The 115,343-nt window shown below is 39.1% G+C and carries 107 protein-coding genes and 3 pseudogenes (2 of these 110 cut by a window edge); 55 read left to right on the top strand and 55 right to left on the bottom strand.

Annotated features, from left to right (window positions below):
* On the top strand, positions 1–442 hold the final stretch of the coding sequence (gene dnaJ, locus F936_RS02275) for a molecular chaperone DnaJ (protein ID WP_005044438.1). The gene continues 671 nt to the left of window position 1, outside the view; the window shows 442 of its 1,113 coding nt (coding positions 672–1,113); its start codon lies off the left edge, out of view; its stop codon occupies positions 440–442.
* 114 nt (positions 443–556) lie between these two features.
* Here the strand turns inward: dnaJ and F936_RS02270 are convergent, their stop codons facing one another.
* Positions 557–919 (bottom strand): hypothetical protein, encoded by a 363-nt coding sequence (locus F936_RS02270; protein ID WP_005044436.1) that lies wholly within the window; start codon positions 917–919, stop codon positions 557–559.
* A gap of 183 nt (positions 920–1,102) precedes the next feature.
* On the opposite strand from F936_RS02270, the gene dapB reads away from it, so the two are divergent.
* Both dapB and F936_RS02260 read left to right on the top strand, forming a co-directional pair.
* Positions 1,103–1,924, top strand: a complete 822-nt coding sequence (gene dapB / locus F936_RS02265; protein WP_003654295.1) for a 4-hydroxy-tetrahydrodipicolinate reductase — start codon at positions 1,103–1,105, stop codon at positions 1,922–1,924.
* A 50-nt stretch (positions 1,925–1,974) separates the two neighbouring features.
* Complete coding sequence (locus tag F936_RS02260; RefSeq protein ID WP_003654293.1) at positions 1,975–2,628, top strand: START domain-containing protein; 654 nt, start codon at positions 1,975–1,977, stop codon at positions 2,626–2,628.
* Between the two features lie 41 nt (positions 2,629–2,669).
* Here the strand turns inward: F936_RS02260 and F936_RS02255 are convergent, their stop codons facing one another.
* Complete coding sequence (locus F936_RS02255; protein ID WP_005044434.1) at positions 2,670–3,860, bottom strand: MFS transporter; 1,191 nt, start codon at positions 3,858–3,860, stop codon at positions 2,670–2,672.
* 4 nt (positions 3,861–3,864) lie between these two features.
* Complete coding sequence (dkgB, locus tag F936_RS02250; RefSeq protein WP_005044432.1) at positions 3,865–4,668, bottom strand: 2,5-didehydrogluconate reductase DkgB; 804 nt, start codon at positions 4,666–4,668, stop codon at positions 3,865–3,867.
* A 120-nt stretch (positions 4,669–4,788) separates the two neighbouring features.
* Between dkgB and F936_RS02245 the strand changes: the two genes are divergently transcribed.
* Entirely contained in the window at positions 4,789–5,691 is a 903-nt protein-coding gene (locus F936_RS02245; protein WP_005044429.1) for a LysR family transcriptional regulator, read from the top strand.
* On the opposite strand, the gene F936_RS02240 is transcribed toward F936_RS02245, so the two are convergent.
* Entirely contained in the window at positions 5,675–6,049 is a 375-nt protein-coding gene (locus F936_RS02240; RefSeq protein ID WP_005044427.1) for a hypothetical protein, read from the bottom strand. The genes F936_RS02245 and F936_RS02240 overlap by 17 nt on opposite strands.
* A gap of 90 nt (positions 6,050–6,139) precedes the next feature.
* On the opposite strand from F936_RS02240, the gene F936_RS02235 reads away from it, so the two are divergent.
* On the top strand, positions 6,140–7,564 hold the full coding sequence (locus F936_RS02235) for an aminotransferase-like domain-containing protein (RefSeq protein ID WP_005044426.1): 1,425 nt from the start codon (positions 6,140–6,142) through the stop codon (positions 7,562–7,564).
* 2 nt (positions 7,565–7,566) lie between these two features.
* Here the strand turns inward: F936_RS02235 and ahr are convergent, their stop codons facing one another.
* From ahr to F936_RS18550, 8 genes are all read right to left on the bottom strand, one after another.
* The gene (ahr, locus tag F936_RS02230; RefSeq protein WP_005044425.1) at positions 7,567–8,595 is read right to left on the bottom strand and encodes an NADPH-dependent aldehyde reductase Ahr; all 1,029 of its coding nucleotides are present in this window, start codon (positions 8,593–8,595) and stop codon (positions 7,567–7,569) included.
* Positions 8,596–8,633: 38 nt separating this feature from the next.
* Positions 8,634–9,194, bottom strand: coding sequence for a DNA-3-methyladenine glycosylase I (locus F936_RS02225; RefSeq protein WP_005044424.1), 561 nt, complete (start codon positions 9,192–9,194; stop codon positions 8,634–8,636).
* Positions 9,195–9,224: 30 nt separating this feature from the next.
* Complete coding sequence (locus F936_RS02220) at positions 9,225–9,470, bottom strand: hypothetical protein (protein ID WP_001287364.1); 246 nt, start codon at positions 9,468–9,470, stop codon at positions 9,225–9,227.
* A 9-nt stretch (positions 9,471–9,479) separates the two neighbouring features.
* Complete coding sequence (locus tag F936_RS02215; protein WP_005044420.1) at positions 9,480–10,016, bottom strand: M23 family metallopeptidase; 537 nt, start codon at positions 10,014–10,016, stop codon at positions 9,480–9,482.
* A 47-nt stretch (positions 10,017–10,063) separates the two neighbouring features.
* Positions 10,064–11,098: an A/G-specific adenine glycosylase gene (gene mutY / locus F936_RS02210; RefSeq protein WP_005044417.1), complete on the bottom strand. Its 1,035-nt coding sequence runs from the start codon at positions 11,096–11,098 to the stop codon at positions 10,064–10,066.
* A 143-nt stretch (positions 11,099–11,241) separates the two neighbouring features.
* Entirely contained in the window at positions 11,242–11,604 is a 363-nt protein-coding gene (locus F936_RS02205; RefSeq protein WP_005037836.1) for an HIT family protein, read from the bottom strand.
* A gap of 184 nt (positions 11,605–11,788) precedes the next feature.
* Positions 11,789–12,526: a dienelactone hydrolase family protein gene (locus F936_RS02200; protein WP_005044414.1), complete on the bottom strand. Its 738-nt coding sequence runs from the start codon at positions 12,524–12,526 to the stop codon at positions 11,789–11,791.
* A 174-nt stretch (positions 12,527–12,700) separates the two neighbouring features.
* Entirely contained in the window at positions 12,701–12,859 is a 159-nt protein-coding gene (locus F936_RS18550) for a DUF1328 domain-containing protein (protein WP_000490267.1), read from the bottom strand.
* Between the two features lie 198 nt (positions 12,860–13,057).
* Between F936_RS18550 and F936_RS02190 the strand changes: the two genes are divergently transcribed.
* From F936_RS02190 to F936_RS02180, 3 genes are all read left to right on the top strand, one after another.
* Positions 13,058–13,516 (top strand): YcgN family cysteine cluster protein, encoded by a 459-nt coding sequence (locus F936_RS02190; protein WP_005044412.1) that lies wholly within the window; start codon positions 13,058–13,060, stop codon positions 13,514–13,516.
* 109 nt (positions 13,517–13,625) lie between these two features.
* On the top strand, positions 13,626–14,798 hold the full coding sequence (locus F936_RS02185) for a PQQ-dependent sugar dehydrogenase (RefSeq protein WP_005044410.1): 1,173 nt from the start codon (positions 13,626–13,628) through the stop codon (positions 14,796–14,798).
* A 105-nt stretch (positions 14,799–14,903) separates the two neighbouring features.
* Positions 14,904–16,169, top strand: coding sequence for a replication-associated recombination protein A (locus tag F936_RS02180; RefSeq protein WP_003654262.1), 1,266 nt, complete (start codon positions 14,904–14,906; stop codon positions 16,167–16,169).
* A gap of 27 nt (positions 16,170–16,196) precedes the next feature.
* Here F936_RS02180 and F936_RS02175 read toward each other — a convergent pair whose 3' ends face one another.
* Positions 16,197–17,048: a formate/nitrite transporter family protein gene (locus tag F936_RS02175; RefSeq protein WP_003654260.1), complete on the bottom strand. Its 852-nt coding sequence runs from the start codon at positions 17,046–17,048 to the stop codon at positions 16,197–16,199.
* A gap of 193 nt (positions 17,049–17,241) precedes the next feature.
* On the opposite strand from F936_RS02175, the pseudogene F936_RS19645 reads away from it, so the two are divergent.
* Positions 17,242–17,352 (top strand): annotated as a pseudogene (locus F936_RS19645) (hypothetical protein); the annotation flags it as partial.
* 5 nt (positions 17,353–17,357) lie between these two features.
* Here the strand turns inward: F936_RS19645 and F936_RS02170 are convergent.
* The 4 genes from F936_RS02170 to dapA all read right to left on the bottom strand — a co-directional run bounded on the left by F936_RS02170 (position 17,358) and on the right by dapA (position 20,022).
* A complete protein-coding gene (locus F936_RS02170) occupies positions 17,358–17,561 on the bottom strand; it encodes a hypothetical protein (RefSeq protein WP_003654257.1) in 204 nt (67 codons plus the stop codon).
* A 190-nt stretch (positions 17,562–17,751) separates the two neighbouring features.
* Positions 17,752–18,471 carry a phosphoribosylaminoimidazolesuccinocarboxamide synthase gene (gene purC, locus F936_RS02165; protein WP_003654255.1) on the bottom strand — a complete coding sequence of 240 codons (720 nt, stop codon included), beginning with the start codon at positions 18,469–18,471 and terminating at the stop codon, positions 17,752–17,754.
* 36 nt (positions 18,472–18,507) lie between these two features.
* Positions 18,508–19,113: a hypothetical protein gene (locus tag F936_RS02160; RefSeq protein WP_003654252.1), complete on the bottom strand. Its 606-nt coding sequence runs from the start codon at positions 19,111–19,113 to the stop codon at positions 18,508–18,510.
* Positions 19,114–19,128: 15 nt separating this feature from the next.
* Positions 19,129–20,022 (bottom strand): 4-hydroxy-tetrahydrodipicolinate synthase, encoded by an 894-nt coding sequence (dapA, locus tag F936_RS02155; protein WP_003654250.1) that lies wholly within the window; start codon positions 20,020–20,022, stop codon positions 19,129–19,131.
* Between the two features lie 329 nt (positions 20,023–20,351).
* Here dapA and pncA point away from each other — a divergent pair, with 329 nt between their 5' ends.
* From pncA to F936_RS02140, 3 genes are all read left to right on the top strand, one after another.
* Complete coding sequence (gene pncA / locus F936_RS02150; RefSeq protein WP_005044407.1) at positions 20,352–20,996, top strand: bifunctional nicotinamidase/pyrazinamidase; 645 nt, start codon at positions 20,352–20,354, stop codon at positions 20,994–20,996.
* A 40-nt stretch (positions 20,997–21,036) separates the two neighbouring features.
* Positions 21,037–21,975, top strand: a complete 939-nt coding sequence (locus F936_RS02145; protein WP_005044404.1) for a bile acid:sodium symporter family protein — start codon at positions 21,037–21,039, stop codon at positions 21,973–21,975.
* 176 nt (positions 21,976–22,151) lie between these two features.
* Positions 22,152–23,495 carry an MATE family efflux transporter gene (locus F936_RS02140; RefSeq protein ID WP_005044402.1) on the top strand — a complete coding sequence of 448 codons (1,344 nt, stop codon included), beginning with the start codon at positions 22,152–22,154 and terminating at the stop codon, positions 23,493–23,495.
* Between the two features lie 15 nt (positions 23,496–23,510).
* Here F936_RS02140 and F936_RS02135 read toward each other — a convergent pair whose 3' ends face one another.
* Complete coding sequence (locus F936_RS02135; protein ID WP_005044400.1) at positions 23,511–23,981, bottom strand: 2-thiouracil desulfurase family protein; 471 nt, start codon at positions 23,979–23,981, stop codon at positions 23,511–23,513.
* A gap of 528 nt (positions 23,982–24,509) precedes the next feature.
* Between F936_RS02135 and hppD the strand changes: the two genes are divergently transcribed.
* Positions 24,510–25,565 (top strand): 4-hydroxyphenylpyruvate dioxygenase, encoded by a 1,056-nt coding sequence (gene hppD / locus F936_RS02130; RefSeq protein ID WP_005044396.1) that lies wholly within the window; start codon positions 24,510–24,512, stop codon positions 25,563–25,565.
* 66 nt (positions 25,566–25,631) lie between these two features.
* Here hppD and F936_RS02125 read toward each other — a convergent pair whose 3' ends face one another.
* The 4 genes from F936_RS02125 to fahA all read right to left on the bottom strand — a co-directional run bounded on the left by F936_RS02125 (position 25,632) and on the right by fahA (position 29,196).
* A complete protein-coding gene (locus tag F936_RS02125; protein ID WP_005044395.1) occupies positions 25,632–26,411 on the bottom strand; it encodes an IclR family transcriptional regulator in 780 nt (259 codons plus the stop codon).
* A gap of 292 nt (positions 26,412–26,703) precedes the next feature.
* The gene (locus F936_RS02120; RefSeq protein WP_005044392.1) at positions 26,704–27,252 is read right to left on the bottom strand and encodes a VOC family protein; all 549 of its coding nucleotides are present in this window, start codon (positions 27,250–27,252) and stop codon (positions 26,704–26,706) included.
* A gap of 17 nt (positions 27,253–27,269) precedes the next feature.
* Positions 27,270–27,902 (bottom strand): maleylacetoacetate isomerase, encoded by a 633-nt coding sequence (gene maiA, locus F936_RS02115; protein WP_005044391.1) that lies wholly within the window; start codon positions 27,900–27,902, stop codon positions 27,270–27,272.
* On the bottom strand, positions 27,889–29,196 hold the full coding sequence (fahA, locus tag F936_RS02110; protein ID WP_005044388.1) for a fumarylacetoacetase: 1,308 nt from the start codon (positions 29,194–29,196) through the stop codon (positions 27,889–27,891). The genes maiA and fahA overlap by 14 nt, the downstream gene beginning before the upstream one ends.
* Before the next feature lie 357 nt (positions 29,197–29,553).
* Here fahA and F936_RS02105 point away from each other — a divergent pair, with 357 nt between their 5' ends.
* From F936_RS02105 to zigA, 3 genes and pseudogenes are all read left to right on the top strand, one after another.
* Entirely contained in the window at positions 29,554–30,942 is a 1,389-nt protein-coding gene (locus F936_RS02105) for an amino acid permease (RefSeq protein WP_003654228.1), read from the top strand.
* A 157-nt stretch (positions 30,943–31,099) separates the two neighbouring features.
* A pseudogene (gene zrlA / locus F936_RS02100) lies at positions 31,100–31,786 on the top strand (D-Ala-D-Ala carboxypeptidase ZrlA).
* A 176-nt stretch (positions 31,787–31,962) separates the two neighbouring features.
* Positions 31,963–33,192, top strand: coding sequence for a zinc metallochaperone GTPase ZigA (gene zigA, locus F936_RS02095; protein ID WP_005044382.1), 1,230 nt, complete (start codon positions 31,963–31,965; stop codon positions 33,190–33,192).
* Positions 33,193–33,225: 33 nt separating this feature from the next.
* Here zigA and F936_RS02090 read toward each other — a convergent pair whose 3' ends face one another.
* Positions 33,226–34,338 carry an acyltransferase family protein gene (locus tag F936_RS02090; RefSeq protein WP_005044379.1) on the bottom strand — a complete coding sequence of 371 codons (1,113 nt, stop codon included), beginning with the start codon at positions 34,336–34,338 and terminating at the stop codon, positions 33,226–33,228.
* A 353-nt stretch (positions 34,339–34,691) separates the two neighbouring features.
* Here F936_RS02090 and hutC point away from each other — a divergent pair, with 353 nt between their 5' ends.
* The 9 genes from hutC to murI all read left to right on the top strand — a co-directional run bounded on the left by hutC (position 34,692) and on the right by murI (position 46,231).
* The gene (hutC, locus tag F936_RS02085) at positions 34,692–35,444 is read left to right on the top strand and encodes a histidine utilization repressor (protein ID WP_005044377.1); all 753 of its coding nucleotides are present in this window, start codon (positions 34,692–34,694) and stop codon (positions 35,442–35,444) included.
* Positions 35,441–36,016, top strand: coding sequence for a HutD/Ves family protein (locus F936_RS02080; protein WP_005044375.1), 576 nt, complete (start codon positions 35,441–35,443; stop codon positions 36,014–36,016). Before hutC ends, F936_RS02080 begins: the two co-directional genes overlap by 4 nt.
* 249 nt (positions 36,017–36,265) lie before the next feature.
* Positions 36,266–37,945, top strand: coding sequence for a urocanate hydratase (hutU, locus tag F936_RS02075; RefSeq protein WP_005044372.1), 1,680 nt, complete (start codon positions 36,266–36,268; stop codon positions 37,943–37,945).
* Between the two features lie 87 nt (positions 37,946–38,032).
* Positions 38,033–39,571: a histidine ammonia-lyase gene (gene hutH, locus F936_RS02070; protein WP_003654215.1), complete on the top strand. Its 1,539-nt coding sequence runs from the start codon at positions 38,033–38,035 to the stop codon at positions 39,569–39,571.
* Positions 39,572–39,635: 64 nt separating this feature from the next.
* Positions 39,636–41,048 carry an amino acid permease gene (locus tag F936_RS02065; RefSeq protein ID WP_005044370.1) on the top strand — a complete coding sequence of 471 codons (1,413 nt, stop codon included), beginning with the start codon at positions 39,636–39,638 and terminating at the stop codon, positions 41,046–41,048.
* Between the two features lie 51 nt (positions 41,049–41,099).
* On the top strand, positions 41,100–42,305 hold the full coding sequence (hutI, locus tag F936_RS02060) for an imidazolonepropionase (RefSeq protein ID WP_005044368.1): 1,206 nt from the start codon (positions 41,100–41,102) through the stop codon (positions 42,303–42,305).
* An 11-nt stretch (positions 42,306–42,316) separates the two neighbouring features.
* The gene (gene hutG, locus F936_RS02055) at positions 42,317–43,237 is read left to right on the top strand and encodes a formimidoylglutamase (RefSeq protein ID WP_005044366.1); all 921 of its coding nucleotides are present in this window, start codon (positions 42,317–42,319) and stop codon (positions 43,235–43,237) included.
* Positions 43,238–43,488: 251 nt separating this feature from the next.
* The gene (locus F936_RS02050; protein ID WP_005044364.1) at positions 43,489–45,315 is read left to right on the top strand and encodes a DUF885 domain-containing protein; all 1,827 of its coding nucleotides are present in this window, start codon (positions 43,489–43,491) and stop codon (positions 45,313–45,315) included.
* 115 nt (positions 45,316–45,430) lie between these two features.
* Positions 45,431–46,231: a glutamate racemase gene (gene murI, locus F936_RS02045; protein ID WP_005044363.1), complete on the top strand. Its 801-nt coding sequence runs from the start codon at positions 45,431–45,433 to the stop codon at positions 46,229–46,231.
* A 62-nt stretch (positions 46,232–46,293) separates the two neighbouring features.
* Here murI and F936_RS02040 read toward each other — a convergent pair whose 3' ends face one another.
* Positions 46,294–47,508: a hypothetical protein gene (locus F936_RS02040; protein ID WP_005037899.1), complete on the bottom strand. Its 1,215-nt coding sequence runs from the start codon at positions 47,506–47,508 to the stop codon at positions 46,294–46,296.
* Positions 47,509–48,583: 1,075 nt separating this feature from the next.
* On the opposite strand from F936_RS02040, the pseudogene F936_RS02035 reads away from it, so the two are divergent.
* Positions 48,584–48,878, top strand: a pseudogene (locus F936_RS02035) (hypothetical protein).
* Positions 48,879–49,106: 228 nt separating this feature from the next.
* On the opposite strand, the gene glmS reads toward F936_RS02035, so the two are convergent.
* From glmS to F936_RS01995, 8 genes are all read right to left on the bottom strand, one after another.
* The gene (gene glmS, locus F936_RS02030) at positions 49,107–50,945 is read right to left on the bottom strand and encodes a glutamine--fructose-6-phosphate transaminase (isomerizing) (RefSeq protein ID WP_005044361.1); all 1,839 of its coding nucleotides are present in this window, start codon (positions 50,943–50,945) and stop codon (positions 49,107–49,109) included.
* A gap of 12 nt (positions 50,946–50,957) precedes the next feature.
* Entirely contained in the window at positions 50,958–52,322 is a 1,365-nt protein-coding gene (gene glmU / locus F936_RS02025) for a bifunctional UDP-N-acetylglucosamine diphosphorylase/glucosamine-1-phosphate N-acetyltransferase GlmU (protein ID WP_005044359.1), read from the bottom strand.
* Positions 52,323–52,337: 15 nt separating this feature from the next.
* Positions 52,338–52,853, bottom strand: coding sequence for a phosphatidylglycerophosphatase A family protein (locus F936_RS02020; protein WP_005044357.1), 516 nt, complete (start codon positions 52,851–52,853; stop codon positions 52,338–52,340).
* Entirely contained in the window at positions 52,831–53,748 is a 918-nt protein-coding gene (gene thiL / locus F936_RS02015) for a thiamine-phosphate kinase (RefSeq protein WP_005044355.1), read from the bottom strand. Before thiL ends, F936_RS02020 begins: the two co-directional genes overlap by 23 nt.
* A gap of 16 nt (positions 53,749–53,764) precedes the next feature.
* On the bottom strand, positions 53,765–54,214 hold the full coding sequence (gene nusB / locus F936_RS02010) for a transcription antitermination factor NusB (RefSeq protein ID WP_003654196.1): 450 nt from the start codon (positions 54,212–54,214) through the stop codon (positions 53,765–53,767).
* A 3-nt stretch (positions 54,215–54,217) separates the two neighbouring features.
* Positions 54,218–54,688 (bottom strand): 6,7-dimethyl-8-ribityllumazine synthase, encoded by a 471-nt coding sequence (gene ribH / locus F936_RS02005; RefSeq protein WP_002119264.1) that lies wholly within the window; start codon positions 54,686–54,688, stop codon positions 54,218–54,220.
* Positions 54,689–54,699: 11 nt separating this feature from the next.
* Positions 54,700–55,821: a bifunctional 3,4-dihydroxy-2-butanone-4-phosphate synthase/GTP cyclohydrolase II gene (ribBA, locus tag F936_RS02000; RefSeq protein ID WP_003654193.1), complete on the bottom strand. Its 1,122-nt coding sequence runs from the start codon at positions 55,819–55,821 to the stop codon at positions 54,700–54,702.
* A 239-nt stretch (positions 55,822–56,060) separates the two neighbouring features.
* Positions 56,061–57,368, bottom strand: a complete 1,308-nt coding sequence (locus F936_RS01995; protein ID WP_080595475.1) for a hypothetical protein — start codon at positions 57,366–57,368, stop codon at positions 56,061–56,063.
* 59 nt (positions 57,369–57,427) lie between these two features.
* Here F936_RS01995 and serB point away from each other — a divergent pair, with 59 nt between their 5' ends.
* The 3 genes from serB (at position 57,428) to F936_RS01975 (ending at position 60,127) form a co-directional block, all read left to right on the top strand.
* A complete protein-coding gene (gene serB, locus F936_RS01990) occupies positions 57,428–58,651 on the top strand; it encodes a phosphoserine phosphatase SerB (protein ID WP_005044352.1) in 1,224 nt (407 codons plus the stop codon).
* Positions 58,652–59,060: 409 nt separating this feature from the next.
* Positions 59,061–59,396 carry a ciprofloxacin tolerance protein AciT gene (gene aciT / locus F936_RS01980; protein ID WP_002119105.1) on the top strand — a complete coding sequence of 112 codons (336 nt, stop codon included), beginning with the start codon at positions 59,061–59,063 and terminating at the stop codon, positions 59,394–59,396.
* A gap of 251 nt (positions 59,397–59,647) precedes the next feature.
* Positions 59,648–60,127 carry a hypothetical protein gene (locus F936_RS01975; protein ID WP_003654185.1) on the top strand — a complete coding sequence of 160 codons (480 nt, stop codon included), beginning with the start codon at positions 59,648–59,650 and terminating at the stop codon, positions 60,125–60,127.
* 43 nt (positions 60,128–60,170) lie between these two features.
* On the opposite strand, the gene dtd is transcribed toward F936_RS01975, so the two are convergent.
* Positions 60,171–60,614, bottom strand: a complete 444-nt coding sequence (gene dtd / locus F936_RS01970; RefSeq protein WP_003654183.1) for a D-aminoacyl-tRNA deacylase — start codon at positions 60,612–60,614, stop codon at positions 60,171–60,173.
* Between the two features lie 168 nt (positions 60,615–60,782).
* Between dtd and pncB the strand changes: the two genes are divergently transcribed.
* The 5 genes from pncB to F936_RS01945 all read left to right on the top strand — a co-directional run bounded on the left by pncB (position 60,783) and on the right by F936_RS01945 (position 66,038).
* The gene (pncB, locus tag F936_RS01965; RefSeq protein WP_004640085.1) at positions 60,783–61,997 is read left to right on the top strand and encodes a nicotinate phosphoribosyltransferase; all 1,215 of its coding nucleotides are present in this window, start codon (positions 60,783–60,785) and stop codon (positions 61,995–61,997) included.
* Between the two features lie 147 nt (positions 61,998–62,144).
* Positions 62,145–62,993 (top strand): sulfurtransferase, encoded by an 849-nt coding sequence (locus F936_RS01960; RefSeq protein ID WP_016801778.1) that lies wholly within the window; start codon positions 62,145–62,147, stop codon positions 62,991–62,993.
* Complete coding sequence (gene asd, locus F936_RS01955; protein ID WP_004790127.1) at positions 62,990–63,841, top strand: archaetidylserine decarboxylase; 852 nt, start codon at positions 62,990–62,992, stop codon at positions 63,839–63,841. Before F936_RS01960 ends, asd begins: the two co-directional genes overlap by 4 nt.
* Positions 63,842–64,268: 427 nt before the next feature.
* Complete coding sequence (locus F936_RS01950; protein WP_026055562.1) at positions 64,269–65,489, top strand: acetamidase/formamidase family protein; 1,221 nt, start codon at positions 64,269–64,271, stop codon at positions 65,487–65,489.
* Between the two features lie 129 nt (positions 65,490–65,618).
* Entirely contained in the window at positions 65,619–66,038 is a 420-nt protein-coding gene (locus tag F936_RS01945; RefSeq protein WP_005044344.1) for a hypothetical protein, read from the top strand.
* 72 nt (positions 66,039–66,110) lie between these two features.
* On the opposite strand, the gene F936_RS01940 is transcribed toward F936_RS01945, so the two are convergent.
* Positions 66,111–66,872: an AcfC family putative adhesin gene (locus F936_RS01940; RefSeq protein ID WP_016801777.1), complete on the bottom strand. Its 762-nt coding sequence runs from the start codon at positions 66,870–66,872 to the stop codon at positions 66,111–66,113.
* 242 nt (positions 66,873–67,114) lie between these two features.
* Between F936_RS01940 and F936_RS01935 the strand changes: the two genes are divergently transcribed.
* Complete coding sequence (locus F936_RS01935; RefSeq protein ID WP_005044341.1) at positions 67,115–68,311, top strand: alpha/beta fold hydrolase; 1,197 nt, start codon at positions 67,115–67,117, stop codon at positions 68,309–68,311.
* 110 nt (positions 68,312–68,421) lie between these two features.
* Here F936_RS01935 and F936_RS01930 read toward each other — a convergent pair whose 3' ends face one another.
* The 4 genes from F936_RS01930 to F936_RS01915 form a co-directional block, all read right to left on the bottom strand.
* A complete protein-coding gene (locus tag F936_RS01930; RefSeq protein ID WP_005044339.1) occupies positions 68,422–68,946 on the bottom strand; it encodes a hypothetical protein in 525 nt (174 codons plus the stop codon).
* 433 nt (positions 68,947–69,379) lie between these two features.
* Entirely contained in the window at positions 69,380–70,738 is a 1,359-nt protein-coding gene (gene phoR / locus F936_RS01925; protein WP_003654168.1) for a phosphate regulon sensor histidine kinase PhoR, read from the bottom strand.
* 9 nt (positions 70,739–70,747) lie between these two features.
* Entirely contained in the window at positions 70,748–71,458 is a 711-nt protein-coding gene (gene phoB, locus F936_RS01920) for a phosphate regulon transcriptional regulator PhoB (RefSeq protein ID WP_003654166.1), read from the bottom strand.
* Positions 71,459–71,712: 254 nt separating this feature from the next.
* Complete coding sequence (locus F936_RS01915) at positions 71,713–72,384, bottom strand: TetR/AcrR family transcriptional regulator (RefSeq protein ID WP_003654165.1); 672 nt, start codon at positions 72,382–72,384, stop codon at positions 71,713–71,715.
* Positions 72,385–72,596: 212 nt separating this feature from the next.
* Here F936_RS01915 and F936_RS01910 point away from each other — a divergent pair, with 212 nt between their 5' ends.
* The gene (locus tag F936_RS01910; RefSeq protein ID WP_005044336.1) at positions 72,597–73,430 is read left to right on the top strand and encodes an SDR family NAD(P)-dependent oxidoreductase; all 834 of its coding nucleotides are present in this window, start codon (positions 72,597–72,599) and stop codon (positions 73,428–73,430) included.
* 57 nt (positions 73,431–73,487) lie between these two features.
* On the opposite strand, the gene F936_RS01905 is transcribed toward F936_RS01910, so the two are convergent.
* From F936_RS01905 to F936_RS01885, 5 genes are all read right to left on the bottom strand, one after another.
* Entirely contained in the window at positions 73,488–74,855 is a 1,368-nt protein-coding gene (locus tag F936_RS01905; RefSeq protein WP_005044333.1) for an MATE family efflux transporter, read from the bottom strand.
* Between the two features lie 106 nt (positions 74,856–74,961).
* The gene (locus F936_RS01900; RefSeq protein WP_005044332.1) at positions 74,962–76,116 is read right to left on the bottom strand and encodes a pyridoxal phosphate-dependent aminotransferase; all 1,155 of its coding nucleotides are present in this window, start codon (positions 76,114–76,116) and stop codon (positions 74,962–74,964) included.
* 27 nt (positions 76,117–76,143) lie between these two features.
* A complete protein-coding gene (locus F936_RS01895; protein WP_005044331.1) occupies positions 76,144–77,454 on the bottom strand; it encodes a DUF445 domain-containing protein in 1,311 nt (436 codons plus the stop codon).
* Positions 77,455–77,467: 13 nt separating this feature from the next.
* The gene (locus tag F936_RS01890) at positions 77,468–78,031 is read right to left on the bottom strand and encodes a CC0125/CC1285 family lipoprotein (RefSeq protein ID WP_004640061.1); all 564 of its coding nucleotides are present in this window, start codon (positions 78,029–78,031) and stop codon (positions 77,468–77,470) included.
* A gap of 59 nt (positions 78,032–78,090) precedes the next feature.
* Entirely contained in the window at positions 78,091–78,630 is a 540-nt protein-coding gene (locus tag F936_RS01885; RefSeq protein WP_005044329.1) for a DUF924 family protein, read from the bottom strand.
* A 168-nt stretch (positions 78,631–78,798) separates the two neighbouring features.
* Here F936_RS01885 and gshA point away from each other — a divergent pair, with 168 nt between their 5' ends.
* The 9 genes from gshA to F936_RS01840 all read left to right on the top strand — a co-directional run bounded on the left by gshA (position 78,799) and on the right by F936_RS01840 (position 90,585).
* Positions 78,799–80,376 (top strand): glutamate--cysteine ligase, encoded by a 1,578-nt coding sequence (gshA, locus tag F936_RS01880; protein WP_005044326.1) that lies wholly within the window; start codon positions 78,799–78,801, stop codon positions 80,374–80,376.
* 16 nt (positions 80,377–80,392) lie between these two features.
* On the top strand, positions 80,393–80,914 hold the full coding sequence (locus F936_RS01875) for a disulfide bond formation protein B (RefSeq protein WP_003654151.1): 522 nt from the start codon (positions 80,393–80,395) through the stop codon (positions 80,912–80,914).
* A gap of 157 nt (positions 80,915–81,071) precedes the next feature.
* Positions 81,072–84,473 carry a type VI secretion system Vgr family protein gene (locus tag F936_RS01870; RefSeq protein ID WP_005044324.1) on the top strand — a complete coding sequence of 1,134 codons (3,402 nt, stop codon included), beginning with the start codon at positions 81,072–81,074 and terminating at the stop codon, positions 84,471–84,473.
* Positions 84,474–84,480: 7 nt separating this feature from the next.
* Positions 84,481–85,014 (top strand): hypothetical protein, encoded by a 534-nt coding sequence (locus F936_RS01865; protein WP_005044322.1) that lies wholly within the window; start codon positions 84,481–84,483, stop codon positions 85,012–85,014.
* Positions 85,014–87,494 (top strand): hypothetical protein, encoded by a 2,481-nt coding sequence (locus F936_RS01860; protein WP_005044319.1) that lies wholly within the window; start codon positions 85,014–85,016, stop codon positions 87,492–87,494. The genes F936_RS01865 and F936_RS01860 overlap by 1 nt, the downstream gene beginning before the upstream one ends.
* A gap of 1 nt (position 87,495) precedes the next feature.
* On the top strand, positions 87,496–88,017 hold the full coding sequence (locus tag F936_RS01855; protein ID WP_005044316.1) for a hypothetical protein: 522 nt from the start codon (positions 87,496–87,498) through the stop codon (positions 88,015–88,017).
* A gap of 202 nt (positions 88,018–88,219) precedes the next feature.
* On the top strand, positions 88,220–88,837 hold the full coding sequence (locus tag F936_RS01850) for a hypothetical protein (RefSeq protein ID WP_005044315.1): 618 nt from the start codon (positions 88,220–88,222) through the stop codon (positions 88,835–88,837).
* 172 nt (positions 88,838–89,009) lie between these two features.
* On the top strand, positions 89,010–89,747 hold the full coding sequence (locus F936_RS01845) for a lysozyme inhibitor LprI family protein (protein ID WP_035362019.1): 738 nt from the start codon (positions 89,010–89,012) through the stop codon (positions 89,745–89,747).
* A gap of 112 nt (positions 89,748–89,859) precedes the next feature.
* Entirely contained in the window at positions 89,860–90,585 is a 726-nt protein-coding gene (locus F936_RS01840; RefSeq protein ID WP_005044311.1) for an SH3 domain-containing protein, read from the top strand.
* A 64-nt stretch (positions 90,586–90,649) separates the two neighbouring features.
* Here the strand turns inward: F936_RS01840 and F936_RS01835 are convergent, their stop codons facing one another.
* Positions 90,650–91,993 carry a PGAP1-like alpha/beta domain-containing protein gene (locus tag F936_RS01835; RefSeq protein ID WP_005044309.1) on the bottom strand — a complete coding sequence of 448 codons (1,344 nt, stop codon included), beginning with the start codon at positions 91,991–91,993 and terminating at the stop codon, positions 90,650–90,652.
* Between the two features lie 210 nt (positions 91,994–92,203).
* On the opposite strand from F936_RS01835, the gene F936_RS01830 reads away from it, so the two are divergent.
* Entirely contained in the window at positions 92,204–92,785 is a 582-nt protein-coding gene (locus tag F936_RS01830; protein ID WP_003654140.1) for a YqiA/YcfP family alpha/beta fold hydrolase, read from the top strand.
* 14 nt (positions 92,786–92,799) lie between these two features.
* Complete coding sequence (parE, locus tag F936_RS01825; protein ID WP_005037976.1) at positions 92,800–94,683, top strand: DNA topoisomerase IV subunit B; 1,884 nt, start codon at positions 92,800–92,802, stop codon at positions 94,681–94,683.
* Positions 94,684–94,802: 119 nt separating this feature from the next.
* Here the strand turns inward: parE and F936_RS01820 are convergent, their stop codons facing one another.
* Together F936_RS01820 and alc are read right to left on the bottom strand one after the other, a co-directional pair.
* Complete coding sequence (locus tag F936_RS01820; protein ID WP_005044307.1) at positions 94,803–95,306, bottom strand: ureidoglycolate lyase; 504 nt, start codon at positions 95,304–95,306, stop codon at positions 94,803–94,805.
* Positions 95,303–96,313: an allantoicase gene (gene alc, locus F936_RS01815; protein ID WP_005044306.1), complete on the bottom strand. Its 1,011-nt coding sequence runs from the start codon at positions 96,311–96,313 to the stop codon at positions 95,303–95,305. The genes F936_RS01820 and alc overlap by 4 nt, the downstream gene beginning before the upstream one ends.
* 199 nt (positions 96,314–96,512) lie before the next feature.
* Here alc and hpxO point away from each other — a divergent pair, with 199 nt between their 5' ends.
* Positions 96,513–97,670: an FAD-dependent urate hydroxylase HpxO gene (hpxO, locus tag F936_RS01810; RefSeq protein WP_005044303.1), complete on the top strand. Its 1,158-nt coding sequence runs from the start codon at positions 96,513–96,515 to the stop codon at positions 97,668–97,670.
* A gap of 53 nt (positions 97,671–97,723) precedes the next feature.
* Here hpxO and F936_RS01805 read toward each other — a convergent pair whose 3' ends face one another.
* The 5 genes from F936_RS01805 to puuE form a co-directional block, all read right to left on the bottom strand.
* Complete coding sequence (locus F936_RS01805) at positions 97,724–98,449, bottom strand: outer membrane protein OmpK (RefSeq protein WP_005044301.1); 726 nt, start codon at positions 98,447–98,449, stop codon at positions 97,724–97,726.
* Between the two features lie 121 nt (positions 98,450–98,570).
* Positions 98,571–99,938 carry a nucleobase:cation symporter-2 family protein gene (locus tag F936_RS01800; protein ID WP_005044299.1) on the bottom strand — a complete coding sequence of 456 codons (1,368 nt, stop codon included), beginning with the start codon at positions 99,936–99,938 and terminating at the stop codon, positions 98,571–98,573.
* 24 nt (positions 99,939–99,962) lie between these two features.
* Complete coding sequence (gene uraH, locus F936_RS01795; protein ID WP_004640020.1) at positions 99,963–100,286, bottom strand: hydroxyisourate hydrolase; 324 nt, start codon at positions 100,284–100,286, stop codon at positions 99,963–99,965.
* Positions 100,283–100,786 (bottom strand): 2-oxo-4-hydroxy-4-carboxy-5-ureidoimidazoline decarboxylase, encoded by a 504-nt coding sequence (gene uraD / locus F936_RS01790; RefSeq protein WP_004640018.1) that lies wholly within the window; start codon positions 100,784–100,786, stop codon positions 100,283–100,285. Before uraD ends, uraH begins: the two co-directional genes overlap by 4 nt.
* A gap of 99 nt (positions 100,787–100,885) precedes the next feature.
* Positions 100,886–101,851: an allantoinase PuuE gene (gene puuE, locus F936_RS01785; protein ID WP_005044297.1), complete on the bottom strand. Its 966-nt coding sequence runs from the start codon at positions 101,849–101,851 to the stop codon at positions 100,886–100,888.
* A 252-nt stretch (positions 101,852–102,103) separates the two neighbouring features.
* Between puuE and F936_RS01780 the strand changes: the two genes are divergently transcribed.
* From F936_RS01780 to dsbD, 4 genes are all read left to right on the top strand, one after another.
* Positions 102,104–102,454, top strand: a complete 351-nt coding sequence (locus F936_RS01780; protein ID WP_004640014.1) for an HPF/RaiA family ribosome-associated protein — start codon at positions 102,104–102,106, stop codon at positions 102,452–102,454.
* A gap of 153 nt (positions 102,455–102,607) precedes the next feature.
* On the top strand, positions 102,608–103,153 hold the full coding sequence (locus tag F936_RS01775) for an ankyrin repeat domain-containing protein (RefSeq protein WP_005044295.1): 546 nt from the start codon (positions 102,608–102,610) through the stop codon (positions 103,151–103,153).
* Between the two features lie 12 nt (positions 103,154–103,165).
* Positions 103,166–103,933 carry a transporter gene (locus tag F936_RS01770; RefSeq protein ID WP_005044293.1) on the top strand — a complete coding sequence of 256 codons (768 nt, stop codon included), beginning with the start codon at positions 103,166–103,168 and terminating at the stop codon, positions 103,931–103,933.
* Positions 103,934–103,951: 18 nt separating this feature from the next.
* On the top strand, positions 103,952–105,778 hold the full coding sequence (dsbD, locus tag F936_RS01765; protein WP_005044291.1) for a protein-disulfide reductase DsbD: 1,827 nt from the start codon (positions 103,952–103,954) through the stop codon (positions 105,776–105,778).
* Here the strand turns inward: dsbD and F936_RS01760 are convergent.
* Both F936_RS01760 and F936_RS01755 read right to left on the bottom strand, forming a co-directional pair.
* The gene (locus F936_RS01760) at positions 105,773–106,966 is read right to left on the bottom strand and encodes a GGDEF domain-containing protein (protein ID WP_005044290.1); all 1,194 of its coding nucleotides are present in this window, start codon (positions 106,964–106,966) and stop codon (positions 105,773–105,775) included. The two genes, dsbD and F936_RS01760, sit on opposite strands and share 6 nt — an antisense overlap.
* A gap of 174 nt (positions 106,967–107,140) precedes the next feature.
* Positions 107,141–108,052 carry an alpha/beta hydrolase gene (locus F936_RS01755; RefSeq protein ID WP_003654113.1) on the bottom strand — a complete coding sequence of 304 codons (912 nt, stop codon included), beginning with the start codon at positions 108,050–108,052 and terminating at the stop codon, positions 107,141–107,143.
* A gap of 151 nt (positions 108,053–108,203) precedes the next feature.
* Between F936_RS01755 and F936_RS01750 the strand changes: the two genes are divergently transcribed.
* Complete coding sequence (locus tag F936_RS01750) at positions 108,204–108,641, top strand: DUF2147 domain-containing protein (RefSeq protein ID WP_003654111.1); 438 nt, start codon at positions 108,204–108,206, stop codon at positions 108,639–108,641.
* 38 nt (positions 108,642–108,679) lie between these two features.
* Here the strand turns inward: F936_RS01750 and F936_RS01745 are convergent, their stop codons facing one another.
* Complete coding sequence (locus F936_RS01745) at positions 108,680–109,030, bottom strand: arsenate reductase (protein ID WP_017390131.1); 351 nt, start codon at positions 109,028–109,030, stop codon at positions 108,680–108,682.
* 454 nt (positions 109,031–109,484) lie between these two features.
* The gene (locus F936_RS01740; RefSeq protein ID WP_005044284.1) at positions 109,485–110,309 is read right to left on the bottom strand and encodes an exodeoxyribonuclease III; all 825 of its coding nucleotides are present in this window, start codon (positions 110,307–110,309) and stop codon (positions 109,485–109,487) included.
* A 38-nt stretch (positions 110,310–110,347) separates the two neighbouring features.
* Between F936_RS01740 and pyrE the strand changes: the two genes are divergently transcribed.
* Both pyrE and F936_RS01730 read left to right on the top strand, forming a co-directional pair.
* A complete protein-coding gene (gene pyrE, locus F936_RS01735) occupies positions 110,348–110,998 on the top strand; it encodes an orotate phosphoribosyltransferase (protein WP_004639998.1) in 651 nt (216 codons plus the stop codon).
* Between the two features lie 287 nt (positions 110,999–111,285).
* Positions 111,286–115,343 carry the 5' portion of an RHS repeat-associated core domain-containing protein gene (locus F936_RS01730; RefSeq protein ID WP_005044281.1) on the top strand. The gene runs 355 nt beyond the window's last position, so the window shows 4,058 of its 4,413 coding nt (coding positions 1–4,058); the start codon lies at positions 111,286–111,288; its stop codon lies off the right edge, out of view.

The raw sequence follows: 115,343 nt of genomic DNA, 5'->3' as shown, positions 1-115,343 counted from the left end.
TAATGGTGACCGCGTACGTTTGAGTGGCAAAGGCGAAGCAATTCGTGATGGTCAATCAGGTGACTTGTACGTTGAAGTGGTTGTTCGCGAACACGAAATTTTCCAACGTGATGGTGCCGACCTTTATATGGATGTACCAGTTAGCATTGCTGATGCTGCACTTGGTAAAGAAATTGAAATTCCAACATTGGAAGGTCGTGTTAGCTTGAAGATTCCTGAGGGAACTCAAACAGGTAAATTATTCCGTTTACGTGGTAAAGGCGTTCGTCCAGTACGTAGCAGCATGGTGGGTGATTTACTCTGCCGTATTGTGATAGAAACACCGGTGAACTTGAATGCTCGCCAACGTGAATTACTTAAAGAGTTGCAAGCTTCTTTTGATGGCGAAGACAGTGCTTCTTCACCAAAGAAAAAATCATTCTTTGATCGTTTGTTTGATTAATGCTTGATTAGATAAGAAATTAAAAAGAAGGCGGATATTGATAAAATATCCGCCTTTTTATTGCGCTGATTCATCTTATTATTTTTATTCTGCTTAAAAGAAAATTACTTCTGCTTATTCTGTAGGGTGAGCAACATCAATGTCGTCAACACTTACAGTAGGTTCACTAGCAGCAAGAGTAGGCGCATTTTCGATAACTGGTGCGGCTACTGCTTCTGCCTGTACAGCTACTTTTGGTATTTCTGCCGTTGTTTCGCCAATAATCGGGTCAATATCTTCAACTTTAACGTTGGTATTAGCCTCGCTTGCTATGCTAATTTGAGCTGTAGGCGTTGCTGTTTGAGTATTTACGTTAGTTGTAATGCGTGCTTTAGATAAGCTTTCTAATGTGTCTCCTGGCTGGATTGCAGGCTCTGCAAATGCCACTGAACTCATAATCCCCATCATCGCTGTTAAGCCAATAATTCTCGAATGCATGCTGAACTCCTTATAGTCATCTTTTTTCATTCGTGGCTGAGTAGTGTGCAGATCAATTCTTTAACTTTTGTGAAAACAGATTAAATTTCAGCTGATCTTAAAAAATAATTTTTACTTTTTATCGTGAGCAAAGAGTTTTGATATAGTAGACAAATTACGTAAAACAGAAGATTGAGAAGGATTATGTCAGCAGCTCCACGCATTGGTGTTTTAGGTGCAGGCGGTCGTATGGGCCGTACGCTTATTCAAGCAGTTCAACAGGCAGGCTATCAATTGGCTGCTGCGGTAGAGCGTCCAGAAAGTAGTTTGGTCGGCACTGACGCAGGTGAGCTTGCTGGTATTGGTTCAGTGGGTGTGAAGGTTTCAGGAAGTTTGGCAGAGATTCTGAAAGACTGCGACGTAATTATTGATTTTACCGCACCAGTTGCGACTGCTCAGCATTTGAAGCTTTGCCGTGAAGCTGGGGTTGCTATGGTCATTGGCACAACAGGTATGTCAGATGAGCAAAAAGCTGAGTTAGACGAAGTTGCCACTCATACACCTGTGGTTTACGCTGCGAACTATTCAGTAGGTGTAAATGTATCAATCAAGTTACTTGAGCTTGCAGCAAAAGTATTTGGCGATACAGTAGATATTGAAGTGATTGAAGCTCATCACCGCCATAAAGTAGATGCGCCATCAGGTACAGCGTTAATGATGGGTGAAGCGATTGCAGATACTTTAGGCCGTAACTTAAAAGAAGTTGCTGTTTATGGACGTGAAGGGCATACAGGCCCACGTGATCGTCAAACGATTGGTTTTGAAACCATTCGTGGTGGTGATATTGTTGGCGAACACACTGTTATGTTCATTGGTGAAGGTGAGCGTGTTGAAGTGACGCATAAAGCAACTAACCGTATGAACTTTGCTGCTGGTGCAGTGCGAGCTGCGGCATGGGTTGTGGGCCGTGAAGCGCGTAAATATGACATGAAAGATGTTTTAGGATTGAACGACGTACAGGTTTAAAACCCTGTACGTATTCCATGTGTAGCGAGAAAAAAAAGATAGAGCAGAACATGAATAAAAAACAAATTGCCCTGACCACTCTTCTTTGTTTAAGTAGCCTCTGGACGGGGGCTGCTTCTACAGAAAAAGCTAAATTAAGCTTAGACCGCAATAATATTAAAGTCTGGACCTATCAGAAGACTGATAATCCAGTCTTTCAATATAAAGCAGAAACGACATTTGATGTGCCACTTGAACGCGCTGTCGCCGTGATTTTAGATGTAAATCGTGCCGATCAGTGGGTGCCTTATATGGGCAAGGTTCAGATGCTGTCTCAGGATGAGAAAAAAGGTGAATTCACACTCTACATGGTGTTGGATTTTCCGTTTCCTTTGAAAGATCGTGATGTCGTTGTAAAAGGTAAAATGAGTAAGGCCGCAAATGGCCTTGTGACAATTAAAAATACTGCAATTAGCGGAAATTATCCGATACAACCCGATGTGGTGCGCTTAACACGCTATGAAGGTGATTGGACATTCCAGAAACTTGCAAATAATAAGGTGAAAGTAACCACCAGTGGCTATGCTGATCCTGCTGGTGCAATTCCATTAAGTTTTGTGAATATGTTTGTTCAACAGCAACCTTACCAGATGTTGCTTAAAATGAAGCGTGAAGTGACCAGTCCGATTTATGAACAACCGAAATTACCAGAAATTTTAAAATAAATAACTTTAAAAAAAGCGCCTGAGATCAGGCGCTTTTTTTATTAATCTGAACATTGTTGTAAAGCTGGGGCAGGGCTGCTCTCGCGTTTGATTTGGAATAAAACCAATAACAAAGCTAACCCAGCCAGTAATGCACCAGCAAATGATACTGCGCTATAACCCCAACCTAAATCGAGTACTAACGCGCCTGCTGCTGCTCCTACTGCGTTACCTAGGTTAAATGCACCGATATTTACTGAAGAGGCAAGCCCTGGTGCTTCGTGAGCGACGGACATTACACGCATTTGTAATGGAGGCACTAAAGCAAAGGTTGCTGCACCCCAGATCACTAAAGCAATGGCTGCACCAATCTGACTTTGTGCAAGAATCGGGAAAGTCACCATCATTACAATCAACAGAACCAAGAAACCAATCAGGGTTTTGTTGATGGACAAATCTGCAAAACGTCCACCTAAATGGTTACCAATCGAGAAACCGACACCAATTAACATCAGCATAAAAGTAATGAAGGTAGGTGAAGCATGGGTAAACTCAGCCAAACTTGGCGCAATATAGGTATAGAGCGTAAACATTGCACCCGCACCGAGTACGGTGGTGAGCAACGCAAGTATTACAGGAGTGCGCGTTAACACTTTCAACTCAGCTTTCACGTTTGGTTTTTGGGCAACCATACCTTGTGGGAGGGCTTTCCATAAAGCGAGCATGGTAATGACACCGAGCAACGAAATCGCAAGGAAAGACATACGCCAGCCAATGTTTTGCCCAACCCATGTTGCCAAAGGCACGCCACCGATATTGGCAATAGTTAGGCCCATAAACATGGTTGCTACAGCACTGGCCTGTTTATGTGCGGGCACAATACTCGCTGCTACAACTGAACCTATCCCGAAGAACGCACCGTGATTCAAGCTTGTGATGAGACGAGCACCTAATAAGCTCATGTAGCTTGGTGAAAATGCTGCAAGCAGGTTACCTACTGTAAAGATCGCCATGAGAAAAATAAGTGCATTACGTCGTGCAAAACCACCAAACCAGAGGGTCATAAATGGCGCACCTAGCATTACGCCAAGTGCATAACCCGTAATTAACATTCCAGCCGTTGGAATTGAAATTCCTAAATCATTAGCGATATTCGGCAACAATCCCATTGGTGAGAATTCAGTGGTGCCAATGGCAAAGGCACCAATAGCCAATGCCAATAACGAGAACGCCATATTTGATTGAGTGTTCATGAGTTTAGTCCCAAACTGGTGCCCATGGCTCTGGGCTAACTTCACGACTGTTACGATCAAGTTCGGCAATCATTTGCATTTCAGCTGAAGTTAACTCGATATCCTGTGCTTTTAAATTGCTCATCAGGTTTTCACGTTTAGTCGAAGATGGAATGACTGCAAAACCACGTTGCAATGCCCATGCCAGTGTAATTTGTGCTGTTGTTGCTTGATGAGCTGCTGCAATTTTAGCTAGAACTGGGTCTTGAAGCACTTTGCCGTACGCAAGCGTCATATATGAAGTGACATCAATATTCTTCTCTTGTAAGAAGTTCACAAGTTTGTGGTTTTGAAGATAAGGGCTTAGCTCAATCTGATTAATTGCAATATGTTCTGCACGAATTGTGTCAATTGCTTGTTGGGTAAGCTCAATATTGAAGTTTGAGATACCAATTTGTTTAGTAAGGCCTTGTTGCTTTGCCTCAAGTAAAAGCTGCATGATTTCAGGAATCGAAACGCCTAAGTCTGGTGCTGGCCAGTGAATCAACGTTAAATCGACATGGTCAGTACGAAGCTTTTGTAAGCTCTCTTTTAAGCTTGGAATAAATTTATCTTGAGCAAAATTATCTACCCAGATTTTTGTGGTTAAAAATAAGTCCTGACGTGATACACCGCTTTCAGCGATCGCTTGACCAATCGCTGCTTCATTGTCATAAATTTGAGCAGTATCAATTGCACGGTAACCTACATCTAAAGCATTTTTAACCGAATCAATCACCACTTGTTCTTTTAGGCGGAAAGTTCCTAGGCCAAAACGTGGGATATTCATGTGTTCACCTGAATTTAAATAATTGTTTAACTTGAGGTGCATTTTGCTCGGATTATTGTTGCGAAAAAATAGATGAATAAGCAAAATATCTTTGATGATTAGTCAATAATAGAATAAGCCATGAAATCAACAATTGAAGAACTTGTTGCCTTTATCACAATTATTGATACAGGTTCATTTGTAGCTGCCGCAGAACATTTAAAACAAACGCCTTCAGGGGTAAGCCGTTCTTTAACACGCTTAGAGACTAAGTTAGATGTAACCTTGTTAGAGCGAACGACACGTAAGTTGAAATTGACTCAAGAAGGGCAACAGTTTCTGGTAAAGGCCCGTAAAATCTTAAATGAGCTTAATGCAGCTGAAGAAGAACTACAAAAATCTGATCAGGGTACGGCAGGACTCATTCGTATTGATTCGGCTACTCCGTTTGTTTTACACGTGATTGCACCATTAATGCATAAGTTTCGTGAGTGCTATCCAGATATTGAAATTGAATTAAATAGCAATGATCAGGTGATTGACTTGCTGCAACATAAAACGGATGTGGCATTTCGATTTGGGGAGCTTAATGATTCGAGTCTTCATGCCAAACTAGTTTGTAAAAGTCGCTTATTTATTGTTGCGAGTCCAGAATATTTAGCGATTAAGGGCACTCCAACACAACCAGAAGAACTCGAACAACATGATCTGATTGGTTTTACCAGACCTGCCTATATTAATAGCTGGCCGATTAAAGTCGGCGATGAATATTTTTTCGCACAAGCAAAAATTAAAGCTTCCAGTGGAGAGACGGTACGTCAACTCGCCATTAGAGGTCATGGCATTGCACGGCTATCTGAATTTGAAGTTTGGAAAGATATTGAAGAAGGGCGATTGATTGCATTATTTGAAGATCAAATTGAACATCAATATCAAAGCATCCATGCTGTGTATTATCAACAAGAGCATCTACCAAAACGAATCCGTTTATTCATTGAGTTTTTGGCAGAACAGTTAAAAGATGGTTTTAAAAACGCTCTCTAAAAGTAGCATAGCCATCAGTTGGAAAATGAACTTCTAGAAGTGGAGTGGTTTGTCCTTCTGATGAATGCTGGGCCAGAAAATAGCTTTTTTGCTGTTGGCGGCAACTAAAATATAATTTGGAATAGGTCGAGTTCACCATCACAACTTCATTTGAGCTATTACGTTTATATTGATAATGAGAAATCGTACTGGCCTCATCATCAGTGCGCTGCTCCAATTTGTAGTCTTGTTGATTGGTCATTTTTAAATAACCCTCAATCAGACTTTGGCAAACTGTATGTCTGTACTGTTCGTTTTTTGGTTGAGGTTGGCAACCTGCTAAAACAATAGTAAATAACAATATAGCTTTTAATTTCATGATCTTGCTACTCTTTGAGTTGATTTATATAGCGTAAAGGTGTTCTATAAACCAGTACAGATACAGAAATTTTTAAAAAAGCAGCACAGAATGACTTTCCAATATCAGGTTCTCGCCAATCAATTAGCACATCGTATTTATCAAGATGAGCTCAAGCCCCATCAGAAGCTGATTTCGTTACGAGATTTTGCTCGTCAGCACACTATTAGCTTAAGCACGGCAAAAAGTTGTTATGAATTGCTCGAGGCGAGGGGACTCATTTATGTAAAGCCGAAATCGGGTTACTTTGTGGTTGCCAGAACCCAATCTAGTCCTATTCCTGATAGCCCCGATTTTTTGTCTTTACCTCGGCAAGTCTCAAATCTGGAGTTGCATAACCAAATTCAAGAAGCCGCCTTACAAAGCCATCTGGTACCATTAGGCTCGATTCAGTTAACGCCTCATTTTATTCCGGTGGAAGGCTTACGCCGTTCTATTCAACGTGCTTTAAAAAATTGTCAGCCACAAGACTTTCTCTACTGTAATAAACAAGGACATGAGCAATTAAGAAAAGCGCTTTCTGATCATTGGCGTGAAGACGGCATCTTCATCGCAGCAGAAGATATTTTCATTACCAATGGTTGTATACCTGCTTTGTCGTTAGTCATTCAGCATCTAACAGAAGTAGGCGATAGTATTTTGATCCCGACGCCTACTTTTAATGGGCAGCTACAGCTTTTAGCAAGTTTAAAACGGCAGATTATTGAAATTCCTGCGCATCATCGTGGCATTGATCTTGAGCGCTTAGAATCATTAATGCAGCAGGGTTTGGCTAAGGTTTGCCTGATGACAGCCAACTATCAAAACCCTTTAGGTTATTGTTTAAGTAATGCAGAAAAACAAAAGATTGCTGAATTAGCTGCAAAATATCAGTGCTTTATTATTGAAGACGATATTTTTGGTGAATGTGGTTACAGTAATGAACGCCCGCTACCGATTCGCTATTGGGACCGAGAAGGTTATGTCATTTGGTGTGGGTCGGTTTCTAAGTCGCTATCGAGCGCGTATAGGGTAGGGTGGTTTTGTCTAAGTGCAAAGCTACAGCATTTAAGACTTGAGCTACTGGCAAGTAATATTGGCGTAAATACACCGCTACAATTAGGTCTGGCAGATTTTATTTATAGCCGTGGTTATCGAGAACATTTAGAGCAGCTACGGCCAAATCTGATGCGACAGGTCGAACAATATCGCAGTTGTATTTTAAGAGCCTTTGACGGCCTTCCAATTGCATTGAGTCAGCCAGAAGGGGGCTATGCACTTTGGATACAATTACCAAAGGAGGTAGATACCTTAGCGCTTTATTACACTGCGAAAGCCGAAGGAATTACTGTGGTTCCCGGTCATGTTTTTGGTGAGGATGAACGATATCGACATTTCATTCGGTTAAACGCGGGTCATGAATTAACAGCAGATGTCCGCCAAGCAATTAGTGACTTGGCGGAATGGTCGCGACAACAGATGAAAACAGTAAATTAGTTTTATTCTGCAAAGTCTGCTTTAAGCACAATACGGTAACGGGCCTGACCTGAGTGTAAACGTTCAATTGCTTCATTAAGCTCTGACATTGGAAACAGCTCAATTTGAGGGGCAATTTTTTTGCGTGCAGCAAACTTTAACAGTTGTCGCAGTGCAGCAGGTGAACCTGTAGGGGAGCCTGTTACTGACTTAGCACCACCAATAAGTGAACCTACAGAAACAGGAACGGGTTCAAGCGTAAGACCTAAGAAATGTAAGGTTCCGTTTGGTGCCAGTGTTGCAATAAAAGCAGGCCAATTTAGAGTCACATTTACGGTACTCAGCAATAAATCGAATTTACCTTTTTGAGCTTTTACAGCCTCTGTATCGCGGCTATTCACCACATGATCGGCGCCCATTGCTTTGAGCTCTTCCGTTTTGTCAGGATTAGAACTAAATGCTGTGATTTCACAGCCCCAAGCTTTAAGTAGCTTAATGGCCATATGACCTAAACCGCCAATCCCAATCACACCTACATGGTGTGTTGCCTGAATTTTGTGTTTGAGTAGCGGATCAAAAACAGTAATTCCGCCACAAAGTAAAGGACCTGCGCTTTCTGGGTCTAAATCATCGGGGAGGGGAATAATCCACTGCCAGCCTGCACGTACTTTATCGGCAAAACCACCAGCATGCCCGACGATGGTTGCAACATTTTCACCCGTACAAAGGACTTGCTGACCACCAATACATTCATCACATGCTTGGCAGCTCTCCGCTGTCCAGCCAATGCCCACACGTTGCCCGATTTGTAAACCTTTGGCTTCTGAGCCTAAAGCAACAATTCGTCCAATAATTTCATGGCCTGCAACAACAGGGTACACAGTTGAACGCCATTCATTGTTTAGAACAGAAATATCAGAATGGCATAAACCACAGTATTCAACTTTTACTTCAACCTGATGCGGTTGTAATTCATCTGCATCAAATTGGTAAGGAACCAGTTTTTCACCTGCCTGCATAGCGGCATAAGCTTGAATTGTATTATTGCTCATCGGAAACTCCTTAAGCGGATTTGAACCGTTATGGTGGGTTATGAAGCTTTAAACTGACAATTGTTTTCATGATCATTGACCATGCCCACTGCCTGCATAAAAGCATAACAGGTGGTTGGGCCAACGAATTTGAAGCCATTCTTTTTGAGTGTTTTGGAAAGTTTTACACTGAGTTCGGTTTGTGCTGGTGCCTGACGATAATCTACAACATCGTTTTGTTGAGGGCCCGCATCTACAAATTGCCAAAGCCATGTAGTGACATCACCGACTTGTGCTTTGAGTGCTTGCCAAGCAATTGCATTATCACGAATTGCTTTAAGTTTGCCTAAGTGGCGAATTAAACCCGCATCTGATAATTTTAGTTCTAAAAAGTCATCTGTGAATGAAGCGATATCTGCAATTGGGTGATTAAAGAAGTGCTCTCGGTAACTTTCTCTTTTTTTGAGTACGGTTATCCAAGATAAGCCAGCTTGTTGACCTTCCAGACAAAGCATCTCAAATAATCGTGCTTCATCATGTTCTGGTTTGCCCCATTCTTCATCATGATAGGCAATGTAGAGGGGATCAGTGGAACACCATCCGCAGCGTTGAGTTTTCATGATGATGCTCCTTATATTTATCTTAGAATTTTAAAGTTTAAATAACACCCATTCATTTGGGCGCGTATCCCAATAATACAGTTCAGCTTGAGTTAAGTCTTCAAACTTTAGCCAAAAGTCTTTCCCTACTTTATCTGAAAAACCAGTACTGATTAGCAGGGCATCGTCGCTGATTTCCATGATCCAGCCTTGATAGCTATTGCCATTTAAAATGATCTTTTGCTGATTGCCTGACTCGGCAAACTCTACTAAGCGATTGATCAGCGCTTCCGACATACAATGTTCCTAGCGTAAATAAGAATAAGGGTTAACAGCACCACGTCCTTTACCATCTAGATAAAGACCATAATGCAAATGAGGTGAAGTATAACGTGCATTGCCCGTGTTGCCGACATAGCCGATCAGGTCACCTTTTTTGACATAGTCACCGACATTTAGTCCACGTTTGTGACCATCAAGGTGAGCATAATAATGCCATGTTCCTGCTGGACCTAAAATCCAGATGACTTTACCACCGAGATTGTTATTGCGAAGATCTGCAACAAGTCCTTCCGTTGCACTGTAAACTTTGGTTCCACGTGGAGCCAAAATATCAATTCCTTCATGACTACGGCCCTGACTGCGTGCAGCTCCCCACGTATCTTTTAACTCATCTCGGTTGACACCTTTCACAGGTACAGGAAGTCGATTTGCGAGTTGCATACTTTTAAGCTTGCTGACTTGAGCTGGTGGGAGTGGGGCTGGTTTTTTAGGTGCACTGGCACAGGCAGCCAATAGAAGAATTAAAAAACCAAGTGAGAAATGAGAAACAAAACGTCGCACAAAATACTCCCTGTCACTGCCATATCAAAATTATTTTACTCAATATGTCATGAACGGCTTGTCGAGATCAATTTTTTCATTGCTGTTGGAACGCCCTTGGCAACAGCTTGTTCTGGACTAAGCCATTGTCCTTCGAGTTCAATTGCCAGATGTTCTTTTTGATCAGGTTCCACGTGGAACGTGTGAGCGTTAAGTAACCATGTAAAATGAGTAAAACTATGACTGATCTGAAAGGTTTGCGTCTGAGGTTGCAATTTAAATTGCTGACTTAAGCTAAGACGTTCGTGTTCAATTTCTAAAATGGGTAAACAGAATAAACCACCCCATAAACCATGAGATTGTCGTTGTTGCCAGAACCATTCATCTTCACACTGAATGATAAGAACATCTGCTGTTCTAACGGGTGGTGTTTTTTTAGGTTTTTTAAATGGGAGTTCTTGTTCTAGGCCTTGTTGGTAAGCTTGGCAATGTGCTTGCATTGGACAATATAAACAGAGTGGTTTTTTAGGCGTACAAATGGTCGCACCTAGGTCCATAATTGCTTGAGTGTAGTCATGGTTACGCTGGGTTGGGCAAAGCGCTTCAGCTAGTTTCCACATTTCACGTTCATGTTGGGGTTTACTTAAATCATCCTCAATAGCAAAGAAACGGGCTAAGACACGTTTCACGTTGCCATCCATAATCACGCCATACTGACGTAAACCCAAAGACATGAGCGCACCTGCGGTAGAGCGGCCAATGCCGGGTAATGCAATCCATTCTTCTAGCGTTTCAGGAAATTTTCCCTGCTGAGTTACAAGACCTGCGGCCTTGTGCAAATTACGAGCACGAGCGTAATAACCCAGACCTGCCCAATAAGGTGCTACTTCATCCCAAGTTGCATGACCTAAAGCTTCTACAGTCGGGAAGCGCTCCATAAAGCGGTCGAAATATTGCAGAACTGTTTTAACTTGAGTCTGCTGCAACATAATTTCAGAAACCCAAACTTTGTATGGATCATCTGCGACTTGCCACGGCAAATCATGACGACCATGTTGATCGAACCAGTTTAAGAGGGCATCAGAAAAAGAAAAGTCGGGCATGAACAGCTAAAGAAGAAAAGTAAGAGTTAAATTATAGCTGAAATTTGTGGGGAGATTTTGTTTAAAGCAGGTGAAGTACAAGTACCAGTTAAAACAGAGATGACCTTAAAAAGCGTGATCTCTGTTTCAATAATAAAAAAGGATTAATCCTTTTGTACACCCCAACGCTGATCAAGTTTCAACGGCTGGTTTTTGTAGTACGGAATGACATGAATGTGGAAATGATCTGAATTTTGTCCGAACACTTCACCATCATTGAAGCTAATATGGAAACCGTCTGGTTGATGGCGAAGCTGCGTTTCGTGGCGTGCAATTTCAAGAAGTGTAAGCAGGCCTTGATGCTCTTTAGACGTAATGTCAAAAAAAGAACGAACATGGCGTAGTGGTGTTACCACACAGTGGCCTTTAGATAGCGGATTAGAATCAGGTAAAATTACAGCAAATTCATTCTTATCAATGATGTCATATTCATCAAATTCGCAATACGGACATTTCTTGTCAGTCATTGTTGTATCCTCTCATGTTATTCCATTAAACCCCGAGTGCGGGAAATAAGACTAGGCTTTGCTCTAGCTCAACGGGAGTATAGTTATTGAAGTATGGTTTAAAAAATACAGTAAAAATATTGCAAAGTCATAAACATTTAAGGGAGCAAATGCAAATAAACAATTTGCTCCAAATTCGCTTCTTTTATTTTAAAGTACGTTCTAATAAAGCGTACATTTTAGCAAGGCCTTGTTTTTCCGCTTCGCTATTGTAGCCAAGGTCTACACCGTTCGCTTTAGCTCTTTCATCTGCAAGCGGGTTACTAAAGCCATGTTTAGCACCTTCTAAAACCACTACCTCGTGTTTCACCTCAGCAGCTTGCATCTCTTTTTCAAAATTAGCAACATCTTCTAAGGTGACCATACTGTCTAATTCACCATGAAGAACTAAAATTTCACCTTGAATGTTGCCTTTTTGAGCAGGTGCCTTAGGTGTTAGCGTGCCATGGAATGTTGCAACTGCTTTCAGTGGAGCACCTGAGCGAGCAAGGTCTAACACGACTTTACCACCATAACAAAAGCCAATTGCAGCCAGTTTTTCACCGTTTACTTCTGGTTGGGCCGCAAGAGTTTGAAGTCCAGCATTTGCGCGAGTGGTGACAGTGTCTAATTCTTCAAATGTCTGCATCATCCATTCATAGGCTTGAGCTGCAGTAGTTGTGACTTTTTTATCACCATACATGTCAATTGCAAGCGCAGCATAACCATGTTCAGCAAGCTCACGTGCACGTTGTTCGGTATATTCGTTACGGCCCCACCATTCAGGAGCAACAATCACACCCGCAACAGGTGTTTCACTATCTGGAGCAGCAAAGTAACCAATTAAATGGCTGCCATCTGGTGCAGTATATTGAATTTCACGGGTTTTAATTGCTGTACTCATAACCTTAATCCTGAAATTTAAAGAGATTTAAACACGCTTGATTAAAGCATAAAAAAATAAAGTAATATAAATAACTATGTAAGAATCTACATCAAAAGAAAAAGTTAGAAAGTTTTTTGCAATAAAAAAAGAAGGAAACTGGTTCCTTCTTTTTTATATATGGTCATGATTAAATTAAGTCCTGCCTCGCGAAATGAACCCAATTACAGCAAGAATTACAGCTATAACTAATAAAATCACGGCAAAGTCTTTAGATAACCCTGCAACACCACCAAACCCTAATAGACTGGCAATGAGTGCAATCACTGCAAAAATTATTGCCCAACGGAACATATGCTGTCCTCCTACTTATTTTTCATTGTCCTTTAACTATATAGGGTGTTTTTTGCACTGAATGTGTCGTTTATGTGGTTGAAATGTATATTAAACAATCATTTTGTGATGCTAAAAATAAAGCTTCTTTTCTTAAGATAGGGCACTTCAATGTTATACTGATGCATTACTTTATCTGTTCAGCCGTTAAAAAAACTTATGTCTACCGAGACCTCACTTCGTCCATTGTTTTGGAAAAACTATCCGCTAGAGCAACTGACTCAAATTGAGTGGGAGGCTTTATGTGACGGGTGTGGTTTATGCTGTCTGGTAAAGCTAGAAGATGAAGATACCCATGAGGTGGCTTATACTAAAGTGGCTTGTAAGTTACTTGATTGCAGTACGAGTCGTTGCTCGGACTATTCCAATCGTCAACAACAAGTGCCTGATTGCTTACAATTAACGGTAGAGTCTTTAAAAACAATTCACTGGTTGCCATCAAGCTGTGCCTATAAACGTTTGAATGAAGGCAAAAATTTACCTTCTTGGCACTATTTAAATACAGGTTCTCGACAAAGCGTTATGAATGCGAAAAAGTCGGTTGCAGGACGTTGTATTTCTGAAGTTGATGTCCATGAAGATGATCTTGAAGATTATGTTGTACGTTGGGTACGTTAAACAGATCTGCATGGTATTTCTAATTACAGCGTATAATAAAGTAACACTTTTATCGTAAATTTTTTGCTCATCTCCGTTATATAACAATAAAAACAAAAGGAGATAAAAAATGATGAGACGACTAGCAGCCCCGTTATTATGTAGTAGCTTTTTTTTGTTAATGGCTTGTGGTTCTAATAATACCAATTCAAAAAATCTTGAACAAAAAACCTCTGCTAAAACAGAACAATCTAATTCAGTCAAACAATCTTATCAGGTTGAAACTGTTTCACATTTTGATGAGCCTTGGGCAATAACAAGTTTGCCAGATCAGCGTTTATTAGTGACGGAGCGCCAAGGTAAATTAAAAATTTTTAATCCTAAAAATAAGCAAATGCTGGATGTTTCAGGAATACCTCCAGTGAGTTATGGCGGGCAAGGTGGTTTGGGTGATGTAGCTTTACATCCTAACTTTGCGAAGAACCACTGGATTTATCTGAGCTATGCAACCAAAGGACAAGGTGGGTATGGTGCAGCCATCTCACGTGCAAAATTAGATTTATCCAACCCTAATCAGCCAAAACTTACAGATGTGAAGCAGATCTGGCAGCAAGTACCCAAAGTTTCAGGACAAGGCCATTACGGACATCGCATGGTTTTTGGGGCAGATGGAAAACTTTGGGTGAGTTCAGGCGAACGACAAAAGTTTGACCCTGCCCAAAACATGAAAAGTAACTTGGGTAAAATCTTGCGTTTAAGTGATGACGGCTCAGCGGTCACAGGTAACCCTTTTTATCAGCAAGGCGAGGTAACTGCTGAAATATGGTCACTTGGACATCGTAATCCGTTAGGAATGGCGTTTGACCGCCAAGGACAGCTATGGGTCGTTGAAATGGGCCCGAAAGGCGGTGATGAGCTCAATATTATTACCAAAGGCGAAAATTATGGTTATCCAATCGTTTCAAATGGAGATCATTATTCGGGCCAACCTATTCCAGATCATCACACTCATCCAGAGTTTAAAGCGCCTGAAATTGACTGGACTCCTGTAATCTCTCCGTCGAGTTTGATCATTTATCGCGGTCAGCAATTTCCGGCATGGCAAAATAAGGCTTTAATTGGAGGCTTATCTTCCGAAGCGATTATTGTTGTGGATTTACAGCATAAGCCTGTGAAAGAAGTGCAAAGACTAGATATGAAGCAACGTATTCGTGGTTTACATGAAGCACAAGACGGTTCGATTTGGGTCATTGAAGATGGTTCAAAGGCACGCTTACTTAAGCTGAGTAAGAAAGCATCTTAAGGCGATAAAACCGCCTGTAAATAAAGGCCGTGTCTCATAGATTCAAATTGTAGATTTCTGTGAGACACAATAGACTATAGATAAAAGACGATAAAGCTATTTGAAATGTCAGACACCCATATTCCACTTCCCGAACGCCTACGCCCGAGAGACTTGTCTGAAATTATTGGGCAAGATCATTTATTAGGTGAGAATGCACCACTGCGTCAAATGATTGATCAGGGTCATTTACCTTCTATTATTTTTTGGGGACCGCCGGGAGTTGGTAAAACCACGATTGCTTTGCTGTTGGCTCAGGCGATAGACCGACCGTTTGTGAGCTTATCTGCGCTGAATACTGGTGTAAAAGAATTACGTGAAGTCATTGCAGAAAGTGGTGATTTACTAACACCTGTGGTTTTTATTGATGAAATTCATCGTTTTAATAAATCGCAGCAAGATGCTTTATTGGGTGCAGTTGAAAAAGGTAAAATTACCTTAGTTGGAGCGACCACCGAGAACCCGTCTTTTGAGGTGAATAGTGCGCTTTTATCACGCTGTCAGGTTTATACCTTAAACAGCCTAGACAGTGAAGCGATCCAGACTCTCATTAATAATGCACTTCAAGCCGATAAATTTTTAAAAGAACGCTATATTCATATTGAAGAATACGATGCTCTCATTCAATTCGCTGCAGGAGATGCCCGTAAAGCGCTTAATTTACTTGATCTGATTGCCAGTACATTTGAACCAGAGATTGAAAATACCATTACTAATGCGGTTGTGGTGAAAGTAGCACAGCAAAATATTGCACGTTATGACAAATCTGGGGAACAGCATTACGATTTAGTTTCTGCCTTCATTAAATCGATTCGGGGCAGTGATCCAGATGCAACCCTGTATTGGATGGCACGTATGCTCAAAGGCGGCGAAGATCCGGTTTTTATTGCTAGACGTATGTTGATTGCAGCCTCGGAAGACATTGGAAATTCTAACCCAAATGCATTATTACTTGCAGGTGAGTGCTTCCGTTCTGTACAAGCAGTAGGTATGCCTGAAGCTCGAATTATTCTGGGCCAAACAGCGGTTTATTTAGCGACAAGTGCAAAAAGTAATAGTACCTATTTAGCGATTAATAAGGCCTTGGAACTTGCTGATAAGACTGCAAATTTACCTGTGCCTTTACACTTAAGAAATGCACCAACCAAGCTCATGAAACAACAGGGTTATGGAATTAATTATCTCTATCCTCATGATTACCCAGAGCACTTTGTGCTGCAAGACTATTTGCCGCCTGAGTTAAAGGGGACCAAACTCTATGAGTCTGCGAGAAACAAGCGTGAAGTTGAAGGTGAGCGCCTGCAACAACGTAGATGGCAGCAAGAACAGTAATAACCTATTCGTTGTATCAAGCTACACCTAACGATGATCCTGCTGTTCCAGCTCTTCAGTCACCTGACCATAAATCAGTAGCGTGAACACGCCTGTACCACCAATAATATTGCCAATGGTGGTTGGGATCAGGAAAGTAAACAGATATTTATTAATGGAAGCCTCTCCTTGCCAGACGAGATAGGACATTTCGGTAGAGCCGACTACTACATGGGTAAAGTCACCTAGTCCAATCAGGTAAGTCATGAAAAAGATTAACAAGAATTTATTACTGACTGAGGGCAACATCCAGACCAATGCTGCAATTAATAGCCCTGACATAATACCTTTGAGCATATTCTGGGTTGCAGAAAAGGAACCTACATGATGGGCTAGCTCATCGAGTGCTTGGTCAATACCGGGAGTAAACAGGTGAGTAGTTAGGAAAAATAAACTCGCTAAACCTGTTCCAATCACATTGCATAGAATCACAATCCCCCATAAGCGGCCTACTGCTCGTAATTTATCGAAGGTAAAGGGCTTGAATAAAGGTACAACTGTAGTGATGGTATTCTCGGTAAAGAGTTGCATGTGACCCAAAATAGCGATCAGGAACCCAATGGTATAACCGATATTAGTAATTAAATCGGTCCAGATCGCATCAGTCGGGAGATAAGAAGCAATAATCGCTTTAAATACAAATGAAAAACTGATGACCAAACCTGCGGCAATCCCTGAAAAGATCAGCGCAGCCGTCGGGCGATCCAGTTCCTCGGCACCATCGCGGCGGATAATTTCATAGACCAAACGGGGTGACAGCTTCTCATGTTCTTCAACCGCTATTTTTTCACGCCAACTTAAGGTTTGATCGACTTTTTCTTCCTCTACTTTATGATCCATCAGGTTTACTCCTCACTGAATAAATATTTTATATTTCTAATTTTTATTTATTGTTAAGGCAGTGTTCAGGATAAATCCAGTCTATTCCTAACAGCTTTGTGTGTTTTTTTATAAATCGAATGATGCGGCGTAGCAAAGAAGCAAAAATAATGCATGAACAAGAGCAATTAACCCAGATGCAAAGGAGGATTGAGAGCACTTTGTGCTACAAGACGATTTTCTGCCTGAATTAAAGGGAAGCTATGGGTCTGCAAGAAATAAGCATGAAGTGGAAGGTGGGCGCTTGCAAAAAAATAGATGGTAGCCATACTAGCTAAAGGCGTAGGCTCTCAAGGTGCGAATAAGCGCCATATAATCACCTTGAGAAGCCTTGGAAATTACTGATTCAACTTCTGCCTGAGTCCAGCCTTGTTTTAAGGCCGAGCTGCTAAAGTTAGTTAATAACACCAACGGATTTTCACCAAAATGGATTGGATGATTCATTAATCTCTTTTCAAGCTTAGATATTTCCATAGGTCTACCCTGGTTTTAAATTTAATTATTGTGAAGTGCTTAATGTTTTTTTAGATTTTAGTGTTTAAATTTAGGTTTGTGCAAGTGCTAATTTATTTTAATAGACGAATCTGTCTATATTATTTATTTTCTAAAGTACCTAATGTAAAAAAACCGGGCTAAGACCCGGTTTTTCATGAAGTTTGACTGATTAGATGTCAGATAAATCTACGCCTAAACGAGCAGCAACTTCTTCATAAGCTTCAACAACACCGCCTAAACCTTGACGGAAACGGTCTTTGTCGAGTTTCTTCTTAGAGTCTTTATCCCATAGACGGCAGCCGTCTGGAGAGAACTCATCACCAAGCACGATACGGTCATGGAAAACACCGAATTCAAGCTTGAAGTCCACCAAAATCATGTTGCCTTCAGCAAATAATGCTTTTAATACATCGTTTACTTGGTAAGTTAACACTTTCATTTGCTCTAATTGTTCAGCAGTCGCCCAACCTAAAGCAATCGCTTGAGATTCGTTAACCATTGGGTCGCCTAGACCGTCATCTTTATAGAACAATTCAAATGTAGGAGGAGTTAACTCTTTACCTTCTTCTACACCTAAACGACGGCATAGAGAACCAGCTGCGTAGTTACGAATTACACATTCAACAGGAATCATTTGAAGTTTTTTAACAAGCACTTCAGTTGGAGAAAGCAATTTTTCAAAATGCGTTTCAATACCCGCAGCAGCAAGTTTTTCCATGATGAAGGCGTTAAAAAGGTTGTTCACCTTGCCTTTACGATCTAGCTGTTCGATTTTTTCGCCGTTGAACGCAGAGGCATCATCACGAAAGACTAAAATCAGATGGTCGGCATTGTCTGTTTCATATACAGATTTTGCTTTACCAGTATAGAGCAAGGTTTGTTTTAACATGAGGGAACCTTTTTAAAAAAAATGCCTAGTAAACGACTAGGCTGGCCAATTTTGGTAAATCTGGTTTAACACTTCAGCAGCCACATCTGGACTTGCAAAAGTGTTGTCTACATTAAATAGAGCAAGAGTATGACTTGAGCCAACACCAGTCAGCTTAAGCACATAAGTATTGTCATTTACTTTAATCGTCGCCTGATTGCTGTCTTGAGCGATGATGTTGTAATTTAAAGTACTTAATGTCGCTTTGGCGTATTGCCAGATCTCGGTTGTATTCCCATCAATTTTTAACAATGGGTTTTTATTACCGTCGGTCACAAGCTGAGGGCGTCCAAGCGCAGTCGTCGTTTGAGCAGATGCATCTGCTGTTGCGTTGCCGCCCTGTGTTTGTTCAGGGCGTGGCAATGCAAAACGGTTACCACGCTCGTTTTCAAACTTCGGCGCGTGCTCGATAGCGAGCTGGTCTACAGTTGGGGCAGGATACAAAGGTGTCGCTGGTCGTACAGTTGCATCGGCAGGATACTCAAGCGGGGCAAGTTGCTTGGCATTTTTATAATCTAAAGAGTGATTATTAATTGCGAAGCGACCACAACCAGCTAAACTCAAGGCTGAAACTGCAAGGACTAAACCAAGACGTAATTGCATCATAAATTGCTCTTATTAAATAATTCCCGCATCTTTTAGGGCATTGCGGAGAGGTTCGCGATATTGCTCAGCGAGAGGAGTGAGTGGTAAACGAATACCAGTATCAATCAGTCCCATCTCATGTAGTGCCCATTTCACAGGAATTGGGTTTGATTCGCAAAATAGAATATTGTGTAAATTTGCAATCTTATTGTTAATCGTCTTCGCTTGTTGTTCATCTTTGGCAATCGCAACAGCACATACTTCGCTCATGGCTTTAGGTGCAACATTTGCTGTAACAGAGATATTACCATCTGCACCAAGAAGCATAAGTTCCCATGCAGTTTCATCATCACCTGAGTACACAGCCATCTTGCCGTCTAAAGCATCAATTAAAGCTTTACCACGAGGTACATCACCTGTTGCGTCTTTAATACCGACAATATTAGGGATCTCTGCTAAACGTACAGCTGTATCATTTGCAAGATCTACACCCGTACGGCCAGGTACGTTATAAAGAATAAGTGGTAATTCTACGGCTTCAGCAATCGCTTTATAGTGTTGGTAGAGGCCTTCTTGAGTTGGCTTATTATAATATGGTGTAACAAGTAAGGCTGCATCTGCGCCGAGGTCTTTAGCAGCTTTAGTTAATTCGATTGCTTCACGGGTTGAGTTTGCACCAGTACCGGCAATAATTGGAATACGTTTATTGGCTACACGAATAATTTCTTTAATAACCTGTGTGTGCTCTTCCATGCTCAATGTTGAGGCTTCGCCGGTAGTACCGACGGCTACAATACTGTTTGTACCTTGTTCTATGTGCCACTCAACCAGCTTCTCAAGACCCTTCCAATCTACACCACCATCTTTCAACATTGGTGTGACGATTGCGACGATTGAGCCTTGAATGGTCTGTGCTTGCTGAGTCATTTTTAAAAATATCCTATTTATCCATCCGAATCTGAGGTAAGAAAAACAAAATGTGGGATGGTTGCAGTATTTTGATTGTCCAGTTCTAACAATAACAGATTGTTGAATGACAATTATGCAAATTATGACTGATCAGACGCATAAGAACAATACGCCTAACGGATAATCGCTATGTAAACTTGAGGAAAAGATAGGATGTATTCGTATTGCAGGGGTGAGAAGGGTTCGTAAATATAACAATACAGCTTGATTCAACTGAGCCTTACTTAATATTGGCTTTTTTTATGGCAAGATAGAATGCAATTTTCCCTGTTGGGATTGAAGATGACATGAAAATGAATAAACAACCACAAAATGCGGCTTTAATCGTAGTTGATGTACAAAATGGTTTTACACCGGGTGGAAATTTAGCAGTTGCTGACGCCGACACAATTATTCCAACGATTAACCAACTGGCTGATTGTTTTGAAAATGTTGTTCTAACGCAAGACTGGCACCCAGATAATCATATATCTTTTGCACAAAATCATTCGGGCAAGCAGCCATTTGAAACCATTGAACTTGCCTATGGACCGCAGGTGCTTTGGCCTAAGCATTGCGTACAAGGCACCAAAGATGCCGATTTTCATCCTGATTTAAATATTCCGAAAGCTCAACTCATTATTCGAAAAGGCTTTCATGCCGATATTGATAGTTATTCGGCTTTTATGGAAGCAGATCAGTCCACAATGACTGGTTTAACGGGTTACTTAAAAGAGCGTGGCATTGATACGGTGTATGTGGTTGGAATTGCGACCGACTTTTGTGTGGCATGGACTGCTTTGGATGCAATCAAACAAGGTTTTAAAACTTTAGTGGTTGAAGATGCTTGTAAAGGTATTGATTTAAATGGTTCGTTAGAACAGGCATGGCAAACCATGCAGCAACAAGGTGTTGTCCGTATTCAGTCTACGGATCTGTTGAGTGAGCGCTAAGTCTATTGCTCTAGTATTTTAATTTTTAGGGAACGAAAGTATGTCAGCATTACTGCGCTTTACCCAATTTATTCAAAAAACTTTTGCCTTATGGGTGATTGTTTTTGCAGCATTGGCGCTATGGCAGCCTGAATTTTTTGTCTGGCTGAAAGCTTATATTCCCTGGATTCTGGGCATTATTATGCTTGGTATGGGAATGACCATGACCGTAGACGACTTTAAAGGTGTACTACAAAGTCCTAAAGCGGTGTTGATTGGGGTAGTGGCACAGTTTGTGGTCATGCCGGGTTTAGCATTTGTCTTATGTAAATTATTTCAGTTACCTCCTGAAATCGCGGTTGGTATAATTTTGGTGGGGTGTTGCCCTGGTGGAACGGCTTCGAATGTCATTACCTATATGGCTAAAGGCAATGTGGCTTTATCGGTGGCCTGTACTTCAGTTTCAACACTTTTAGCGCCTATTTTAACTCCAGCAATTTTCTATCTGCTTGCTAGTCAGTGGCTAAAAATTGATGCAGCTTCTATGTTCGTTTCAATTTTACAAGTAGTACTGCTTCCTATTGTAGTTGGTCTGATTTTAAGAACATGGCTCAAGCGTCAGGTCGAGTCCTATATTCAAGTCATGCCTTTAGTTTCAGTGATTGCAATTGTGGCCATTGTGGCAGCCATTATCGGTGGGAGCAAAGCGGCTATTCTACAGTCGGGTTTACTCATTTTAGCCGTAGTGATCTTACATAATGGGCTTGGATATTTATTAGGATTTACAGCAGCACGGTTCTTTAAATTACCTTATGCAGACAGTAAGGCAATTGCGGTTGAGGTGGGCATGCAGAACTCGGGCTTAGGTGTTGCTCTCGCAGCAGTACATTTTGCGGCTTCCCCGATTACGGCAGTGCCAAGTGCTATTTTTAGTCTTTGGCATAATATTTCTGGCCCAGCACTTGCGACTTATTGGGCGAGTAAACACAAACAAGAATAACTGTATAAACAGCATACATTACAAAAGAAGGCCAAACGAATAGTTTGGCCTTTTCATTTAAAGCATATTTTACGGGAGCTAAAGGTAGAACTGGTATGTCTTTTGCTTTGGATTGATGCACTAAAAATAACGTGAATATGAGTATAAATCGCAAAGAAAAATAAGGTATTTCCTAGATGAATCAGATTTTTAAATTATTTATTCCCATGCTCTCAAGCAATTTAATTCTAGTTTTAAGTGGATTGATTGATATTGCTTATGTAGGGCATTTTAGCAATGACCATGTCGCCGCATTATCGGTGACCTTATCTCTATATACAGTGATTTATGTCATTGGTATGGGGATTCTGCAAGGTGTGATCCTCAAGCTCTCGGAAGCTTATGGTTGCCATGACATACCACGTATCCGTCAGATTTTTATTCAAGGCATCTGGCTGATGTTATGTTCGGCATTGATTAGTATTGGCTTGCTTTACTTGTTCCGTGATTTACCAAAATTGTTTGGTGCATCTGAACATGTCATTTCAATTACTAAAAACTGTATTTGGGCTTTGGTATTTATTTTACCTGCGCATTTACTCATGCGTTTATTTACAGCTTTATCTCAGGTCACTGAAAATGCGCATAAGGTTTTACTATCAGATAGCATTTTCTTCATTCTTAAAATTATTTTGTCCTATCTTTTAATTTATGGTGTCGCTTTATTTTCAATTCCGCCACTCGGTGCGATAGGGGCTTTGTTAGCCACTCTCATTGTAAGGTGGTTTATGCTGGCTGTTTATTACCTGTTTTTCTTGGAAAAAGGATACATCTTTATTGAGCATTCCGAACAGTCGGCTGAAGATAGCCGACAAAGTCTGCGGATGATTTTAAAAATAGGGATACCGACCGCGATCTTAGCGTTGATGGATGTCGTTGCATTTTGTTCGGTTGCTATTCTGATTTTGCCTTTTGGAAGCGTGGTGTCAGCAGCCCATCAAATTGTCGCAAGCACCAGCGGATTCATGTTTATTATCCCTTCATCAATTGCCTCGGCTTATAGCATTTTGGTATCGCGATCTATGGGCAGCGGGAACATGGAAGAAGCAAATAAAATTGCCCGACAAAGTATATGGGTGATTATGGCGGTGAGTGGCAGTCTGTCTCTGTGTTTATGGTTGGAGCGGGACTTAATTGTTACGTTCTATTCAGATGATTTGGCCGTACAGATTTTGGCTGCATCCTTGTTGTTGATTGTCTGTATGTTTCATTTTCTAGATGGCTTAATGGCGTTACTGGCCTCTTTATTACGCTGTTGGGATGTGTCGATTTTACCGATGCTAATTTTCTTGGTCGTGGTGTTATTTTTCGGATTAGGCGGTGGTTGGTGGATGGCCTATAAGGGACTGCATTGGCAGAATATCTCGATTTCTGCGATGGGAATTTATGGTTTCTGGTGGATGGCCGCCCTGAGTTATTTAATAGCTTGTGTATTGAGTGCCCTCTGTTTTCATTTTAGAAAGCAATTAAGAGGGTTTTGAGTAAGCAGACAACCATTAAAGCGGATGTTCTGCTAACCAATCTTCAATCTCGTTTTCAGAAATAACCTCAAAACCATGGCGCTGTAAAAGTGCTGTGGTAATCCCAACTCCCGTAATTTTCTCTCCTTGAAAAGTACCGTTATAAATTTTTTGACTACCACAAGAAGGGCTATTTTCTTTTAGGACCACACAGCTTGCTTTTATGTGCTGTGCAATTTCTAAAGTGTGGTGTGCACCTTTTAAATATAAATCTGTTACATCTAAACCAGATGAATCTGTAATCTTTGCTTTGCCATCAAGAACATCTTGTCCTGTACCTCCCACAATTTCTGCGGGTAAGCGCGGAGTGGTAAAACCACCTAATAACTCTGGACAAAGTGCATGAGCTTTTTTATTGAGTAACAGCTGCTTAAGTAAAATATTTAGGCAAGATTTACCGTCATAACGAACAGGTTCGCCAATTAAACATGCACTGACTAGAAGCATAGTTTTCCAAACTCAAAGCAGGTGAGATTTTTGAAGATTAAGAATCATAAACAGAATATGGAATATGACAATTCATTTTAAAAACAGACAAATTAAAAGATTACTAAAATTATGCAATTCATAATTAAGTTATGTATTGCATAATTTAATTGTTTTTAGTAGCATCTGTTTTAAGGTAAATGGCCATTGGAGATCCAACAAGGATGTTGGTCTCCATAAATCTATAAATGATTTTTAGGAAAAGACGATTTTTAAGGGTTTAGTGAAAAATCTCAATCGTACTTTTAGATAAGAAAGGACAGTGTGTATGGAAAACAAACACCAAATGGAACGGGAATTAATCATCAAAAGCTTCACGCTCATCATATCTTCGTTTTAGTGATTCGTTTTTTTCTCATAGGATGCGTTGGGTTAAGGCATTTTGACGGTTCAAAGACCTACCCAATAAATACGTATTCTATAGAGAAAGGAGCTGAATTGATCAGCAATAGAGATAAACGGAACAGGTAATCACCAGAGGGAAACTAGATGGATATTTTAGAGAACCCATTAGAATTATGCGGTTTTGCATTTATTGAGTTTGTTTCAAAAGAAAATGAATTAGATCCAGTTTTTGAAACAATCGGCTTTTCAAAAGTAGCCAAGCATAAATCGAAAGAAGCGTACTTATGGCGTCAAGGAAATATCAATATTATCCTGAATTATCAGCCAGAATCTTATGCTTCATTCTTCTTTAATGAACATGGTCCATCGGCTTGTGCGATGGGCTTTAAAACACGTGATGCAGCAAAAGCTTTCCAGAAAGCAGTAGAGCTTGGTGCTGAACCGATGTATTCAAAAGTTGGGCCAATGGAGCTCAACATTCCGGCAATTAAAGGTATTGGTGGCATGCCAATCTTTTTAGTTGACCGCGATATTTATGAAAACGATTTTGTTTTCTTTGATGATGCCCAAAGACATCCAGTGGGTGCAGGCTTAAACGAAATTGACCATTTAACTCATAATGTCTACAAAGGCCGTATGGAGTATTGGGCAAACTTCTATGAAAAAATCTTTAACTTCCAAGAAATTCGCTACTTTGATATTAAAGGCGAATATACAGGCTTAACGTCTAAAGCATTAACAGCGCCAGACGGCATGATCCGTATTCCATTAAACGAAGATTCGGACAAAGGAAACGGCCAAATTGTAGAGTTCCTGTCTGATTTTAATGGCGAAGGGATTCAGCATATCGCGTTTATTTGTGATGACTTAATTTCGACTTGGGATAAGTTAAAAGGCCTTGGTCTGAAATTTATGACACCACCGCCAAATACTTATTATGAAATGCTACCAGAGCGTTTACCTGAGCATGGTGAGCCGACTGAAGAGTTAAAACAGCGTGGTATTTTGCTAGACGGCAATACTAAAGATGGTCAGAAGAAACTGTTATTGCAAATTTTCTCTGAAAACATGATTGGTCCAGTCTTCTTCGAATTTATTCAACGTAAAGATGATGATGGCTTTGGTGAAGGTAACTTCAAGGCATTATTTGAGTCAATTGAACGTGATCAGATTCGCCGTGGTGTTTTAGAAACTAAATAAGCTAAGCTTTATTCCTGATCTAAAAAAACCAAGAGTTTGATCTCTTGGTTTTTTTATGGCTGTTGATTAGCGACTTTTAATATATTGATTGATGAGTTTCACTTCATTTTTTAAGATTTCAATCGTTTTACTGTGAGGGTCGACTGGCAAAAACATTTCGCTATCTAGGGCGACAATACAAAATTCAATGCTCTGGTTTGAGTTAAACACAGGTAAACCCACCGCATTAATTCCTGTCAGTAAGTCACCTTTCGCTGCCGACATTTCTTGCTGGCGAATCGTTTCTTTAAGCTCTGTAAACGCTTGCCAGTTTTGTGGTGCGATGTGCAGACCAAGCTCTTGATGTTTTTGCCATTCTGTTTCCATTAATGGACGAAAAAAATGCTCAGGAAGGTAAGAAGCAAATAAACGTCCCGCAGCAGAATTAACTAAAGGCATGATCGAGCCGACTTTGGTGACAATCGAAATAGGGTGGTTAGATTCAATAGATTGAACAACTACAGGGCCTTTAGGCGACCATTTACTGATTTGTATGCCGCAACCAATTTTGTTTTGTAGGTCGTAAATTAAATGCTGTACCAGTTGTAGGGTGTCGCTATGCTGAACACAGTTTAGACCTAAGCGCCATGCTTGATCGCCCAAAGCGTATTGGCCATCATCAAGTTGTTTTGCATATTCCATGCGAATAAGACTAACGAGATAGCGGTGTACCTTCGCAGGATGCATTTCTAGCTTACTGGACAGATCTTTGAGAATAATAGGTTGATTGTGCTCTAAAAGGGCATTTAGTACAGATAAACCGACTTCAAGTGATTGAACCCCCCCAGATACTTTTTCTTCAATCATTTAAATACCCTTAATAAAGTTACTTCAGTTGTTAAACAGTGATGTTCAAAACATAAATTGAAATTGCTGCGTTTTACATCATGCCTGAGCCTAGTGAGAAATAGAAATCACCTTTTTCTATTAGCGAAATTGGCATGTTTAATAATCAACAATTTTCTAAAATCACCATGCTCTCATTTATAGCGCGATTTTCTAGAAATTTAGTAGTTTTAAATAATATAAATCGGCATTGATATAGAGCTGTTTTTAACAATTCTAATCAATGCCGACTTTTTAGATCGATCTTTTAAAATTAGGTTCCTAACTCTTCTTCATGCAAGAAATGTGTGTGGTGAGGAGCGCGTTTAGTTTTGCTCCATTGCTCAAGCATTTCTGCTTTCATTTCTTCAGTAATTTTTGCAATTTTTTCTTCAGCACGCACATCGTTATAGGTAAGTTCTAAACGGTGGCCATTTGGGTCAAAGAAATAAATTGAGTGGAAAATACCATGATTGGTTACACCCAAAACTTTCACACCATTTTCTTCTAAATGTTGCTTCGCAGCCATCAGTGCATTTACATCTTCGACTTCAAAAGCAATATGCTGTACCCATTGAGGCGTATTTTCGTCTCGGCCCATTTCTGGTTGAGTTGGCAATTCAAAAAATGCCAAAACGTTGCCTTGACCTGCATCTAAGAATAAATGCATATATGGGTCAAAAGCTTTAGTGGAAGGCACATGGTCTTCAGCAAAAGCTAAAATGAAGTCCATGTTGAGCATTTTTTTATACCACTCAACAGTCTCTTTCGCATCCTTACAACGATATGCAACGTGATGTATTTTTTTAATGGCAAATGTCATATTAAAACTCCTTTTTACTATTCCCAATCTGGTTGTTGTTCTGGCGCCGCGTTATAAAAGGCTGGGATAGACAAACAATGGTGATAAATCGATTCAATTTTTGGAAACGCAGATAAATCAATCTTGAAGCGTTTCGCGTTGTAAACCTGTGGAATCAGACAGCAATCGGCAATTGTTGCTTCGTGTCCAAAGCAAAATTGGCCATTCGAATTTTGTAGTTGCTGTTCCAGATTTTGAAAACCTTCAAGAATCCAGTGCTGATACCAATAATTTTTTTGCTCATCTGAAACATTTAACTCATTTTTTAAATATTTCAGAATGCGCAGGTTATTTAATGGGTGCATATCACAGGCAATAGCTTGTGCAAAAGCACGGACTTTGGCACGTTCTTGCACATCTCTTGGGAGTAATTTGGTTTCTGGATATTGTTCATCCAGATATTCCAAAATACTTAACGATTGAGACAAGGTTAAATCGCCATCAATTAAAGTCGGGACCAGAGCACTAGGGTTTAACTTTAAATAGTCTTCGCTTTGCTGTTCGTTTTTTACTAGATGTACCGGAACAGTTTCATAAGCTAAACCTTTAATGTTTAGACCAATCCGTACTCTGTAGGCTGCAGAGCTACGAAAGTAACTATACAGCTTCATAGTCAGGCTCCGAAGTTTCTGCAAAATTGAACGTTAATGCAGGAAGAACTGTATTTTTCACCTCACCAAAGCCGACACGGATTCCATTTTTTTCACAGTGACCTTTCATAATGAGCGTATCGCCGTCTTGTAAGAAACCACGAGTTTCACCGTTGGCAAGTGTCAGAGGTTTGGTTGTATTCCATGTAAGCTCAAGCAAACTGCCATACGAATCTGGTGTAGAACCTGAAATCGTTCCTGAACCCATTAAGTCACCAACCTGAACATTACAACCAGCAATGGTATGGTGGGTGAGTTGTTGAGACATAGACCAATACATATATTTAAAATTGGTTTTACAGATCACGTCAGTTTGTGTCGATTTCGGGCTTTGAATTTCAACACTCAAATTAATGTCGTAACTATTAGCGACATTTTCTTGTAAATAGCCGATTGGCTTCGGGTCTTGTTTCGGGCCTTCAACTTTAAATGGTTCAAGTGCTTCAAGCGTCACCACCCAAGGTGAAATCGAACTGGCAAAAGTTTTAGCGTTAAAAGGACCGAGTGGAACATATTCCCATTGCTGGATATCGCGTGCTGACCAGTCATTGAGCAATACCATTCCAAAAATATGATCCCAAGCATTTTCAATCGCGATAGGCTGACCGAGCTGCGTTGGTTTACCCACAATAAATGCCGTTTCAAGTTCAAAATCGAGTTTACGTGTTGCTGAGAAAACTGGACGTTCTTCATTTGGAAGTTTAATTTGTCCAGATGGACGCACGACTTGAGTGCCACTGACTACAACAGAGCTAGCACGACCGTTATAACCGACAGGTAATTCGGTCCAGTTTGGAAGCAAGGCATTTTTTGGGTCGCGGAACATACAACCCACATTAGTCGCATGTTCTTTAGAAGAATAGAAATCGGTGTAACCAGGTACTTGAACAGGTAAATGCAAAGTAACGCTGTCTTGTTTAACCAATACTTCCTGACGTAACGCTTCATTTTGTTGAAGCGTTAAATTATCAGCCGAGAGAAGAGACTGTAGTGTCTTACGCACTTTTGACCAGTTTGCTTTGCCAGACTCAATAAATTTATTCAGGGTCGGTTGATTAAAGTAGGTGTCTTGTTCTGAAAGTTTTAAAAGGCCATGCTTTTCAAGAGCAGCGAGATCAATGACCCAATCACCAATAGCTACACCGACTTGGCGTTCGCTTTCGGTAGTTCTGCTAAAAATACCATACGGTAAATTATGAATAGTGAAATCTGATTGAGGTGAAACTTCAATAAAAGAATTTAGGTTTTGTTCCATTTTCGCGTCCTTGTCTTTATCTCGGGTCATATACAAATAAAAATTCGGTCTAGGACTGAGCTACTCGATAAGTTTTTAACCTTTGCTGAGAGCATCTTTTGTCTTATGAGTTTGATATAGACCGAGCACAACCAATTGCTTCATGTCTCTATAATACTGAATTCATCAAATTACGCAATACATAATTTAATTACACATTTCATAATAATTGTCATTTCTTGTATTTTCTGTTTTCATTCGCGGTCATGAGAAAAGTCACGCAATTATTTTTTCATGAATCTCTATGAAAGTTTGATTAATTTATGATATACGTAATTTATTGGAAAAAAATTACGTGACAAGGATGAGAATAATCATATGTCAGCACAAGAGCAAGGAAACCTGAAACACGGTTTGAGTAATCGGCACATCCAACTTATTGCATTGGGTGGGGCGATTGGCACAGGGCTTTTTCTTGGTATATCACAATCGATTAAATTAGCAGGTCCATCGGTCATCCTTGGCTATGCAATTGCAGGATTTATTGCTTTTTTAATGATGCGTCAGCTTGGTGAGATGGTGGTTGAAGAGCCAGTAAGTGGGTCTTTTAGTCATTTTGCCTACAAATACTGGGGGCCATTTGCTGGGTTCATGTCTGGATGGAATTACTGGGTACTGAATGTCCTCGTCTGTATGGCAGAATTGAGTGCGATTGGTCTTTATATTCAATATTGGTGGCCGCAAATTCCAACGTGGGCATCTGCTTTAACCTTCTTTGTCTTAATCAACGGCATTAATTTGCTGCATGTTAAGTTTTTTGGCGAAATGGAATTCTGGTTTTCTATTGTCAAAATCTTGGCAATTCTGGCAATGATTGGTTTTGGTTCATATTTACTAGCAACTGGTACAGCCGGTCCGCAAGCCAGCATCAGCAACCTTTGGGCACTCGGTGGCTTTTTCCCATTTGGCGTTGAAGGCTTAGTGATGGCAATGGCGGTCATTATTTTTGCTTTTGGTGGTATCGAACTTTTTGGTATTACTGCGGCGGAAGCACGTGATCCGGATAAAACCTTACCTAAAGCCGTGAATCAAATTATCTACCGTATTTTGATTTTCTATATTGCGACACTTTTTATTTTATTCTCGCTATTCCCGTGGAACCAGATGGCTGAAGGCGGTAGTCCATTTGTGATGGTCTTTGCTTCTTTAGATAGCCAAGGCATTGCAACGTTGCTGAACTTTGTGATTTTGACTGCTGCGGTTTCAGTTTATAACGGGACGAGTTATTGCAGTAGCCGTATGCTATTGGGCCTTGCACAACAAGGTAATGCACCAAAAGCATTTGCACATATTAATAAACGCGGTATTCCAACCAATGCAGTGATTCTTTCTGCTGCGGTGACTATTTTATGTGTGCTGTTAAATTACATTTTCCCTGAAAAAGCATTTGGTTTGCTCATGATGTTGGTTGTAGCAGCCATTGTGATTAACTGGGTTGTGATTTCATGGACACATTTAAAATTCCGTAAATACACGCAAAGCCAAGGTCAAACTACAAAGTTCCCAAGCTTTATGTATCCATTTAGCAACTATCTTTGCATCGTGTTTATGTTGGGCATTTTAGTTGTAATGTCTTTAACACCAGACATGCGTATTGCAGTCATGATGATTCCTGGATGGATTCTATGTTTAATGGTGGCTTATCAATTTAAACGTCGTAAGCTGAAAGCAGAGCAACCTGTGCCCGCACTTGAAGCTGATTTGTAAGATTGATTCAACCATAAAAGGACGTATCTCATACGTCCTTTTTTATTTTTAAAATTTAGCAACAGAAAGTAAAAGATTTTATTATTGTTATAATATAACATTTCTTGAATTTAATGATGAGCATCTTTCCTATTATTGGTGAAGATAGAGCATATTTATGAAGCGTTATTTAGGTTTACTTTTATTATCTCTCACAGCGTGTAGTACCCAGACACCCAAGCCAACGATTCCTTTGCAACCGCAGTCCAAGTTGCCTCAACCTTCAAAGATAGTCAGCAAAATAAAGCCACAACCTCAGGATTATATTGCATGGTTAGCATCCGCTGATCACGGACAGTCTGTACAGGCTTACAAGCAATTCCTGCAAAAAAATGGCCTTGCTACTTTAATTCCAGACCATGAATTATTACGTTCAGCCCGAGATTGGCAAAAATGTGGAGTAGAACCCTATGCAGTGCCTCCACGCGAGATTTGGCCCAATATCGTTCCGACACTCAGCATCTTAAAAGCATTGGTTGACGATGGGGTAATAAACGATTTTGAAGTGACATCGGTTTATCGAGCTTTATCTCTAAACCGCTGTGCTGGTGGTGCGGATGCTTCTCGACATGTCTTTAATGCAGCGCTGGATTTTCGAATTGGGCCAGAACAGCCGAGTGACTTAGACCAGTTCAATATTCAACAAAGCAAAACCAAAATTTGTCAGTTCTGGGCAACCAAAGGGTAAGCACTCAAGATGGGATTGGGGGTGTATGCCTCGGGACAAATTCATATTGATAGCCAAGGTTTTAGAGCTTGGGGGCCTGATCACCACTATAAAACGTCAATGTGTCAGGGTTTTTAAAAGCAAATTTTTCAAAGACTAAGTGAATTGGCTTAAATAAAACTGGAATAAAAACTTGATCAATAGTTATGTTATAACATAACATTAATGTGGTTTAGAGTAGAAACACCTGCCATCTGATCATATTTAATGGTTAGTCATGATTAGTTTTAAATATTATTCAAAGAGAACAAGCCATGCGAACTGCAATCGCCAACTCATTTGCCAAACTTCCTGTCACTGTTTTATCTGGCTTTTTGGGTGCAGGAAAGACCACGTTACTTAACCATATTTTAAATAATCGCGAAGGTCGCCGTATTGCCGTGATTGTGAATGATATGTCTGAAGTCAATATTGATGCGGCATTAGTACGCGAAGGTGGGGCGGAGCTTTCAAGAACAGATGAAAAGCTGGTTGAAATGAGTAATGGCTGTATCTGCTGTACGCTACGAGAAGATTTATTGGTTGAGGTGAGACGTTTAGCCGACGAAGGCCGTTTTGACCAATTGGTGATTGAGTCAACAGGCATTTCAGAACCATTGCCTGTTGCAGAAACCTTTACTTTTGAAGACGAAAATGGAAATTCTTTAAATGAGTTTGCTCGACTCGATACTATGGTCACGGTGGTCGATGCTTTTAACTTTCTTAAAGATTACGGTTCAGTCGATTCACTGCAGCAACGTGGAGAGTCGCTAGGCGAACAAGATGAACGAACTGTGGTTGATCTTCTTATCGATCAGATTGAGTTTTGTGATGTGATTGTGCTGAATAAAATTGATTTGATTGATCAAGCTCAGCAAGAGCAACTCATCGCAATTTTAAAAACTCTAAACCCGCGTGCCCGAATTGAAATTGCTCAATTTGGAAAGATTGCTTTAGATAAAATTTTAAATACACAATTATTCGATTTTGATGAAGCTGCACAAGCGCCGGGGTGGTTAAAAGAATTGCGTGGTGAGCATACGCCAGAGACCGAAGAGTATGGAATCAGTAGCTTTGTTTACCGTGCGCGTCGACCTTTTCATCCAGAGCGTTTTTATGATTTAGTACAGGCTGAATGGCCGGGAGTCGTCCGTTCCAAAGGCTTTTTCTGGTTGGCTGCCGAACCGACATTGGCTTATTCATGGTCGCAAGCGGGCGCAATGGCTCGACACGGCTTAGCAGGTTATTGGTGGGCCGCCGTTGCAGAAGAAGACTGGCCGAGTGATTTAGACAGCATCGAACAAATTAAAAAGGTTTGGGACGCTCAAACAGGTGATGCACGTCAGGAGCTGGTTCTCATTGGTATGCAAATGGATGAGCAAGCTTTGATAGAAAGATTAGACCATTGTTTATTAAGTGATGAAGAAATGGCTTTAGGTCCACAAGTTTGGCAGAGCTGGTCGAATCCTTTTAAGCAAGAAGATGAAACTATGTTGATCGCTTAATTAAATAAGCCCCTATTTTAAAGGGGCTTATTTTTATGATTTGTCTTTAATGAAAACCTTTCGAATGTAGCTGTTAAGCGGGGTGGAATAATATTTTTCAATTGCTGCGCTAATGATGAAAGTTAGAATCAGATAGCCAATTAAAAGCATAATTTTGATGCTAGAGTCGGTTTGAGCCGGAATAAAAGCAACTTTCATAAGACCCAGCACAACTAGATGAAACAAATAAGTTTCATAACTTCTTTGCCCCAACCAGACCATAACTTTGGCAAATAAACTATGCGCTTGCGTTCCGGAAGGATGTTGAAAACACAAAATCAACAAACCAGTAGCAAAAGCAAATAAGCTAATACCCCATGTACTGACTTCTTTAATAGGAGCATATAAATAAAGGGCTGTCATACTCAAAATAATTAACCACGAAAGAGGTTTTTTATAAGTCCAATTGGGTTGATATGTATGAGAAAATATCGCAGTTAAACAACCAATGGCTATGCCGTCAAAACTCGAAAAATAATGATATAAATAGGCACCGCTTTCTTCTCCAAAATGTAGAGATCTAAAATAAGGCCCATATAAAATTACTCCAATAAGCACGGCAATAAATACCTTATTACTACGCGTGAGTAAGCACAATAATGGAAATACAAAGTAGAAAACTTCTTCTACAGAGAGTGACCACAACACGCCCAAAGCGTAGTTTACCCAACCAAATTTGATAATCAGGATATTCATCCAGAAGGTTAAAGCTGCAAATATGGTTAAGGGGTATGAGACCTCAATGCCATTCGGTGCTTGGTTTACAAAGGGTTTTAAGTCAAATGACCCAAGTAAACTTACACCTAGAATGAGTAAAACCAGACACGGTAAAATGCGGGCTGCTCGTCGGATATAAAAATGTTTGAGGTTAATTGCGGAGAATTGTTTGTCTCTTTTTAAAGTGTGATGGGTGATTAAGAAACCCGAAATCACAAAAAACATGGTCACGCCATAATTTCCGTTTCTTGCGATTAAGGTACTAAATGCTTCACCTAAAAAATTAAAACCTAACCATGTATCTTTAAGTTTATAGGGAATATTAAAGTGATGTAAAAGAACCAAAAGGATAGAGATTCCTCGAAGAATATCTATTTTATAATTACGCATTCGATGTGCTTCCAGTTTTATTAATATACTGTGTGGCAGAAGAATACTATCGATCAGTTATTTTAAATAAAATTTTTAAGCATCATTTCGTAAATCTAAAAGGATCATACTTTTTTCATCTTTGAATGGAGCAAAGGCATAGCAGAAATAATTATTAAATAAATATTGATAAAACCTTTATATATTTGAATTTATCTACATAAAACTTTAAATTAGCTCTTGTTGAACTATGTTTATTTTTTAAACTTTTTAAGATCTATTTAATTCATAAATTAACATATTGTATGTGGTTGTATATACATAGCATGTCAACTAAAATATGATTTTGCCTGCTGCCTTTTTGAGTATTTGTTATGCCCAGAACATCAAAACAAGAACATGCTGAGCTTTCGATTGAAGCTGATAGTCCAGTTCCTTTATATCAACGCGTCAAACAGCTGATTTCACAAAAGATTTATGAAGGGTCTTGGGCTGTAAATAAAAAAATTCCTTCTGAAAGCGAGTTGGTCAATCAACTTGGTTGCAGTTGCATGACAGTCAATCGTGCGCTACGAGAGTTAACGACTGAGGGTTTATTGGTACGTATACAGGGTGTTGGTTCTTTTGTTGCTGAAGGGCAAGGCCGAACCGCACTTTTTCAAATTAATAATATTGCCGAAGAGATTATCGCCCGTAACCATAAACACCATGCTGAAGTTTTAATTTTAGAACAAATTTATGCAAATGCAGAGCAAAGTGTATTAATGCAGACTCGTGAAGGGCAAAAGCTGTTTCATTCAATTATTGTGCATTATGAAAATGATGTGCCCGTTCAAGTCGAAGATCGTTTGGTTGATGCAGCACTCATTCCAGATTATCTACAACAAGATTTTAAAACCATTACTCCAAATGCATACTTAATGGCAAAAGCACCTGTGACAGAAGGTGAGCATATTGTTGAAGCCGTTTTAGCATCTCCGCAAGAGTGTAAGTGGCTAAAAATCACTAAAACTGAACCATGTTTACTCATTCGCCGTCGTACATGGTCCAATAAGCAACTCATTTCTAGTGCCCGTCTGACTTATCCTGGCAGTCGTTATTATCTCGAAGGCAAATTTACGCAATGATTGAAGTACTCAAGGCAGACCAATATACAAAAATGCTTTGGAAAAATGGTGCAGGCTATACTTTGGAAATTGCGCGAAGCCTAGGTGAAATCGAGTTTGATTGGCGAATTTCGATGGCAGATGTGACAACTTCTGGACCATTTTCCTTGTTCCCAAATAAGCAGCGAATTATTACTGTACTTGATGGGAAAGGTATTGAGTTACATGTCGATGATCTGCCTGCTAGGTCGTTAAAGCTAGGTGATATTTTTGCTTTTCATGGTGAAAGTCAGGTGCATAGTGAACTGGTTGACGGTGCAATTCGAGATCTAAATTTAATTTATGATCCTGCAAAATTTCATGCCCGCTTTCAGAGAGTAGACGGTACAGAAGCACAGACTTTTTTAAGCTCGGCAGACCTGATTTTCATTTTTAATAGTGGTTCTGGCACTGAAGTAGCGATTGAGGATAAAACCTTTGTACTCACTGCTAATGAGACTTTAAAAATTGAGAAAACCACTGCGATTACATCAGTCCATTTCCCTCAGAATTGGTCAAAAAATTGTTATGTTATTGAGTTAATTCAACGTTAAAACTAAATAAGTTATTTTTTAAAAGCACATGTCTAGTGAAAGGATATGTGCTTTTTTTATGCGGCTTGTAAAAATAAATTATTTTAATTCATATGCTTATTTAGTTTTTTTAAAAAATATTTGAAACCCTCTTCACGTTTTAAAATATTTGTGTAGTATATGGATGTATATACAAGTTAATACATTACTATACAAATGCGGAAACAAGTGATGTTCTGCTGATGTAAGCTCAAAGGAAGGAGTCCGCCTGTGACAACAACAACGACAACAAAATTTCGTGATGTAGAAATTCGTGCGCCACGCGGCACTGAATTGACAGTTAAAAGTTGGTTAACTGAAGCGCCATTACGTATGTTGATGAATAACCTTGATCCGGACGTTGCAGAAAACCCGAAAGAGTTGGTTGTATACGGTGGTATTGGCCGTGCAGCACGAAACTGGGAATGTTTCGACAAAATTGTAGATACTTTAAAAAATCTTGAAACTGATGAAACTCTATTAGTTCAATCAGGCAAACCAGTAGGTGTATTTAAAACTCATAAAGATGCACCACGCGTTTTAATTGCAAACTCAAACCTTGTGCCGCACTGGGCAAACTGGGAACACTTTAACGAGTTAGATGCAAAAGCACTCGCAATGTACGGTCAAATGACAGCGGGTTCATGGATCTACATTGGGAGCCAAGGCATTGTGCAAGGCACTTACGAAACTTTCGTTGAAGCTGGTCGTCAGCATTACAATGGTGATTTAAACGGTCGTTGGGTACTAACTGCCGGTTTAGGTGGTATGGGTGGCGCTCAGCCTTTAGCTGCAACGCTTGCAGGCGCTTGCTCTTTAAACATTGAATGCCAACAAGCAAGTATCGATTTTCGTTTACGTACGCGTTATGTAGACGAACAAGCAACTGATTTAGATGATGCTTTAGCGCGTATCGACCGTTACACGAAAGAAGGCAAGGTTATTTCAATTGCACTTCATGGCAACGCTGCAGAGATTTTACCTGAGCTTGTGCGCCGTGGTGTACGTCCAGACATGGTGACAGACCAAACAAGTGCACATGATCCACTGAATGGTTACTTACCAGTAGGTTGGACTTGGGATGAATACCGTGAACGTGCGAAAACAGAACCAGAAACTGTTGTAAAAGCTGCAAAACAGTCGATGGCGAAGCATGTACAAGCGATGCTCGATTTCCAAAAAATGGGTGTTCCAACATTTGACTATGGTAATAACATTCGTCAAATGGCGAAAGAAGAAGGCGTAGCAAACGCTTTTGATTTCCCTGGCTTCGTTCCTGCATATATCCGTCCATTGTTCTGCCGTGGTATTGGTCCATTCCGTTGGGCAGCGCTTTCTGGTGACCCAGAAGACATTTATAAAACAGATGCCAAAGTGAAAGAGTTAATTCCTGATGATGAACATTTGCATCACTGGTTAGACATGGCACGTGAACGCATTAGCTTCCAAGGCTTACCAGCGCGTATTTGCTGGGTTGGTCTGGGCTTACGTGCAAAACTTGGTTTGGCATTTAACGAAATGGTTCGTAGTGGTGAATTATCAGCACCAGTTGTGATTGGGCGTGACCACTTAGACTCAGGTTCAGTTGCGAGTCCAAACCGTGAAACTGAAGCAATGCAAGACGGATCAGACGCAGTATCAGACTGGCCTTTATTAAATGCATTGTTAAATACAGCAGGCGGGGCAACTTGGGTGTCTTTACACCATGGTGGTGGTGTAGGTATGGGCTTCTCTCAACATTCAGGCGTTGTGATTGTGTGTGATGGTACAGATGACGCTGCTGCACGTATTGCTCGCGTACTGACCAATGACCCTGCAACAGGTGTTATGCGTCATGCCGATGCAGGTTATGAAATTGCGATTAACTGTGCGAAAGAGCAAGGCTTAAACTTGCCAATGATCACTCAATAAAAACACATGGAAAAACTAGCGGTGCTTTTTGCAATTGTGAAAAGCACCGTCTCAGCAGAATATAGTGCCAAAAATTAGGAAGCCAACATGGAATTATTGATCCAACCGGGAAAATTAACCTTAGCTGATTTACGTCAAGCTTACCTCAACCCGATTAAAGTTAAATTAGATGACAGTGCTTCAGCTGCAATCAACGCAAGCGTGGCTTGTGTAGAACAGATTGTAAATGAAGGGCGTACAGCTTACGGCATTAACACAGGTTTTGGTTTACTTGCTTCAACCAAGATTGCTCCTGAAGATTTAGAACAATTACAGCGTTCATTGGTTCTTTCGCATGCAGCAGGTGTAGGTGAGCCACTTGATGATGCAATGGTTCGTTTAATTATTCTATTGAAAGCAAATAGCTTGGCACGTGGTTTCTCAGGTATTCGCCGTAAAGTCATTGATGCATTGTTGGCTTTAATCAATGCAGAAGTTTATCCGCATATTCCTCTTAAAGGCTCAGTAGGTGCTTCGGGTGACTTGGCACCACTTGCACATATGTCATTGATTTTGTTGGGTGAAAGTAAGGCGCGTTATAAAGGTGAATGGATACCAGCAGTTGAAGCTTTAAAAATTGCAGGCTTAGAGCCAATTTCTTTAGCAGCTAAAGAAGGCTTGGCACTTCTAAACGGTACACAAGTTTCGACCGCTTATGCTTTACGTGGTTTGTTTGAAGCTGAAGATTTATTTGCTGCTGCAACTGTATGCGGTGGTTTAAGTGTTGAAGCAATGCTGGGTTCACGTTCACCGTTTGATGCACGTATTCATGAAGTACGTGGTCAACGTGGTCAAATTGATGTGGCTGCGGCTTATCGTGACCTCTTAACAGAATCAAGTGAAATTGCGCATTCACACGAAGACTGTAGCAAAGTTCAAGACCCGTATTCATTGCGTTGTCAGCCACAGGTGATGGGTGCATGTCTAACTCAAATCCGTCAGGCTGCTGAAGTTTTAGCAATTGAAGCAAATGCAGTGTCTGATAACCCTCTTGTTTTTGCAGCAGAAGGTGATGTGATTTCTGGTGGTAACTTCCACGCAGAACCTGTTGCTATGGCAGCAGATAATCTGGCATTGGCAATTGCAGAAATTGGTTCACTTTCAGAACGTCGTATTTCGATGATGATGGACCGCCACATGTCACAGCTTCCACCGTTCTTAGTTGCAAATGGTGGCGTTAACTCAGGTTTCATGATTGCTCAAGTTACAGCAGCAGCGCTTGCGAGTGATAACAAAGCACTTGCACATCCGGCGAGTGTTGATAGTTTACCGACTTCAGCGAATCAGGAAGACCATGTTTCAATGGCGCCTAACGCTGGTAAACGACTTTGGCCAATGGCCGATAACGTTCGCGGCATTCTAGCTGTTGAATGGTTAGGCGCTTGTCAGGGTTTAGACTTCCGTGAAGGCCTAAAAAGCTCGCCTAAACTTGAACAAGCCCGTAAAATCTTGCGCGCTCAAGTGCCGTACTACAGCGAAGACCGTTTCTTTGCTCCTGATATTGAACAGGCAAGTGAATTACTTTCGAGTGGTTGTCTAAACGAGTTAATTATTCCAAACCTACTCCCTAGTTTATCTGAAGTGTGATTAATAAAACGGTCACATGGAGTGGCCGAATCTAACTAAATATCCTCAAGGATTGGAGATTATAATGTCACAAAACTCCACACTACAGCGGGGGTTGAACACCCGTCACATTCGTTTCTTGGCATTGGGCTCAGCAATTGGAACTGGGCTTTTCTATGGTTCGGCAACTGCCATTAAAATGGCTGGGCCTTCAGTATTACTAGCGTATATTGTTGCAGGGATTGCAATTTATATTGTTATGCGCGCACTGGGTGAAATGGCTGTCCATAACCCTGTATCTGGTTCATTTAGTCACTACGCATCACAGTATATTAGTCCACTGGCAGGTTTCACCACAGGTTGGACTTATGTTTTTGAAATGGTGATTGTTGCACTTGCCGATGTCACTGCTTTTGGTATTTATATGGGATTCTGGTATCCCGATGTGCCACGGTGGATCTGGATTTTATCGTTAATTATGTTTTTAGGCGCTATTAACTTAATTCACGTTAAGGTTTTTGGCGAGCTCGAATTCTGGTTATCCATTATCAAAGTTACTGCCATTGTTGCCATGATTCTAGGTGGTTTAGGGCTTATGTTCTATGGCTTCCAAGCTGATCATAGCAATATCGTACCGGGTATTTCAAACCTATGGATTTATGACGGTTTTATGCCGCATGGTATTGCAGGTTTGGTGGCATGTTTATCTGTAGTTGTATTTGCCTTTGGTGGTATTGAGATTATTGGCATTACAGCGGGTGAGTCTCAAGATCCGAAAACCACTTTGCCAAAAGCAATTAATGCCGTTCCGGTTCGTATTTTACTTTTTTATGTGCTCACGATTTTTGTTCTGATGTCGATTTTCCCATGGAACCAAATTGGTAGCCAAGGTAGTCCATTTGTCCAGATTTTTGAAAATTTAGGCATTAAATCAGCAGCAAATATTTTAAATATTGTCGTGATTTCAGCAGCTGTTTCAGCAATTAACAGTGATGTATTTGGCGCAGGCCGTATGCTTTATGGCATGGCAAACCGTGGTCAAGCACCTCGAGTTTTCCAAAAATTGTCACGTAATGGTGTGCCATGGATGACTGTTGTGGTGATGGCTGGTGTGCTATTGACGGGTGTGGTACTGAACTATCTTATTCCTGAAAACGTATTCATGATCATTGCATCAATTGCGACTTTTGCAACTGTATGGGTTTGGCTCATGATTTTGCTTTCGCAAGTGGCGATGCGCCGTAAATTATCTACTGCTGAAATTAAGGCGCTTGATTTCCCTGTATGGGGTTGGCCATATGCACCTGCGTTCGCGATTGGTTTTATGATGTTCATTTTAGTCATGATGGGTTATTTCCCTGATTCACGTCCTGCAATTTATGTAGGTATAACATGGCTTATACTCTTAACTATTGCTTATCGCATATGGGTAAAACCAGACCAGAACTTGGGCAAGAAAAGTAATCCTATCCATCAAAATGTTGAGATAGAAAGCTAACAAATGAACTGCCCAATGGTTTAACTATTGGGCAGTTTTGAGGAAAGGCTAATGAAAAAACTTTGGCAAAATTGCCACATTGCGACCATGCAAAATGGGCAATACTCCTACATTGAAGATGCTGCAATTGTCACAGAAGGGCACTTCATTCATTGGATTGGAAAACAACAACAACTTCCTACCGACACATATTCCGAAACAGTTGATTTAAATGGCGCTTGGGTTACCCCAGGGTTTATTGACTGTCATACGCATAGTGTATTTGGTGGCAACCGTAGTGTTGAGTTTGAAAAACGCTTGCAAGGTGTGAGCTATGCTGAAATTGCAGCAAGCGGTGGTGGCATTGCAAGTACAGTGCGTGCAACGCGTGAAGCCAGTGAAGAACAATTACTAAATTCAGCACTTAAGCGCATTCGCTGTATGCAACAAGATGGTGTAACCACCATCGAGATTAAGTCTGGTTACGGACTCAATTACGAAAATGAGCGCAAAATGCTACGCGTCATTCGTCAAATTGGTGAAGTCTTGCCAATGACGGTAAAAAGTACTTGTTTGGCTGCTCATGCTTTACCGCCAGAGTACAAAGATCAAAGCGATGCTTATATCGAGCATATCTGTACAGAAATGCTGCCTAAACTGCATGCTGAAGGTTTAGTCGATGCTGTTGATGCTTTCTGTGAGCATTTGGCCTTTTCACCAGCTCAGGTTGAACGTGTTTTTAAAACGGCACAATCTTTGAATTTACCCGTTAAGCTTCATGCGGAACAGCTTTCATCACTAGGTGGTTCAAGCTTGGCAGCACGTTATCATGCTTTGTCAGCCGACCATTTAGAGTACATGACCGAAGATGATGTTAAAGCAATGGCAGAGTCGGGTACGGTTGCTGTGCTATTGCCGGGTGCCTTTTATTTATTACGTGAAACACAATATCCACCAGTTGAAAGTCTAATTAAACATGGTGTGCGTATTGCACTGTCGAGCGATTTAAACCCGGGCACATCTCCAGCACTTTCTTTACGTTTAATGCTCAACATGGGCAGCACACTATTCCGTTTAACACCTGAGCAAACATTGGCTGGTGTCACCATTCATGCTGCACAAGCACTCGGTTTAGAGCAAACGCATGGTAGTTTAGAGCAGGGTAAAGTCGCTGACTTTGTGGCTTGGGATATTGAGCATCCATCTGAAATTGTTTACTGGCTTGGCGGAGATTTGCCTAAGCGAGTAATTCAGCATGGACAAGAAGTTATTTTTTAAACGGTATCACCATGAATCACACATTTAAATGGCAAGGCCGCCATGATGGCGAAGGTGAAGCACACCAACGCATTCATCATATTATCAACAAAACTCAACATGCTGAATTTGCGCTGATTGGTTTTAGCTCTGATGAAGGCGTGAAACGTAATAAAGGTAGAGTCGGTGCGGCAGATGCTCCAGATGCAATCCGTAACCAGCTTGCCAATTTACCTATTCATCGACCAGTCAGTCTGGTCGATTTGGGTACAGTGACCTGCGAATATGAGAATTTAGAGCAAGCACAAGCTGAGTTAGCTGAACAAGTCGCAAACAGCTTGCAAATTGGTTTAAAACCGATTGTATTGGGCGGTGGACACGAAGTCGCATTTGGTAGCTTTAGCGGTTTATTCCAATATGTACAAGCACATGCGCCTGAACAAAAAATAGGAATTATTAACTTCGATGCCCATTTTGATTTGCGTGAAGCAGAGCATGCAACCTCTGGTACACCTTTCTTACAGGCAGCTCGACTTTCAGAACACCATCAAAAACAATTTAATTATTTATGTATTGGGGTAGCTAACCATGCCAATACTAAAGTTTTGTTTGATACTGCCGATGCTCTAAATTGCTCATATTTACGTGATCATGAGGTTAATATTTTTAACCTAAACAACGTACTTGCGGCGGTTGATGCTTTTATTGAAAAAGTAGACTGTTTGTACGTTACGATTGATTTAGATGTCTTCGCGGCCGCGGTTGCACCCGGAGTAAGTGCACCAGCTGTAAAAGGAATTGATTTAGCCACTTTTGAAGCAATTTTTAAGCATATTCAAGAGACTGGAAAAATTAAACTTTTAGATATTGCTGAGTGCAATCCAAAATTTGATTTAGACAATAGAACAGCAAAACTGGCTGCCTATATTGTTTATCAATATTTGTTTTCTTGAGAACCAATTTTTAATGTAGAAATTAAAAAGTGCACTGAGATCGCTCATGTGCACTTTTTTAAGTTTCTGAACCATTAAAGTCAGCTACGGAATATAGATAGCAACTATAAATAATTTAATTAGAAAGAAAATTAATTTATAAAATCATTGAGTTAAAAAATACTCGATTTTTACACTATTTTATATGCTGCTTGGCACGTAATTTGTTTTGTCTTTATTTTAACCTTCGTTAAATATTTCTGGATAATTAAATGAAAAACAGAACCTTACATTTTGCTTGTATCAGTGTTTTATTTTGGATGTCTCATTCTTCTGATGCTGCAACCCCCGAAACTAATACAAATACCATCGAAAAATCACAATCTAAACAAAACAGTGGTGTCTCTGTTCGGGTGAAAGCTTTAAACCAGCTTTTACAAGAGCAATGGGAATACACTTTAAAAAATAATCCTGAAACTGCCACTACTTTAGGCGATTTACGCTACAACAATCGATGGACTGAGCTTTCAAAAAATCAGATCGAGAAAGATAAAAAAAGTACTCAAAATTTTTTAAAACGTTTTGAAGCAATTGATAGCACAGGGTTTTCAGCAACTGATCAATTAAATAAAGATTTAATGATTTATCAGTTGAAAGAGACACTTAAAAGTTATGATTTGAAACTCTATGAGATGCCTTTCAATCAAATGTGGGGGTTACATTTACAATTTCCGGGGTTTATTAGTTCGATTCCCTTTGATAATGCGAAGCAATATCAAGACTATATTGCTCGTTTAAAACAAATCCCTCTTATTCTTGATCAAGGTATTCAGTTAGCAAAACAAGGGCAAAAAGATGGCTTGATACCACCGAAATATTTAATTGAAAAGGTGGCAAAGCAGATTGATAGCATTGCAACTCCAGCAGGAAAGGACAGTGTTTTTGCTTCTCCATTAAAGCAATTTCCAAATAATATTCCGAAAGCAGAACAAGAGCGCTTAAGCCGTGAAATACTACAGGCCATAGATCAGAATGTTCGGCCTGCCTATCAAAAACTTGGCACGTTTATTCAGAAAGATTACTTACCCTATGGACGACAACACGAGGGTATATGGAGCTTGCCAAAAGGTGACGAGCTCTATCGCTTTTATGTAGAAAACAATACGACAACCTTGGAAAGCCCTGAAACTATTCATCAGCTCGGATTAAAAGAAGTTGCTCGTATTGAAGCTGAAATGCTTAAAATTGCCAAAGCACAAGGTTTCAGCGACTTAAAAAGTTTCCAACAGTCCTTAAAAACAAATCCCGCTGTTTTCCCAAAATCTCGTGAAGAAATTTTAGAGATTTATCGGGGATATATTGTCCAAATGCAACCAGAGTTGCCGAAGCTGTTTGGTTTATTACCCAAAAATAAAGTCGAAGTTCTGCCTGTAGAGCAATATCGAGAAAAGGAAGCGGCAGGTGCGGAGTATCACCAAGGAACACCTGATGGTTCACGACCTGGACAAGTGTATGTGAATACAGGGGACTTCTCTGAACGTTCAAAAATATCAATGGAAGCGACTGCTTACCATGAGGCTATTCCTGGGCATCATATGCAGATTGATATAGCTCAAAACTTGCCAAATTTGCCAATGTTCCGCAAGCAGCCTAACCACACAGCTTATATTGAAGGATGGGCACTTTACGCAGAGCAACTGGGTAAAGATGTTGGTTTCTATAAAGACCCACTTTCAGACTATGGAAGATTATCGAGTGAGTTGTTCCGTGCTTGTCGGTTAGTGGTTGACACAGGTGTACATTATAAAAAATGGACCCGTCAGCAAATGATTGATTTCATGAGAGATCATTCTGCTTTAGATGAACCAGATATTCAGGCAGAGACAGATCGATATATTGCTGTTCCTGCCCAAGCATTGGCATACAAGATGGGGCAACTAAAAATTTTAGAGTTACGAGAGTTAGCTAAACATGAGCTCGGAGATCGTTTTGATATCAAAGCATTCCATGACATGATTTTAAATGCAGGAACATTGCCTTTAAATATATTGGATGCACGTATTAAAAATTGGATTAAGGAACAAAAAGCGGCAGCTTAAAATAAAATTCAAAATTTAGGTCAGGTCCTCGTTGGGCCTGATTTAAAAACAGATAGAAAACAGAATATAATAATGAAAAATATAGTTTCTTTTAGAATTTTAAATTGGAAAAATAATGAACCAGAAGAATAACCCGATTGGAATGATTGATTCTGGTTTAGGCGGGCTGTCTCTATTTAAGTACATTCGGCAGGCACTTCCGAATGAAGACATTATCTATTTCGCTGACTCGAAGTATGTCCCGTATGGAGACAAAGAAAGCGACTGGATTGTTTCACGAACCACGCATCTAATTTCAAATCTAGTTGCTCAGGGTAAATGCAAAGCGATCGTGATTGCTTGTAACACCATGACGGCTGTAGCGATTGAAACAATTAGAGCGCAAATTAATGTGCCACTAATTGCCATAGAACCCGCGGTAAAACCTGCGGTGGCAATAACCATGAGCAAGCATATTGCTGTCTTGGCAACTGCAACTACGGTAAAGGGCAAAAACTTAAAAAGTTTAATTGAAACGTATGCGCAAGATATTAAAGTGTCTTTAGTACCTTGTATTGGTTTAGCCGAAAAAATTGAAACGGGTAAAGCACATACAGCGGAAGTTAAAGATTATTTAAAAAATATTTTGGCGCCGCTGGTCGAGCAAAAAGTCGATACGATTATTTTAGGATGCACACACTATCCATTTGTCTCAAACATTATTCAGGAAATTGTAGGTCGTGATATACAAATTCTTGAGCCTTCAGAAGCAGTTACAGCGCATTTAATCCGCCAGTTAAAGAGATATCATTTAAGTTCTGAAAGCTCAAATGAAGGGAATCATATTATTTGGACCAGTTCAGACCCGTTGGAAGTTGCGGATGTTACTTTTTCTTTGTTAGGTACGCATTTACCAGTAAAAGCTGTAGGAAAATAAGCTCTCGAAAAGATGGTAAGAGCATTTTCTCTTACCATCTTATGTACTAGTTCAAATTAAGCTTATTTCAATTCCCAGCGCTGTTTTGGGTCATTAGATCGTTGACTAATACCTACAGATGAACCCCAGAGATGTGTTAGTACAGCATCTGGTTGGCCTTCTACAAAGATATAACCATCTTCAAATGCCCATTTAGTTTGGTACTGGCGACCCGCGCCTTGCAAGAAAACATCGCCACTGTGCCAATTAACTGGTTTTAATTCTTTACCATTGGTACTGTTTAACGCTGTTTGCAGTTGTTCAAAAGACTCATTTGATTTTAAGCTTACCTTTAAAATCTTTTTGACCGTATCCATATTTTTTTCATTCGTATGTAAATCTAGCGTTTTTCTAAGCTCTAGAAGGACTTTTACGGCTTCTTTTTTAAGGTCTTGAGTATTTTCATATTCTTTATATGCTTTTACATGAAGTTCCATCATGCTCTCTTTCTTCATATTTTTTAGAAGAGCATCGATATTGTCATGGCGTAAATGCAATCGGAACTCTGACCTTGTAGTCCAATCTTTTTGATCCAAGACATCTAATTGCACAGCGGCAAGAATAATTTTATAGAGTTGTTCGTTATGCTGAGCGAAAGGATTTTCAGACAAACCTTTAAGTTCAGGAATATTTAAAAAGAGCCAAGGAGAGGAAGCATATTCATGGAACTTTTGCTCAATACGACGAATTGACTCATGAGCGAGTACGGCATTTAAATATTCGTTCAGCTTAGTCTCATCAAGTTTACCAACAAGTTCGGATTTAATATTTTCTTCGCCGTTACTATGAATAAATGTCTCTAATAAACCAACAATATCAAGACAATCACTGGTTTTTAAGTGGGCGAGTGTTTCTTCATCTTGCTTTGGTAAAAGATTAAGGAAATTTTCTAAATCTTTATATAATAATTTATATGCAATCGCATCTGTTTCAACACGAGCACCGAGAGCCCAACTAGAGCGAATATCAGTCACTTTGTTATAAAGCATATTCACTCTACGACCCCAGCCGTCTGCGTGACTGTCAAAATACCAAAGCTCTTCTTCTATGTTTTTAACCTTGTCATGTACCGTAAATTCACGGTCATTTGTATGAGAGTAAGGTAAGACACCCGTTTCACCACGTGCAGTTACAGCATCTTGTAAGCCATGTGTCTGGCCACCATACAGACTTGAAATACATGCACCTGTTTCTTTGTTAATGATTCTAAAGTTTCCTTCTGGGAATCCATTAGCCATGATAAGTCACTCCTTATAATTAGAAAGTTTTTGTAATAGTCGAAATTAATAGTTATCAAGTAAATTTCGAAGCGTGATTTATACCATAATTTCATATCTATAAATCCGAGTGTTTTTGTTGGTTTTTGTATATAAGATATTGATTTAGATATATTTATTAGAATATCTTAATAAAAGCCAGAAACTATGCTTTAGAGCTTTATGAGCACAATAAAAAGCCCAATATACTTTTAAATCTGTACAACGTATTGATGTTACTTTTTCTTTATTAGGAAAACATTTACCCGTAAAAGCTGTAGAAAAATAAGCGTTCGAAAAGAGGGTAAGAGGTGTTCGCTTATCGACTTATGGAGTCGGGGCTTTCTATAAGATGTCTTTATGCCTAGCTCTTTTTATCTTATATATTTATATAAACTATTAAATTAGAATTAACGATTAAACTATTTTATTAACCGAATGTATATAACTCAAGTTTATATTTTAAATTTAATTAAAAGCCATGAATACAATAAAGAGAATAACATTATCTAAATATTAATAAAATTATTATATTTAAACTTTTTTATTAAAAAAAATTGACGTTCTTTATTATACCGATTATTATCTCGTTGCTGGCCTACATTGCCAGACGGTTTTGACAGACCGTAAGTCCCCATAGCGGATTATAGTTCTACTATAAGTCGTTAGACCCTTGCGTCCCCTTTCTTTGCGGTAGGACGGAAGGGGGACGCCCCGTGCGTGCTGGTCTCTATGGGCACCAGTCTGTCAACCCTCTTTCGTTCTACCACCATAAATTAATTCGCGGTGATCTGGTGGTAGGACTCCATTTTTAAGGAGTTGGCTATGCCACTATTCAAACTCATTTTCTCTCTTATTTAATTATTTTATTTATTTAAAATTTAGGTTTTTTGCGACCTGATTTTTTAAATTTATAAATTATTTTTATTTTAAAATTTTAATTATTTTATTTTTCTATGTTTGTGGGAGGGTTAATTATTATTTAAAAAATTATTTTAATATTTAGGATAATCATATTTTTATTTTATTTAAAGATATAAATAATCATGAGAATAATATGAAACTTCATAAATTTATATTAGTTTTAAACCTTGTGATCGGTGCTTACAGTATTACAAATGATGATGCGAATGCTCAGCAGGAATTTAAAAGAATTTGTTTGTCAGGTGAACACATGCAAGCCAGTTGCAATTGTGTTTGCCAACAGCTTGCACAGATGTATTCGCCTCAAACCGTACAACGTTTAAAACACACCAGTTTGCAAAGTCCTGATCTCCCACAGGACTTTGCCCCTAACTTGTTCGGCATCATTCGACGCTGCGACAAAACTGAAATGGGCTAAGTTCGCTTAGCTCCTTTATCTCTGTGTCGCAATGATCTCTCAAACTTTAAATCAGCGCAAAAGTAAAAAGTCCGTTGTGACACAGGGCCCTAGGGAAGTGTTCTCTATTTTCTTTCACGGGAAAGGGGCTGTGTAGCCGTATGAACGCAATAAAAAAGCCCGATATGCACTTACACATATCGGGCTTAATCAATCAGTTATTAAAGCAGGGGATGCCTTAATAATGATCTTTTTTGAATTACTCTACAGTTACTGACTTCGCCAAGTTACGTGGCTGGTCAACGTCTGTACCACGTAATACAGCAACGTGATAAGACAATAGCTGAACTGGTACGCTATAAACAATTGGAGCTAGCCATTCGTTTACTGCTGGAATATGCACAACGTGCTGACGGTCTTTTTCATTGATTCCGCTATTTTCATCAGCGAAAACAAATAACTCACCACCACGTGCCTGAACTTCTTCCATATTTGATTTTAGCTTATCAAGCATTTCATCATGTGGAGCAAGAATCACGATTGGCATTTCATTATCAACGAGTGCTAATGGACCGTGTTTTAACTCACCAGCTGCATAGCCTTCTGCATGAATATATGAAATTTCTTTTAGCTTTAATGCGCCTTCTAATGCGATTGGATAATTCGTACCACGGCCTAAGAATAAGCAGTGATTTTTTTCAACGAATAATTCAGACAAACGCAAAATTTCTGGATCATGTTTAAGCGTATCAAGAATAACTTTCGGGCTGTGCCATAGCTCACGCGTAATTTCTTCAAGCAGAGCAGGGCTAATACGTTGTTTCACTTGACCAATTTTCAAGATTAACAACATAAGCGCAGCGAGCTGAGTCGTGAACGCTTTAGTTGAAGCAACACCAATCTCAGGACCAGCAAGAGTCAATAAGTGATGATCAGTTTCACGAACCATTGAAGACGTAGCAACGTTACAGATGGTTAAAGTCTGAATGTCGATATTGTTTGCTTTAGCACGTTTTTGAGTTTCGCGTAGCGCCGCTAATGTATCGGCTGTTTCACCTGACTGTGAAATACAAATATAAAGTGTATTTTCAACAATTACAGGTGTGCGATAGCGGAATTCACTCGCGATTTCAACTTGGCAAGGCACACCAATGAGTTGTTCAAACCAATATTTCGCAATCATTCCTGAGTGGTAACTTGTACCACAAGCGATGATTTGTACGCTTTGAATTTTATTAAAATCTGCTTCAGCATTTTTCAAGAAATCATCACGTAAGCTATTGCCATCAAGTGCTTGAGAAATCGTTTGCTTGATTGCTTCTGGCTGCTCATAAATTTCTTTGAGCATGTAGTGTTTGTATTCGCCTTTTGATGCGCTGCTTACAGTTGCATCAAGCTCTCTCACTGGACGTTCAACGCGTTCACCGTTTGCAAATACTTCAATTGAAGTACGTGTAAGACGCGCAATATCACCTTCTTCTAGGTACATAAAGCGGTTAGTCACAGGTAAAAGTGCAAGTTGGTCTGAACTGATAAAGTTTTCACCAATACCTACGCCAATCACTAAAGGTGAACCTTCACGTACAGTAATGAGTTCATCTGGATAATCGCTATGGATAATACCTAGTGCGTAAGCACCTTTAAGCTGTGGTACAACAGCTTCAACAGCGTCTAAAAGGCTATCTGTGCTTTTTAGGGCTTCAGCAACTAAGTGTGCAACAACTTCAGTATCTGTTTGAGAAGTAAAAACATAACCTAAAGCTTGTAGGTCGTCTTTTAGCTCTTGATAGTTCTCAATGATACCGTTATGTACGACAGCAACCTTACCAGACATATGCGGGTGAGCATTATTTTCAGTTGGTTTACCATGGGTCGCCCAACGTGTATGCGCAATGCCGATAGCCCCTGTAAGTTGGTGTTCAGCAACTGCATCTGCAAGATTGATGACTTTACCTACACGACGCTCACGTAAAATCTGTTGATTATTTAGTAAAGCAACACCCGCAGAATCATAACCACGGTATTCAAGACGTTTTAAACCTTCAATTAAAATCTCGGTTACACAACGCTCTGCAACGCCTCCGACGATACCACACATACTTCAATCCTCTTATTTTTTAACCTTTTGGGGACGTTGATAATTTGCTTTTGAAATTTGTTGCGCACGTTCAAAGGAGAGACTTTGTTCGGCTACATCTTTCGTAATCACAGAACCCGCACCAACTGTTGCGCCATTCCCAATGGTCACCGGAGCAACCAGCGAGCTATTAGAACCGATAAAAACGGCATCGCCAATAGTGGTTTTGTGTTTATTTGCACCGTCGTAATTACAAGTAATAGTACCTGCCCCAATATTTGATTCAGCACCGATTTCCGCATCACCTAAGTATGTGAAATGGTTAGCTTTACTACCTAGCCCAATCGATGTGTTTTTAACTTCAACAAAGTTGCCGATATGCACTTCATTTGCCAATTTAGCCCCTGGGCGTAAGCGTGCAAATGGTCCAATTTGAGCATTTTCGCCTACAACTGCGCCATCAAAAACGCTATAGGCTTGAACTTTAGTGCCTGCTGCAATTTTGGTGTTCTTTAAAATACAGCCAGCGCCGATTTCTACAAAATCACCAAGCTCGCATTCACCTTCAATAATAACATTGATGTCAATACGAACGTCTTGTCCAACTTTTACAGAGCCACGTAAATCAAAACGTGCAGGATCAAAGAACATTACGCCTTGCTGCATGAGCTTTTTGACTTGTTCTTGCTGGAACTGGCGTTCTAAAGCTGCAAGTTGTAAGCGGTCATTAACACCTTCAACTTCAAAAGCAAGCTCTGGTTCAACAGAGGCAACTTCTAAGCCATCTGCAATTGCCATTGCAACGATGTCGGTTAAGTAATATTCGCCCTGTGCATTTTCATTTGAAAGTTTAGGCAACCACTCATGAAGTTTTGCGTTGCTAACACAGTAAATGCCTGTATTAAATTCTTTAATTTGGCGTTGTGCTTCATTTGCATCTTTATGTTCAACAATGGCTTGAATTTTGCCATCTTGACGCACAATACGGCCATAACCTGTTGCATCATCTACAGTGAGCGTAACTAAGCCAATTCCTGTCTGGGTCGATGCATCTAATAATTTTTGCAGCGTATTTGCATTAATGCATGGTACATCGCCTGATAAAATCAGTGAAACACCTTCTTTTGGGAGTACGGGTAAAGTCATTTGTACTGCATGACCTGTACCTAATTGTTCAGCTTGTTCAACCCACTCAATATTTTCTTGGGCAAATGTTTGTTGTACGCGGTCACCACCATGACCATAAATCGTAATAATATTTTTAGCTTGTAATTGTTTTGCTGTTTGAATGACATGCCCTAATAGTGGGCGACCAGCTAAAGGTTGTAATACTTTAGGAAGCTGAGAACGCATACGCGTTCCTTTGCCAGCAGCAAGAATAATGACGGTAGTTGACATGTATAACTCTAATGATTAAGTCAAATGGATAATAATTAGTGTACAAAGAGCAGCCCATACACCGGCAATAATATCGTCAAGCATAATACCAAAACCACCATGCACTTGACGATCAATAACACGGATAGGCCAAGGTTTCCAAACATCGAAAATTCGAAATAATATGAAGCCGACGATCACCCACATCCAGTTCATTTGTTGTAAGTAAATGAGAGGAAGAAAGGTAATAGATTGCCCTGCAAATTCATCCCACACAATTCGACCATCATCGTGTACATTTATAACTTTTGCTGTTTGACCACAAATATAAATCCCGACCAAGGACATGATAATCATCGCGATTAAGCTTAAGTTAAATCCAAGCGATAACCAGATCGGAACGAAGAGTAGGGCAAAGGCAGAGCCAAAAGTACCAGGGGCTTTAGGTGCGAGACCAGATCCGAAACCAACTCCACAGAAAACGATGCAGCGGTTGAACCAAGACATGTCTTTAAAATGAATCGGCGGCTTATGCAAAGTGTTGGTATCCATGAATTTGCAATGGGTAATCCGAACCCAAATGCTCAAAAGTTAGTTGTGTTTGCTCAACGATCTGTCCGATCATTGTAATCTTAATGTCTAGTTGTTTTTGCAAAAGTTTTTCATAATTTTGAGGTGTTATTGTAAAACATAATTCGTAGTCATCACCGCCAGCTAGCGCATATTGCCAACGCTGCTGTTCTGGTAGTTTCTCTAGCGTTGAATCAATCGGTAACTTTTCTAAAAGTAATCGAGCACCGACCTTTGAAGCTTTTAAAATATGGCCTAAATCTTGGGCTAATCCATCAGAAATATCAATCATGCTAGAAGCAAGACCCTTCAACTGTTGTCCAAGCTGACAACGTGGTGTTGGATAGTCTAGTCTTTTTTGTAATGGATGGCCTAGGTGTTGTAAACCATAGGCTGCATCTCCAACTTGACCGCTCACACACACATAGTCACCGACTTTTGCGCCCGAACGTAGCACAGCTTGTCCGGTTTCAATCCAGCCCATAGCCGTGACGGTAATGGTGAGATGTGGACCTTGGGTTGTATCTCCACCAATGAGAGCAACACCAAATTTATTACAGCAGTCATAGATTCCCTGACTGAATCCTTCAAGCCATTCATGGTCAATGGTAGGTAAGCTTAACGCAAGTAAAATACTATGAGGTTTAGCACCCATGGCAGCAATATCTGAAAGATTGACAGCCACACTTTTCCAGCCAATTGCATGGGCAGAGGTATCAAGAGGGAAGTGACGTCCAGCAACTAGCGTATCTGCACAGATCACCAATTGTTGGTTTCGGGGAGGGGTGATTAAGGCTGAGTCATCTCCAATACCTAAGGTGACATCTGTATAAGATTGTCTGTTAAAGTATTGGTCAATAATAGAAAACTCAGCCATATCAACTTCAAACCTATTAGTTTGCTTGTTGTTTTTCAGCACTACGTAGTGTTGAACTTAAACGATCTAAAACGCCATTAATGTATTTATGGCTATCTGCTCCACCAAAGTGTTTGGCGAGTTCAATGGCTTCATCAAGAACTACACGATAAGGTACTTCTAAATGATCACGTAACTCGTAAGCACCCAAACGTAAGGTTGCGAGCTCTACACCATCAAGTGCATCAAGTTCACGGTCAAGTACCGGAATTAACAATGCATCAAGATCGTCGCGCTGTGCGATCACTTGAGTTAATAGTTCGTGATAGTAGTTTAAGTCTACTTTGTGCATGGCATTTTCAGCACGGGTACGTGCTTCGATTTCATGTACAGGGTTGTGACTCATTTGCCACTCATAAATACCTTGTACAGCAAAACGACGTGCTTTGCGTTTTGCTGCATAAACGGCTTGCAGTGTTTGAGACATGCTTTAAATTGCCTTTAATAAATTAACCATTTCAATTGCAGTTAAAGCAGCTTCGCTACCTTTATTACCTGCTTTTGTACCTGAACGTTCGATGGCTTGCTCGATGCTATCAGTAGTTAATACACCATTGATGACAGGCAAGCTGCTTTCTAACGCGACTACACCTAAACCTTTTGCACATTCACCAGCAACGAAGTCAAAGTGTGGTGTGCTACCACGAATAACTGCGCCAAGTGCGATGATTGCATCAAACTGATTTGATGTAGCTAATTTTTTAGCAACAATCGGGAGTTCCCATGCGCCAGGAGCATGAATAACAGTAATGTTATCTTCATTTACACCATGACGTTTTAATGTGTCGATTGCACCATCCAATAAGTGTTCAACAACAAAACTGTTGAAACGACCCACTAAAATCGCATAACGACCTTCGCTTGCGAGATGTAATAAACCTTCAATACGGCGAATTGCCATAGCAACCTCGATTATTTCGTTGTGATTTGATCAGCAGTGACATATTCCACTACTTCTAAATTAAAGCCAGATAAAGCATTGAAACGTAATGGTGAGCTAAGAAGCTTCATTTTTTCAACACCTAAGTCACGCAAAATTTGAGCGCCTACACCAATGGTTTGATATTGATGTGAAAGTGCTGCATTGGATTTCACCGGTTTTGGCTTATTTAAATCATCCAACGCTGGTCCCAAGTCTTGCAAATGATCTTGCCCGATCCAGACTAAAACACCGCGATCACTCGCTGCAATTGTCTGTAGTGCACGGTCTAGATTCCACGCAGGTTCACCATCAGCCTTATTTAGCTTAAGCAAATCACGAATTGGACTGAAACCGTGTACACGTACTGTTGTAACACCTTCTTTTGGCTCGCCTTTGACTAAAGCCAAATGGATGTCCGGATTACCAATCTCACGATAACGATAGAGTTCAAATGAACCATATTCTGTTTGAATGGTTTTTTGATCCAGACGTTCAACCGTTTGCTCATTGGTCATGCGATAGTGAATCAAGTCCGCAATTGTACCAATTTTTAAGCCATGCTTCTCAGCAAAAATTTCTAAATCTGCACGGCGCGCCATTGTGCCATCTTCATTGATGATTTCACAAATGACAGAAGCTGGTTCAAGACCTGCTAAGCGTGTTAAATCACAGCCCGCTTCGGTATGACCTGCACGATGTAGAACACCGCCTGGTTGTGCCATTAAGGGGAAAATATGGCCCGGTTGTACAATATCACTTGGCTTTGCATGCGCTGCGACAGCAGCTTGAATTGTATGTGCACGCTCTGCTGCTGAAATACCAGTTGTAATACCTTCAGCTGCTTCGATTGATAGTGTAAAGTTTGTACTATGCTGAGCACCGTTTTGGTCAACCATCAAGGGAAGGTTTAACTGCTTACAGCGCTCACGGCTTAACGTTAGGCAAACTAGACCACGTGCATGGGTAATCATGAAGTTAATATCTTCAGGACGAACATGCGTTGCTGCAATGACAAGATCACCTTCATTTTCGCGATCTTCGTCATCCATCAAGATAACCATTTTGCCTGCACGAATATCGGCGACAAGATCTTCAACACGACTCAGCGGCATTCGCTTTCACCTTTTTTTGTCGTTAGACAATTTCTATTTAATAAATTTTGCATAGTTTACGCTGTTTAGAGAATTTTGCCTATGATTCTGATTTATCCAAATTTGCAACGAGATAGAATAGATCCAGCTTTATTTATACAAATAAATCATAAGAAAATGGAATAATTTAAAATAAAAACGATGAATTTAAATAAAAAAACCTAGCCAAAAGGCTAGGTTCCAATATGCGCACTTACTTTTTATGAAGCTGCACTGCTTGGACTATCATTTTGTGGGATTGATTTTTTCCCCATCAAAATCTCAGTCCGGATATTTTGAGCAAGTTCAGCACACTCTGCATTCATGCCATTGATCATAAAGGCATGGCGAGTCATGACATTGCTTGGATTTGGCATTGCAACAAGTTGATAGCTGTCTTGAATTGCCTTGAGTTGATCATTCTCAAGATATAAAGCAGATTCTTTCGCATGAAGATGCTGGGCTAAACGTTGAGCAGCCTCTTTCGCATCAATTTGCATAGCTTCTACGGCATTACAAGTTGCACTACGCGTTTGCAAAGCAAAGCGTTTATCTTCGCGGTAACGTTTATATAAAACATCAGAAAGCAACTGGAATACGGTTCCAACCATAAGCAGACACTCTACAGCGTGAGTATGCGAAGTTGAAATCGCAAGTGTAGCGCCTTCAGCATTAAACTCATTTACAACTTCAATGTCCGATAGCTTTAATTGATAATGCTTAACGCACAACTCAATACTCTTGTTTAAAAAGAGCTGACAGAGTTTAAAGTACGGGACAGATACCGATTGGTTAACACTGCTTAATAACTGTTTAGGATCATAAAACTGAATGTTAAGTGCCAACATATGTTGGTCAGCTGAATCTGTAGTTTTCTCAGGCTGAGGACGAACCGCTGGTTTACCTTTCGCTTGTTGCTGAGCTTGAGCAACCAACGTCACTGTATTTTGTTTTTCGAGTGCAAGCGCCTGAGTTAACTGCTGAATTTCATGTTTTAAGCGGTTCTCTTCGTTAATACGTGCCAAATATTCGCTACGGGTCGGACGAGCAATGGCGCGATAGGCAAGCCATAATAAAACATGCAAAAACAGAGAAGCTAAGATTGCCAGCCATTGAGTGCGGAGAATTTCCCCAATACTTGGCTGAATAAGCGTAATCTCGATAGAACCCACTTTCTTTTCATTTTGCAGCGCATCGCGAGCAAAAATCTCACCTTGGCGAGTTTTTGAAATTCCGCTCGTTGCCAACACTTGTTTATTGGCATCAAGAATGCGAATAGACGCAACGCTTGGATTGGTCGCATAGCGATTGGCAATCAGAGCTAAAGATACCGTATTTGCCGGTTCTAGCTCAGATAAGCTGTCTGCAACGAGCTGACTGGTCATGAGCTGACCTTGACTCGCACGGTTTTCATTGAGCTGGTGTGTCGTTGCAATCACCAATAAAAAGGTATGCAATGCAAAACTAACGATCAGTAGGCTAGCAAATAGCCCTTGTCTAGGCGCAATCAAGTTAAACTTCCAAGGCAATTATATTGAAATTCGATTATGATTCTTACAATAGTTGTCACTCAGACTAGAGTCAATTCATGCGAGAAATCATTCTTATATCCTTTTTAGGACCAGACCAACCAAACCAGTTTACCCGATTAATGCAAGTACTATCCGTACATTCATTGCAAATACTGGATGTAGGTCAGGCTGTTATTCATAATCAACTCACATTGGGCATTGTAGTCGCGTCAGATAATGAAACTGCGACCGCATTGGCAATGAAAGAAATTCTGATTTTAGCACATGATATTGGCTTAACAGTGCGCTTTAAACCAATCGCAGGCGCAGAATACGATCAATGGGTAAGTGAAGGCGGTCGTACTCGTTATATCGTCACGGCTTTGGCACCTGAACTCACTGCTGGCCACTTACAAGCAGTTACACAAATTGTGTCTAGCCAAGGCTTTAACATTGAAACTGTTACCCGATTATCAGGCCGTGTCGACTTTGAAAAGGATAGCGCATTTCCACGTCGTGCATGTGTACAGTTTGGTTTAAGTAGTGGTCCAACTTTAGATGCACAAGCCATGCGTGCAGCATGTTTACGTCTTTCAAGCGAATTAAACATTGATGTTGCTGTTCAAGAAGATAACGCTTATCGACGTAACCGTCGTTTAGTTTGTTTTGATATGGACTCAACATTAATTGAACAAGAAGTTATTGATGAGTTGGCGATTGAAGCAGGGGTAGGCGCACAAGTTGCTGAAATCACTGAAAGAGCGATGCAAGGCGAACTTGATTTCCAGCAAAGCTTCCGTGCTCGTGTTGCATTATTAAAAGGGCTAGATGCTGCTGTTTTACCTAAAATTGCAGAGCGTTTAACCATTACTGAAGGTGCAGAACGCCTCATTTCAACATTGAAGGCGCTTGGCTATAAAACAGCAATTTTATCGGGTGGATTCCAATATTTTGCTGAATATCTACAAGGTAAACTTGGTATTGATGAAGTTCATGCCAACATTTTAGATGTGCAAGATGGCTTTGTAACAGGTGAGGTTAAAGGTGCGATTGTTGATGGCGCACGTAAAGCTGAGCTATTACGTGAACTTGCGAACAAAATGGGCATTTCTTTAGAGCAAGCCATGGCGGTAGGAGATGGTGCAAACGATCTACCTATGCTTGCGATTGCGGGCCTAGGTGTTGCTTACCGTGCTAAACCTTTAGTTCGTCAAAATGCAAATCAGGCTATTTCAAGTGTTGGTTTGGATGGTGTGCTGTATTTACTGGGCATGCATGACAAAGATTTAAACCGTGCTTAACCTATAGGGCTAAGCTTTAAGCGCTACTTCAGAGTAGCGCTTTTTTTATGCAGAATAGTTATAAAATCAAGGGTGTTATGCTCAAATCGTGCACAGAAAAAAGGCAATAAAAAAATCTGAAAAAAACTTATTTTGGTCCTTAAAAACAGCATATTTTTTTGTAATGACACGCCAGAATTGATGCCATATAGGGAATCGAACTTTTTGAATTTTACAAAAATGTAATGACAAAAGAATGTTGCGACAAAGTGTGTCGCATTAAGAAATAACGGGTCTTTTTTTCTAAAAAAAAACATCCATAATGCATCCTAAGCTTCAACACAAATTATGAATTAAAGTTGTTTTTGGAATGAGGTCGGGGTTTTAAGACCGAATCTTTTTAGACGTTTTCATTAAGACGGAGGTTTCTATGGTAACAGCGAATTTTGCCGCTATCGCCGGATTCAGCTTGATCGCTGTCGCGCTTGTTGCTGTTTTCTTTTCTCCTTACCGTCGTTGGCTTGGTTTTATGCTTGCAGGGATGTTCTTTTGGGGGCTATTGGAAGTGGTCCGTTTTGGAGTTCAAGTCACTTTTGAAATGCCAGTCACCTATAGTTATTTAACTGCACTAAGTCTAGCGATGGTAATGGTTACATTTATTTTGTTACGTGAGGATAAACAGGCACAAAAGGCTTTGGCAAATCGCCAATATATAGAACACACGCCAGTATATGAAGATGATCAGCAGCAATGTTCTAGCCGATAATTAAATTGTTATCTAACGGTAAAGAGGTATGCACAGCATGCCTTTTTTATTTACGAAACGTGATTTTTATTATACAAAGCATTTATTAAAAAATAGCCAGTTATGCTACGATACATGGGTCTGTTGACGTTTCATCTAGATTGCGTTGCCAGCTAAAAATTATCAGTTAATGCACAAAACACAGGCAATGGTATGTCCTTACTGAGTTTTGCTCTAAAGTTTTCATAAAAATACAATAGGCGTGAATGTTCATGAAACTTTCTTCTATACCTGTAGTCAAATTACCTCTCGTTGATGTCAGTACAGACCCGTTAGATTTATTGGTAGCAGGTTTAGTGCTGCGTATGAAGCAATTGGCACGTACTAGCCCTAAGTTTATTGAATTGATTCATGACCGCGCATTCCGTATTCAGATTGGTACGGATTTAGGTGTTGCACGTCAGATCATTATTAATAATGGACAGATCGATACTGTTGCAGGCGCACCTGAAAAAGCTGATTTTATCTTGCAGTTTGCAGATAGCGAACAGGGTGTAAAAACTTTGATTAAAGGTGATCCAACAGCATTCATGACAGGTATGCAAAACGGCAGCATTAAAATGGAAGGTGACTTCAGCCTATTGGTTTGGTTTAACCAAGTGGCTAGACTCATTCCACCTAAGTTGCCAAAACCAGTTAAAGATAAAGTACGTCAGGCACGTGCTTTTATTAAAGAGAAAACTGGTCGTTAATCGCCAGATATAAAAAAACTCCCGTTCGGGAGTTTTTTTATATCTACGCTTCGACTTCCAAGTTAAACGTAACTGGACCATCATTAATTAAATGAACTTTCATATCGGCTGCAAAAATGCCAGTTTGAACTTTTTCAAATTGTGAATGTGTATATTCAACCAACTGTTCATATAACGCTTTGGCATCTGCTGGTGGCATGGCTGGACCAAAATCTGGACGTAAACCTTTTTGGGTTTGAGCCATAAGGGTAAATTGCGAAACAAGCAGGATTCCACCATTTGCTTGAGACACATTCCAGCCCATTTTGCCCTGTTCGTCATCAAAGATACGATATTTCAAAATCTTATCAATAAGCTTTTGGCCAATCGCTAAAGTGTCATCACGGCCAATGCCTAAAAAAACCAATAAGCCTTGTTGGATTTCACCGGTAGTCTCACCGTCAACCACCACTTTAGCTTCAAGAACTCGTTGTATTAAAGCACGCATAGTTAAAGCAAATTTCTGCAATTGATTGAATTGGCGTAGTTTAGCAGAAATTAAATTAAATGATTTTTAAAAGGAAATTTCACGGAGCTGCAACAATGGTCTAAAAGCTCGCAATTCATTTATAAAAATATGCTTTAATGCTAAGAAGCAAGCGAATAATCACTGACTATGTCTCCAATTATCCATTCTTTACTAGATACAGACTTGTACAAATTTACGATGTTACAGGTGGTTTTGCATAAGTTTCCGCAAACCCATAGTGTCTACCATTTCCGCTGTAGAAATTTAGAAGATACTGTCTATCCACTAGTAGATATTTTGGATGATTTAAATCAGCAACTCGACTATTTATGTAGCCTTAAATATAAAGAAGACGAGCTTCAATATTTGCGTAAATTACGCTTTATCAAAAGTGACTTTGTTGATTATTTGGAACTATTTCAACTGAAAAGGCGCTTTATTCAGGCCAGCATTGATGCGGAAGGTCGTTTGGATATTCGTATTGAAGGTCCGATGGTCCAAGCCATGATGTTTGAAATTTTTGTATTGGCAATTGTAAATGAACTTTATTTTAGCCGTATTAAAAACGATGAAGTATGGGCTGAGGGTGAACGCCGTTTACAAGCCAAGCTTGAATTGGTTCAGCAATATGAAAAAACTCAAAAGCCGAATGACCCGCCATTTTTAGTCTCTGATTTTGGTACACGTCGCCGTTATAGCTTCGTATGGCAAAAGCATGTTGTGGCAGCTTTTCATAAAACCGTGCCAAATGTATTCCGTGGTACAAGTAATGTATTACTTGCTAAAGAGTTAAACATTACGCCAATTGGGACCATGGCTCATGAATTCCTACAAGCTTTTCAGGCACTTGATGTCCGACTGCGTGATTTCCAGAAAGCGGCTTTAGAGACCTGGGTTCAAGAATATCGTGGAGATTTAGGAATAGCCCTAACCGATGTGGTGGGCATGGATGCTTTCCTCCGAGATTTTGACTTGTATTTTGCGAAACTATTTGATGGCTTACGCCATGACAGTGGTGACCCTTACGAATGGGGCGATAAGGCTTATGCACATTATCGTAAATTAAAAATTGATACCAAAACCAAAATGCTGACTTTTAGTGATGGCCTTAATTTGCCAAAAGCATGGGAATTACATCAATACTTTAAAGATCGTTTTCAGGTGAGTTTTGGTATTGGAACTAATTTGACCAATGATATGGGCCAAAAACCGCTCAATATTGTGTTGAAATTGGTTGAATGTAATGGTCAATCGGTTGCGAAAATTTCTGATAGTCCAGGTAAAACTATGACTGATAATGATACTTTCTTGGCTTATTTACGTCAGGTTTTTGAAATCGAAGAACTTGAAGAAGTGGTTTAATTAAAAAATAATCTCACTATTTTGTATTTTTAAAAGTAAGAATGCTGATATCTGATTTTCTGCTAAAGAGTTGCAGAAAATCAGAGTTTGATAGATATATGCTTATGCTAATATGAAATTAAGCTGGTATAAAAAGAAACCATGACGATGACACTCCCGGATTTTAAACTCGATTTATTAATAGAAGCAGAAGAATTAGTGCCTTATTTAGGCAATGAATATATTCGTATTGTAGATTTGAGCCGTGCTTCTGTTTATGAGCAACTTCATATTCCGCATGCTATTCACTTACAACCTAAATGGTTAGTGTCTCAACACGAAGAAGCCACTGGTATTTTGCCAGATGAAGCAGGTTTACAAGCACTGATTGAGAAATTGAATATTTCACCGAATCATCATGTTGTGGTCTATGACGATGAAGGTGGAGCATGGGCTGGACGTTTAATCTGGAATTTGCATTGCTTAGGATTCACCCGTACCAGTTTAATTAATGGCGGTATCCATGCATGGTTAGGAGCAGGGTTACCAACTACAGCAGAAGTCGAAGAAGTTTCTCCTGTTACTGACTTAATTCAGATTGATTTATCGCATGCCGCTCAGTTCCGTGTGAACTATGAAGAGCTACGCAAACAAGTAGAACAAGAAAATGTTCAATTGTGGGATTGCCGGACAAGTGATGAATATAGTGGGATCCGTTTAGCAGCACGACGCGGCGGTCACATTCCAAATGCGCTCCATTTTGAATGGAGTACTGCACTTAATCGTCAAAATCATCTAAAATTGCATCCGCTTGAACGCACGCGGCAGCGCCTTGAACAACTTGGGTTCGATTTACAGCAACCCGTAGTTGTGTACTGCCAGTCACATCACCGTTCCGGTTTAGCCTATATTTTGGCTAGACTCTTGGGCTGGGAAGCAAAAGCCTATGATGGTGCGTGGAGTGAATGGGGCAATCGCCTCGATAGTCCTATTATTACTGGAGAATCACCGTCGTGAGTTTCACATCTCGATTAAAAAAAGAATTATTTATTAAGGCACAAAACCTTGTACCACAGCATCAATTAAGCCGTGTGGTAGGTAAAGTTGCTGCGAGTGAAAATCCAGTTGTGAAAACTGCTGTTATTCATGCATTTAAAACCAAATATGGGATTGATTTATCGATTGCTGAACAAGGTAATGCCCTGAAATATAAATCTTTTAATGACTTTTTTACTCGTGCTTTAAAAGATGGCGTGCGTCTCGTTGACGAAAATGCAGATAGCATTGTGTCACCTGCTGATGGTGCTATTTCTCAGATTGGTAAAATTACTGCGGGTGAAGTATTTCAAGCAAAAGGCCAAAGCTTTTCTGTAGAGAAACTCATTGGCGACCCACAACTTGCTCAGCCATTTCAAGAAGGCGAGTTCGCGACAGTTTATTTATCGCCACGCGATTACCACCGTGTACATATGCCGTTTGCAGGTACATTAACTGAAACTTTGTATGTACCGGGTGAGCTATTTTCGGTAAATCAGGTGACTGCTGAAAATGTACCGGGACTATTTGCCCGTAATGAACGTATGGTGTGTTTGTTTGATACTGAACTTGGCCGTATGGCTGTTGTTTTAGTAGGTGCCATGATTGTTGCTGGTATTGAAACTGTGGCGACAGGTAAAGTGAAACCTTCAGGTCGTATCGAATTACAGCATCATCAGTTGAAACTAGAAAAAGGTGCCGAGCTTGGACGTTTTTATTTAGGTTCTACTGCCGTTATTTTATTTGAAAAAGATAAGATCGAATGGGAACAACGTTTTAAAGCTGAGTCTGTAGTTGTAATGGGCGAGCGTATGGGACATACGGTTTAGTAAACGATATAACCCTTATAAGATAAATAAACCCTGACTTTAATTATTCAGGGTTTATTTTTTTGATTTAAATTATATAATCGTAAAATATATAACTATGTTTTTATTTATATTATATAGAAATATAATTATTATTAAATGATCTGAAATAGGACGTTATAGAAGCTAGTCTATAAATATGTGTCTGAAGAGAGCAAAAATATTAATATGATTGAAAATTAATAAATAAAAATAGAAAGAAATATTCAAGTTAGACTTAAGTCGTAATTTTAATTTTATTTGAAGATAAGTTGTTAAATATAAAAAATTATTTAATTTTATAAATATGAAGTGCTTTTTAGATATTGCACAGTCTTTAGCCTTGGCACAATGCTTGCTAACTATTCAGGACCTTACTGTAATTTTCATTTTTTTAGGTTCTGAAATCATGTTAAAAGTTAAACGCCTGACAGCTTCGGTTTTATCTGTACTTTGTATTTCACTCAGCCATGCCAATGATTTTAAAGTTTTAAATCAAATTTCAAAACAGCCTACTGAACTTCAAAGTGGCGAATATAAAGGTAATTATTACGTTCCATCTACTTTAAAAACCATTACATGGGGTTATTTACCGAATCGGGATGCCAAACCCGTACTTACTGTTCCGTCGGGTAGTGTTGTGACATTTGATACGGTTTCTCATGAAGGTTTGCTTGAAGACCAAGGGCGTAATGCTGAAAAGTTCTTTCAATCGAAAGGTGTCAAATCTAATGAAATCTTGGAAGAAGCAAAAACAATTACGCAGTCAAATTTAAAGCATGATTTTCATAAAGATGGGCCACATATTGTGACAGGTCCTGTTGCAATTGAAGGCGCACAGCCCGGTGATATTTTGAAAGTTGAAGTACTTAAAGTTGAGCCGCGTGTACCTTACGGTGTTATTTCAAATCGACATGGTAAAGGTGCTTTAGTGGGGGAATTTCCAAAAAAAGCAAAGCAAGAAAATGCATCGGCTGAACATCCTGAACGTTATGGAAATGTATCGATTTTCACACCAATTGAAAAAAATGCTAAAGGTGAGTACGAAGGTGTATTAAAAACAGAATCGGGTAAATCAATACGTTTTCCTCTGTATCCTTTTATGGGAATTATGGGTGTAGCGGCAAATACTTCTGAACCTGTTCACTCTGTACCCCCTGCAATGTATGGCGGAAATATTGATATTAATGAACTAGGTGCAGGTTCAACAGCCTATTATCCTGTTCAGGTCAAAGGCGCATTATTCTATACGGGTGATAGCCATTTCGCGCAAGGGGATGGTGAAGTAGCATTAACTGCACTCGAAGCTTCAGCACGTGCAACACTAAAATTTACCTTGCTCAAAGCAGGTAAAGATAAAATACCGGGCAAAGAGCTAAAACAACCTTTAGCTGAAAATGCTGAGTTTTGGATTACGCCGGGTCTAGATGAAGATCTAGATGAAGCGATGAAAAAGTCTACACGTGAAGCCATTCGTTTCCTAAATCAAGAATACGGTATTGATGAAGCAACGGCTTATGCCTATTTAAGTGCCGCAACTGATTTTGAAGTTTCACAAGTTGTAGATAAAACCAAAGGTATCCATGCAAAAATCAGAAAAGCTGATTTTAAAGAGTTTGAGAGTAAATAATTAAGTGAACTAAGCTTAGTATTTAAAATATTAAATACCAAGTTAAATTCATTTCAACTATTAATAAGTTTTATATATTTTATAATTGAGTATAATAAATATCATATATATTTATTAGTATAAAATCTAATGCACTCACTTCCGAACGCTCTACTTTATATTGCTGCATTATTAACATTCTGTGCAGCATTACTTCATTTCATTTGTGTATTCTGGGGAGCAAATGGTTTCCGGTTCTTAGGGGCAGGGAAAACTATTGTTCAAATGGTCGAAAGAGGGCATTGGTATCCTAATTTTACAGCTATAGCTGTCGGTTTAATCCTGACTGTATGTTCTATTTATGCTTTTCTTGCAGCAAAGGGAATACAGATATTACCTTTTACCAAACTTATTTTGTCGCTTGTCGCAGTTATATTTCTTATCCGTGGTTTTGCTTTTCCATGGTTAAAGTCAAAATTTGTGGGAAATAGTGATTTATTTTGGTATGTCAGCTCAGCCTTTTGCCTAATGCTGGGAAGTTTATATGCCGCAGGCGTATATTTAATTTGAAATGAATATATTTTAGGTTAAGTAGAATTAATCATTTTAAAAAATAAAAAGGGAGCTTAGCTCCCTTTAAAATTATTTAGTCCAACCATATTTTTTGAAAATAGTATTGCCTTGCTGAGACGATAAAAACTCTACAAACCGTTTAGCTTCAGCATCTTTTAAACTATGTTTGGTTAAGGCAACACCTGTATCGCGATAGACAACTAGTTCTTTCTCTATAGGTATAATTTGCCCAACATCTGGATTACTGATTCCCCAAATATTAAAGACTAACCAAGCATCGTAGCTACTATTTTCTTCCCAGTTTTTCTTGGCAATACCTGTGTTGGCTGCATAGGTGACAATATTTTTTCGGAAAGATTTGGTTAATTGAATATTTCCAGTTCTACCCGCAATATCCTCCCACATACCGACTTGACCTGCGCCATGCGTAACTAAAACCTTAATGTTAGATTTAGCGAGGTCTTTAAAACCTTTAATATTTTTAGGATTTCCTTTGCGTACTAAAATGGCTGCGGGGCGTAAATACAAAGGTTCCACCGAGTCTTTTATAATTTGTTCAGAAAAAGAATTTTCAAAATCAGACATCATGGCTTCGGAACCACTATATATAATATCGGCATCTAATTTAGCTTGGTCCGACCATTGAGCCGTAGGGCCAGATGTTACATGGACAGCTATGCCAGTTTTATTGGTGAATTGTTTGGCTGCTTCTTTCATGGCGGGTGCTGGCCCACCAGGACCATATACCTGAATGTCTGCAAAGCTATAAATCGGTAGAGAACAGAGAGTAAGGTAAATCAGGTACGGTATAAATTTATATTGTTTTGACATTTTCATAGCTATAGTAAAAAGAAAATATCAGCATATATTTTTTATTATTTAAATGGGATTAATTTTTGCAACCATATTTATAATACGTTTCTTTAAAATATATTTTTATTAAATTTTAAGTGATTATGTTTAAATGTAAGTTAGTTTAAATTGAATATAAATGTAGATAATTTTATGGTAATTTAGATTTTATAAATTGATTATTTAAATAGATATAATGTAAATAATAGAGGAGTAATCCCTTGATTAGAAAAAGTAATTCTTTTTTAAAAATTTTATTTAGCAGTGCTTGTTTGGTGTCTGGCTCTGCGATGGCTGCTCCAATTACAGATTTGAGTAAGCAAATTGTGAGCGAAAAACCAGGTTCAATATTGTCGCTAGAACAGCAAGCTGTGACGGATTTATTTCCTCATGCAAATCAGCGCTTATTGGTAAATTATCGTAGTCGAGGTATTCAGGGCGAACCTATTGTTGCATCGGCTTTTATTTTATTACCCAAAGGCACATCTCCAAAAAATGGCTGGCCTATACTCGCTTGGGCACATGGTACGACTGGAGTCGCTGATACTTGTGCACCTTCGGGTGATTATGTGGGTGGACCAGTTCATTCATATCAAGAAGTTGCTTCCAAAGCTTTAGATAGTTGGCTTGCACGTGGCTATGCAGTTGTCGCACCTGATTATCAGGGTTTAGGTACATTAGGCACGCATCCCTATATGAATGCAAAGAGCCAACTGCATACGGTGGTCGATGCAGTATGTGCATTGCATCTACTTAAACCCAAGAGCTTTAATAAACAGTGGTTAGTGATGGGGCATAGCCAAGGCGGGGCTGCGGCAATTGCAGTGTCTGCCTATGGTCAAAAAGATGCGCCCGAACTAGATTTAAAAGGGGCAATCGCTCTTGCTCCGGGTGGCTATCAATATGAAGGTATTGCAGAATATGTGCAGAGTCATCCAAACCCAGAACCTAGCGTAGCTGCTTTCTTCCCGATTGTGTTATTGGGTGCGCAAGCAGCAGAGCCGAGCATAGTTCCTGAAAATTTAGTCAGTCCAGAAATGAACGCGGTGCTGACTCAAGCGCGTAGCCGTTGTTTATCTGAACTTCAAACTGATTTAAAGAAATCTCCTTCTAGCATATTTCGACCTGATGCTGATTTAAAACCTCTCTTGGCTTATCTAAAACAACAGTCGATTGAAAATATGGTACCTACCGTACCGTTAATGATTGTTCAGGGTTCTAAAGATCATTTAGTCGACCCGAGAGGGACATATGCCTATTATCAACAGCTATGTAAATTAAAAAAACCAACGATATATCAAACGATTGATGGTGGAGATCATCGTGATGCACTACGCCAGAGCAATACTTTTGCTACTAACTTTTTAAATGTAATAGAGAAAAACCAAAGTAAGTCGTATTGCTCGACTTCTAAGTAAATTGGTTTAAATGCTAAAAAAGCCGACTTTTCATGAGCCGGCTTTTTATATTTGAAGGGGTGACTTTAGGTCATGTTATACAGTCTTTCTTTAGGGAAACTGCGGTAAAATCAGCCTTCATATTCGCGTCCATTTTTGCGCCATTTTCCATCAGCACCTTTATACCAGTCTGGGGCTACAGCTGGGCCTCGTGCTCCTGAGCCTTCTCGTGACTCATCTATATAATCAATTTTATCAATGTTCACTGTATTTTCTTGACCTTCATAAACTCTGCTGCGCAACAGTATTGTACGTTGGTTCCAATCAATACTTTTAAGTTCTCCCTGTTCACAAGTTTGATTTATTGAACGACCAAAATGTCCCCAAACCATCAAATACTTGCCCATAGGGATACGTTTTAATTGATCATCAATAGTTTCTATATAAGGTTCTTCTTCAAGTGGTTCCAGCATCTCAATTTGATCAAAAGAGATTAACCGAGTTGACTCGTCTTCTATGGATACGTGAATGATTTTTTGAGTTTGATCAACCTGAAGAATTTCCACTTTTAATGCTTCTCCATCTTTCAAGACAAGAATAAAGAAATCACTTATTTCAGGGTTTTCCAATATTATTTCTACAGGGTTAATAGTCATTTAAGCCTCGCTTAATTATTATGTTAGCTGTTCTTATGGATTAAGTTTTTTGTAGCGATTTAATAATACTAATTTTATTTAAAAATGAAAGTGATTTTTGAAACTGTTAAATAATTAGTTTAAATGGTGTTTTTTATTTTAACTATTTTTTAAATTATCAATGACATTGATTATATATATTGTATAAATTGGGTGGTCTTATTTTTTAAAGTACAGTTAGTATATCTATTTCATAAATTCTAATCTATGAAATAGATATGAGAGAAAAAGAAGATTTATTAAATAACTTATATAGGCTGACTATAGATTGTATTTGATATTATCAATGACAAAAAATTAAAATCATGTCCATAATAACTTATATATAAAAAATGGCTAAGTATCTTTCACTGCATCTATTTAATATCCACCCTTTATGTGGAATGAATACTTTTTAAGCCATGTTATATAGTCTTTCTTTAGGAAAAACTACTGTAAAAGTTGAACCTTCATTTTCTTTAGATTGCACATCTAAATAAGCGCCATGTTGCATTAATACATGCTTCACAATGGCTAAACCTAAACCTGTACCGCCTGTTTGACGACTACGGTCGCTGTCAACACGATAGAAGCGTTCAGTCAGACGTGGCAAATGTTTCGGATTAATCCCGATACCTGTATCTTGTACGCTAAAGTAGGCATGTTCACCGTCGTCATGCCAGCCAATCGTAATCGTTCCACCTTTTGGCGTGTATTTGATGGCATTGGTAATTAAGTTACTAAACGCGCTGGCGATTTCCATGTCAGAACCAATCAGGTCACAGTGACTATCAATATGTAAATTGAGTGTATGGCCATAATCGGCATTGTAGGCCTGAGCATCATCAAACAGTTGATTCATTAAACTCGGCATTTCAATAATCTGATTTTTTGCAATTTTCTTATTATTTTCTAAATTCGATAACAGTAGTAAATCATTCACCAAAGCATTCATACGTTTGGTTTGTGACTGCATCTGATCAAACGCACGTTTCCAGCGTGGACTAATATCTTCTTGATCGGTAAATGTCTCGATATAACCACTGAGTACAGTTAATGGTGTACGAAGTTCATGAGAAATATTATCTACAAAGTCTTTACGCATTTGCTCAAGGTTGTGCATACGAGTAACATCGTAAGCCACCAATAAACGACTTTCTCCACCAAATCGTGTGAGCTTGACCTGCACATATCGGTCATCGTCAAAACTTGACTGTAATTTAATACCATCGGGTGCTTGATCAATATTGTTAAAATATTCAATAAAGGTCGGCTGGCGTAAAATCGTTAATAAATTTCGACCACGGTCGAGAGGGCTGATACCTAACAAACGTTCAGCAGCAGGGTTCCACCATTCAATTTTATGTTGATCATCAATGAGGACAACAGCTTCGGCAAGCGCCACTAAAGAAGACTGAGCGCGATCAATTAAACCGACCATTTCTGCTTGAACGATTCGTTCCTGACGCTGGGCACGGTAAACATTAAACAATAACGCTCCCCAAATCCCATTTAGGTTTGGAGGAACGTCATAAGGTTTATTTGCAATCCAGTCATTGACCAGATAAAGCGAACGCAACTGGAGTGTAAAAAACACCACAAAGGCGATAAAAATACAGCTCCAGAAATACCCAAGGCCTAAACCGACTAAACCGGCAATAATTATAAAAAATAATAAAAGCCGTAAATCTTGTTTGGCAAACGTCCATAAACTACTGTAGCGGGAAAGCTTTTGTTCACGTACCTGTTCGGGGACGGGGTAGGGTTCATACATAAATCTTGGTTAACCTGCGGCTAAATCTGCACGTGTTGAGAAGCGGTAGCCAGTTCCACGTACGGTCTGAACAAATCGGTCAACACCAAAAGGTTCTAAAACTTTACGCAAACGACGGATGTGCACATCGATAGTTCGATCTTCGATATATACATTACCGCCCCAGACCTGATCGAGCAACTGGGCACGTGTATATGCACGCTCTGGATGGGTCATAAAAAACGCAAGTAAGCGATATTCAGTTGGGCCCATATCTAAAATACTGTCGCCAAAGCTGACACGTTGGCTCACAGGATCAAGAATTAAACCATTGGCGTCAATCATTTTTTCGCCACTTAATGCATTTGCACGACGCAGAACCGCTTTAATACGTGAAACCAGTTCACGTGTTGAGAAAGGCTTCGTCATGTAATCATCTGCGCCAGCATCCAGACCTTGTACTTTGTGGTCTTCTTCTCCGCGAGCGGTAAGCATAATTACTGGAATTTCTGCTAAGTTCTCATCACGTTTTAAGCGGCGACATAAATCGACACCACTTACGCCTCCAGGTAACATCCAATCGAGCAAGATAAGCGCCGGACGTTGGTCGACGATAATTTGATGAGCCTGTTTGGCATCTTCTGCCTGCAAACATTGAAAGCCTGCCATGTCCAAAGAAGTATGGATCATTTCACGAATAGGAAGCTCATCATCGACAATTAAAATATAGTCATCTTTCACAGCGCAATATCCTATAGATTTAACGGTGAACCGTTTTGTAGTTATGACAGGCTTATTACAAAGATTAATTATGACAATTTCATTGCAGAAAAGTCTATAAAATTGAATTTAGCAATAATTTGTGACAAAAGTAAGGCAAAGGTGTGACCGAATGATGACATGAAAGCTTAAATATTCTTAAAATCATTCAATAAGTTATCACCTTCAAAGCTTAACGGGTTTTGCACATTTTAGAGTGTCAAAAAACTTTAATATTATTTTGAAACCTTGGCCAATAAAGATAAGAAAACAATGCGGCATGCGGTTAAAACCTGTTCAAGAGACTGCTCAAAGCCTCCCATGACCCATCGAATTGCAATTTGAGTGACATATCCATTTAAGCCTGTTGCGATTAAAGAGAGCTCATTTTCGTTGTGTTGGATTTGCGGCATGGTCAACATAACAAAGGCCTGAATCATTCGATCAAACTGTGCAAGAGTTTCTTGAATGGTGGCTTGATTATGTAATTCTTGTACTAAAACTGCGTCAACATAGACAATGCGAGCTAATCTCGGGTCGTCTTTTAATGTCGTCAGCAGTGCCCTTAAACCAGCATCGACCATTTTTTCTGGATCTGGTGTCGCTTTAATGACGGCTTGCATCAGGTTTTGCTGCAATTCTTCAATCATTTTTAAAAAGATGGTTTGAAATAAATCTTCACTCTTCTTAAATGATTCATAAAAATAGCGTTCTGTGAGTTTTGCCTCTTGGCAGACATCCTTAACCGTCACGGAAAAAAAACCGAGTGTTCCATAGGTCGCAATACCAGCTTCAATCAGTTTTTCTCGGCGTGCCTCTTTACGTTCAGATAGAGATAACCCTTTGAACTGACGTTCTTTACTCACAGTTTTTGTTTTCTTTTTACTGGTTGAGTCGTTTGTCGCCATAAATAAGTCGTTTCCTAAAGAATGGTTTCCTAATTTATAGGTTTTAGCCAAATATGCTTACTATGATAAAGCTCTCAGCAGAATTGTGCCATTCTATCTGAAATTACAGTGTACTATATTGACAATGGATATTGTCAAAATTATATTAAAGATGTCTAAGCTGCACATGCAATGAACCGATTGTGCAAATATCGAAAAACAAAGGATGGACAATGAAAAATTTTAAAAACAAAGTCGCTGCAATTACGGGCGCAGGTTCTGGCATTGGGCAACAACTCGCAATTCTTTTGGCAAAACAGGGCTGCCATCTTTCATTGAGTGATATTAATGAGAAGGGATTACAGCAAACCGTGGAGCTTTTAAAACCGTATAGCACGATTACTGTGACGACCAAAAAGCTTGATGTTTCTGACCGTGAAGCGGTAAAGCAGTGGGCCCAAGAAACTGTTCAAGATCATGGGTCCGTTAACCTGATTTTCAACAACGCTGGTGTCGCTCTAGGTTCAACTGTAGAAGGTGCGACCTACGAAGATTTAGAGTGGATTGTTGGGATTAACTTCTGGGGTGTGGTGTACGGAACGAAAGAGTTCTTACCGTTCATTAAGCAAACTCAAGATGGCCATATTATTAATATTTCAAGCCTATTTGGTTTAACCGCTCAACCGACTCAATCTGCTTATAACGCGACTAAATTTGCTGTTCGTGGCTTTACCGAGTCATTGCGTCAAGAGTTAGATATTGAAAAAAGTGGCGTAAGCTCTTTGTGTGTACATCCGGGTGGAATCCGCACCAATATTGCTAAATCTGCAAAAATGAGTGATAGCTTGAATAGTTTGGGTATGGATCCGACTAAATCGATTCAAAATTTTGACAAATTATTACGTACTCCACCTGAAGAGGCGGCTCGTCAAATTTTACAAGCAGTATTAAAAAATAAACGTCGTTTATTGATTGGTAGTGATGCAAAAATTCTTGATGCATTCCAGCGTGTATTCCCAACTGGATATCAACGTGCTTCTACCATTGTGACCAAGTTAATGAAATAATTTTAAAGTTAAAAAAAGCCATCAAATGATGGCTTTTTTTATAAGAATTGATTGGTTCTAAATAAGAACTTTGATCTTCTTTTTCTTCCAGATAAATTGGTAATAGAGCCCTTGAATAATACATAAACTCACAAATGCCAAGGCATAGGCAACCCAGATCCCTTTAAGCCCCCACATTGAGCTAAACCAGTAAGCACATGGAATTTCAATAAACAAAATAGCGGAAATATTAAGTAGCATCGGGACGGTCACAGTTCCACTGGCACGCATGATCGATGCAAAAATGGCACCCGCACCAAAGAATAAAATTGCCCAAAGCACAATAAATAAAAGTTGTTGGCCCAGTACCACCACGGTTGGGTCGGTAATGAATAAAGCCATTAAATATTTTGAAAATAGATAGCCAAGTGCAATTAAAGTACCCGTAAATAAAAAGTTCATGCCTAAGGCAGTACGAGTTACACGAGATAACAAGTCAGATTTACCTGCACCAATCGCTTGCGCAGCAAAAATTGAAGCTGCAATTGAGATTGATAAGGCAGGGAACTGGATGTAATTGAGCACCTGATTTACCGCACCATATGCTGCTGTAGCATGTGAACCATAATGGTTAACCAACCCAACAATAACCAAGCCAGCCATTGAGGTGGTAATCATTTGAATGCCGGTTGGGACGCCTAAGCGCAAAATGATTTTGCTCAGTTCTGGATTGTGACGGATATGTTGCAAAAGCTGACGATTCGGTCTAAGCGGATGCTTTTTCTTGTTTAAGTAGATGGCAAGAAAAATCAAAATAGCCACATAACCCGTGATCGTTGCAATTGCTGGAGCAATAATTCCCAGAGCTGGTAAGCCAAAATAACCTTTAAGCAATATCGGGGTAATCACCAAACCAATTACACTGGTTAAAGCAAGGGCAAGTAAAGGCGTGGTACTGTCGCCTACACCACGTAAAATTGAAGTATAGATAATATAAACAAACAGAAGTGGGCTACCCGCCAGCATCCATTGAACATAAGGCAAAGCAAGATGCATCACCTTGGGGTCAGTGCCTAATAACTCTAAAATATCGTGGGCAAAAAACACACCAATAATCGCGGTAATTACTCCACCAATCAGTGTCATAAAGAGGGTAGAACCTACCACACTTTGGACTTTTTCAATATTTTGCGCGCCCCATGCTTGCCCTACTAAAACAGTCGTACCTGTTGAAATCCCGATAATAAAAGCGAGCAGCAAAAATAAAATAGGGAAAAAAACAGAGACGGCAGCAATTGCATCTACTCCCATCATTTGACCAACAAAGATGGTGTTAATAGTTCCGGACAAGTTCTGCAAAATATTGGTTGCAATCAGGGGGAGCAAGAAAACAAAAAATGTTTTCCATAGATTTTGCTGATGAATTAAAGACTGTCTTGGTGGCATGCATTCTCCATCGCCCATCTCTTTGATGAGCGGGGCAGATATCCAACTTAGCATAGTTAGAGCAAATGGCTTGTAGTGTTTTTACTATGCTAAGTGGCTAAATTTATTAACATTGATTCAGAATTTCTCCTGCTTTTTGCAATGTCTCATCATTTTTAGCAAAGCAAAAACGAATCAAACGCAAAGACTCCGGCGCTTGCTTGTAGAAAACCGAAACCGGAATAGCCACAATCTTATGTTGTTCTGCTAGAAACTGGCACATTTCAACATCGTTCAGGTCAGGCCGAATTTGACTGTAATCGAGATTTTGGAAATAAGTACCTTGAGACGGTTTTAGCAAGAAACGGCTATGGTGAATCGCCTGATTAAAATGATCTCGCTTAGTTTGGTAAAACTGTGGCAGCTCTTGAATATGTTCTGGATGTTGCTGCATATATTGCGCTAGAGCAATCTGACAAGGTGTCGTGCCACAGAAATTCGCATATTGGTAAATTTGGCGGAATAAACGCATTAACTCAGGTGAAGCGACGCAATAACCTGTTTTCCAGCCTGTTACATGAAAGGTTTTTCCAAAAGAACCGATCACAAAGCTACGCTCTCTGAGTTCTGGAAAATGCAATGCACTAAAGTGTTGTTGACCGTCAAAGACCAAGTGTTCATAGACTTCATCGGATAAAATCACAATATTTTTATCTTGAATCAGTTCAATGAGTTCTAACCAATCCTGTTGATCCCAGATTGTGCCTGTTGGATTATGGGGAGTATTCACCACAATCATTCGAGTTTTATCATTAATCAAATCTTTAACTTGTTGCCAGTTCACCTTAAAGTCGGGTGCTTCAAGAGCGATGTGGATGGCTTTACCACCAGCTAATTGTACTGAAGGCCCATAACTGTCGTAACTTGGGTCAAAAATAATGACTTCATCGCCCGCATTAATGCATGCCTGTATGGCACAAAAAATTGCAATGGTTGCGCCGGGAGTAATGGTAATTTGCGTTACAGGATCAAGTTGAAGTTGGTCGCGTTGCTTAAATTGTAAAGCAAGCTGTTCACGTAAAGCGAGAATACCATCGCCAGGTGGATATTGATTATGCCCAGCCAAAGTCGCCTGAGATAAGGCTTCCAGTAAGGCTGGTGGAGCCGGAAAATCTGGAAAACCTTGTGACAGGTTGAGTGCACCTAGTCGATGTGCCATTGCCGTCATGGTGCTAAAAATCGTCACGCCTTGAGTGGCCAATTTTGACTGAAGCTGTAGCATATTGTTCTCTTATAAAAATATTTAAAGTTATAGAATTGATTCAATCACTGCCCGAATTACACCGAGTGTTAAACCAATAAATGCCCCGACTACAACGCCGTTCACACGGATCATATGTAAGTCGCCACCGACTTCGTTTTCAATTTTTCCGATCATTTCGCGCGAATCCCATTCATGAATGCGTTCGCTCACATAGCGGATGATTTTATGGCTATATTGGTCTGTAAAATTCAGCGCAAGTCCTGTCATTTCTTTGTTCAACACTTCACGTACTTTGGCATTTTGAACAAGGTTTTCACCCAGTTGCTGAATAGCAGCCCGAAGGTTCATTGCAATACCTGAGTCTTTTTTCATTAAATCTTCTTTAATGGCATCACACAAAATGGTGACGGCACCACTAATGAAATTTAGGACTTGCGGACTGTCTAAAAGGGCATCTTTACCGCTGTTTAGGCGTTGGCTGGCAGCACTGTCTGGTTTTGCCAGCTCTAGCATGAGCGAATGGGCAATGGTTTCAATTTCCTGTCGCCAAGGATGTTCATGGTCTGCCAGCATCGATTCTACTTTTTCAACGAGTGAGTCGATGGTGCGTTGTTGAACATCAATACCGATCCAGCTTGCACCTTTTGCAAGGGACCAGACACCCAGCGCTTTAAACATTTTTCGGGTTAATTCACGGGTTTTATCTGGGTTTTGTACCACCCACTCATGGGCGATATCGAGACCACGCTGTAAAACGTCTTGGTGGAAGTCATTTTCCAATACTGCGCGGAGCATTTCACTTGCGAGTTTATTGACTTCGGTATTACGCACCCATTGCACACTATTGTTTTGCACAAAGTTGGCAATTTGATCTTGGCTAACAAACTCAAAAAGTTTCGGAACAGTTTGCTGAATAAGCTGTACCACTTGCGTATTGTTTTGTGGACTTGCTAACCATTGACCAATTGCGAGGCTTAAGTCAGTTTTTTCTAAGCTACGTTCGACCACTTGAGGCGAAAGAAAATTTTCCTGTACAAAACGGCCCATTGACTCTGCAATGCGTGCTTTGTTGCGTGGAATAATCTCGGTGTGGTCTCTTAAAAATTTAGGAATTGGTAACTTACCAAATGGGTTCCGAAACAGAACTGTAATCGCGTACCAGTCGGCTAAACCACCGACTACACCGGCTTCAGCCCCTAACATCAAAATATGAATAAAACCTGTGTACTCTGGCAGAAAACGGTCGGCTACCATCAATGCAACCCACAGCACAACGACAATAATAAGCGCTAGAGTAGCAAAATATTTGCTACGTTTAAGACTGGGCACGTGGTGGACTTCTTCTGCCATGTTCATAAGTTTATCCTATTCATTTTTGTTTTACTGGAGGCTCAGGCGGGGGCAACAGCTCTCCTGTCGGACTCAATCCATATTTTTGTCCGATTGATTTCAAGATCAAGGTTGCATCAAAAGCATCCTGAGGAGCCTGCTTCTGATCCCGATAACATTCAATAGTATACGACACTTGAACAGGATCGATATTGACCACTTGTGGGTAATCATAGAACGGATCATGCCAGAAACCAGGGTAACGACGACCGTAACCATATGGGTAAAAACTTGGAGCAGATGGGTAAACTACGGCTTGACGAGGAGGTTTCTGACTTTGATTACTTGGATCATTTTGCACTTTAAAAAAGCGGAAGCCTTTTTGTACCGTCGTTTGTGCTGATTTTACCAAAGTGATTTCTTCAGCTGCGCCATAACTCATATTCGGGTCAGCTTGAAAACTAATCCGAAAAGTTTGGGCATTTAAAGGATATGCTGAAAACTGGCCAAGCTGATCAAAGGTTCTTGGTTTACTTGGCGTTGTTGCACAAGCAGTTAGAGTTAAGGCAGTGCCTAAGGCTAAACAAAGAGAGAGATATTTCATGATGAACTCCCAGCTGAGTATTAGAAAATAGATGACTCAGCGTTAAAAATTAAGAAGTTTTAAAAACTACTGTTTGGTTCTAATAAAAATTCAGTTTCCTCTGGAGTGGAGGCACGTCCAAGAATCGCATTGCGATGAGGATAACGACCAAAGCGATCGATAATCACTTTATGCTTTTTCTCAAAGCTTAAATTAATTTCATTACCGAGGCGTTGAAAGAGTTTTAATGAAAACTCATGGATCAATTTTGATTCACTATGCATAAACGGCATATATAAAAAAGAGCGTTGCTCTGGATTAAGCTGTGCATCTAATTGCAAGCTAATGGCTTCTTGTGCCAAAGCTAAAGCAAGGCTATCGTAAGCAAAAGATTGTGGTTGATCACGATAAATGTTGCGAGAAAACTGGTCTAGTACAATAATCTCTGCCAGACGGCCTTCAGCCGTTTTTCGCCAAGACCAAAGTTCTGCTTGAGTTGCCTGTCGATGAACGTCAGAAAAATTTTCACAAATCTTTTTGTCAAAATCATCACTTTTTGCAAACCAAAGTGAACGGTGTTCAGGTGAAAACCAGAAGTTTAAAATGTCTTGTTCGTTCATGATATTGACAACTCTTTAGCAATTATTCTTCAATAAAATCACAATTCTTTCGTGTCTTAAATAACAAGATTGTGATAAAAATTGCCAAACTGGAATGATGTGATTATATAAGTAACCGTATCATCTCACGATTTTGTATATAGTGATCTTTAATAAGCGAGCAAATGCATGAGTCAACCCACTACACCATCTCAATCAGTTATTCCTGCTTGGGTGGATTCGTCGCTACTACAAGGCATGTTACGTGGAATAGAGCGTGAAAGCCTACGTATGCAAAGTAATGGGTTCTTATCGCAAGAGTTACATCCAAAAGCATTAGGTTCAGCTTTAACACATCCGCAAATTACGACTGATTATTCAGAAGCATTGATGGAGTTTATTACTTCTCCAAAGCCAACCATTGGTGAAGCTTTACATGAGCTCACAGATATTCATGCCGTTGTGCATCGTCATTTAGAAAATGGTGAAAAGCTTTGGCCGCTGTCTATGCCATGTATGTTAGATGACAATGAAGAACGTATTCGTCTAGCGCAGTATGGCACTTCTAATATTGGTCGTTTTAAAACATTATACCGTCGTGGGTTAGGAATACGTTATGGTCGTCGTATGCAGACGATTTCAGGTGTGCATTACAATTTATCTTTTCCAGATACGCTTTTTGCTGAGTTGCAAGCTCATGAAACTGACGAACAATTAAAATCATTAAGTTTGCAGGATTATCGTAGCCATCGTTATTTTGGTCTTATTCGTAATTTTATCCGTTTAACGCCACTGGTTATGTTTTTGGTGGGTGCAAGCCCAACGGTATGTCGTTGTTTCTTAACCGGACATAAACATCAGTTGTTGCCTTTAATCAAAGGTTCATACTATTTACCGTATGCTACAGCTTTACGTATGGGGCGATTGGGCTATCAAAACTCAGCCCAAAAAAGCTTAGGTATTCATTACAACAATTTATGTGGCTATTTGGATGGTTTACAAAAAGCCGTTCATTCTCCTTACCCACCATTTAGCCGTTTAGGGTTAAATGATGCCGCTGGTGAGCCGTTGCAAATTAATGATCATGTTTTGCAGATCGAGAATGAATATTACAGTCTCGTACGTCCAAAACAGGTGCCTCAAGCGGGTGAAACGCCATCTCAAGCCTTGAAAAATCGAGGAGTGGGTTATGTTGAGTTACGTGCTGTTGATGTAAACCCATATTCGTCAATTGGCGTTGATGAAACGACAGCTGGCTTCCTTGAAGTGTTAGCACTTTATTGCTTGTTAAGTGATAGCCCAGAGCTGTTAGGCCCTGAGCAAGATTTGATTGAAAAGAACCAGACTGAAGTGGTGAATCGTGGCCGAGCGCCGAATGCAACCATTACAGATTTAAACGGGTCTTATCACATCGAAGATTGGGCACGTTTGTATATTGCTCAGATGCAAGGTTGTGCGCAGTTACTCGATCAGACCTATGCAACAGAGCTGTATGGTTCTGCATTAGCGATCATGCAAGCACGAATTGATGAAGTTGATGAAACTTTGTCAGCCCATGTTATTGACGATACGTTAAAGCATGGTGGAACTTGGAGTTTTGGTAGCCACATGGCCCAGTTACATGCTGAAAGTTATGAACAGCATGAGCTTAGTGTGGAAACCTTGAAACATTTTGAGCAATTGGCTGCACAATCTTTACAGCAGCAAGAACAACTTGAGCAAGATACTCAGGTCAGTTTTGACCAATATGTTGAACAATATCGATAATAAAATGAGGTTTTACATGCGATTAAGTTACCGTTTGGTGAGTGGACTACTTGTTTTAGCAAGTATTGTCGGCATGTCTTTTGCGTTGTATCTGGAACATGTAAAAGGTTTAGAGCCATGTCCGCTCTGTATTTTTCAACGTGTTGGCTTAATGGCAATGGGCCTTGTGGCACTGATTGCATTTTTGCATAACCCCGTTTCCAATGCAGTTAAACGCTTTTACGCATTTTTGGCTGGCATCGCAATTTTATGGTCAGTGGGTGTAGCAGGGCGTCATGTCTGGCTACAACATTTACCACCTGATCAAGTACCAAGCTGTGGTCCAGGCTTAAACTATTTAGTTGATGCCTTACCAATGAAAACAGTTTTACAGCAAGTATTGTCGGGTTCAGGTGAATGTGCAGCAATTGACTGGACCTTTTTAGGCCAGTCTTTACCAGTTTGGTCATTGGTCTATTTCATTTTGCTATTACTTGTATGTTTATGGCAATTGTTCCGCTTCTATCCAGTGTTTAAGACTGCTAAAAAAAGAGTTTAAATAGATTAAAAAAAGCCCAACATGAAGTTGGGCTTTTTTATTGTTTTAAAATTAATCAAAATATAAAAAAACGAATTGAAAAAAAGCATAATAATGTAGACAGATAGTTCTGTTTTTTATAAAGTGCAGCCGTTTTATATCCTTATGATTATAAAAAATGTTTTTTAATATCTTTAATGTTTTGGAAAAAATAGGATTAAGCGCACAGAAACGTGCGATCCACGTGCAATTTTCTAATGAATTGCTCAATCACCAAGTTTTTTTACAACGTATAGAAGGCCAACATCAGCTAAATGGGGGAATTGAAGCTGAGTTAATTTGCCTTTCGACGAGTGCCCAAATTGCATTGAAGCAGTTTATAGGCGTTCAGGTTGCTGTTGATCAGGTTACAGATTCTGGCCAATTATTTCGAACTACAGGAATTGTGACTGAAGCCAGTTATGGTCAAAGTGATGGCGCTTTAACGCTTTATAAATTGACCTTAAAAGACGCGACAAATTTATGGCATAAACGCCGTAATAGTCGTGTTTTTATGAATAAAAGTATTGTAGAAATTACCGAAGTTCTATTCAAAGAGTGGCAAGAAAAAAGTCCACTTTTTGCGACAAGTTTAAGCCTAGACCTGAGTGGGTTAAGCCAGAGTTATGATACTCGTCCATTTATCATGCAGCATAATGAATCCGACTATGACTTTCTTACGCGTTTATGGCGAAGTGAAGGCGTGAGTTGGTTAGTTGATGAATCAGAGCTTTTTGTTCCTCATTTTACTGCTCCAATACAGGCCCAAAAGCTTAGATTAATTGATGATAATAACCAGTACCAAGCTTTAGCACGCCGTAGCATTCGCTATCACCGCAGTAGTGCGACAGAATATCAAGATAGTATTACGGGTTTTGTTGCGGTGCGGAGTTTGGAGCCGACTGCGGTACATGTGCAACGTTGGCAGCCCGATGCCTTAGCACAAGAAGAAGGCGCTGGTTCCGTCATCACGACCCATACACATTCAGATAACTTTGATTCAGCGAGTTTAAGCCTTGAGCAAGCATGGCACATGAGTCCTGCTTGGATGCAAGATTTAAAAGGTGAGGATCAGGCTACTGCTTCAACTAGTAATCAACTAGAGAAACTGAATCAGCAGTTTAATGACATGTATGCCAGTCAGGCTAAATACTTCAAAGCTTATAGCAGTGTTCGAGATAGCCAAGTCGGCTATTGGTTTAATCTCCGAGAGCATCCTGAAGTTGATCAACATGAAGGGGTTGATCAAGAGTTCCTGATTATCGCTAAAAATTTCTACAACCAAAATAATTTACCAAAAGATCTACATCAGCAAGTTAGTCAGTTACTAACCCAAAGTCGTTGGGATAAACATGGTTATGACGATATTGAGCGTCAAGGTAATGAGCTGACTTTAATTCGCCGTCAAATCAAAACGACACCTGAATATAATCCAGAACAGCATCGTCCAATTGCCTACCCGCAAAGAGCGAAAGTTGTGGGGCCAGAGGGAGAGACCATCTATGTCGATGAATGGGGGCGCATCAAGGTGCGTTTTCTGTTTACCCGCAGTGATGATCATGGTCATGATGGTGGCGCAGGTAGCAATGACAACGATACAGATTCAGCTTGGGTCGATGTACTGACTCCGTGGGCGGGTGAAGGCTATGGAGCACGCTTCTTACCGCGTATTGGTGAAGTAGTGGTCATTGACTTCTTTGATGGCAATATTGATCGTCCATTTGTGACAGGGCGCATCCATGAAGCGCAGCGTTCACCAACCAAGTTTGATGTGAAAGGACAGCTTCCTGATACTAAAAAACTCAGCGGTATTCGTAGTCAGGAAGTTAGTGGCAGTGGGTTTAATCAATTGCGATTTGACGATACGACAGGGCAAATCAGTACCCAACTACAAAGTAGTCATGCAGCAACACAGCTGAATTTAGGTAATTTAAGCCATCCTAAAGAACAAGCAACCAGTCAGGGTCGTGGTGAAGGCTTTGAGTTGAGAACAGACGCTTGGGGAGCTGTGCGTGCAGGTAAAGGCATGCTCATTAGTACCTATGCGCAAGAGCAGGCAATTGCAGATCATTTAGAAGCTGCACAAGCACAATCCTTACTTTCACAAGGCTATGAAAGCATGAAAATGCTCAGTGAAGTTGCAGCCAAGCAACAAACTGATGCTTTGAACGTGATTAACAGGTTACCCAAATTCATCCAGTCACTTGAGCTAAAAACCACAGGGCAGGCTTTAAATAGCACGGTAAATCTATTTAAAGAAGGGATTAATAACGATCCTATTCATGCGTTAAAAGATTGTGGTGGTTTTATTGAAGATATTGGTGCATTAGGTGGCGATGCAAAAGGAGTTGTAGATGAATTTAATACTTTCTTTAGCGATGCTAAAGATTCGGTAGAGAATTTAAAAGCCTTTATTGAAAATGTTGAAGAACATGGTGCTGACATTGTTAAAGGCAAACTCGCAAGCATTAAAGATCGAATTCATCAAAATCCATTTGAAAGTCTTAAAGAGGTCAGCAAAGTCTTAGGGAATGTCGAGACTAAAGACTTTGACTTGATGAGTGTATGCGGAACTTTTAGTAAGGGCAGTAAATTGGAAGTGACACCTTCTAAAGCATTGGGTTCTTTACAAGGCTTTATGGAGGGTTATACCCAAGGTCTAGAAAGTAGTGCAGATACGAAACAACAAGAACAGGGCAAAATCTTTAGACAAGCCCTTATGTTATTAGCATCGCCAAATGGTATTGCTTTAACGACACCTGAAAATATTATTTTGCAAGCTTCACAAGATATTGCTGAAAGTGCCAGTGGTTCAATTAATTTAAGCGCACAGAAAAATATCATTGGGCATGCACAAGACAAAATTAGTCTGTTTGCTGCACAAAAGGGTTTCCGCGCTTATGCAGCAAAAGGAAAGCTCGAACTGCAAGCGCAAGACGATGCCATTGAAGCGATTGCCAAGAAGGTCATCAAGCTCATTTCTACTGAAGATAAAATCGAGCTTACGAGTCCAAAAGAAATTGTATTAACAGCGGGTGGGTCGCAGCTCAAAATTAATGCGGATGGCGTATTTTCAACGACAGGCGGTAAGTTTGAAAGTAAAGCTGGGCAGCATTTGTTTACGAGCGGTGCAACAGTAAATGCTGAGTTGCCGAAAATGCCTGAGAGTGGAATTTTTAGTCGAAGATTTGATTTTAGTGAATTAATTAATACTAATTTATTAAAAGATGGATTTAAATATAAAGTCATTAATCATGCGAAAAAAACAGAATATATTGGTTTCCTTGATGAGTTCGCAAGGACTAGACGAATATTTAGTGATAATCCAGATAATATTGAAATACTTTTATTAGGAAAAAATGATGAGCATTCAGATAAATTACAACTCATTGAAGAAATAATCAACGATGGTCAAGGAAAAAGTTCAGATGAAACCTGCTGTGGAGGTGATGATGAGCATAACCATGACCACGATAGTAATGAACAAATTGAAGATGATGATTTAAAATCAGATTTTGAAAATTTCAGAATCAAGGACTAAGCTGATAATGAAAGTATTAAAGATAGTAATAGGTACATATATTCTATTAAACAGTATAAGTTTATATGCAGAAAGTACAAACGAGTGTATGAAGTATTGGGAAAAACCGACAGCAAAAGTAAGTGTGTTGCAAGATATTCAATGCTCTAATATATGGGAAGATAATTTTAGTAAAGAAAATAAAAAATTAGCAAAAGAAATAGGATTTAATCTAAAAGATAAAAATTGGGTTTCTACTGGATCATGTAGTCATGTTAAATATAAAAATAAAGATTATTATATTTATTGGGCTGACATGAAGCATAATAAAAATGATCTTATTATGATATATAACGCTGGTAATTCATTTGCATACTCAAGAGTATTAGACGAAAAAAAAATTAAGGAAGGATTCAAAAAAGAGGATACTATAGATGTAAATTTATCTTGCGGAAAAGTAGGAGAAGATATCAATATTGTATCTGTCTTAAATGGATATTTATTGAAAGAGACATCTATTAATAATATTTCTAAATATAAAATTTATGATAGGTTTAAATAATGAAAAAAACTATAAAATTCCAAGATGGTTCAATGCAGGAATTTAATTTAAATAGGGAGGGATTTATACAGGCTGTTAGCTATAAAGAATCAAGTGCTGACTTAAAATTAAGTTCTAACCATAAAATAAATATGATGGCTGCTAAAAAAAGTAGTCCAGGCGGTTATACAGGTTTCTTTCAAATGGGAGAGTCTGCCTTATTTGAAACAGGTTACTATTTAGGAGATACAGGTGTAGATTTTAGAAAGTTAAATCCAGAGAAAGAGAAGCAAAAAATAAAAACTATTAGATCAACTTTTGATAAAAATGATTGGAAAGGAAAATGGTCTGGTAAAAATGGAATTTATTCATTTAATGATTTCCTTACAAAGCCTGAGTTACAATTAATGGCAGTAAGTGATTGGATTAATTATTTATGTAAACGTATGCAGTTACTTAATTTTAATCAATATTATGGTCAAATTATTAATGGGGTAGAAGTAACAGAATCTGGAGCAATTGCTAGTGCCCATTTAATGGGTGAAGGTGGATTAGCAACTTTTTTGGGATCTCCTATATTCAAGATAAAATCTCCTGTATCTGATGGAAATGGTACACATATTTCTTCATATCTATCAATGTTTGGTGATTTTGATTTAGAAAATTGTTGCAAAAGAAAAATTTATATTAGTTTAAAAGATAGTTCAGGTTTAGAGATAAAGAATAAAGAAGTTATTATTATTTCAGAAAATAATGGTAAATATATTTCAGGCGAAACTAGGGTTAAGGTTAAAAGCGATGAAAATGGAAATTTGCCTGTTATTGTTAGAAACCCGAATACTGAAATAAAAATTTTTGCTGATGGAAAAGAGTCGAATACCATTATTCAGAAAGCAAATGAGAAACAAAAAGCAATTTTAAGTGATTTTAAGGTTTCAAGTCATCCAGCAACTCTAGAAAAAAATAGTACACCACAACCAAAACCGCAAACTAATAAAACACCACAAGAAATAAGAAATGAACAAACACAACCTTCTACTGCCCCAGAAAAAGAGAAAGACTCTTTATCTAAAGATGCAGACTTTAATATTCAAATAGTTGAAGGTGACTCTGGTAAAGCAATCTCTAATATGAATTTTTTTCTTACTTATAAAGGTAATATTAAAAAGCATACTGCCGATAGTCATGGAATCAAGCAAAATATTATTGCAGAGATAGGACAGGATATTGAAGTTTCTGTACAGGGCACAGGACATAAACAAGTTATACATCATTTCACAGTGAATGCGGCATTAAAAAATAAAACAGTGAAAGTGAGTCTTCCTGTACATTCTTTTAATATTTCAGTCACTCAGGAGAATAAACCTGTTCCAAATACTTTGTTTAGTATTTTTTACAGGGGTAGAGAAATCTCTAAAAGGACAGATAGCCGCGGTATACTGAATGTTCGAATGTTAACAGGCTTTGTTTTTGGTTTCGGTATAAAGGGAAAAAGTTTAATCTTAAGTCGAGTTGAAAAAAATACTGTAACAAAAGCTTTTACAGTGAATGGGAGTGCTGTTCATGCTTCAAAAGCATATGAAGCTAATGATGCAAAACAGAAGCAAACTGAAAATTTAAACAAGCATAAGAAAGAAAAGAAAGAAGAAACTGCCAAAAAACAAGCTGATCAAGCTAAAACTCAGAAAAATAGTAAAAATGAAGTAAAACAAAGTAATACCTATACTGAAAATGGAGGTAAACCATTAACAACTGTTAGTAATCAAGCTAGTGTTACAAGTGATACTACAAATTATATAATCTATCCAAATGGAACAATCGATAGGATTAATAAAGATGCTACAGGTTTCGCAGCATATTATTATGTAGTAAATAATCAACCTATTTTGATTGGGAAAAGTAGAATTTATACAGCTGATAGATGGTTGAAGAAAGGTAAAAAAGGTTCAGGAATTAGTCATCTAGTCAGTATTCGAGAAATTTTTGGGGATAGTGATTCAAAATCTAATAACAAATGGGAGAAAAAAATAGGTAATTTGAATATCTCAATTCATAATGATACTCAACAACAACATAGATATTGGTTATCTACGGTAGCATTCGCTGCATATATTGGTGCAGTCTGTAAATTTGGTGAAAAAGTCCGGTTTAGTGGTTTTAGTGATAGAAATGGTTCACCAGGAGGAAGTAGTTCTCATTTGAATGGTGAAGTTGATGATATTGGTTATATTAGAGTAGATAGAAACCATTCAGTAGGTGTTAATTTTGAAATGGCAGAATATGATCATGACGCATCGCTACGCTTTGTCAATATATTGATATCTTTTGGATGGGGTAAGACGAAAAATATGTTAAGCGAATATTACCCTGCACATTTGGTTAATAAATATAAACTTAAACAAGGTTATATACTTCCAAGATGTAGTCAATGGACTAATCCAAGACATAATAATCATCTACATTTACAAGGCCTGTCAGTAACATTTAATAAGGATGAATGATATGAGATTTATATTTACCTTTTTTATCATTTTTTTAAGTGCATGTAGTCACTCTGATACTATTGCTGATAAAAAAAGTTATTTAGACTTTAACTCAATAAATTTAAAAGATAAATCTTATATTGTTGGTAATAAATACTCTGATGTTGATTTTTCATCAAAAGGTATAGCAAAAGATCAAATAGGAAACTGTACAACTTTTTCAGATTTTAATAATAATATTTCATATACTCTTAATAATCAGAAGTTGGTTGAAGTATTAGTAGGAAGTGAAAATAAAAGTATATACACGTCAAAAAATATACGGAATGGTATGGGTGTTGAAAATATATACAAGAATTATAAAGATTATAAAATTAAAAAAATAAAAAGTGAGGGGGCTGGAGATTCACAAGATGATTATACTTACATAGTGACTGATAATTTACAGAAAAATAATAGTTTAATTTTTGATGTTGTGCATGGGGAAATACAAGGAATACACTTAGGAAAAAAAGGATTTGATTTATCCGATTGTGAATAATATTGCTTACACCTAATCTTATTTAAGTAATAAGATTAGGTGTAAGATGATATAGATTATTATTAATTATATTTAACTAAAATCTTTGATATTAAATTACCTAAAAAATTGTTGAGCTCCAAGATTAAAGACCAAAGGTTTCAATGTATTTTATTTCAGCAGATGTACCTGGTGAAGGTGCTATGCACATAGAGATTATGCAATGATGAGCAGATTATTTCTTTTATTTGTAATTAGTTTTATGTATGCCTGTACAACTGAGGCGGACCAGCCTAAGTCAAGTAACACAAAACTTTATTTTTCGTATCGAATCTGTGAAAAGTCGGGGAAATGTAAGAATTTTACACCTACAAAAAAAGAGGGTAATTATCTCTTTAAAAGACTTGAGCCTGCATATGATGAATTTTATATAAAAGATAATAATGGTAATTTTACTTTATATTATAAAAATTTTTATAGTGAAGATGTTCAAGTTGGATGGGCACAAGCTAAAGTGGATAAAAATAATAATAGTGAGTTGAGTTTAAATATAGATACAATTAACCTAGCCTTGGGCGGTATTGATTTTATAAAGAATGGATATGCAACTAAACAGGCTGAATCAGAGAATTTTAAATCAGGGATCTATTATTTAGCTGATAATTATACAGGTGCTCCATATTATCAAAAGCAAAAAATAGTTTTTAAGAAGAATGCTAAAGATTTAGTATTGGACTGTAATAGTTATTTGAATAATCCCTCTGTAAAAAATGAATCTTATGGAGTGTTTTATGGAGTATGTTCCGAGGGTGAAAAAGTATATTTTAAGCAGGTAAGCTGATTTAATTTCCCTTTTTGAATAAAAATGTAAGAATGGTAAGTCTTACATTTTTTTATCTAAAATATTTATATTTGTATTTAAATATTAGATACAATATTTGTATTGAGGATTAGCTTCAAAATATAAAAATAGAACCTTATCTTAATGTATGTTTTTATTGAAGGTGTGTGTATTGAGAACTAATTTTATTAAATTTTATAATTTTTTATTGGTTTTCGGCGTATGTATTTCCTCAAATGCTGCAGATTATAAACCACAACAGTTAGATGAGAAAAAAGTATATAATAATAGTGAGCATGATCTGAATAGTACATATTCTGATATAAAAATCTATATTATTGATAATAAAAATGAAGTTAAGCATCTTGTTGATAATCAAAGGTCTTGGCTAAAAAATAGAAATTTAAAATGTAATTTTAATGGGAAAGAAGCAAATAATGAAAATTATAAATGTCTAAGTGATTTTAATAATTCTAAAATTAAAGATTTAAGAAAGTCATACTTAGACTTTGATAGTTTAGAAGGGAAATTAATAAAACCATTTAAATATAAAGATGGTATTATAAAAGAGTTGGAAGTAGGTGGGTGTTATTGTAGCGAAAGTACAATTAAGATTTTAAAGGAAAAAATTTATATATATCAAGCTTGTGATCAAGGGTTAAAGGAGCCACGTATATATAATATTGTTGGTAAGAAAAAAGATGGATTTTCTGTAGAATATCAAATTGATACTAATAATAAAGTTCCGGGATTTAATTTGGCATTTGTTGCTAATGGTAAAAATGTTTGGAATATAGTTCCGAAAATCTTTGGAAAAGAAGATTTAATAAATTTAAATTTTGCAATTAAGTATACAACTGATGTGAATATAAAAAATAAGAAAAATGATTGTCATGATGATGAAGAGTAATCATTTGTTGTTAAGATTTTGATTGCATTTAATAATAGTAATGTCAGCTTAAAATATGATATTGCTATTATTATAAAATAGAAATTAAAAGTAAATAATGAGCTTATTCAAAATGAAAAAACATTTTAAATTTATAATTTTCACTGTTCTTATGATTGGGCCTGTAGGATCCTCATATGCTGATTTTGGTTTTATTCAAGATAAAGATGAGTATGTGAATGTAAGGGAAAATTCAAGTTTAAGTTCTAAAGTTACATCCAAATTAAATAATAATGAAATTGTTTCTTGTGTGATGGATGAAGAGACTAATAATTTTTGTTTAGTTAATGCAAGTAATGGTGCAACAGGATTTGTCTATAAAAACAGAATAAATAATTTTAGTGGTTACACTTCTATTAAGCTATCTCAATATTCTAGAGAAAAAGCTGTTTATAGTGATAAAAATATAATAGTAGAAGTGTATTCAAAAAAAGCTATTTCAGATCCTAAACTTTATAAAACTTTTAAAGGTGAATATAAGTATTTTAATAATAAAAAGTTCTTTGGTACAGATGGTAGTCTACCTGACAATAATTTTTTACAACTTGATAAAATTATTATTAAAGAAAAAGATAACAGAATAGAAATCAGTAGAACTGAGCTTGAGCAATATTTTTTCCCTAAAGATGGTATCGATGGGGGCAAAAACGAACTTGCTGACTTTAAAATATATTATTTGAATAATAATATTTATATTTTAAATACTTTTAATAATGGTGGTGCAGCAGCCTACAATATAGTTTTAAATATAAAAAATGGAAAAATAGCTACTAATAAAGCTTGGAAGGTTGAAATTTGATAATATTTCTCTTTCTTCATAAAAGCTAATTAATTAAAAAAGCCCAACAAAAGTTGGGCTTTTTTTACGTCTCTACAATCCCTTCCAAATCTTCGAGGGTATAGTTCGGCATATCAATAATATGAGTTTGAATACCTTCTTGCACATAATCATTCGCATGAGGATATAGCCAGCGAGTAATCTGTTCCGCTACACTCGAGTGATACTGAATTTCAAAATGATTTAAGCCATAAAACACAGCTTTATGTGAATCAGGAACTTTGAGCTGAAAACGTGGATTAGGATGTTCACCCAGCGCGCTTTTCACACTCACCAAGTAATCACCAATCACAGTAAGCGCTTTATTGCGTACTTTTTCAAACTCGAGTGTTCCTGCCACTAAAAAAGTATTGATATGGGAAGGTAGAGGAGCTGGTGCACGGTTATCATCCATCATGCCAATTCGGGCATCCATATATTCCCAATCGTCATCACGAACACTACCGTGGCGTAAGTCTAAAATACCGTTACTGCGAATATTAACCAGTTGACCAAGTAAACCTACAAAAGAGAACGCGCCAAGTTTATCTTGTATGGTAAAACCAAAGCGCTCCAAGACTGCACCATGATGTGGGGAACCAATACACACCAAGTTCTCGACCATATGAATCCATTGATACATATTTTGTTTACCGTAGAACAATGCACTGCGAGAAACCAGTCCGCCCATACTATGGCCAATCACATCAATGCTAGTAATTCTTGGATTATTTTTTACGAGATCTTCTAATAAATTTGAGAAGCTGCGACCATTGGCCGAAATACGTCGCCCTGTATTGTAATTTAAATACAGCATGGTGTTATGGTCACGCTGGGCTAATAGACGCTCTCCAATTCCACCATAATGGGCGTTTGACCAAGTCAGATGATTCATACACAAACCATGAACCATAATTACAATACGACCTGCAAGCTCACCTTGCTGTATAGCTCCGTAGTGATCGTATAGCACTATCGGTAGGGCGAGAGGACTATGTTGTTTAAGTAGGTAATCCCCAAAAACACCATTCAAAATTCCCACCAAAAAATGTAGGCTTGGGGTGAGTGGTTTTTCGTGAAGTGTTGGATATTTTTCAATAATGCGACGTAAACCGGGTGCTAAAAAATAACGACCATATTTTTGTAAAGCGCCATAAGAAAATTGATATGCCTTTTGTACAAATGGTCGTTTTTGAAAGTTTTTAGCGTTTTGTGTACTAATACCAAAAGCATTTTTTAAGACTTCAATATTAATAACTTGTATTAATTCATGTACACCATTTAAGCTGGTGCTGAACAGTTGAGCTAAACCTTCAAGTACGTCTGCCTGACTAGGTGGCGTACGATCCCATTTACAATAAGTTTCATGTAGTGGTGTTAAGCTCGGCATATCTTTTCCCCATATACGTTATAACCGACGTTTTAAGCTGTACTTTTTATCAACGGCAGTAAACGTTTCCATCTTAGTAGTTTAAATAACACATTTTTTTAAAATACTGATGAATGGTTAGTTGAGTGGTTCTTCTTGTCTGACAATTGTGCTTTTCTATACAAACTGAGAACAAAATTGTGAAATTAGTCTCAATTTAGAGGGAAATATATGAATATTATCTACCTCCATGGTTTTAATAGTAGCTCTCTTTCGATTAAAGGATTGAGCTTACGGCAGTATTGTAGCGAATTAGGGATTAATGTGCATTTGCCAAACCTCAATAGATCTCCAGATCAGGTGGTTGAGCAAGTTTCAGAGCTTATTGAAAGTTTGGATGATGTTGCACTTGTAGGTAGCAGTTTAGGTGGTTTTTTTGCGACATACTTTGTCGCGAAATATAATATTCCGGCTGTACTGATTAACCCTGCTATGCAACCATGGAAGTTGTTTGATGAGTTATTTCAAGTTGAAAGCATGCCCTATGTGGTGAATGATCAATGGTCGATTGACCATGTTCAGCTACGACAGTTGCAGCAACTTGAACTGAAACAGCCTGAAAATGCCGACAAAATACTCGTCTTGTTGCAACAAGGCGATGAAATTTTGGATTATCGTCAAGCACAACGCTATTATAGTGCTGCAACGCCATCCTCATTGATTTTGACGGATGCTCATGGCAATCATGCTATGGAAGATTTTGAAGAAAAATTACCGTTAGTGATCGAATTCTTTGCGCACACCATCAAATAAGGAAAACGTACAACGTGACACAATATACGGCTCAATCGCTTGAAGTCCTTTCCGGTTTAGACCCTGTTCGTCGTCGTCCAGGGATGTATACCGATACGACTCGACCTAACCATTTAGCTCAGGAAGTTATTGATAATGCTGTTGATGAAGCATTAGCGGGTCATGCCGACAAAATATGTGTCACAGTTTATAAAGATGGTTCATTGTCGGTTGAAGATAACGGCCGTGGTATGCCAGTCGATATTCATCCTGAATATGGCCAATCTGGTATCGAAATCATTCTGACCAAGTTACATGCTGGCGGTAAATTCAGTACCGATAACTACCAGTTTTCGGGTGGTTTACATGGTGTGGGAATTTCAGTTGTAAATGCTTTATCAACACGTGTTGAGGTCGAAGTACAACGTCAGGGCAACCTATACCAAATGGCATTTGAGCAAGGGGAGCCTGTTGCACCTTTAGCTGTGCTAGAGGGTAAGGCACCAAAACGTGCGACAGGTACGACCGTACATTTTTGGCCTGAAACTAAATATTTTGATAGTCCGAAATTCGCTTTAAAAGCCCTTAAACATAATTTAAAAGCCAAAGCTGTTTTAGCAGCAGGCTTAAAAATTATCTATATCGATCAAATTAACGATGAAAAAATTGAATGGCAATTTGAAAATGGCCTTGTCGATTATTTGATGGATGAATTGCAAGACCGTGAAATCTTGCCAAATCCAGCTTTTGTGAGTAGTGGGCAAGCCGATCGTGCGGCGTGTGAATTTGCAATTTGTTGGAATGTAGAAGGCGGTGAGCAGGTTCAAGAAAGTTATGTAAACCTAATTCCAACCGCACAAGGCGGTACTCATGTGAACGGTTTACGCTCAGGTGTAACCGAAGCATTACGTGAGTTCTGTGAGCTACGTAACTTGTTGCCACGTAATCTCAAACTATCCGCAGAAGATGTTTGGGATGGTGTGAACTATATTTTATCACTCAAGTTCCAAGAACCACAGTTTTCAGGTCAAACTAAAGAGCGTCTTTCTAGTCGAGAGGCATCTAATATTGTTTTAAATATTGCCAAAGATGCTTTTTCACTTTGGCTGAATCAACATGCTGAAATTGCCATGCAATTGGCAGAAATGGCGATTTCTAAAGCGGGTCGTCGTTTAAAAGCAGCTAAAAAAGTTGAGCGTAAAAAGATTGTTTCTGGTCCTGCATTACCAGGTAAGTTAGCAGATTGTGTTGGGCAAACCCGTGAAGACAGTGAACTATTTATTGTCGAGGGTGACTCGGCAGGTGGTAGTGCCAAGCAAGCACGCGATAAAAACTTTCAGGCCATCATGCCAATTCGTGGAAAGATCTTAAATACTTGGGAAGTTTCTTCAGATGAGGTTTTGGCTTCTCAAGAAGTTCACGATATTGCGATCGCAATTGGGGTAGACCCGGGTAGCGATGATTTATCCGAGCTACGTTATGGCAAAGTTTGTATTTTAGCCGATGCGGACTCAGATGGTTTACATATTGCCACTTTGTTATGTGCGCTATTCGTTAAACACTTTCCGACACTGGTGGAAGAAGGCCATTTGTATGTGGCGATGCCACCATTGTTCCGTATCGACATTGGTAAAGATGTCTTCTACGCCTTAGATGATGATGAGCTCGAAGTCATCTTGAAAAATGTGAAAGGCAATCGTAATCCTCAAATTACCCGATTCAAAGGATTGGGTGAGATGAATGCGATTCAGCTACGTGAAACCACGATGGATCCAAACACACGCCGCTTGGTACAGCTCGATCTTGACGATGCTCATTTTACGGCAGGTTTACTCGATAAATTACTTGCCAAAAAACGTTCAGCAGATCGTAAGCAGTGGCTTGAGCAGAAAGGTAATCTAGCCGATATCACCGTTTAAAATAGAATTAAAAAAAACCCGCCTAATAGGCGGGGTTTTTTATGTAAACCTAGATTATTGGAAATCACCACAACGATTGCTGTCATTAAACTAAAATAGACAGATCTGTATATTTTATTTTAGACAGTAATTTTTATAGCGTATGGAAATTGAAAAACATCACAATTCGCTCCGCCTCCAATTCGATCCACTACTGCAAAATCACTCGGTGCTTCAAAGGTCAGCAAAGGATGATGCCATGTACCTGCCCGATAATTTATGCTTTGTTTTCCATTTGAAACAAATGCACATAATTTTGAAATATCGGGAGTATTCTCGTCCAAAGCAGGTGCCACAATAATTAAGAACTTTTGCTGTTGTAAGGGAATAAATGCCTGAGAGCCTTTCGGATGACGCTCTAGCATTAAAATTTCCAGAGGTAAAAGGCTAGCTTTAATATTACGGAAAATACTGATTCCTGCTTTTGCTTCCCCTTCAATTTCTGTTTCAACGAGCGCGTGGTAGCGCTCGGTGTGTGCATCATTAATATGAAAAAAGTCATGCCCGTCACAACAAATGACTTCTCCGAATGGCTGAAAGCTCTCAATGGTTAAGGGCTGAATTTGGACATTATTCATGATCATGACTGGGCAATTTTCCCCCATAAACGTACACGGCTAATGCCGCCATCTGGAATCATGTTGATACGAATATGAGAGATTTTTTCATGTGGTAAAATCTCATTCACATATTCATGAATATGGTCCATTTGCATAGGTTGAGCTTCAAGTAAATAAGTCCAGAACATACTCTGTGGAATTAATTGTGCATCGGTTGCATTTTCAAGGTAAACCGCCTGAATGGATACTTGGGCAGGGAAATTACCTTTAAAGTGAGCTGTATCAATTTCAAGCTTATCAATTTTCCCGCCTTTACCTAGAGCAAGAATACACCAGTCATAACCTGGTGCTCGGCGGCGTTTGGTTTCCCATCCATCGCCCATGTTGATGCCACGGCCGGGATTAATCAAATTGCGCGGATGTCCAAAATGGGCATCGCTATAGGCAACTACGCGGCCACCATTTTCGAGGGCTAATAAATCGAGTGTTTGCTCGCTATCAGTCACCTGAATATGAACATCACCATAGACACGTAAACGAGCAATACCTCCATCTGGGAAAATATTGAGGCGTATATGAGTGAAAAGTGCATCATTATTGACCATAAAAATATGATGCTGGCTTGGGCCGAGTTCCGTATTTCCTAAAAGACTCTCCCATTTTGCCCCTGTAAGGTCACCATTTGGTGCATAACATGCTTCTAATGATGCAGATGCTGGATAATTTCCTGTGAAAAAGCTGGTATCAATATCAAGTGCACTGATTTTTCCAGTCACACCAAGCTTCACAATGCACCAGTCATAGCCTGCATGACGCTTTCGGCGCGTTTCCCAACCGTCCATCCATTTGCCGTTGTCATCAAATTTATCTTCAACAAAAATAGGTGCATCAAATTGCAGCATACGCTTTGCTTCTGCAAAGAAATCATCTGAACACTCAATGACTTGTGCACCAATTCGGGCATCTGCCAAATTGGTTTTCGTATTCAAAATTTCAGGAAGTTCAAAAGCTGGAGCGTGCAATGTTGCCATAGTGGATTATCCGTATTTCTTGTTAAAAACATGATTTTTCATTTAAAACTGCCCTAACACTGAGCGTGCTGAGACGAGTTTTACACGTAAATATATAAGCATGGTGCATGCCAGTTTTATGGAAAAGCTAAATAAATTTTAAACGATGGCATGTTTTTAGCATAAGCACCCTATAGGTGAATATCTATAGGAGAGTGTTATGAATGTGGTGATTATTGGTGCGGGAATGGGAGGTCTAACCACTGGCATTGCATTAAAGAAATTTGGTCATCAAGTTCGCATTTTTGAGCAAACAGAGAAGATTCTTCCTGTGGGTGCTGCAATTTCATTGTGGTCAAATGGCGTAAAATGTCTGAACTATCTTGGATTAACCGAGAAAATCGCCCAACTTGGTGGACAAATGGACGATTTGGCTTATGTAGATGGTTTAACTGGAGACGTGATGACACAATTCAGTTTATCGCCATTAATTGAAGAAGTAGGGCAAAGACCTTATCCGGTTGCACGTGCAGATTTACAAAATATGCTGATGGATGAGTTTGGCCGAGATCAGATTTATTTAGGCAAAAAAATGGTCAGTCTTGATGACAAGGCTGATTTTGTTGAGGTGCATTTTGCTGATGGTAGCTCTACACAAGCCGATTTAGTAATTGGGGCAGACGGTACTCACTCTCTTACACGGGCCTATGTGTTGGGCCAGCAAGTACAGCGCCGTTATGCGGGTTATGTGAATTGGAATGGTTTGGTTGAAATATCTGAAGATTTAGCTCCAGCGAAGCAATGGACAACTTATGTGGGCGAAGGTAAGCGTGCTTCTCTGATGCCGGTTGCAGATGGGAAATTCTATTTCTTTTTAGATGTGCCTTTACCAGCAGGTTTAGAAAATAATCGAGATGAATATAAAAAACTTTTAAAACAATATTTTGCTGATTGGTGTGTACCAGTACAGCAGCTCATTGAACGTTTAGACCCGCAAAAGACCAATCGGGTAGAAATACATGATATTGAGCCGTTCACCCAGTTTTATAAAGGTCGCGTGGTGATTTTAGGTGATGCTGCGCACAGCACCACACCTGATATTGGGCAAGGTGGCTGCCAAGCCATGGAAGATGCGATTTATTTAGCGCGTTCTTTGCAAATTAATACTTTAGGTGTTGAAGATGCTTTACGTCGCTATCAAAACAAGCGCAATGAACGTGTAAATGAGTTAGTACTTCGTGCGCGTAAACGTTGTGATGTGACCCATATGAAAGATGAAAGCGTTACACAAGCTTGGTATGCAGAATTACGCCGTGAACAAGGTGGACATATTATGCAGGGGATTATTAGCAATATTGTGGGTAATCCCCTCGATTAAAACAAAAACAGCAAGGACTTCTCCTTGCTGTTTCAAGCTTCTAAATCATAATTTTAGAAGTGGTATTTAACCAATGCACTGACGTTGTTTTCGTCTCGTCCTTGAAGGCCAAATTTGTTATTCCACACAGAGTGCTCGATACCTAGGTATAGACGTGTATCAGGAGAAATGTGTTTACCAACATTCCATTTCCATTGTGTTGTCCAGTTTAACTCGCTGGCATGGTCGCCTTCAGCAGTTGACCAGTCAAGGAAACCATCTACCAAGAAATCTTCAGATGCGATTTTAAATGGAATACCATAAACGAACGTCATTTGATAATCGTCGTCAGTGTTCTCATTATTTGCACGGTAGAAGTTTAAATTCGCATATTGGAAATATGGGATATTTAAGTCGACAGCAAAACCATAAAGGAAATTATCGAAGTTGTTGCCGTCTTCACTATTGCCTTCCCAAGTGGAACTAATTAACACATCTTTGATTGGGCCATACGCCAGTTTTTTACCTGATATTTCACCTAAGCTTAAACGTGGTGATAACTCGAAGTAAGTACTCTTGTGGTCATTTTCACCACGCATACGGTCCATAAAGAAAAATACATCAGCGTATTTAACTTTCGCTGCATATTCCAAAGTAAGGATGGTTTCTTTGTCATCTACAACTTCATAGTTTTCACCATAAAGTCCAGTCACGCTAAAATCTTGCCAGATTGGTTTTGCCTGAACCATGGCAGTTGCAGATAACAAGGCACAAGTCGCCGCAAGTTGCTTTAATTGCATTTAAATGATCTCCCCCCAAATAAAGCACGCTAAGGATACAGTGTCTTAAGCAAAAATGAAGCCAAATTTGATCAACGGTTAAAAAAAGGCCCACCGAAGTGGGGCGCTAAAAACTAAATCTTTAATGTGTATTTCTGGTATTTATTGTTTGGCTTAAATGAGGGGTACGCGAGCTGCGAAATGTAGGTAAATGATTAAATAATAAATTCAACAAGATAGCAAAGATACAAGTTGAACTAATGCCCGAATGGAACAAAGTTTGTACCCAAACTGGGAAATGAGCATAAAATTCATGGTTAATAATTGGAATCATACCTGCCGATAAAGCGGTCGCGACAATAATTAAATTTTTCTGATCGTTATAATCTATTTTTGCTAAAGTGCGAATTCCACTTGCTGCAACCGATCCAAATAAGACCAAACCTGCACCACCAAGTACGGGCATTGGAATCGCTGCAATCAAACGACCCATAATAGGGAGTAGACCCAAAATAATCAGAATTACACCACCTGCTGCCACCACAAATCGGCTTTTTATACCTGTAATCGCAACCAGTCCAACATTTTGGGCAAAAGCGCTTTGCATAAACGAACCAAAGATAGGGGCGAAAGCACTTGAAAACATATCGGCACGAACACCATTGGCGATACGTTTAGCATCTACTTCAGTTCCTACAATGTCTCCGACAGCAATAATATCGGCTGTGGTTTCCGTCATAATGACTAAAGTCACAATCAACATCGACAAGATTGCGCTTAACTCGAAAGTCGGTAAGCCAAATGCAAATAAGTGTGGAAATTGCAGCCATGCGCCTGAGCTCACCTGACTAAAATCACCAAAACCCATAAAATAGGCGAGGGCAGTACCAGCAACAATAGCTAATAAAATCGATAAGCGACGAATGCTGGCTTGCGGCAACATATTTAAAACAATCACAATGCCTAAGGTTAGTAAGGCCAAAGAGATATTTTCTACACTTCCCCAGTCGGGTGCTTTACTGTTACCGCCCATCATCCAGCGAACTGCGACGGGTAACAGAGATAAACCAATAATTGTGATGACGCATCCCGTTACAACAGGCGGAAAAAAACGAATAATTTTAGAAAAATAAGGCGCAAGACATAGGCCAATTAGAGATGCGGCAATGACCGCACCGTATACAGCAGGTAAGCCACCGCCTGTGGTGATAATTGCGACCATGGTTGCAACACCTGCAAAAGACACACCCTGAACTAAAGGTAATTTTGCACCTAGATATTTGGTCCCAATAGTTTGAATCAGTGTTGCCAATCCACCTACAAATAGGGCAGCTGCAATTAGCATTCCGACTTGTGCTGAGCTTAATCCAGCCGCTGTTCCAATAATAAGGGGCGGTGCAACAATACCACCGTACATGGTAAGCACGTGCTGTAACCCGTAAGCAAAACTTTTGGATATTCCTAAATATTCATGCTCTGGAGAAATCGCATTCTTTTGCCGATGATTCATATTTTTCTCCTCGTTATATTTGAGTTAGCTACCGCGATAAGTGGAGTAAGCAAACGGGCTAATCAGTAAGGGAATGTGGTAATGCTGATTAATGTCTTCTATAAAAAATTGAATGCAAACACGCGGGAAAAAAGTTTTGACTTCTAGTGATGAAAAATAAGGGGCGATTTCGAACTCAAGTTGATAAGCACCCTCTGCAAACTCTTTTATTCCAAAATCACTCACACGCCCATCTTGGTTAGTGGTTGCGGTCGCAATCAGCTCATGGGTTTCTGCATGAAACAACTTCACTTCTACGTGTGCAGCTGGTTTGCCTAAATTCGTATCTAAAATATGAGTGCTGATCATGCTTGTATTTCCTGAGATAGACGTAATAGAGCAATCGCAGCGAGTTGCTCATGTACAATTATTTTTTCGATAGCCAAGTCATGTTGTAAACGTTCATGTAGCTTTTTTAAAATCTGATCGCTACTGAGTCCTGCTGCTTTAATTAAAAAAATAAAGCCAAACTTTTGTTCGTAATCGAGATTGCCTTGTAGCAGAGCTTGCTGCGTTTTTTCATCTAAAGAAATGCCAGCTTGTTCTTGATTTGAAAAATGTTGCTCTTTTGCATTGAGTTGCTTTTTTGCCTGCCGTTCACCAATTTTTGGGTGAGTTGCTAAAGCTGCTTGAATCTCTTGCCATGACCACATGTGACTTAAATTTTCTGCATATTCCAAAAGAGATGCTTTTGTTGAATAGGGGCGTTCTGAGATGATTTTTTCGGCCCATGTTGGAATGTGGACACAGTTTTTTAACAAAGTCTTGAGTTGTTCGGGTGGGGCTTGATTAAACTCGGCTAAAAACACTGTTATTCCTAAACTCATTGTCGTGATATAGAGTTTTAGCAATAACAGTGCCAATAGCTGTTAATCAACAGCTTAAGAATTTAAAAAGTTAAAAATCAATTATTCAGTTATGTGATTTTTATACCAATGTTCAGCAATATCCTGTCGACGGCATACCCAGACACGATCGTGCATTTGAATGTAGTCGAGAAACTTTTGTAAGGCTTTAAAACGACCCGGATGCCCTAAAATACGGCAATGCATTCCAATTGACATCATTTTTGGTGCAGTTTCACCTTCTGCGTACAGCACATCAAAACTATCTTTTAAATATTGAAAAAACTGTTCTGAATTATTAAATCCACCCGGTGAACAGAACTTCATGTCGTTACATTCTAAAGTATAAGGAATAATTAAATGGGGGCGGGATGCACCCGCAGCATCGGTAAGTGTGGTCCAAAAAGGCAGGTCATCACCATAATAATCAGAGTCATATTGTATTTGTGGGAACTCTGCAAGTAACTGACGAGTATTGGGGCTGTCACGTCCGGTGTACCAACCTATCACTTTATTTTCAAACAAGTTTTCTAAAACAGATAGGGCCTGTTCCATGTGCTGTTTTTCTACTTCAATATCGGTATCTTGATAGTGAAGCCAGCGGTAGCCATGAGACACTACATCATAATCAGCTTGCTTAATGGCTTCCACAATATAAGGATTGCGGATCAGTGCCATTGCAACTCCAAAAATGGTCATTGGAAGCTTGCGCCGTTCAAACTCACTATGAATGCGCCAAAATCCAGCACGTGAACCATATTCGTACATAGAGTCCATCGACATGTGTTTAGCAGGGTAGCTTGCAGCACCAATAATCTCTGATAAAAACTGTTCCGAACCCTCATCGCCGTGCTCAATATGTTTTTCGCCACCTTCTTCATAATTAAGCACAAATTGCACAGCAACCTTGGCATTATTAGGCCATTTAACCTGTGGGGGCTGTCCGTGATAACCGATTAAATCACGTGAATAAGGAGACTTCTGAATTTGCTCAATGAGCTCGGCGCCAGATAGATAAGATTCGGTCACGATTGCTCTCCTTTTGTTCAATTTTTCATAAATATTTAAAAAATCAGCTTGCATATTTTTATAGATGGACTGATATTGAAGATATGAAGATCTTCAAAATAAATTAAAAGCAGTACGTTTAAGTCAGGAGATAACAAACCATTACACCATCAAAATGTACAATTGAAGTCAGTTCATGCATGCTTAAAACATGCCAACATAAAAAAGTTTTGCATAGAAAAGATCCACAGTAAGAAAGAGAGGATGGTATTTATGAATATAGAAATCCGCACAGATAAAAACATCCATAATAGCGAACGTTTAATTACTTATGTACGTGCAGAACTTACTCAAGAATTCCAACGTCATAGCGAACGTATTACGCATTTCTCGGTTCATTTTAGTGATGAAAATGGGGACAAAAGTGGTGACAAAGATATCCACTGTATGATTGAAGCACGTCCTTCAGGTTTGAAACCAGTTGCAGTGCACCATAAAGCAGGAAATATTGATGCTTCAATTCATGGTGCAATTGAAAAATTAAAACGTAGCCTCGAACATACTTTTGAGAAAAAAGAACACCCGAGAGGTGGGCAACCAGAATTCATTGATGATGAAGTTTAATTGAAAACGGTAAAAAGCCCTTCGGGGCTTTTTTTATATCTGATGAAAATAAAACTATTCACAACATTAGGTTTGCAATGCAATGCAATCAACCTCTAAAATCTGGAGAAGAGATTAGGCATAATAGCCCTAATATATTTTTGAGAGATGGTCATGTTAACCACCCAGCAGCAAGCTTTAATTAAAGCCATAGAAGAATTAGAACTCGCGCAAGTGCAAAAATTACTTGCTGAAGGACTTGATCCGAACTTTATTGATCCGGAACAGGGGCCACCTGTATCAATTATCTGTGACGGAATTTTTAAATGGTGGGAAAATGTATCGGAAGCTTATGAAGCAGGTACACCATTATCAAAAGAAGAAAAGCAACAAGCGTTACAGGTTTACCTTGAGATTCTCGAAGCTTTGATTCAGGCCAAAGCCAATGTACATCTTTGGGATGCAGAAGAGTTTTATGGTCCGTTATGGGATGCTGCAAGCTCGGCATGTGCTCCAGCTGTTCAACGTTTACTCGATGAAAAAGTTGATCCAAACTCGCGTGATGAAGAAGGACTCACTATTTTATCTTCAATCAGTCAGTTGTTCTTTGATTGTGATTTTGATGAAATAGACTGGTCAGAATCACTTGAAGAAGAGCGTGAAACATTAGAATTATTGCGCCGTCATGGGGCTAAAATGACAAAAGAATTAACTACTTGATTGGATATTAAAATGAAAATAGTACAAATTTTAACTTTTGCCCTTACTACTGTTGCTGCAGGAAGTACTTTTGCCGCAGAGTTCTCGTTTGACCGCCCAGGGGCAGGAATGGGGACGGGTATTACCCCTGTAGGCAACTTGGCTTGGGAGCAAGGTTTACCAAGCGTAACCTATACTGAAGCAACTGTTGATGGTGTTAAAGAAAAGACCGTAACCTTAAATCAAGATATGTTGTTCCGTACAGGTTTAGGTCGTGACTTAGAATTACAGTTAGGATGGCAGGGTCCGGCATGGACTCAGACTAAACGTGCTGGTAAAAAAAATGATACTTCGGGCTTTGGTGACGTAAGCATCGGTTTAAAAAAAGCGATTGATTTAAAAGATGACAGACTGTCTATGGCAGTGTTGGCTGAGGCTGTCATTGCAACTGGAAATGATGAATTTACGGCACATGATGACATTTATAGCCTTACCTCTGCGGTAGCTTACCAATATAGTGATTTAGTAGGTACTTCAATTACCATGCGTTATGAAGTGCAAAATAGTGATTGGGCTGTAACAGCAATCCCAACGATTGATTATAAAATCGCAGGTAAACTTTCAGGATATTCTGAGTTTATTTACCGTAAAACTGAAAGCCAAGACTATGAATATGGTCTAGGTACAGGTTTAGTTTATGCAGTCAATAATCGTACTCAGCTCGATGCAAGCATAGGCGTCGATTTGAACGGTCAAGACAAGAGCTATAACGGTGGCTTAGGCGTGGCATTCTTGTTCTAATCAAAGCAATTTAAATTTATGTTAATGAAAAAGCTTATACATCAGGGAATTCTTTATTTTCTAGCAGTTATAGTTTGTGTATTTAGCCAGTTGGTTTCTGCGCAAGATAAGTTACTGTCACCCGAACAAGCTTTTTCATTTTCGGTTGAATCTTCTGAGCCGCATACTGCGAGTTTATCTTGGCAGATTCAGCCAAATTACTATCTATATCAGCATAAATTTACCGTACAACAAGGTACTCAACCTTTAGCTTTAAAGTTACCTAAAGCTGTTGCTCAATATGATGAAAATTATGGGCAAAGTCAGGTTTACTACAATCAAGTTAATTTTCAAATTAAGACAAAGCCTTCAGAACACTATAGTGTGACTTGGCAGGGTTGTGCCAAAGACCGCATTTGCTACCCACCTCAAAAAATTGAGTTTCAAACTGATGCCGATGGTTTGGTTGGTGTGCAAAACCAAGCAGGAACAGCGCCAAAACGATTATTGGATTTAGCAAATACACAAGCAGATACCTCTTCAGATTCAGAATCTTTAGAAAAAGAGCACGGTACACAGACGGCTGTTGATACAACTACACCACAAATTGCACAAGATCAGATCTGGTCAGCTAAGTTAATTGAACACTCACTTTGGTATGGAGTTTTATTATTTTTAGGTTTAGGCATGCTGCTCGCATTTACGCCATGTTCTTTACCGATGCTTCCTATTTTAACTTCATTGATTATTCGAGAGCATAAAGGTTTAAAAGCTTGGGTCATTGCACTTACCTTTGTGTGTAGTATGGCATTGGTTTATGCAGGCTTAGGTTTAATTGCTTCTTCAGCAGGCTTAAATTTCCAACGCTGGTTACAACAGCCTGCTACTTTAATTGCTTTTAGTTTGCTGTTTATTGTATTTGCTCTGAATCTATTTGGCTTGTTTGAGCTTCGTTTGCCGCAAACATGGTTAAATCGACTTGACCGCATTCAGTCCATGCAACAAGGCGGTACCTTGATTGGTGCTGGAGTCATGGGTGTGGTTTCTGCGCTCTTGGTGGGTCCTTGTATGACTGCACCCCTTGCTGGAACTTTATTGTTTATTTCTCAAACACAAAATCAATGGCAAGGGGCTTTGCTTCTGTTTTGTCTGGGATTTGGGATGGGGATTCCCTTATTGCTCGCGAGCATATTGGGGGCAAAATTTTTACCTAAAGCTGGCGACTGGATGCATCAGATTAAAGTGATTTTTGCTTTCCTGATGTTGGGTTTAAGCCTTTACTTTATTCGTCCTTTATTACCTGATTGGGGCATGCAAGTACTTAGTCTAGTATTAGGACTCGCTTTTATAGCTTATGCTGTTTATCAGTTTTTCTGGAAAAAAGGGCAGCTACAATGGCTCTATGCGATTTTATTGTTAATCGTTATACCTTTTGTAGCCTATAACCAGTATCAACATATTCATAATCGAAATTTGCAAAGTTCTGATCACATGGCCGAGTGGCATATTGCAACTACAGCAGCAGATTTTCAGAAAATTTTAGCGGGTGCTCCAGCTGATCGGGCTATTGTAGTTGATGTTTATGCAGACTGGTGTGTTGCTTGCCAACCTATTGAGCACCGTATTTTAAAAGCACCCGAAGTTCAATCTGCTCTTGCGCCATATTATTTAATTAAGCTTGATTTGAGCCATTATGATCAGTCGCATGAAGCGCTACTCAAACAATGGAACATTTTAGGGCCACCGACCTATTTATTCTTAAGCCCAGAGCAAAAAGAAATTCGTGCGTTGCGTTTAACGGGTGCTTTTAGCCAGCAAGAACTTTTACAGCAACTCGCGAGTTTGGCAAAACTAAAAGAATCATAGCGTATGAATAGCTTCAGTCTGATGAAATGTACGTACCTGATTACGTCCTGAGGCTTTTACGGCATAAAGCGCTTGGTCTGCTTGGCGAATAACAAGATATGGATCCTTTGCAAATGCTGAACTACTTATTCCAAAACTCGCGCTAATATGAATGGGATTATTTTGAGTGCTAAAAACTGGAAGTTCTTCTAAAGCATGGCGGCAGCGCTCAGCAATTTTTTCTGCTTGAATAATATCGGTATGGGGGAGCAATAAAATAAACTCCTCGCCACCAAATCGACCAATAATATCTTCACTACGCAAGTTTTTTGACAGACATTGAGCAATTTCAATTAAGACCTGATCACCTTGGTGATGCCCGTAAATATCATTAATTTTTTTAAAGTGATCAATATCCAGAAGTACGACCGCATAATCAAATTGCTGTTGGTGTAGTGACTCTAAATGCGTGTTTAAACTACGTCTATTTAATACGTTGGTTAATGGGTCGAGTTGGCTTAGGCGTTGAATATAAGTTTCGCGCTGACGCCATTGGGTGAGTAATATTTCAAATAAAATAAAACAAGCCAATAAAATGGGCATAATAAAAAATGCCATGCTTCCTAACCAAAAGGGATTAGTTTGAGCACGTTGCATAGCAATAAGATTAAATAACGGCGCATAAGGCAAAGTACCTTTCATACTCAAATAAGTACATACCGTTAAAATAATGGTCGCAGGTACGAGAGCGCTATAAACAATTTTTCGGTCGAATAACACGAGTCCTACACCAATGGTACCGACATAACCCACCATGGTGGCGGGGCTAATACTGCCAATTAAATATCCATCGTGGCATAGCATGAGTGTAAAAAATTGCACGCTAATAAATGGAATTACTTTTTGAGCCCATTCATCATTTTTGTAGCGATAACAAGGAATAATCAAAAGACCCAATAAAAATAAGGTCAATAAATTGAGCCAGATTTGAGATTCAACTAAAGGTAAATGTGCCCATTGCCAGACACTTGGCGTAATTAAAATATAGCCTTTCCATAAAATCCAACTGAAATTCATTGCAGAGGCAAGTGTAAGCATCAGGGCGCTTTTTTGTAATGGCGTCCAGTTAATGATGTGATTATTGTGGATGAAATCGATTATCACCTGTTTTATTTTATGTATGGGATGAGTGATTAAACGACTTTTCATAATAAGTAAGGGCTCCTAAATATAGATGCCTCTTTGTTAGACCATCCTAAAGTTGGATTGTTTAAATAATTTATATTTTAAACATAACATGATTTTCATTTTATATATGATGACTTTTTATAAAGAAAATGATGTGAAAAGTTTTATTCACTGTTCACATCATTTATAGATAAATTAAGTTTTATCGAGTTCATGAGCAAATTCAGCAATATCTGCCAAAGCTTGTTTTGCTTCATCAAACCATGCATTAAACATCTGGAAGTTATGCCACATGCCTGTATAAAGTTTGAATTGAACTTTAACACCTGCATCTTCGGCTTTTTCTCTAAAGCGCTTGGCATCGTCTAATAATATTTCTTTAGAACCTACTTGAACCAAAGTCGGCGGTAGGCCATGCAAGTCATCGAAAATAGGCGAAACACGTGGGTCATCGGCTGCAATCTGATTGCCAATATAATGCTGGATCCCTGTTTGCAGGGCTTCAAGCGAAAGCAGGGCATCATGTTTCTGGTTAAATCTTAATGATTCGCTTGTCAGCGTTAAATCTAAAAAAGGCGACAATAAAATCAGGCCACTCGGCATGAGCTCAGGTTGTTCTTTTAAGCGTAAACAAAGTGCTAATGCTAAATTGGCTCCGCACGAATCACCCGATAGAATAATATCTTTTGGCTGAAAACCTTGTACCACTAAAGATTGATAGATGTCATATAGAGCTTCGGTTGCCTCAGGGTATGGGTGTTCAGGCGCAAGTGGATAATCCACATGAATAACTTGCATTTGGGTGCGAGCGGCCAAATCTGTCATAAAAGCATGGTGTGTTTTGACACTGCCAAGAAAAAAAGCACCGCCGTGAATGTGAAAAATCAGTTGAGTAGCATGATCTTGCGGTTTGATTTCTTCACCTTTAATGCCTGCCAGCCGAATTGGGCGAACAGAGACATTTTTTTGTCGTGGAAAAGCACGACACATTTGGTCTAAAACAGGACGTAAGGCCGTAGGTGGTAAATTTAGCTGACTTGGCTTGCGAATTGTTGTTTTAAGAAAAGTTTCTGTAAAGTAATATTTCCAAACATTTGATATATTCATAGAGCATCCATTTTTATGCTAGTTTCTTGTTTTCTTGTAAATTTTATTTTGCAAGATTACAAGGTTACACGAAACAGTCACATTCAAAAATTGCAATATCTTTGCGACTTCTGAATACTAAAATCTTGAAAGACCCAAGGATATTACAAAAATGAAAAAGATTGCTTTAGCTTTAGGACTCATTGGTATGGCTGCATTTGCCAATGCGGCTGATACACTCAATGGAACGGTATGGAAAACAATTGATGATCAGACCAATAAGCCAAAAGCCGTAGTTAAATTTACGGAACAGAAGGATGGAACCTTAACTGCAACCATTCAAAACATTTTGACACCGGGCGAAGAAAACGCTTGTACAAAATGTGAAGGTCCGTACAAAAACAAACCACTTAAAGGTGTCACCATTGTACATAATTTAAAAAATGTAGGTGGCAACAGTTATGAAAACGGTACGATTTTAGATCCTAAATCTGGCAAAACTTACAAATTGAAAGGTGAGTTAACAGATGGCGGTAAGAAGCTTAAATTGCGTGGCTATATTGGCGTTTCTGCACTTGGTCGTAACCAAACGTGGATTCGCGCTAACTAAAAGTTTTAATAAAAAAACGAGCCAAATGGCTCGTTTTTTTATGCTTGGATATTTTGATAGGTTGCTTCATCAAAACCGACGATAAACCCTTGAGAGGTTTGTAAAACTGGTCTTTTAATTAAACTTGGTTGAGCAATAAGTACTTCAATAAGGTTGTCTTCGCTACTTAACGCATGCGTTTGTTCTTCTTCTGATAGCTTGCGCCAAGTGGTTCCTTTTTTGTTTAGAACCGTGTCTTGCCCAATTTCTTTTAACCAGATTTTTAAGGTATCTGCATTAATCCCTTGTTTTTTATAATCATGAAAATCATAGTTAAGCCCTTTAGCTTGCAAGGCATCAAATGCTTTTTTCATTGAATTGCAGTTTTTGATTCCATAAATTTTTAACATTTTATCGGACCATGTCAAAAAGAGAGAGCACACAGCCTAACCCAAAAAGCATTTGAGCACTACTTTATACAGATACTTTTAAAACAAATGAAAAATTATGATTAATCGAAAGAGAAATGTCATGTTATTGTCATAAGACAAGGCGATAATGAGCTTAATAAGAAGAAGTTAAAACTAAAAGAACTTAGCGCAAAAAATAAGAGATTGAAAAGAGAAAACCCGCATTTAATCATCCTGATCATGCGGGTCTCATTTCAACGTCCAATGTCACATCCTTGCAAATAAACTTATCATAAGTTTATTTTATCTTCCTACGGCGTCCTATCCTTTTGCGTCATCCTGACTGCTTCCCTGTGCCGTGGGGCTATAATGCCGATAAAGCTGTGTAAGAAAAATACTCAAAAACGACATATGCTGTAAGCGAAAACGACAAGGTAAGTGAACAACTGTTCACTTATTCTTGAATTTTATAGTCGATAATAACGGGTGCATGGTCACTAAACCATTGATCTTTAAAGACCCATGCATTGGCTGTGCGTGTTTTCCAGTCTGGTGAGCAGGCTTGATAGTCAATACGCCACCCTACATTTTTTGCACGAGCTTGGCCGCGATTTGACCACCATGAATAAAGTTCTGCTTCTGCTCGAACTACACGGAAAGTATCAATATAGCCAAGTTCATCATAAATATGGTCAAGCCAAGCACGTTCATGCGGTAAACAGCCAGATGATTTTTGATTACCCGACCAGTTTTTAATATCAATGCGTTTATGAACAATGTTGTAGTCACCACAAATGATCACTGACTTATTTTCATCACGCCATTGCTTCAAGATTTTTGCGTATTCACCTAAAAATAAATCTTTACGTGCTTGCGCTTCTTCACCACTTGAGCCTGAAGGTAAGTATAATGACGCAATATGTACTGGATGTGACAAACCTAAATCGAATTCAGCAGAAATAAAGCGACCTTGACTGTCAGCCAGCTCAAACCCTAAACCATCTTTAACCGAGACAAAGGGTAGACGGCTATATATGGCAGTTCCTGCGTAACCTGCACGCTCTGCTGGAAAGAGATGGGTATGCCATCCTTCGGGTCTAAATTTTTCAGTCCATTGTTCATGGGTAATGCGGCTTTCCTGCATGCATACGACATCGGCATCTGATTGTTCTAACCATTCAAGTAAGCCTTTCGTCACCGAAGAACGCAAGCCATTTACGTTAATGGAAACGACTCGAAGAATTTTTACATCACTTGGATACTGATCCTTTGGTATCATGCGAAAATTTAACCTCAATTGTGAATTTGGAGCACCTCATGACAACGCCTGTGTCATTTAACCCGCAAGCATTTATCGAACTCGCATTATCACGCGGTGTGCTTAAATTTGGTGAGTTTACTTTAAAATCTGGACGCGTGAGTCCTTATTTTTTTAATGCAGGCCTACTTAATGATGGTGAAGCTTTATCTCTTTTAGCACAAGGCTATGCCGATAAATTAACACAATGCCAAAATGTTGATGTTATTTTTGGACCAGCTTACAAAGGCATTCCGTTTGTAGCTGCGACTGCTGTTGCTTTGTCCCAAGTACATAACAAAAGTGTGCCATGGGGCTTTAATCGTAAAGAAGCAAAAGATCATGGCGAAGGCGGTGTTTTAGTTGGTGCTGCGGTTGAAGGTAAAAAAGTCTGGATTATTGATGACGTAATTACCGCAGGTACAGCAATTCGTGAAGTCGTAACGATTTTGAAAAATGCTGGTGCAACTATCGCTGGTGTTTTAGTTGCACTAGATCGTCAAGAACGTGGTCAAGGTGAGCTTTCAGCAATTCAAGAAGTTCAAAAAGAATTAGAAATTCCTGTGCATGCACTCATTACTATGAAAGATTTAATGGATTATTTAGATGCAAAAGGCGAAAAAGAAGCACTAGCAAATATGCAAGCTTATCGCGAGAAATACGGTATTTAAGAGTTAGGTATGGAAAAAGGAAGCTGTGGCTTCCTTTTTTTATAATTTAATTAAATTATTAAATTGATTTAATGGTATTGGTTAAATGATAGTCGTGGGGCTTGAAAAATAATAGAAAGCCGTTTCAGTGCGCTGAATACTTGAATAAATGTATGCAAAATATTGATAATTTCGCATAAACTGTATTATGTCGGTTTTAGGAGATATTAAAAATAAGTTGGTAATAATTTACTAAATACTAGAATTTATATAGATTATATAAAGCAAATATTAATCAACTCAAAATAATGACTTACTTTAGAAATATATTATTAATCATAGCCTTTATTTTATTCTTTCAAACTACAGTATATGCTGCAGATGATGTTTGTCGTGCATGGTTTGGAACACTAGGAATTAGTAAAGGGGATAAACAGTGTGGGCTTAAATGCACAATTGGAGATGTTGGTAGTTTAACTTATAATTGTCCAAATCAATGTGATGATTTATGTACAGAATCAAATGATTGTCCTGCTGGAACAAAAGCAATCTTTGGTCAACATACGACTGCAACATGCCTACCTATTTATGAAACAAAGAAAGACAAAGGTAAAAGTTGTGATGGCCTAGGAAATCCTTGTTCAGTCAGTACAGGTAATAAATTTCAAATAGAAACAGATTGGAAAGCACCTATTGGTCCTTTAGAAGTCAATCGAGTTTATAACAGTTTATTCTCAGACAATGTCTTATCCGATAATACACCTTTTGGTTCAACACGTGCTTGGACTCATAATTATGCAATGCGCTTATATTTCACATCATCAGGAACGAGTATCCCATCTATAACCTTATGGCGTGAAGATGGTAAAGAAATAATAGCTACGCTACGACAAGGTAGAACAAGTCCATTATTAGGTACAACTGACTGGTATGTAGATCCTGATACAAGTTTAGTTCTAAACCAGTTAAGCAGTGGTTGGGAAATTAAAGATCTTAAAAACAATAAAGTTGAAACTTATGATTTAAAAGGACGATTGACCAGAATTGATTATTTAGGTAATCAATTTGTGACAGTGGGCTATCCCGATGCAACAAGCTTCAAAGCAAATACTGTTACAGATCAATTTGGTCGAAAACTGACTTTAACCTATGATACGGATGGTTATCTCACCAGTATTAAATTACCGAACACTCAGATTATTCAATATTCTTATAGTGGGAACACATTATGGGCTGTAAGCAGACCATCTTCAGGCACAAAATATTATAGTTATAATGAAAATACTCAAGTTGCTCCCTCCAAAAACCCTTATTTGTTGACAGGGATTAGCGATGAGCTAGGCCATCGTTTTGCAAGCTATGCCTATGATGAATTTGATCGAGGTATTCTGACGGAACATGCAAGCAATACACAGCAATTCCGCTTTAATTATTCAGACAATAATACACAAGTGACCGATCCTTATGGTACTCAACGACAATATAGCCGGTCCCGTATTTCAGGTACTCAACATATTAGAACAGTAAAACGTGGAGCGATAACAGAAAGTAATTTAGAATATGATAGTTCTGGAAATTTGGTCCGTTATGAACAATTCGGACAAGTCACCACTTATGAATATGACTTAGGTCGAAATCTTGAAATAAAACGAATAGAAGCTGCTGGAACTGCCGAAGAAAGGATTACAACAACACAATGGCACCCAACATTAGCGTTACCTACTGAAATACAAGAACCATTACGCAGAATAAATCTAACGTATGACAATACAGGAAACCTTCTAACCCGAACTATTACAGACTTAAGCACCCAAAAAACAAGAACATGGACATGTACGTATAATAATTTAGGTCAAATTCTCACACTGAATGAACCAACATCCGCAAAAACAACATATAACTATGACAGTACTGGTAATTTACTTACAGTGACGGATCCAGCTGGTCTAGTAATCAGTTACAGTAGCTACAATACTTTGGGACAACCCAAAGTTATTACCTTCCAAAATGGGCATAAAATTACTTATACCTATGACAATCTTGGTCGTGTATTAAAAACAGTAGAAACCCGCTTAAACCCAAGTTTTGAAACAAGCTACAACAGTACAAATAAAGTTGTTCAATGGGCACAGTGGATTATTGATTTAATCAACCAATGGTGCCAATCCATTGGATTGGGAACCCCATTTTCAGGAACTGGAACAACCAGTCAAACATCTAGTGCCATGAGTTTAAGTAGTAGCCAAAGTGCAACAACAACTTATGTTTATGATAATGCTGGGCAACTAACTCAGGTGACCTTTCCAGATGGTGAAATACTGAATTATGAATATGATGAAGCACAACGTTTACTTTTAATTCGAGATAGTCTTGGTAATACTGTGAATTACACTCGGAATAATGCAGGCGCAATTACCAACACTACAATCACTGATAATTACAGTAATATTGCACTCAAGACTGAAACTGTATATGACGCTTTAGGACGCGTCAGCCAGCAACAAGGTAATCATAATCAAATAGAACAATTTAGTTATGATGATTTAAACCAACTGACTGAACAAAAAAATGCATTCAATCAAACTTCAGACTACCAATATGATGCTTTAGGTCGAGCAAAACAACAAAGAAACCCAGCACAAGGGCTGACTGAATATCAATATGACAGTTTGGATCAATTAAAAACGGTTACAGATGCACGGGGTAATACCACAACATACCACTATAACGCATTTGGTGATTTAGAAAGTGTAAATAGTCCTGATACAGGTTTAACTACCTATCAGTATGATGATGCAGGTCGCCTTATACAGTACACAGACAGTCAAAATAATACGCATATTTATACATATGACAGCTCAGAAAGAGTACGTCAAAAAACAGATGGTAGTGGGTCAAATCAACTCACTACTAGTTTTTATTATGATGGCGGCCAATATGGGCAAGGCGAGCTAACACAAACTAGCAATACCAATAGCAGTATTCGCTACACTCGAGATAGTGCTGGGAATGTCATTGAAAAAGTGATGGCACTCAAACCAAATGTGCCATTACGTGTCCAGTACAACTATACCGCTGGAGGGAAGCTCTCCAATATTCTTTATCCAAGTGGACTCAAAATCACATATACCTATAACCAAGGTCTACTCAGTAATATTAATTCGAGTACTGGTGGTAAATTACTCCAGAATGTTCGCTACACCCCAATGGGAATCAGTGGTTGGGATTGGGGAACAGGATATGACCAGTTTAATCTTGTTCAAGATACAGATGGCCGAGTCAATGACATAAGTTCAACTGGTATTTTGACACGACATTATAATTTTGATGTTACAGATCGAATCACCAGTATTAACGACAGCGATAGCACGCTAAATTCGGTTTTTAACTATGATGTCATGGATCGATTGACCCAGCAAAATATCCAGTTAGGAGATAAAAATGCTGTCCTAAGTTATAGCTATGATGCTAATGGTAATCGAATACAGCAAAACAAAGCTGAAAATGGCATCTCGACAGATCGTGCACTTTCAATTGCAAATACAAGCAACCGTATCAATGACTACAGCTACTTAGCAACAGGTCAAGTCACACAAGATAATACCCGCAGTTATCAATACGATGCAGCTGGGCGTAGTAGCCAGATCCAGAAAAATGGTAGCAGTATTGAAAATCGCTATGATCCACTTGGGCAGCGTGTCATCAAATACAGTTCAAATAATGGAGTACAAAGTATTGTCTATTTTGTATATAACGAATCTGGGCAATTGTTAGGTGAATACGATCAAAACCGCAATCGAATCCGTGAGTATATTTGGCTCGGTGACCGTTTGGTGGGGATGTTCAGTCAAGAACGTCCGAATGTTTTACTGAGAGTACATACGGATCACTTAAACACACCTAGGGCTGTAAGTGAAGGTGATGGAGATAGTCGTAAGGTCTTATGGCGTTTGGATGGAGATCAATTTGGGGATGTATTACCAAATGAAGATGTTGATGCAAATAATATTAAATTCACCATGCCTTCACGTCATGCTGGACAGTATTATGATAGTGAGGTCGGAACATTCTATAACTACTACCGTGACTATGATCCAGCAACAGGACGTTATGTTCAAAGTGATCCTTTAGGTTTATTTGATGGAACAAATACCTATGCATATGCCTATAGCAATCCTGTGTTGTATAACGATCCGACAGGGCAGTTTGTACCGATATTAGTTGGAATAGCATTAGGTGCAGGAACTGATTTAGGCATTCAACTGGCATTGAATGGTGGGGATTTTCAGTGTGTGAGTTGGACGCAAGTTGGGGTTTCTGGAGCTTTAGGGTCTATCGGAGGAGGCTGGTGGACTGGTGCCTTTAA

It is taken from the genome of Acinetobacter calcoaceticus DSM 30006 = CIP 81.8, assembly GCF_000368965.1.
GTDB classification, from domain to species: Bacteria; Pseudomonadota; Gammaproteobacteria; order Pseudomonadales; family Moraxellaceae; genus Acinetobacter; species Acinetobacter calcoaceticus.
The sequence above is the reverse complement of the archived record's forward strand: the minus strand, read 5'-3'. Positions and strand labels throughout refer to the sequence as shown.

Bases quoted from the DNA above. Each gene is read 5' to 3' on its own strand.
- F936_RS02245 (WP_005044429.1), top strand. From the start codon at position 4,789: ATGAAATCAACAATTGAAGAACTTGTTGCCTTTATCACAATTATTGAT.
- F936_RS01910 (WP_005044336.1), top strand. From the start codon at position 72,597: ATGAAAAATTTTAAAAACAAAGTCGCTGCAATTACGGGCGCAGGTTCT.
- F936_RS02160 (WP_003654252.1), bottom strand. From the start codon at position 19,113: ATGCAATTACGTCTTGGTTTAGTCCTTGCAGTTTCAGCCTTGAGTTTA.
- F936_RS02065 (WP_005044370.1), top strand. From the start codon at position 39,636: ATGTCACAAAACTCCACACTACAGCGGGGGTTGAACACCCGTCACATT.
- F936_RS02145 (WP_005044404.1), top strand. From the start codon at position 21,037: ATGTCAGCATTACTGCGCTTTACCCAATTTATTCAAAAAACTTTTGCC.
- F936_RS02105 (WP_003654228.1), top strand. From the start codon at position 29,554: ATGTCAGCACAAGAGCAAGGAAACCTGAAACACGGTTTGAGTAATCGG.
- fahA (WP_005044388.1), bottom strand. From the start codon at position 29,196: ATGGAACAAAACCTAAATTCTTTTATTGAAGTTTCACCTCAATCAGAT.
- F936_RS01850 (WP_005044315.1), top strand. From the start codon at position 88,220: ATGATGAGCAGATTATTTCTTTTATTTGTAATTAGTTTTATGTATGCC.
- F936_RS01875 (WP_003654151.1), top strand. From the start codon at position 80,393: ATGCGATTAAGTTACCGTTTGGTGAGTGGACTACTTGTTTTAGCAAGT.
- F936_RS02180 (WP_003654262.1), top strand. From the start codon at position 14,904: ATGTCAGACACCCATATTCCACTTCCCGAACGCCTACGCCCGAGAGAC.
- dsbD (WP_005044291.1), top strand. From the start codon at position 103,952: ATGTTAATGAAAAAGCTTATACATCAGGGAATTCTTTATTTTCTAGCA.
- dapB (WP_003654295.1), top strand. From the start codon at position 1,103: ATGTCAGCAGCTCCACGCATTGGTGTTTTAGGTGCAGGCGGTCGTATG.
- F936_RS02220 (WP_001287364.1), bottom strand. From the start codon at position 9,470: ATGTCGGAAGCGCTGATCAATCGCTTAGTAGAGTTTGCCGAGTCAGGC.
- uraH (WP_004640020.1), bottom strand. From the start codon at position 100,286: ATGATCAGCACTCATATTTTAGATACGAATTTAGGCAAACCAGCTGCA.
- dkgB (WP_005044432.1), bottom strand. From the start codon at position 4,668: ATGAATATCCCACGTTTTGGCCTAGGAACTTTCCGCCTAAAAGAACAA.
- alc (WP_005044306.1), bottom strand. From the start codon at position 96,313: ATGGCAACATTGCACGCTCCAGCTTTTGAACTTCCTGAAATTTTGAAT.
- glmS (WP_005044361.1), bottom strand. From the start codon at position 50,945: ATGTGTGGTATCGTCGGAGGCGTTGCAGAGCGTTGTGTAACCGAGATT.
- F936_RS02050 (WP_005044364.1), top strand. From the start codon at position 43,489: ATGAAAAACAGAACCTTACATTTTGCTTGTATCAGTGTTTTATTTTGG.
- F936_RS02020 (WP_005044357.1), bottom strand. From the start codon at position 52,853: ATGGATACCAACACTTTGCATAAGCCGCCGATTCATTTTAAAGACATG.
- ribBA (WP_003654193.1), bottom strand. From the start codon at position 55,821: ATGCCGCTGAGTCGTGTTGAAGATCTTGTCGCCGATATTCGTGCAGGC.
- F936_RS01865 (WP_005044322.1), top strand. From the start codon at position 84,481: ATGAAAGTATTAAAGATAGTAATAGGTACATATATTCTATTAAACAGT.
- F936_RS01830 (WP_003654140.1), top strand. From the start codon at position 92,204: ATGAATATTATCTACCTCCATGGTTTTAATAGTAGCTCTCTTTCGATT.
- F936_RS01840 (WP_005044311.1), top strand. From the start codon at position 89,860: ATGAAAAAACATTTTAAATTTATAATTTTCACTGTTCTTATGATTGGG.
- F936_RS02175 (WP_003654260.1), bottom strand. From the start codon at position 17,048: ATGGATCATAAAGTAGAGGAAGAAAAAGTCGATCAAACCTTAAGTTGG.
- phoR (WP_003654168.1), bottom strand. From the start codon at position 70,738: ATGTATGAACCCTACCCCGTCCCCGAACAGGTACGTGAACAAAAGCTT.
- F936_RS02270 (WP_005044436.1), bottom strand. From the start codon at position 919: ATGCATTCGAGAATTATTGGCTTAACAGCGATGATGGGGATTATGAGT.
- F936_RS02185 (WP_005044410.1), top strand. From the start codon at position 13,626: ATGATGAGACGACTAGCAGCCCCGTTATTATGTAGTAGCTTTTTTTTG.
- F936_RS02255 (WP_005044434.1), bottom strand. From the start codon at position 3,860: ATGAACACTCAATCAAATATGGCGTTCTCGTTATTGGCATTGGCTATT.
- F936_RS18550 (WP_000490267.1), bottom strand. From the start codon at position 12,859: ATGTTCCGTTGGGCAATAATTTTTGCAGTGATTGCACTCATTGCCAGT.
- F936_RS01900 (WP_005044332.1), bottom strand. From the start codon at position 76,116: ATGCTACAGCTTCAGTCAAAATTGGCCACTCAAGGCGTGACGATTTTT.
- F936_RS01745 (WP_017390131.1), bottom strand. From the start codon at position 109,030: ATGTTAAAAATTTATGGAATCAAAAACTGCAATTCAATGAAAAAAGCA.
- F936_RS01860 (WP_005044319.1), top strand. From the start codon at position 85,014: ATGAAAAAAACTATAAAATTCCAAGATGGTTCAATGCAGGAATTTAAT.
- pncA (WP_005044407.1), top strand. From the start codon at position 20,352: ATGAAAATGAATAAACAACCACAAAATGCGGCTTTAATCGTAGTTGAT.
- F936_RS01940 (WP_016801777.1), bottom strand. From the start codon at position 66,872: ATGTCAAAACAATATAAATTTATACCGTACCTGATTTACCTTACTCTC.
- maiA (WP_005044391.1), bottom strand. From the start codon at position 27,902: ATGAAGCTGTATAGTTACTTTCGTAGCTCTGCAGCCTACAGAGTACGG.
- F936_RS01950 (WP_026055562.1), top strand. From the start codon at position 64,269: ATGTTAAAAGTTAAACGCCTGACAGCTTCGGTTTTATCTGTACTTTGT.
- ahr (WP_005044425.1), bottom strand. From the start codon at position 8,595: ATGAGCAATAATACAATTCAAGCTTATGCCGCTATGCAGGCAGGTGAA.
- F936_RS01750 (WP_003654111.1), top strand. From the start codon at position 108,204: ATGAAAAAGATTGCTTTAGCTTTAGGACTCATTGGTATGGCTGCATTT.
- F936_RS02200 (WP_005044414.1), bottom strand. From the start codon at position 12,526: ATGAGTACAGCAATTAAAACCCGTGAAATTCAATATACTGCACCAGAT.
- F936_RS02135 (WP_005044400.1), bottom strand. From the start codon at position 23,981: ATGCTTCTAGTCAGTGCATGTTTAATTGGCGAACCTGTTCGTTATGAC.
- hutG (WP_005044366.1), top strand. From the start codon at position 42,317: ATGAATCACACATTTAAATGGCAAGGCCGCCATGATGGCGAAGGTGAA.
- ribH (WP_002119264.1), bottom strand. From the start codon at position 54,688: ATGGCAATTCGCCGTATTGAAGGTTTATTACATCTCGCAAGCGAAGGT.
- dtd (WP_003654183.1), bottom strand. From the start codon at position 60,614: ATGCGTGCTTTAATACAACGAGTTCTTGAAGCTAAAGTGGTGGTTGAC.
- thiL (WP_005044355.1), bottom strand. From the start codon at position 53,748: ATGGCTGAGTTTTCTATTATTGACCAATACTTTAACAGACAATCTTAT.
- F936_RS02235 (WP_005044426.1), top strand. From the start codon at position 6,140: ATGACTTTCCAATATCAGGTTCTCGCCAATCAATTAGCACATCGTATT.
- F936_RS02190 (WP_005044412.1), top strand. From the start codon at position 13,058: ATGTCTACCGAGACCTCACTTCGTCCATTGTTTTGGAAAAACTATCCG.
- nusB (WP_003654196.1), bottom strand. From the start codon at position 54,214: ATGTCTCAAACACTGCAAGCCGTTTATGCAGCAAAACGCAAAGCACGT.
- hpxO (WP_005044303.1), top strand. From the start codon at position 96,513: ATGAATGTGGTGATTATTGGTGCGGGAATGGGAGGTCTAACCACTGGC.
- F936_RS01780 (WP_004640014.1), top strand. From the start codon at position 102,104: ATGAATATAGAAATCCGCACAGATAAAAACATCCATAATAGCGAACGT.
- F936_RS02090 (WP_005044379.1), bottom strand. From the start codon at position 34,338: ATGCGTAATTATAAAATAGATATTCTTCGAGGAATCTCTATCCTTTTG.
- F936_RS02140 (WP_005044402.1), top strand. From the start codon at position 22,152: ATGAATCAGATTTTTAAATTATTTATTCCCATGCTCTCAAGCAATTTA.
- F936_RS01805 (WP_005044301.1), bottom strand. From the start codon at position 98,449: ATGCAATTAAAGCAACTTGCGGCGACTTGTGCCTTGTTATCTGCAACT.
- F936_RS02170 (WP_003654257.1), bottom strand. From the start codon at position 17,561: ATGGAAATATCTAAGCTTGAAAAGAGATTAATGAATCATCCAATCCAT.
- F936_RS02080 (WP_005044375.1), top strand. From the start codon at position 35,441: ATGATTGAAGTACTCAAGGCAGACCAATATACAAAAATGCTTTGGAAA.
- pyrE (WP_004639998.1), top strand. From the start codon at position 110,348: ATGACAACGCCTGTGTCATTTAACCCGCAAGCATTTATCGAACTCGCA.
- F936_RS01855 (WP_005044316.1), top strand. From the start codon at position 87,496: ATGAGATTTATATTTACCTTTTTTATCATTTTTTTAAGTGCATGTAGT.
- F936_RS01800 (WP_005044299.1), bottom strand. From the start codon at position 99,938: ATGAATCATCGGCAAAAGAATGCGATTTCTCCAGAGCATGAATATTTA.
- F936_RS02040 (WP_005037899.1), bottom strand. From the start codon at position 47,508: ATGGCTAATGGATTCCCAGAAGGAAACTTTAGAATCATTAACAAAGAA.
- purC (WP_003654255.1), bottom strand. From the start codon at position 18,471: ATGTTAAAACAAACCTTGCTCTATACTGGTAAAGCAAAATCTGTATAT.
- dapA (WP_003654250.1), bottom strand. From the start codon at position 20,022: ATGACTCAGCAAGCACAGACCATTCAAGGCTCAATCGTCGCAATCGTC.
- hutH (WP_003654215.1), top strand. From the start codon at position 38,033: ATGGAATTATTGATCCAACCGGGAAAATTAACCTTAGCTGATTTACGT.
- zigA (WP_005044382.1), top strand. From the start codon at position 31,963: ATGCGAACTGCAATCGCCAACTCATTTGCCAAACTTCCTGTCACTGTT.
- F936_RS01905 (WP_005044333.1), bottom strand. From the start codon at position 74,855: ATGCCACCAAGACAGTCTTTAATTCATCAGCAAAATCTATGGAAAACA.
- F936_RS02240 (WP_005044427.1), bottom strand. From the start codon at position 6,049: ATGAAATTAAAAGCTATATTGTTATTTACTATTGTTTTAGCAGGTTGC.
- F936_RS01760 (WP_005044290.1), bottom strand. From the start codon at position 106,966: ATGAAAAGTCGTTTAATCACTCATCCCATACATAAAATAAAACAGGTG.
- F936_RS02205 (WP_005037836.1), bottom strand. From the start codon at position 11,604: ATGACTGACAAGAAATGTCCGTATTGCGAATTTGATGAATATGACATC.
- F936_RS01895 (WP_005044331.1), bottom strand. From the start codon at position 77,454: ATGAACATGGCAGAAGAAGTCCACCACGTGCCCAGTCTTAAACGTAGC.
- F936_RS01755 (WP_003654113.1), bottom strand. From the start codon at position 108,052: ATGAATATATCAAATGTTTGGAAATATTACTTTACAGAAACTTTTCTT.
- F936_RS01945 (WP_005044344.1), top strand. From the start codon at position 65,619: ATGCACTCACTTCCGAACGCTCTACTTTATATTGCTGCATTATTAACA.
- F936_RS01930 (WP_005044339.1), bottom strand. From the start codon at position 68,946: ATGACTATTAACCCTGTAGAAATAATATTGGAAAACCCTGAAATAAGT.
- serB (WP_005044352.1), top strand. From the start codon at position 57,428: ATGCGAGAAATCATTCTTATATCCTTTTTAGGACCAGACCAACCAAAC.
- F936_RS01915 (WP_003654165.1), bottom strand. From the start codon at position 72,384: ATGGCGACAAACGACTCAACCAGTAAAAAGAAAACAAAAACTGTGAGT.
- hutC (WP_005044377.1), top strand. From the start codon at position 34,692: ATGCCCAGAACATCAAAACAAGAACATGCTGAGCTTTCGATTGAAGCT.
- murI (WP_005044363.1), top strand. From the start codon at position 45,431: ATGAACCAGAAGAATAACCCGATTGGAATGATTGATTCTGGTTTAGGC.
- F936_RS01960 (WP_016801778.1), top strand. From the start codon at position 62,145: ATGACACTCCCGGATTTTAAACTCGATTTATTAATAGAAGCAGAAGAA.
- glmU (WP_005044359.1), bottom strand. From the start codon at position 52,322: ATGTCAACTACCGTCATTATTCTTGCTGCTGGCAAAGGAACGCGTATG.
- F936_RS02120 (WP_005044392.1), bottom strand. From the start codon at position 27,252: ATGACATTTGCCATTAAAAAAATACATCACGTTGCATATCGTTGTAAG.
- F936_RS01740 (WP_005044284.1), bottom strand. From the start codon at position 110,309: ATGATACCAAAGGATCAGTATCCAAGTGATGTAAAAATTCTTCGAGTC.
- F936_RS01890 (WP_004640061.1), bottom strand. From the start codon at position 78,031: ATGAAATATCTCTCTCTTTGTTTAGCCTTAGGCACTGCCTTAACTCTA.
- F936_RS01835 (WP_005044309.1), bottom strand. From the start codon at position 91,993: ATGCCGAGCTTAACACCACTACATGAAACTTATTGTAAATGGGATCGT.
- mutY (WP_005044417.1), bottom strand. From the start codon at position 11,098: ATGCCCGACTTTTCTTTTTCTGATGCCCTCTTAAACTGGTTCGATCAA.
- F936_RS02125 (WP_005044395.1), bottom strand. From the start codon at position 26,411: ATGATTGAAGAAAAAGTATCTGGGGGGGTTCAATCACTTGAAGTCGGT.
- hppD (WP_005044396.1), top strand. From the start codon at position 24,510: ATGGATATTTTAGAGAACCCATTAGAATTATGCGGTTTTGCATTTATT.
- gshA (WP_005044326.1), top strand. From the start codon at position 78,799: ATGAGTCAACCCACTACACCATCTCAATCAGTTATTCCTGCTTGGGTG.
- hutI (WP_005044368.1), top strand. From the start codon at position 41,100: ATGAAAAAACTTTGGCAAAATTGCCACATTGCGACCATGCAAAATGGG.
- F936_RS01975 (WP_003654185.1), top strand. From the start codon at position 59,648: ATGAAACTTTCTTCTATACCTGTAGTCAAATTACCTCTCGTTGATGTC.
- F936_RS01775 (WP_005044295.1), top strand. From the start codon at position 102,608: ATGTTAACCACCCAGCAGCAAGCTTTAATTAAAGCCATAGAAGAATTA.
- F936_RS01870 (WP_005044324.1), top strand. From the start codon at position 81,072: ATGTTTTTTAATATCTTTAATGTTTTGGAAAAAATAGGATTAAGCGCA.
- F936_RS02225 (WP_005044424.1), bottom strand. From the start codon at position 9,194: ATGAAAACTCAACGCTGCGGATGGTGTTCCACTGATCCCCTCTACATT.
- aciT (WP_002119105.1), top strand. From the start codon at position 59,061: ATGGTAACAGCGAATTTTGCCGCTATCGCCGGATTCAGCTTGATCGCT.
- pncB (WP_004640085.1), top strand. From the start codon at position 60,783: ATGTCTCCAATTATCCATTCTTTACTAGATACAGACTTGTACAAATTT.
- F936_RS01770 (WP_005044293.1), top strand. From the start codon at position 103,166: ATGAAAATAGTACAAATTTTAACTTTTGCCCTTACTACTGTTGCTGCA.
- F936_RS02260 (WP_003654293.1), top strand. From the start codon at position 1,975: ATGAATAAAAAACAAATTGCCCTGACCACTCTTCTTTGTTTAAGTAGC.
- F936_RS01885 (WP_005044329.1), bottom strand. From the start codon at position 78,630: ATGAACGAACAAGACATTTTAAACTTCTGGTTTTCACCTGAACACCGT.
- F936_RS01820 (WP_005044307.1), bottom strand. From the start codon at position 95,306: ATGATCATGAATAATGTCCAAATTCAGCCCTTAACCATTGAGAGCTTT.